At 72.7% G+C, this 115,022-nt stretch carries 98 protein-coding genes, 2 tRNA genes and 1 pseudogene (2 of these 101 running past the window's edge); 62 read left to right on the plus strand and 39 right to left on the minus strand.

Features of this window, described 5'->3' with window-relative positions; all coding sequences use genetic code 11:
* The 10 genes from OG472_RS17585 to OG472_RS17630 form a co-directional block, all read left to right on the plus strand.
* Positions 1–91, plus strand: the 3' portion of a protein-coding gene (locus tag OG472_RS17585; protein ID WP_383575793.1) for a carbohydrate ABC transporter permease. It extends 749 nt beyond the left edge of the window; the window shows 91 of its 840 coding nt (coding positions 750–840); its start codon lies off the left edge, out of view; the stop codon is at positions 89–91.
* A gap of 5 nt (positions 92–96) precedes the next feature.
* Entirely contained in the window at positions 97–1,362 is a 1,266-nt protein-coding gene (locus tag OG472_RS17590) for a 6-phospho-beta-glucosidase (protein ID WP_405941709.1), read from the plus strand.
* Complete coding sequence (locus tag OG472_RS17595) at positions 1,353–2,342, plus strand: N-acetylglucosamine kinase (protein ID WP_405941710.1); 990 nt, start codon at positions 1,353–1,355, stop codon at positions 2,340–2,342. Before OG472_RS17590 ends, OG472_RS17595 begins: the two co-directional genes overlap by 10 nt.
* A gap of 208 nt (positions 2,343–2,550) precedes the next feature.
* Positions 2,551–3,960, plus strand: a complete 1,410-nt coding sequence (locus tag OG472_RS17600; RefSeq protein ID WP_405830155.1) for a hypothetical protein — start codon at positions 2,551–2,553, stop codon at positions 3,958–3,960.
* A 164-nt stretch (positions 3,961–4,124) separates the two neighbouring features.
* Positions 4,125–5,075: a glutamate ABC transporter substrate-binding protein gene (locus OG472_RS17605; RefSeq protein ID WP_401602501.1), complete on the plus strand. Its 951-nt coding sequence runs from the start codon at positions 4,125–4,127 to the stop codon at positions 5,073–5,075.
* A gap of 119 nt (positions 5,076–5,194) precedes the next feature.
* Complete coding sequence (locus tag OG472_RS17610; protein ID WP_401602078.1) at positions 5,195–6,484, plus strand: hypothetical protein; 1,290 nt, start codon at positions 5,195–5,197, stop codon at positions 6,482–6,484.
* Positions 6,481–9,465, plus strand: coding sequence for a tetratricopeptide repeat protein (locus tag OG472_RS17615; RefSeq protein ID WP_405941711.1), 2,985 nt, complete (start codon positions 6,481–6,483; stop codon positions 9,463–9,465). Before OG472_RS17610 ends, OG472_RS17615 begins: the two co-directional genes overlap by 4 nt.
* A 132-nt stretch (positions 9,466–9,597) precedes the next feature.
* Positions 9,598–11,079, plus strand: coding sequence for a protein phosphatase 2C domain-containing protein (locus OG472_RS17620; RefSeq protein WP_405941712.1), 1,482 nt, complete (start codon positions 9,598–9,600; stop codon positions 11,077–11,079).
* A gap of 32 nt (positions 11,080–11,111) precedes the next feature.
* On the plus strand, positions 11,112–12,437 hold the full coding sequence (locus OG472_RS17625; RefSeq protein ID WP_401602084.1) for a VWA domain-containing protein: 1,326 nt from the start codon (positions 11,112–11,114) through the stop codon (positions 12,435–12,437).
* A gap of 44 nt (positions 12,438–12,481) precedes the next feature.
* Entirely contained in the window at positions 12,482–13,522 is a 1,041-nt protein-coding gene (locus OG472_RS17630; RefSeq protein ID WP_401602086.1) for an FHA domain-containing protein, read from the plus strand.
* Here OG472_RS17630 and OG472_RS17635 read toward each other — a convergent pair whose 3' ends face one another.
* Complete coding sequence (locus OG472_RS17635; RefSeq protein ID WP_405941713.1) at positions 13,523–14,512, minus strand: methyltransferase domain-containing protein; 990 nt, start codon at positions 14,510–14,512, stop codon at positions 13,523–13,525.
* A 113-nt stretch (positions 14,513–14,625) separates the two neighbouring features.
* On the opposite strand from OG472_RS17635, the gene OG472_RS17640 reads away from it, so the two are divergent.
* Entirely contained in the window at positions 14,626–15,030 is a 405-nt protein-coding gene (locus OG472_RS17640; protein WP_383575815.1) for a globin, read from the plus strand.
* Between the two features lie 15 nt (positions 15,031–15,045).
* On the opposite strand, the gene OG472_RS17645 is transcribed toward OG472_RS17640, so the two are convergent.
* The 4 genes from OG472_RS17645 to OG472_RS17660 form a co-directional block, all read right to left on the minus strand.
* Entirely contained in the window at positions 15,046–15,759 is a 714-nt protein-coding gene (locus OG472_RS17645; protein WP_401602090.1) for a hypothetical protein, read from the minus strand.
* Entirely contained in the window at positions 15,756–16,244 is a 489-nt protein-coding gene (locus OG472_RS17650) for an acyl-CoA thioesterase (RefSeq protein ID WP_401602091.1), read from the minus strand. Before OG472_RS17650 ends, OG472_RS17645 begins: the two co-directional genes overlap by 4 nt.
* A gap of 10 nt (positions 16,245–16,254) precedes the next feature.
* Complete coding sequence (ettA, locus tag OG472_RS17655) at positions 16,255–17,919, minus strand: energy-dependent translational throttle protein EttA (RefSeq protein ID WP_401602093.1); 1,665 nt, start codon at positions 17,917–17,919, stop codon at positions 16,255–16,257.
* A 201-nt stretch (positions 17,920–18,120) separates the two neighbouring features.
* Entirely contained in the window at positions 18,121–18,330 is a 210-nt protein-coding gene (locus OG472_RS17660) for a hypothetical protein (protein ID WP_405830166.1), read from the minus strand.
* Between the two features lie 227 nt (positions 18,331–18,557).
* Here OG472_RS17660 and OG472_RS17665 point away from each other — a divergent pair, with 227 nt between their 5' ends.
* Positions 18,558–19,373 carry a sulfite exporter TauE/SafE family protein gene (locus OG472_RS17665; protein WP_405830168.1) on the plus strand — a complete coding sequence of 272 codons (816 nt, stop codon included), beginning with the start codon at positions 18,558–18,560 and terminating at the stop codon, positions 19,371–19,373.
* Positions 19,374–19,446: 73 nt separating this feature from the next.
* Positions 19,447–20,022 (plus strand): hypothetical protein, encoded by a 576-nt coding sequence (locus OG472_RS17670; RefSeq protein WP_401602098.1) that lies wholly within the window; start codon positions 19,447–19,449, stop codon positions 20,020–20,022.
* A gap of 6 nt (positions 20,023–20,028) precedes the next feature.
* Here the strand turns inward: OG472_RS17670 and OG472_RS17675 are convergent, their stop codons facing one another.
* The 5 genes from OG472_RS17675 to OG472_RS17695 form a co-directional block, all read right to left on the minus strand.
* Positions 20,029–21,516 (minus strand): bifunctional phosphatase PAP2/diacylglycerol kinase family protein, encoded by a 1,488-nt coding sequence (locus OG472_RS17675; protein ID WP_405941714.1) that lies wholly within the window; start codon positions 21,514–21,516, stop codon positions 20,029–20,031.
* Between the two features lie 96 nt (positions 21,517–21,612).
* Entirely contained in the window at positions 21,613–22,800 is a 1,188-nt protein-coding gene (locus OG472_RS17680; RefSeq protein ID WP_405941715.1) for a thioester domain-containing protein, read from the minus strand.
* A gap of 161 nt (positions 22,801–22,961) precedes the next feature.
* Positions 22,962–23,369 (minus strand): single-stranded DNA-binding protein, encoded by a 408-nt coding sequence (locus tag OG472_RS17685; protein WP_401602104.1) that lies wholly within the window; start codon positions 23,367–23,369, stop codon positions 22,962–22,964.
* Between the two features lie 100 nt (positions 23,370–23,469).
* Positions 23,470–25,323 (minus strand): GTPase, encoded by a 1,854-nt coding sequence (locus OG472_RS17690; protein WP_405830171.1) that lies wholly within the window; start codon positions 25,321–25,323, stop codon positions 23,470–23,472.
* 4 nt (positions 25,324–25,327) lie between these two features.
* Positions 25,328–26,959 (minus strand): dynamin family protein, encoded by a 1,632-nt coding sequence (locus tag OG472_RS17695; protein ID WP_405941716.1) that lies wholly within the window; start codon positions 26,957–26,959, stop codon positions 25,328–25,330.
* Positions 26,960–27,292: 333 nt separating this feature from the next.
* On the opposite strand from OG472_RS17695, the gene OG472_RS17700 reads away from it, so the two are divergent.
* A tRNA-Arg gene (locus OG472_RS17700) sits at positions 27,293–27,365 on the plus strand.
* A gap of 74 nt (positions 27,366–27,439) precedes the next feature.
* On the opposite strand, the gene OG472_RS17705 is transcribed toward OG472_RS17700, so the two are convergent.
* Entirely contained in the window at positions 27,440–27,745 is a 306-nt protein-coding gene (locus OG472_RS17705; protein ID WP_405830173.1) for a cupin domain-containing protein, read from the minus strand.
* 327 nt (positions 27,746–28,072) lie between these two features.
* Here OG472_RS17705 and OG472_RS17710 point away from each other — a divergent pair, with 327 nt between their 5' ends.
* Positions 28,073–29,389, plus strand: coding sequence for a phosphoribosyltransferase family protein (locus tag OG472_RS17710; protein ID WP_401602110.1), 1,317 nt, complete (start codon positions 28,073–28,075; stop codon positions 29,387–29,389).
* 92 nt (positions 29,390–29,481) lie between these two features.
* Here the strand turns inward: OG472_RS17710 and OG472_RS17715 are convergent, their stop codons facing one another.
* Complete coding sequence (locus OG472_RS17715) at positions 29,482–29,946, minus strand: phospholipase (RefSeq protein ID WP_405830174.1); 465 nt, start codon at positions 29,944–29,946, stop codon at positions 29,482–29,484.
* Positions 29,947–30,213: 267 nt separating this feature from the next.
* On the opposite strand from OG472_RS17715, the gene OG472_RS17720 reads away from it, so the two are divergent.
* The gene (locus OG472_RS17720; protein WP_405941717.1) at positions 30,214–31,221 is read left to right on the plus strand and encodes an oxidoreductase; all 1,008 of its coding nucleotides are present in this window, start codon (positions 30,214–30,216) and stop codon (positions 31,219–31,221) included.
* Here OG472_RS17720 and OG472_RS17725 read toward each other — a convergent pair.
* Positions 31,218–31,982: an alpha/beta fold hydrolase gene (locus OG472_RS17725; protein WP_405830177.1), complete on the minus strand. Its 765-nt coding sequence runs from the start codon at positions 31,980–31,982 to the stop codon at positions 31,218–31,220. The genes OG472_RS17720 and OG472_RS17725 overlap by 4 nt on opposite strands.
* Before the next feature lie 151 nt (positions 31,983–32,133).
* Here OG472_RS17725 and OG472_RS17730 point away from each other — a divergent pair, with 151 nt between their 5' ends.
* The 5 genes from OG472_RS17730 (at position 32,134) to OG472_RS17750 (ending at position 37,728) form a co-directional block, all read left to right on the plus strand.
* Complete coding sequence (locus tag OG472_RS17730) at positions 32,134–32,547, plus strand: GNAT family N-acetyltransferase (RefSeq protein ID WP_383577753.1); 414 nt, start codon at positions 32,134–32,136, stop codon at positions 32,545–32,547.
* A 78-nt stretch (positions 32,548–32,625) separates the two neighbouring features.
* Entirely contained in the window at positions 32,626–33,855 is a 1,230-nt protein-coding gene (locus tag OG472_RS17735; protein WP_405941718.1) for a S8 family peptidase, read from the plus strand.
* A 211-nt stretch (positions 33,856–34,066) separates the two neighbouring features.
* Positions 34,067–35,359: a hypothetical protein gene (locus tag OG472_RS17740; protein WP_405830181.1), complete on the plus strand. Its 1,293-nt coding sequence runs from the start codon at positions 34,067–34,069 to the stop codon at positions 35,357–35,359.
* 86 nt (positions 35,360–35,445) lie between these two features.
* Complete coding sequence (locus tag OG472_RS17745; protein WP_405830182.1) at positions 35,446–36,498, plus strand: WxL protein peptidoglycan domain-containing protein; 1,053 nt, start codon at positions 35,446–35,448, stop codon at positions 36,496–36,498.
* 63 nt (positions 36,499–36,561) lie between these two features.
* On the plus strand, positions 36,562–37,728 hold the full coding sequence (locus tag OG472_RS17750; RefSeq protein WP_405830184.1) for a hypothetical protein: 1,167 nt from the start codon (positions 36,562–36,564) through the stop codon (positions 37,726–37,728).
* Between the two features lie 108 nt (positions 37,729–37,836).
* On the opposite strand, the gene OG472_RS17755 is transcribed toward OG472_RS17750, so the two are convergent.
* Genes OG472_RS17755 through iolC form a run of 4 tightly spaced genes read right to left on the minus strand, consistent with a single transcriptional unit; the run spans position 37,837 to position 43,080 of the window.
* Positions 37,837–39,336 carry a CoA-acylating methylmalonate-semialdehyde dehydrogenase gene (locus OG472_RS17755; protein WP_401602124.1) on the minus strand — a complete coding sequence of 500 codons (1,500 nt, stop codon included), beginning with the start codon at positions 39,334–39,336 and terminating at the stop codon, positions 37,837–37,839.
* Positions 39,337–39,348: 12 nt separating this feature from the next.
* Positions 39,349–41,223, minus strand: coding sequence for a 3D-(3,5/4)-trihydroxycyclohexane-1,2-dione acylhydrolase (decyclizing) (gene iolD, locus OG472_RS17760; RefSeq protein ID WP_405941719.1), 1,875 nt, complete (start codon positions 41,221–41,223; stop codon positions 39,349–39,351).
* On the minus strand, positions 41,220–42,092 hold the full coding sequence (gene iolB / locus OG472_RS17765) for a 5-deoxy-glucuronate isomerase (RefSeq protein WP_405943190.1): 873 nt from the start codon (positions 42,090–42,092) through the stop codon (positions 41,220–41,222). Before iolB ends, iolD begins: the two co-directional genes overlap by 4 nt.
* A 7-nt stretch (positions 42,093–42,099) precedes the next feature.
* Positions 42,100–43,080 (minus strand): 5-dehydro-2-deoxygluconokinase, encoded by a 981-nt coding sequence (iolC, locus tag OG472_RS17770; RefSeq protein WP_401602128.1) that lies wholly within the window; start codon positions 43,078–43,080, stop codon positions 42,100–42,102.
* A 34-nt stretch (positions 43,081–43,114) separates the two neighbouring features.
* On the opposite strand from iolC, the gene OG472_RS17775 reads away from it, so the two are divergent.
* The 3 genes from OG472_RS17775 (at position 43,115) to OG472_RS17785 (ending at position 45,503) form a co-directional block, all read left to right on the plus strand.
* Positions 43,115–44,029, plus strand: a complete 915-nt coding sequence (locus OG472_RS17775; protein WP_401602130.1) for a sugar phosphate isomerase/epimerase family protein — start codon at positions 43,115–43,117, stop codon at positions 44,027–44,029.
* Positions 44,030–44,049: 20 nt separating this feature from the next.
* The gene (locus OG472_RS17780; protein ID WP_383567459.1) at positions 44,050–45,063 is read left to right on the plus strand and encodes a Gfo/Idh/MocA family protein; all 1,014 of its coding nucleotides are present in this window, start codon (positions 44,050–44,052) and stop codon (positions 45,061–45,063) included.
* Between the two features lie 239 nt (positions 45,064–45,302).
* Entirely contained in the window at positions 45,303–45,503 is a 201-nt protein-coding gene (locus OG472_RS17785) for a helix-turn-helix transcriptional regulator (RefSeq protein ID WP_383567462.1), read from the plus strand.
* Between the two features lie 90 nt (positions 45,504–45,593).
* Here the strand turns inward: OG472_RS17785 and OG472_RS17790 are convergent, their stop codons facing one another.
* Positions 45,594–47,861, minus strand: a complete 2,268-nt coding sequence (locus OG472_RS17790; RefSeq protein WP_401602132.1) for an MMPL family transporter — start codon at positions 47,859–47,861, stop codon at positions 45,594–45,596.
* A gap of 130 nt (positions 47,862–47,991) precedes the next feature.
* Between OG472_RS17790 and OG472_RS17795 the strand changes: the two genes are divergently transcribed.
* From OG472_RS17795 to OG472_RS17805, 3 genes are all read left to right on the plus strand, one after another.
* On the plus strand, positions 47,992–48,651 hold the full coding sequence (locus OG472_RS17795; RefSeq protein ID WP_401602134.1) for a TetR/AcrR family transcriptional regulator: 660 nt from the start codon (positions 47,992–47,994) through the stop codon (positions 48,649–48,651).
* 304 nt (positions 48,652–48,955) lie between these two features.
* Complete coding sequence (locus OG472_RS17800) at positions 48,956–49,189, plus strand: cation transporter (protein WP_319724103.1); 234 nt, start codon at positions 48,956–48,958, stop codon at positions 49,187–49,189.
* A gap of 128 nt (positions 49,190–49,317) precedes the next feature.
* Complete coding sequence (locus OG472_RS17805) at positions 49,318–51,603, plus strand: heavy metal translocating P-type ATPase (protein WP_405941720.1); 2,286 nt, start codon at positions 49,318–49,320, stop codon at positions 51,601–51,603.
* Between the two features lie 422 nt (positions 51,604–52,025).
* Here the strand turns inward: OG472_RS17805 and OG472_RS17810 are convergent, their stop codons facing one another.
* Together OG472_RS17810 and OG472_RS17815 are read right to left on the minus strand one after the other, a co-directional pair.
* Positions 52,026–53,315: a citrate synthase gene (locus tag OG472_RS17810; protein ID WP_267718657.1), complete on the minus strand. Its 1,290-nt coding sequence runs from the start codon at positions 53,313–53,315 to the stop codon at positions 52,026–52,028.
* A gap of 182 nt (positions 53,316–53,497) precedes the next feature.
* Positions 53,498–55,744, minus strand: a complete 2,247-nt coding sequence (locus tag OG472_RS17815) for an ATP-dependent RecD-like DNA helicase (protein ID WP_405941721.1) — start codon at positions 55,742–55,744, stop codon at positions 53,498–53,500.
* 320 nt (positions 55,745–56,064) lie between these two features.
* Between OG472_RS17815 and OG472_RS17820 the strand changes: the two are divergent.
* Positions 56,065–56,595: pseudogene (locus tag OG472_RS17820) on the plus strand (GNAT family N-acetyltransferase); the annotation flags it as partial.
* Here OG472_RS17820 and OG472_RS17825 read toward each other — a convergent pair.
* On the minus strand, positions 56,510–57,481 hold the full coding sequence (locus OG472_RS17825; protein WP_401602142.1) for an EamA family transporter: 972 nt from the start codon (positions 57,479–57,481) through the stop codon (positions 56,510–56,512). The pseudogene OG472_RS17820 and the gene OG472_RS17825 sit on opposite strands and share 86 nt — an antisense overlap.
* Positions 57,482–57,563: 82 nt before the next feature.
* Here OG472_RS17825 and OG472_RS17830 point away from each other — a divergent pair, with 82 nt between their 5' ends.
* Together OG472_RS17830 and OG472_RS17835 are read left to right on the plus strand one after the other, a co-directional pair.
* The gene (locus OG472_RS17830; RefSeq protein WP_319724113.1) at positions 57,564–58,460 is read left to right on the plus strand and encodes a LysR family transcriptional regulator; all 897 of its coding nucleotides are present in this window, start codon (positions 57,564–57,566) and stop codon (positions 58,458–58,460) included.
* Positions 58,461–58,709: 249 nt separating this feature from the next.
* Positions 58,710–60,518 carry a glycoside hydrolase family 3 N-terminal domain-containing protein gene (locus OG472_RS17835; RefSeq protein ID WP_405830191.1) on the plus strand — a complete coding sequence of 603 codons (1,809 nt, stop codon included), beginning with the start codon at positions 58,710–58,712 and terminating at the stop codon, positions 60,516–60,518.
* 52 nt (positions 60,519–60,570) lie between these two features.
* Here OG472_RS17835 and OG472_RS17840 read toward each other — a convergent pair whose 3' ends face one another.
* Both OG472_RS17840 and OG472_RS17845 read right to left on the minus strand, forming a co-directional pair.
* The gene (locus OG472_RS17840; RefSeq protein ID WP_405941722.1) at positions 60,571–62,004 is read right to left on the minus strand and encodes a S28 family serine protease; all 1,434 of its coding nucleotides are present in this window, start codon (positions 62,002–62,004) and stop codon (positions 60,571–60,573) included.
* 84 nt (positions 62,005–62,088) lie between these two features.
* On the minus strand, positions 62,089–62,430 hold the full coding sequence (locus OG472_RS17845) for a hypothetical protein (RefSeq protein WP_383567490.1): 342 nt from the start codon (positions 62,428–62,430) through the stop codon (positions 62,089–62,091).
* 309 nt (positions 62,431–62,739) lie between these two features.
* Here OG472_RS17845 and OG472_RS17850 point away from each other — a divergent pair, with 309 nt between their 5' ends.
* Complete coding sequence (locus OG472_RS17850) at positions 62,740–63,294, plus strand: EF-hand domain-containing protein (RefSeq protein WP_405830194.1); 555 nt, start codon at positions 62,740–62,742, stop codon at positions 63,292–63,294.
* A gap of 54 nt (positions 63,295–63,348) precedes the next feature.
* Here OG472_RS17850 and OG472_RS17855 read toward each other — a convergent pair whose 3' ends face one another.
* The 3 genes from OG472_RS17855 to speB form a co-directional block, all read right to left on the minus strand.
* Positions 63,349–67,242, minus strand: a complete 3,894-nt coding sequence (locus tag OG472_RS17855; RefSeq protein WP_405941723.1) for an ABC transporter ATP-binding protein — start codon at positions 67,240–67,242, stop codon at positions 63,349–63,351.
* 104 nt (positions 67,243–67,346) lie between these two features.
* Positions 67,347–69,029, minus strand: coding sequence for a thiamine pyrophosphate-binding protein (locus OG472_RS17860; RefSeq protein WP_405941724.1), 1,683 nt, complete (start codon positions 69,027–69,029; stop codon positions 67,347–67,349).
* A 47-nt stretch (positions 69,030–69,076) separates the two neighbouring features.
* Positions 69,077–70,045 carry an agmatinase gene (gene speB, locus OG472_RS17865; protein WP_361757108.1) on the minus strand — a complete coding sequence of 323 codons (969 nt, stop codon included), beginning with the start codon at positions 70,043–70,045 and terminating at the stop codon, positions 69,077–69,079.
* Positions 70,046–70,161: 116 nt separating this feature from the next.
* On the opposite strand from speB, the gene OG472_RS17870 reads away from it, so the two are divergent.
* The 4 genes from OG472_RS17870 to tesB all read left to right on the plus strand — a co-directional run bounded on the left by OG472_RS17870 (position 70,162) and on the right by tesB (position 75,084).
* Positions 70,162–71,658, plus strand: coding sequence for a PucR family transcriptional regulator (locus OG472_RS17870; protein ID WP_405941725.1), 1,497 nt, complete (start codon positions 70,162–70,164; stop codon positions 71,656–71,658).
* Between the two features lie 107 nt (positions 71,659–71,765).
* On the plus strand, positions 71,766–72,833 hold the full coding sequence (locus OG472_RS17875; RefSeq protein WP_405830200.1) for an FUSC family protein: 1,068 nt from the start codon (positions 71,766–71,768) through the stop codon (positions 72,831–72,833).
* Between the two features lie 187 nt (positions 72,834–73,020).
* Positions 73,021–74,178, plus strand: a complete 1,158-nt coding sequence (locus tag OG472_RS17880; protein WP_383567508.1) for an acyl-CoA dehydrogenase family protein — start codon at positions 73,021–73,023, stop codon at positions 74,176–74,178.
* Positions 74,179–74,205: 27 nt separating this feature from the next.
* Positions 74,206–75,084 (plus strand): acyl-CoA thioesterase II, encoded by an 879-nt coding sequence (tesB, locus tag OG472_RS17885; protein WP_319722966.1) that lies wholly within the window; start codon positions 74,206–74,208, stop codon positions 75,082–75,084.
* Positions 75,085–75,090: 6 nt separating this feature from the next.
* On the opposite strand, the gene OG472_RS17890 is transcribed toward tesB, so the two are convergent.
* The gene (locus OG472_RS17890; RefSeq protein WP_405830205.1) at positions 75,091–75,936 is read right to left on the minus strand and encodes a DUF4253 domain-containing protein; all 846 of its coding nucleotides are present in this window, start codon (positions 75,934–75,936) and stop codon (positions 75,091–75,093) included.
* Between the two features lie 122 nt (positions 75,937–76,058).
* Positions 76,059–77,237 (minus strand): FG-GAP-like repeat-containing protein, encoded by a 1,179-nt coding sequence (locus tag OG472_RS17895; protein WP_405830206.1) that lies wholly within the window; start codon positions 77,235–77,237, stop codon positions 76,059–76,061.
* Positions 77,238–77,347: 110 nt separating this feature from the next.
* On the opposite strand from OG472_RS17895, the gene OG472_RS17900 reads away from it, so the two are divergent.
* Entirely contained in the window at positions 77,348–77,563 is a 216-nt protein-coding gene (locus tag OG472_RS17900) for a hypothetical protein (protein WP_405830208.1), read from the plus strand.
* A complete protein-coding gene (locus OG472_RS17905; RefSeq protein WP_405830210.1) occupies positions 77,563–78,054 on the plus strand; it encodes a hypothetical protein in 492 nt (163 codons plus the stop codon). The genes OG472_RS17900 and OG472_RS17905 overlap by 1 nt, the downstream gene beginning before the upstream one ends.
* Before the next feature lie 59 nt (positions 78,055–78,113).
* On the opposite strand, the gene OG472_RS17910 is transcribed toward OG472_RS17905, so the two are convergent.
* Both OG472_RS17910 and OG472_RS17915 read right to left on the minus strand, forming a co-directional pair.
* Positions 78,114–78,920, minus strand: coding sequence for a phosphatase (locus tag OG472_RS17910; RefSeq protein ID WP_405830212.1), 807 nt, complete (start codon positions 78,918–78,920; stop codon positions 78,114–78,116).
* 56 nt (positions 78,921–78,976) lie between these two features.
* Positions 78,977–79,555 (minus strand): TetR/AcrR family transcriptional regulator, encoded by a 579-nt coding sequence (locus OG472_RS17915; protein ID WP_361770009.1) that lies wholly within the window; start codon positions 79,553–79,555, stop codon positions 78,977–78,979.
* A gap of 112 nt (positions 79,556–79,667) precedes the next feature.
* Here OG472_RS17915 and OG472_RS17920 point away from each other — a divergent pair, with 112 nt between their 5' ends.
* The 10 genes from OG472_RS17920 (at position 79,668) to OG472_RS17965 (ending at position 92,875) form a co-directional block, all read left to right on the plus strand.
* Complete coding sequence (locus OG472_RS17920; protein ID WP_383567527.1) at positions 79,668–81,284, plus strand: carboxyl transferase domain-containing protein; 1,617 nt, start codon at positions 79,668–79,670, stop codon at positions 81,282–81,284.
* Positions 81,285–81,300: 16 nt separating this feature from the next.
* Positions 81,301–83,325: a biotin carboxylase N-terminal domain-containing protein gene (locus tag OG472_RS17925; protein ID WP_405941726.1), complete on the plus strand. Its 2,025-nt coding sequence runs from the start codon at positions 81,301–81,303 to the stop codon at positions 83,323–83,325.
* Positions 83,322–84,257, plus strand: coding sequence for a hydroxymethylglutaryl-CoA lyase (locus OG472_RS17930; RefSeq protein ID WP_401602166.1), 936 nt, complete (start codon positions 83,322–83,324; stop codon positions 84,255–84,257). The genes OG472_RS17925 and OG472_RS17930 overlap by 4 nt, the downstream gene beginning before the upstream one ends.
* A 7-nt stretch (positions 84,258–84,264) precedes the next feature.
* Positions 84,265–85,425, plus strand: coding sequence for an acyl-CoA dehydrogenase family protein (locus OG472_RS17935; protein WP_383567536.1), 1,161 nt, complete (start codon positions 84,265–84,267; stop codon positions 85,423–85,425).
* Between the two features lie 143 nt (positions 85,426–85,568).
* Positions 85,569–86,606: an ABC transporter substrate-binding protein gene (locus OG472_RS17940; RefSeq protein ID WP_401602168.1), complete on the plus strand. Its 1,038-nt coding sequence runs from the start codon at positions 85,569–85,571 to the stop codon at positions 86,604–86,606.
* Positions 86,607–86,678: 72 nt separating this feature from the next.
* Entirely contained in the window at positions 86,679–87,584 is a 906-nt protein-coding gene (locus OG472_RS17945; protein ID WP_405941727.1) for a siderophore-interacting protein, read from the plus strand.
* 147 nt (positions 87,585–87,731) lie between these two features.
* A complete protein-coding gene (locus OG472_RS17950) occupies positions 87,732–89,222 on the plus strand; it encodes a pyridoxal phosphate-dependent decarboxylase family protein (RefSeq protein WP_405941728.1) in 1,491 nt (496 codons plus the stop codon).
* Complete coding sequence (locus OG472_RS17955; protein WP_405941729.1) at positions 89,206–90,507, plus strand: lysine N(6)-hydroxylase/L-ornithine N(5)-oxygenase family protein; 1,302 nt, start codon at positions 89,206–89,208, stop codon at positions 90,505–90,507. Before OG472_RS17950 ends, OG472_RS17955 begins: the two co-directional genes overlap by 17 nt.
* On the plus strand, positions 90,504–91,097 hold the full coding sequence (locus OG472_RS17960; protein ID WP_405830221.1) for a GNAT family N-acetyltransferase: 594 nt from the start codon (positions 90,504–90,506) through the stop codon (positions 91,095–91,097). The genes OG472_RS17955 and OG472_RS17960 overlap by 4 nt, the downstream gene beginning before the upstream one ends.
* Entirely contained in the window at positions 91,094–92,875 is a 1,782-nt protein-coding gene (locus OG472_RS17965) for an IucA/IucC family protein (protein WP_405941730.1), read from the plus strand. Before OG472_RS17960 ends, OG472_RS17965 begins: the two co-directional genes overlap by 4 nt.
* A gap of 207 nt (positions 92,876–93,082) precedes the next feature.
* Here OG472_RS17965 and OG472_RS17970 read toward each other — a convergent pair whose 3' ends face one another.
* The gene (locus OG472_RS17970) at positions 93,083–94,681 is read right to left on the minus strand and encodes a beta-N-acetylhexosaminidase (protein ID WP_405941731.1); all 1,599 of its coding nucleotides are present in this window, start codon (positions 94,679–94,681) and stop codon (positions 93,083–93,085) included.
* Positions 94,682–94,732: 51 nt separating this feature from the next.
* On the opposite strand from OG472_RS17970, the gene OG472_RS17975 reads away from it, so the two are divergent.
* From OG472_RS17975 to glmS, 3 genes are all read left to right on the plus strand, one after another.
* Positions 94,733–95,617: a DUF4429 domain-containing protein gene (locus tag OG472_RS17975; protein WP_401602180.1), complete on the plus strand. Its 885-nt coding sequence runs from the start codon at positions 94,733–94,735 to the stop codon at positions 95,615–95,617.
* Positions 95,618–95,713: 96 nt separating this feature from the next.
* Positions 95,714–95,989, plus strand: a complete 276-nt coding sequence (locus OG472_RS17980; RefSeq protein WP_030008735.1) for a hypothetical protein — start codon at positions 95,714–95,716, stop codon at positions 95,987–95,989.
* 65 nt (positions 95,990–96,054) lie between these two features.
* The gene (gene glmS, locus OG472_RS17985) at positions 96,055–97,872 is read left to right on the plus strand and encodes a glutamine--fructose-6-phosphate transaminase (isomerizing) (protein WP_327414143.1); all 1,818 of its coding nucleotides are present in this window, start codon (positions 96,055–96,057) and stop codon (positions 97,870–97,872) included.
* A gap of 78 nt (positions 97,873–97,950) precedes the next feature.
* Here the strand turns inward: glmS and OG472_RS17990 are convergent, their stop codons facing one another.
* Together OG472_RS17990 and OG472_RS17995 are read right to left on the minus strand one after the other, a co-directional pair.
* A complete protein-coding gene (locus OG472_RS17990) occupies positions 97,951–98,517 on the minus strand; it encodes an acetate uptake transporter (RefSeq protein WP_401602182.1) in 567 nt (188 codons plus the stop codon).
* 98 nt (positions 98,518–98,615) lie between these two features.
* Complete coding sequence (locus OG472_RS17995; RefSeq protein ID WP_383567568.1) at positions 98,616–99,149, minus strand: universal stress protein; 534 nt, start codon at positions 99,147–99,149, stop codon at positions 98,616–98,618.
* 457 nt (positions 99,150–99,606) lie between these two features.
* Between OG472_RS17995 and OG472_RS18000 the strand changes: the two genes are divergently transcribed.
* The 4 genes from OG472_RS18000 to OG472_RS18015 all read left to right on the plus strand — a co-directional run bounded on the left by OG472_RS18000 (position 99,607) and on the right by OG472_RS18015 (position 102,354).
* A complete protein-coding gene (locus tag OG472_RS18000; protein ID WP_401602184.1) occupies positions 99,607–99,927 on the plus strand; it encodes a hypothetical protein in 321 nt (106 codons plus the stop codon).
* 376 nt (positions 99,928–100,303) lie between these two features.
* Entirely contained in the window at positions 100,304–101,476 is a 1,173-nt protein-coding gene (locus OG472_RS18005) for a helix-turn-helix domain-containing protein (protein WP_401602186.1), read from the plus strand.
* Positions 101,477–101,581: 105 nt separating this feature from the next.
* A complete protein-coding gene (orn, locus tag OG472_RS18010; RefSeq protein WP_327414147.1) occupies positions 101,582–102,184 on the plus strand; it encodes an oligoribonuclease in 603 nt (200 codons plus the stop codon).
* A gap of 97 nt (positions 102,185–102,281) precedes the next feature.
* Positions 102,282–102,354 (plus strand) — tRNA-His (locus OG472_RS18015).
* A 67-nt stretch (positions 102,355–102,421) separates the two neighbouring features.
* Here OG472_RS18015 and OG472_RS18020 read toward each other — a convergent pair.
* Complete coding sequence (locus OG472_RS18020) at positions 102,422–103,447, minus strand: LacI family DNA-binding transcriptional regulator (RefSeq protein ID WP_401602187.1); 1,026 nt, start codon at positions 103,445–103,447, stop codon at positions 102,422–102,424.
* Between the two features lie 102 nt (positions 103,448–103,549).
* Between OG472_RS18020 and OG472_RS18025 the strand changes: the two genes are divergently transcribed.
* Genes OG472_RS18025 through OG472_RS18045 form a run of 5 tightly spaced genes read left to right on the plus strand, consistent with a single transcriptional unit; the run spans position 103,550 to position 108,964 of the window.
* Positions 103,550–104,887: an ABC transporter substrate-binding protein gene (locus OG472_RS18025; protein ID WP_405941732.1), complete on the plus strand. Its 1,338-nt coding sequence runs from the start codon at positions 103,550–103,552 to the stop codon at positions 104,885–104,887.
* A 7-nt stretch (positions 104,888–104,894) separates the two neighbouring features.
* The gene (locus OG472_RS18030) at positions 104,895–105,890 is read left to right on the plus strand and encodes a carbohydrate ABC transporter permease (RefSeq protein WP_405941733.1); all 996 of its coding nucleotides are present in this window, start codon (positions 104,895–104,897) and stop codon (positions 105,888–105,890) included.
* Positions 105,887–106,711 carry a carbohydrate ABC transporter permease gene (locus tag OG472_RS18035; protein ID WP_401602191.1) on the plus strand — a complete coding sequence of 275 codons (825 nt, stop codon included), beginning with the start codon at positions 105,887–105,889 and terminating at the stop codon, positions 106,709–106,711. Before OG472_RS18030 ends, OG472_RS18035 begins: the two co-directional genes overlap by 4 nt.
* Positions 106,708–108,054 (plus strand): GH1 family beta-glucosidase, encoded by a 1,347-nt coding sequence (locus tag OG472_RS18040; protein WP_405941734.1) that lies wholly within the window; start codon positions 106,708–106,710, stop codon positions 108,052–108,054. The genes OG472_RS18035 and OG472_RS18040 overlap by 4 nt, the downstream gene beginning before the upstream one ends.
* A 10-nt stretch (positions 108,055–108,064) precedes the next feature.
* Positions 108,065–108,964 (plus strand): hypothetical protein, encoded by a 900-nt coding sequence (locus OG472_RS18045; protein ID WP_405941735.1) that lies wholly within the window; start codon positions 108,065–108,067, stop codon positions 108,962–108,964.
* Between the two features lie 56 nt (positions 108,965–109,020).
* Here the strand turns inward: OG472_RS18045 and OG472_RS18050 are convergent, their stop codons facing one another.
* Positions 109,021–109,836, minus strand: coding sequence for an SDR family oxidoreductase (locus OG472_RS18050; RefSeq protein ID WP_405830235.1), 816 nt, complete (start codon positions 109,834–109,836; stop codon positions 109,021–109,023).
* Positions 109,837–109,918: 82 nt separating this feature from the next.
* Here OG472_RS18050 and OG472_RS18055 point away from each other — a divergent pair, with 82 nt between their 5' ends.
* Complete coding sequence (locus tag OG472_RS18055) at positions 109,919–110,497, plus strand: TetR/AcrR family transcriptional regulator (protein ID WP_405941736.1); 579 nt, start codon at positions 109,919–109,921, stop codon at positions 110,495–110,497.
* Between the two features lie 18 nt (positions 110,498–110,515).
* Here the strand turns inward: OG472_RS18055 and OG472_RS18060 are convergent, their stop codons facing one another.
* A complete protein-coding gene (locus tag OG472_RS18060) occupies positions 110,516–111,337 on the minus strand; it encodes an NAD(P)H-binding protein (RefSeq protein WP_405941737.1) in 822 nt (273 codons plus the stop codon).
* A 105-nt stretch (positions 111,338–111,442) separates the two neighbouring features.
* On the opposite strand from OG472_RS18060, the gene OG472_RS18065 reads away from it, so the two are divergent.
* Both OG472_RS18065 and OG472_RS18070 read left to right on the plus strand, forming a co-directional pair.
* Positions 111,443–111,946 carry a MarR family winged helix-turn-helix transcriptional regulator gene (locus tag OG472_RS18065; protein WP_401602200.1) on the plus strand — a complete coding sequence of 168 codons (504 nt, stop codon included), beginning with the start codon at positions 111,443–111,445 and terminating at the stop codon, positions 111,944–111,946.
* 160 nt (positions 111,947–112,106) lie between these two features.
* Complete coding sequence (locus OG472_RS18070; protein WP_405941738.1) at positions 112,107–113,552, plus strand: MFS transporter; 1,446 nt, start codon at positions 112,107–112,109, stop codon at positions 113,550–113,552.
* Here the strand turns inward: OG472_RS18070 and OG472_RS18075 are convergent.
* From OG472_RS18075 to OG472_RS18085, 3 genes are all read right to left on the minus strand, one after another.
* A complete protein-coding gene (locus tag OG472_RS18075) occupies positions 113,494–113,796 on the minus strand; it encodes a hypothetical protein (protein WP_401602203.1) in 303 nt (100 codons plus the stop codon). The two genes, OG472_RS18070 and OG472_RS18075, sit on opposite strands and share 59 nt — an antisense overlap.
* A 126-nt stretch (positions 113,797–113,922) precedes the next feature.
* Positions 113,923–114,594: an NADPH-dependent F420 reductase gene (locus tag OG472_RS18080; protein WP_405830244.1), complete on the minus strand. Its 672-nt coding sequence runs from the start codon at positions 114,592–114,594 to the stop codon at positions 113,923–113,925.
* Between the two features lie 194 nt (positions 114,595–114,788).
* Positions 114,789–115,022, minus strand: partial view of an ATP-binding protein gene (locus OG472_RS18085; protein WP_401602207.1) — the final stretch only. It continues 1,164 nt past the right edge of the window; only the last 234 of its 1,398 coding nucleotides appear in the window; its start codon lies off the right edge, out of view; it ends in the stop codon at positions 114,789–114,791.

Genomic DNA, 115,022 nt, shown 5'->3' on the forward strand with positions numbered 1-115,022 from the left:
CGTACTGGTCATGGCACCGGTGATCGTCCTCTTCTTCTTCGCCCAGAAGGCGTTCGTCGAGGGAGTCACCCTGACCGGCGTGAAAGGCTGACGACGATGAAACTCGCAGTGGTGGGCGGCGGTTCCACCTACACCCCCGAACTGATCGACGGCTTCGCACGGCTGCGCGACACCCTGCCGGTCGGCGAGCTCGTCCTGATCGACCCAGCCACCGACCGGCTGGACCTCATCGGCGGCCTGGCCCGGCGGATCTTCGCCCGGCAGGGGCACCCCGGCCGGGTGACCACCACCACCGACCTCGACGCGGGAGTCGACGGGGCCGACGCGGTCCTGCTCCAGCTGCGCATCGGCGGCCAGGCCTCCCGGCTGCAGGACGAGACCTGGCCCCTGGAGTGCGGCTGCGTCGGACAGGAGACCACGGGCGCGGGCGGCCTCGCCAAGGCCCTGCGCACGGTCCCGGTGGTCCTCGACATCGCCGAACGGGTCCGGCGGGCCAGCCCGGACGCGTGGATCATCGACTTCACCAACCCGGTCGGGATCGTCACCCGGGCCCTCCTCCAGGCCGGGCACAAGGCCGTCGGGCTGTGCAACGTCGCCATCGGCTTCCAGCGGAAGTTCGCCGCCCTGCTGGACCTGGCCCCCGCCGACATCCACCTGGACCACGTGGGCCTCAACCACCTCACCTGGGAACTGGGCGTGCGCCGGGGCGGCCCCGACGGCGAGGACCTGCTGCCGCGGCTGCTCGCCGCGCACGGCGAGGCGATCGCCGGGGACATCCGCCTGCCGCGGGCGGTGCTGGACCGGCTCGGCGTCGTGCCCTCGTACTACCTGCGCTACTTCTACGCCCACGACCAGGTCGTACGGGAACTCGGCACGAAGCCCTCGCGGGCCGCCGAGGTCGCCGCGATGGAGCGGGAACTGCTCGCCCTGTACGGGGACCCCGCGCTCGACGAGAAGCCGGCACTGCTGGCGAAGCGGGGCGGCGCCTTCTACTCGGAGGCGGCCGTGGACCTGGCCGCCTCCCTGCTGGCCGACGGCGGCCCGGCCGTCCAGGTGGTCAACACGTACAACAACGGCACCCTGCCCTTCCTCCCGGACGACGCGGTCGTCGAGGTGCAGGCGCGCATCGACGCCTCGGGCCCGCGGCCGCTGGCGGTCCCGCGGCTGGACCCGCTCCACTCCGGGCTGATCTCGCACGTGACGGCGTACGAGGACCTCGCACTGGACGCGGCGCTGCGCGGCGGGCGCGAGCGGGTCTTCAAGGCACTGCTCGCGCACCCGCTGGTCGGCCAGTTCGACCTGGCCGAGGGGCTGACCGACCGGCTCCTCGCGCACAACAAGGAGCACCTGCCATGGGCGTGACCCTCTGCTCCGTCCTGGCGATCGACGCGGGCAACAGCAAGACGGACGTGGCGCTCCTCGGTCCGGACGGCTCGGTCCTGGTCTCCGGGCAGGCCGGCGGCTTCCAGCCGTCCCGGACGGGGGTGGCCGCGGCCGTCGACGTGATCGCCGAGGCGATGGCCTCCGTCGGGATGTACGTCAGGGGGGAGGTCGGGCCCTGCGCCGAGCACGTGTCGGCCTGCCTGGCCAACGCGGACTTCCCGGTGGAGGAGTGGAAGCTGGCGCGCGAGATCAAGCGCCGCAACTGGGGGCGCGTGACGGAGGTGCACAACGACACCTTCGCCCTGCTGCGCGCCGGCCTGCCCGTGGGCGCCGAGCCGCGCGGCGTGGCCGTGGTGTGCGGGGCCGGCATCAACTGCGTCGGGATGACCCCCGACGGGCGGACCGCGCGCTTCCCCGCGATCGGGCGGATCTCCGGCGACTGGGGCGGCGGGGGCGGACTGGCCGACGAGGCCCTGTGGTTCGCGGCGCGGGCCGAGGACGGCCGGGGCGAGCCGACGGAACTGGCCCGGGCGCTCCCCGCGCACTTGGGCCTCGACTCGATGGCCTCGCTGATCGAGGCGATGCACCTGGGCCGGGTCCCGGCCGGCCGGCGGCACGAACTGACCCCGGTGCTGTTCGCGGTGGCGGCCGCCGGCGACCCGGTGGCGCTGTCGCTGGTGCACCGGCAGGCGGACGAGATCGTGGCCATGGCCTCGGTGGCACTGGGCCGCCTGGGCCTGCTGGACGAGGAGGTGCCCGTGGTGCTGGGCGGCGGCGTCCTGGCGGCCCGGCACCCGCAGCTGAACGACCGCATCGCGGCACGCCTCGCCGACCGCGCCCCCCGCGCCCGCATCCACGTGGTCACGGCCCCACCGGTCCTGGGCGCCGGCCTCCTCGGCCTGGACGCCCTCGGCTCCCCACCCCTCGCCTACGGAAAACTCCGTGCCCATTTCGGGTGAACCCGCCCCGGAAGGCCGCCGGTCTGGAACCGTGGCGCCCGTGCACGCGTATTGACGGTGAAGGGGTGGCGGAGGGCGCCCCAGGGAGTGGATCTTCCCGGATACAGCACCGGGTGCTGTGGTCGACCGGCACTACGTCCATACTGCTGCGCAGGGGGTGCCTCCCGCCGTTGGCCGGGGGGACTACAGGACCGAGGGGGAGGTCACGGTGGCGATCACATCACGCGCGCCCGCGCCCGGGGGCGGTGGTGCCGTGCCGCCCGCGGGGGCACCGGCTTCGCCGCCCGACGGGCCGCCCGGGCGGAGCACCGCCTGGGCCGAGGGTGTGGAGCGGCTGCGCGAGGCGGCGACCACCGAGCCCGGCCGGCTGCGGATCATCGGCGCCGCACTGGCCGCACTGATCGTGCTGTTCGGCACGGTGAGCGTGTGGGAGATCTCCGGCCGGACCACCGCCGCCGACGACGTCGTGGGCCGCAGCCAGCCGCTGAGCGCGGACGCGGCGAGCATCTACCGCTCCCTCGCGGACGCCGACACGACCTCCTCCAGCGGCTTCCTGCTGGGCGCCCAGGAACCGCGCGAGGTCCGACAGCGGTACGAGAAGGACATCGCGAACGCCTCCAAGCTGCTGGTGAGCGCGGCCGCCAACACCGGCGGCAACGAGGACTCCCGCGAGCAGATCGCCCTGCTGAGCGAGCAGCTGCCGCGCTACACCGGCCTGATCGAACAGGCCCGGGCCACCAACCGGCAGGGGCTGCCGCTGGGCGGCGCCTACCTCCGCTACGCCAACGAACAGATGACCACCCAGCTGCTGCCCGCCGCGCAGCGGCTCTACGAGGCGGAGACCGGCCGGCTCTACAAGGACTACGACGACGCCCGGTCCTGGCCGCTGGCCTCGCTCGGTGCGGGCCTGCTCGCGCTCGCCGGCCTCGTGTGGGCGCAGCGCCGCAACTACCGGCACACCAACCGGGTCTTCAACCACGGGCTGCTGGCCGCGACGGCCGCGTCGGTGGTCGTGCTGCTGTGGCTGGCCGTCGGCCACACGGTGGCGCGGTCCTCGCTGAGTGAAGCGCGGGTGGACGGGCAGGAGTCGATGAAGGTGCTCAACGACGCGCGGATCGCCTCCTTGCAGGCGCGGGCCGGTGAGAACCTGACTCTGATCGCGCGGGGCGCCGTACTGGCGGAGGACAAGAAGTCCGACAAGTACGACGTGGACTTCACGAACAACATGAAGCAGTTGGACGCCGGGCTGGCGACCGCGCTGCGACTGGCCGACGACGAGGCCGGCCGGGGCCCGGTGAGCCGCGCCGTGGGCGGCGTGGAGCAGTGGAAGCAGCGGCACACGGCGGCCCGGGAGGCGGACTTGAAGGGCGACTACGAATCCGCGCTGCCCCAGGTCGTCGGGGACGAGAAGCACAAGGAGAGCAGCGGGGCCGCCTTCGACACGGTGGACGCCTCCTTGGAGCAGGCCGTGGCCCACGAGCAGCGGGAGTTCACCCGTGCGGCCCGGGACGGGATCGGCGCGATGGGCGGTCTGGTGACGGGATCGGCGATCCTGGTGGTCATCGGCGCGGCGGCCGCCCTGCTCGGTATCGGGCGCAGGCTTTCGGAGTACAGGTGAGCGCGATGCGGATACGAGCGAGGCGGGCCGCCGGAGGTCACGAGCAGTACGAGGGGCAAGCGGGACACGAGGCCCTCGGGGGCCGTGCCGCGGCTCCGGGCGGCGGCGCGTCCGGGGTGCGGCGGGCCGCCGGCCGGCTGCGCGGCTGGGGCGGCGTGAGCGCGATGGCCGTCGCCTGTGCGGTGACGGCCGCGGTCGTGCTGCTGCCGCTGGCCCACGCGGCGCCCGAGACCGGCGGGCCGGCGCTCCGCAAGCCCGCCGCGATGGCGGTGGCGCCGGCCGCGCCGTGGGCCCAGGCCGACACCTGTCAGGACCCCGAGGCGAGCCTGCGCCCGTCCGACGTGGACGGGGCGGCCATCGCGCGGATCAAGGCGGCGGGCAAGCTCGTCGCCGGCGTCGACCAGAACAGCTTCCGCTGGGGCTACCGCAACCAGAGCGCCGAGGGCAGCCGCCTCGACGGCTTCGACATCGACCTGGTCAAGGCCATCGCCAGGGACATCCTGGGCGACGAGAACGCGGTCATCTACCGGGCCATCCCCACCAGCCAGCGCATCCCGGCGCTCCAGGAGGGCCGTGTCGACATCGTCGTGCGGACCATGACCATCAACTGCAAGCGGCTGGAGGACGTGGCCTTCTCGACGGCCTACTTCGAGGCCGGGCAGCAGGTGCTGGCCCCCAAGGGTTCGCCGATCACCGGGTACGACACCTCGCTGAAGGACAAGCGGATCTGCTTCGCGGCCGGTTCCACGGCGGAGGCGGCGCTGAAGTCGCAGTCGTACGGCTCGGTCCCGGTCACCGTGGCCAACCAGCTGGACTGCCTGGTGCGGCTCCAGCTGGGCGAGGTCGACGGCATCATCACGGACAACGCCCTCGCGGCCGGCCAGGCGGCGCAGGACCCCTCGGTGCAGCTGGTGGGCTCGCCCTTCACCCGGGAGTTCTACGGCGTGGCGATGAACAAGGACGCCTCGGACCTGGTACGCCGGGTCAACAAGGTGCTGGAGGGCTACCGCGCGGGCGGCAGTGACAGCCCCTGGATGAGGGCGTACCTCAAGCACCTCCAGCCCGTGCTGCCCGGCGTGTCCGCGCCGCCCGCTCCCAAGTACCGGGACGGCTGAGGCCGGTGGCGGTTTCGGGTACGGGACCGGGCGCGGGGCCGGACACGGAGCACGCGGAGAGGGACACGGAGGCGGCAGCGGAAGCGGAGGCACAGTCGGTGGAGGCGGGTTCGGCAGTGATGGACCGGGACGGCGTCGACCGCGCCCTGGCCCGGCTGGGCGCGGAGCACGAGGCCGTCGAGACCTCGCTGCTCGCCCTCCAGGACCACGCGGGGCGCCGGCTGCTGGAGGGCGCCGCGCTGACCGGGATCACCAAGGACCGGTGGGCGGCCGCCGACGCGGACATCAGCCGGCTGTGGACGTACTTCGACGCCTACAGCGGGGCCCTGACCGCCGCCCGGGAGGTCCGGGAGCGGCGCCGCTGGCCGAACCGCGAGGACCTGATCGAGCTGACGGAGCGGCTGCGCGGACCGGGCGTGCTGATCGCGGGGGCCGCGGCGGAGGGCGTCGCGCTGGCGGAGCGGCTCTCGCTCGCCGAGCTGGTGGCGCGGATGAACGGTCTGTACGCGCGTTCGCTGGACGTGGTGGTCGCCGCCGACGCCGTGTGGTCGGCGCTGCCCGCCCGGATCGACCTGCTCGCCGCCGAGCTGCACCGCACCCGCTCGCTCGCCCACTCGGTGGGCGTGCGCCCGGGCGAGCATCCCTCGGGCGACGACCTGGAGGACATCACCGCGGAGCTGACGCAGCTGCGGGCACAGGTGATCGCGGACCCGCTGGCCTTCTGGCTGCCGGTGACGGGGAGCGCGGCGCCCGGTGGCGGCCGTCCGGACACGGGGCGCTACGACCGGGCCGCGCTCGCGCTGGAGGACGTACGCCGGGAGGTCGAGGCGGTGCTGGACGTGCGACAGGACGCCGAGCAGCGGCTGATCAGCCTGCGGGACGTGCTGTCGCGGGCCGACCGGACCCTGGCGGAGGCGCGGACGGCGCGCGGTGAGGTGCTGGCGAAGATCGCCGCGTCCGAGGTGCCGGCGGTGAGCGGCCCTCCGACGGTGCTGCAGGAGCAGCTGGCGGCGGCGGCCGAGCACCGGCGCCGGTCGCGCTGGCACCGGCTCTCGCCGCTGCTGGAATCGCTGGAGGTCCGGGCCGAGGAGGAACTGCGACGGGCCCGTGAATCGTTGACAGCTGTGACGGCGCCACTGGCGGTACGGGCCGAGCTGCGCGGGCGGCTCGACGCGTACAAGGCGAAGGTGGCCCGCCACGGAATGGCGGAGGATCCGGTGCTGGTCGAGCGGTACGACGCGGCCCGCCGGATGCTGTGGAGCGCGCCCTGCGACCTGCGGGCCGCCGAGCAGGCCGTCCTGCGCTACCAGCAGGCGGCGGCGGAGTCGCTGGTGCCGCAGCAGGTGAGGCACGAAGATCACCGGCCCGAGCAGTTCCGGCCCGGCGGGCCGGGGAAGGAGGACGCATGAGTCTGGTCGGAACCGCGTGCGTTCGCCCCGGCTGCCCGGGGACGTACGAGGACATGGGCGGCGGTGAGCTGTACTGCGACACCTGCGGGCTGGCGCCGGTCGGCGCGGTCGCGGCGGGTGCGGACGATCTGGTGTCGCCCCCGACGGGGATGACGAGCGCGGCCCGGGGCTCGCTGGGGTCCGGCGGGTCGCGCGGGTCGATGGGTTCGCAGGGCTCGCACGGCTCGGCGCGGTCCTCGGCCTCGGCCCGCTCCTCGCGGTCCTCCTCGTCGCGTCGCTCGGTGTCGGGGCGGCTGTCGCGGTCCCTGTCGGGGACGGCGTCCACCCGGTCGGTGTCGGTGCGCAGTTCGGGTTCGGCGGCGTCCTCGGGGCGCAGCCGGCTGGGAGCCGGGCTGGTCAACGTTCCGGAGGTGCCGCGTCCGGATCCTTCGGCGGCGGTCCTGGAGAACCCGGAGGTGCCGGAGCGCAAGCGGTTCTGCTCGCGCTCGGACTGCGGGGCCCCGGTGGGCCGCTCCCGCGGGGACCGGCCGGGCCGGACGGAGGGGTTCTGCACCAAGTGCGGGCACCCCTACTCCTTCGTGCCCAAGCTGAACGCGGGCGACGTGGTGCGCGGCCAGTACGAGGTGGCGGGCTGCCTCGCGCACGGCGGTCTCGGCTGGGTGTACCTGGCGGTGGACCGGGCGGTCGCGGACCGGTGGGTGGTCCTCAAGGGCCTGCTCGACACCGGCGACCAGGACGCGATGGAGGCCGCGATATCGGAGCGGCGCTTCCTCGCGGAGATCGAGCACTCCAACATCGTGCGGATCTACAACTTCGTGGAGCACCTGGACCAGCGGACGGGTTCGCTGGACGGGTACATCGTCATGGAGTACGTCGGCGGCAAGTCGCTGAAGGAGATCGCGAACGAGCGGCGGCGGCCGGACGGGCGGCGCGATCCGCTGCCGGTGGAGCAGGCGTGCGCGTACGGGATCGAGGCGCTGGAGGCGCTGGGGCACCTGCACAGCAGGAACCTGCTGTACTGCGACTTCAAGGTCGACAACGCGATCCAGCAGCAGGACCAGCTGAAGCTGATCGACATGGGCGCGGTGCGCCGGATGGACGACGAGCAGTCGGCCATCTACGGCACGGTGGGCTATCAGGCACCGGAGGTCGCGGAGCTGGGCCCGTCGGTCGCCTCCGACCTCTACACGGTGGCGCGGACGCTGGCGGTCCTGACCTTCGACTTCCAGGGCTACACCAATGTGTTCGTGGATTCGCTGCCGGACCCCGAGCACATCGAGGTGTTCAGACGGTACGAGTCCTTCTACCGGCTGCTCGTACGGGCGACGGACCCGGATCCGGGGCGGCGGTTCTCCTCGGCGCAGGAGATGGCGGACCAGCTGACGGGCGTGCTGCGCGAGGTGGTCGCGCTCCAGACGGGCCGGCCGCGGCCCCAGCTGTCGACCCTCTTCGGCCCGGAACTGCGCGTTCCGGACACCCAGCTGTTCGCCGACGCCTCTTCGGGCACGGTCGTGTCCCGGCTGGGCCACCGCCCGATCGCCTCCCGGCCGCTCGCCTTCCGGCGGGGTGGCGGACTGTTCGGGGCCCTCGGCCGCGGCCCGGCCCGTTCCACGGGAGCGCACGCGCCGGGCGGCGCGGCCCTGTCCACCGGGGCGGCCGGCGGGCAGGCCCACACGCTCACCGGCGGCACTCCGCCGGGCGGGACGCCCCTGCCCGCGGCGTCCGGACCGTGGGGACCCGCGCACAGCGGGACGGCGGTGCCCGCCGGCCACCAGGCCGGTGCGGCCGGGCTGCCCGGCACCCCGCCGGGAGGCGCCGCCCTGCCGGCCGGAGCCCCGCCCGGGGCGGTCGGCCCGTGGGGTCGGTCGCACGGCGGCCCGGCCGGTACGGGGGCGCACGCGCCCGGGGCGGCCGGGGCGCCGCTGCCCGGCCTCGGGAGCACCGCCACGCATGTGGCGGCGGCGCCCGTGCCCCGGGCCCGTCAGGCTCCGGCAGCGGGGCCCGCACCGGCCCCGGTGTCCCTTGCCGCTCCCACCGCGGCCGCGGCCCCGGCGGGAGCGACCACCCTCGACGCCGGCGACACCGCGCTGGCGCTGCCCGTGCCGCTGGTGGACGCGGGCGATCCGAACGCCGGTTTCCTCACCGGTCTGCTGGCCTCCGCGCCGGGCGACCTGCTGGGCGCGCTGGCCTCGGCTCCCGCCGACTCGGCCGAGCTGCGGCTGCGCGAGCTGCGGGCCCGGCTGGAGCTGGGCGAGCTGTCCTCGGCCGGGCGCACCCTGGCGGAGCTGGAGGCCCGGCATCCGGACGACTGGCGGGTGGTGTGGGCCCGTGGCATCGCCTCGCTGGCCAGTGGTGAGAACGAGATCGCGGCCCTGTCCTTCGACGCGATCTACGACGCCTTCCCGGGCGAGCCCGCACCGAAGCTGGCCCTCGGGCTGTGCGCGGAGGTGCTGGGCCAGCTGGACAACGCCGCCGAGTACTACCGGCTCGTGTGGATCACCGACCCCGGTTTCGTGAGCGCGGCCTTCGGGCTGGCCCGGGTCCAGCTGGCCGCCGGCGACCGGGACGCAGCCGTGCGGACGCTGGAATCCGTACCGGAGGCGTCCATCCACTACACCGCCGCCCGGGTGGCGGCCGTACGCGCACGTCTGCGCGACCGGTCCCCGGAGGAGCCGCTGCTGGCCGACCTGGCGGCCGCAGCCGACCAGGTGGAGGCGCTGCGGCGGTTCGGTCTGGACCCGGAGCGGCAGGAGCGGCTCGCGACGGAGGTTCTGGGCTCGGCCCTGGACTGGGTACTGTCGGGTAGCCGGGGTTCCGACCCCGGCCGGACCTCGCTGCTCGGCAGTCAACTGGACGAGCGGGGCCTGCGCTTCGGACTGGAGCGCTCGTACCGCGTCCTCGCACGGCTGGCGCAGCGTGGCGAGGAGAGGATCGAACTGGTGGAGCGGGCAAACCGTTTCCGTCCCCGGACGTGGGTGTGAGTGATGTCGATGCATCGGCTGTCGGGCTGCCCCAGCTGCGCGGAACCCCTGGAGGAGGGTGACCGTTTCTGCGGCGTCTGCGGCTACGCCGTGACCGCTCCTCCCCCGGCTGCGTCCGCGGACCACCCGACCATGCCCATCCCACCGGCCCCGCCGGCCGCCCCCGCGGGCGGCTACGGGAGCCCGGCCCCCGGCGCGTCCCACGACGCCGCCGGACCGGCGCCCGGCTGGGGCAGCGTGGCCGCGGCCGCGCCGACGCTGGTCGACGAGCCGGCCGGCTGGAGCGCCACCGCGGCGGAGCCCGGGCTGCTGCCGCAGCCGGGCCCGGCCGGGTCCGCGTACGGGAGCGCGGGCCACGGGAGCCCGTCCGGCACCGGCACGCCACCGGAGGGCACCCCCTGGGGATCCGGCGACGGCCCGTACGCCCCCGGGGCCGCCCCGGAGCAGGGGCACGTCGGCCGGCCGAGGGGCAGCGCCCAGGACGGCTCCGGGCCGGCTCCGGGCGGCCCGTCCGGGCCGTCGGGCCCGCAGGGCTGGGCGGACGGCCCCGAGACCCGCCACGACCGGCCCGGCGACGGCTCCGGCACTCCCCCGGAGGGGACGCCCTGGGGCACCGGCGAATCCCCGTACGAGACCCCGCTCCCGTCCGGCGCGGCGACCGGCGGGAAGACCTGCGTCGCCTGCCGGGCCGGCCACGTGGACACCGACGGGTACTGCGAGCACTGCGGGCACGCACAGCCCCGGGAGCGGGACCACCTCGAAGAGGAACTGGGGAGCGTCGCCGCCGTCAGTGACCGGGGGCTGCGCCACCACCGCAACGAGGACTCCTTCGCGGTGGCGGCCACCGCCCTGCCCGACGGATCCGCGGCCACCGTGGCCATCGTCTGCGACGGCGTCTCCTCCGCGAGCCGCCCCGACGAGGCTTCGGCCGCCGCGGCCGGCGCCGCCAACGAGGCCCTGCTGGACGCGCTCCCCCGTGGCGCGCACCCCCAGGAGGCCATGCACGAGGCGATCCTGGCCGCCGCCGCCGCGGTGAACGCCCTGGCCCCGGAGACCCCGGGCGCGCAGAACGCCCCCGCCTGCACCCTGGTGGGCGCCGTCGTCAGCGGCGGGCTGCTGACCATCGGCTGGGTGGGCGACAGCCGTGCCTACTGGGTGCCCGACGACCGCGCCGCGCTGCCCCGCCGCCTCACCGAGGACGACTCGTGGGCCGCGCAGATGGTCGCCGCCGGACTGATGGGCGAGGCCGAGGCCTACGCGGACGTCCGCGCGCACGCCATCACCGGCTGGCTGGGGGCCGACGCGTACGACCTCGAACCGCACACCGCGACCTTCAAGCCGGACCACCCCGGGGTGGTGGTGGTCTGCACCGACGGACTGTGGAACTACGCGGAGTCCGCGCGGGAGATGGCCCAGGTGCTGCCCGCCGACGCGGCGGCCCGCCCGCTGCACAGCGCACAGGTGCTGGTGGGGCACGCCCTCGACGGCGGCGGCCACGACAACGTCACCGTGGCCGTGGTGCCGTTCGCCACGGACCCCGGGCAGCAACCGGGACCCGAGGTGGAGCCGGGCCCGGCAGCACGACCGGAACCGGAAGCGCGCCCGCAGGTCTGACCCGCCTGCCCGAGCCCCTAGGAGTCCCACCGATGGCGAATTTCGCCAAGCCGAGCGCCCCGCGCTTCAGCGTGGAGGTGTACCAGAACGAGTTCCTCCCCGAGGGCGGGCGTGACGTCCACGCCATCGTCACGGCCACCGCCACCGGCGGTGCCACCGCCACCCGGGCGGCTGCCGCCGACGGCACGGCCGCCGTCGTGATCATGGTGGACTGCTCGGGGTCCATGGAGTACCCGGCGGAGAAGATGCGGGGCGCCCGCGAGGCCACGGCGGCGGCCGTCGACACCCTGCGCGACGGCACCTCCTTCGCCGTGATCGCCGGTACGCACGTGGCCAAGGAGGTCTACCCGGGCCAGGGCCGACTCGCCGTGGCCGACCCGGCCACCCGCGCCCAGGCCAAGGAGGCCCTGCGCGGGCTCAGTTCCGGCGGCGGCACCGCCATCGGCACCTGGCTGCGGCTCGCCGACGGCCTGCTGCGCAGCTCCCCGGCCGTGATCCGGCACGGCATCCTCCTCACCGACGGCCGCAACGAGCACGAGGAGCCTGCCGTGCTCCGGGCCACCCTCGACGCCTGCGCGGGCCGCTTCACCTGCGACGCCCGCGGGGTGGGCACCGACTGGGAGGTCAAGGAGGTCACGGGCATCGCGAGCGCGCTGCTCGGCTCCGCCGACATCGTGGCCGACCCGGCGCACCTCACCGAGGACTTCACGCGCATGATGGAGAACGTCATGGGCAAGGAGGTCGCGGACGTCGCGCTGCGCCTGTGGACCCCGGTCGGCGCGGAGATCCAGTACGTGAAGCAGGTCGCGCCGACCGTCCAGGACCTGACCGACCGCCGCACCGCGGTGGGCCCGCGGGCCGGCGACTATCCGACCGGCTCGTGGGGCGACGAGTCCCGCGAGTACCACGTGTGCGTGCGCGTCCCGGGTGCGGCCGTCGGCCAGGAGATGCTCGCCGCCCGCGCCTCGCTCGTCCTGCCGGGTGCGGCGGGCGGGTCCGAGACCGTGCTCGCCCAGGGCCTCGTGCGCGCGGTGTGGACGACCGATCTCGCCGCGTCCACGGCCATCAGCCCGCAGGTCGCCCATTACACCGGACAGGCGGAGCTGGCGCAGGCTATCCAACAGGGCCTGGAAGCCCGCAAACTGGGCGATGTCGATGGGGCCACGGCCAAACTGGGGCGCGCGGTACAACTGGCGAGCGCCTCGGGGAACGCCGACACAGCAAGACTGCTGTCGAAGGTGGTGGATGTCGTGGACGCCGTGGCGGGTACTGTGCGGCTGAAAGCGAAGGTCGCCGATGCCGACGAGATGACTCTCGAAACGCGATCGACGCAGACCGTCCGAGTGAAGAAGACCTGAGACCTGACGTGAAGACGCAGGGAGAAGAAGGGGGAAGCGCCGCCATGCCGACCTGCCCGAACGGGCACCAGTCCGCCTCCGACGACTGGTGCGAGGTCTGCGGCCACCGCATGGGTGCCCCGGACGGCCCCCCCGCGGTGCCCTCCTACGGCTACGGTTTCCCCCCGACCGCCGGTGAGCCGACCGCCCAGGCCGAGCTCTGCCCGCAGTGCCGGACCCCGCGCGAGGCCATGGCCCCGTTCTGCGAGGAGTGCCGGTACAACTTCCTGACCCGTACGGCGACCTCGTACGCGCCGCCGGCGCCGGACCCCGGCCCGCAGCCGACCGGCGCGGGTGCCGTTCCCGGCCCCGGCCCCGGCGGGACGCCTCCGCCGCCCGTGCCCGCTCCCGGGAACTACTCCCAGGACCACTTCGAGTACCAGGGCTCGCGGCCGTCCCGGGTCAACCGGCCGGCCGAGCCGCTGCAGCGCGAGGACGACTGGCTGCTGCCGCCGCCCGCGCACGAACAGCCGCGCGAGTACCAGCAGCCCGCGCAGCCCCAGTACCAGCAGCAGCCCCCGCCGCAACAGCGGGAGTACCAGCAGGGGTACCAGCAGCAGGCCCCGGTGGCGCAGGCTCCGCAGCAGCAGTACCAGCAGCAGCCTCCGCCGCAGCAGCACCAGGGGTTCCCGCCCCAGGGCGGCGCCTGGTCCGCGACGATCGGCCCCGACCGCTCGTACTTCATGGCGATGATGCAGCGCAGCGGCCCCGAGGCGGCCGGGCTCAACCTGCCCGCCTACTCCCCGGAGCAGCACCTTCCGCTCGCCGGCGGCCAGATCACCATCGGCCGCCGCCGCGCCTCCACGGGCGAGTCCCCCGACATCGACCTGTCGGTGCCCCCGGAGGACCCGGGCGTCTCCCACCAGCACGCGGTCCTCGTCCAGCAGCCCGACCTCAGCTGGGCGGTGGTGGACCAGAACTCCACCAACGGCACCACCATCAACGGTGGCGAGGAACCGATCCAGCCCTACGTGCCGGTCCCGCTCACCGACGGCGACCGCGTCCACGTGGGTGCCTGGACCACGATCACCATCCGCCGCGGCTGATCACCCCTCCCCCAGGGGCCACACGTAGGGCCCCTGGGGATCGTCGAGCCACGACCACTGGCCCTCCGCGCTGACCGAGACCCCGAAGCGCTCGCGGGCCGGCCGCCCCTCGCTGCGCCACAGGTCCAGGGCCTCGCGGGGGTGCAGTGCGCCCGCGGTCAGCACGAGCATGAACTGGAACCGCTCGTTCTCCACCAGTTCGTACGGGAGCCCGTACGCCGCCCCGCCCGGGTCGGGCGGCGGCGCGGCCGTGGCCCCGCGCAGCGGCACGAAGTACGCCGAGGTGTGCAGGAAGCGGCCCTCCGCGAAGTCGGCGTCCCGCACCGTGAGCGCGATCAGCCCGGTCGACAGCGGGGCCAGGATCCGCGCCCCGGGCCGGCACTGACCCAGCCAGGCGTGCGGGATCAGCGGCAGCGTGCAGGTCACCAGGATCCGGTCGAAGGGGGCCCGGGAGGGGCAGCCGCGCGCACCGTCCCCGGTGACCACGGCCGGATGGTAGCCGAGCCCTGCCAGGTGCGCCCGTGCGGACTCGGTGATCTCCTCGTCCAGGTCCACGGTGGTGACGTGCTCCTCGCCGAGCCTGTGGCAGAGCAGGGCGGCGTTGTAGCCGGTGCCCGCACCGATCTCCAGGACGTCGTCGCCGTCGTGCACGTCGAGGGCGTCCAGCATCTTCGCCATCAGGGAGGGCTGGCTGCTGGAGGAGACCAGCCGGCCGTCGCGCAGCCGGGTCGCCAGCGGGGTGTCGACGTAGACCCCGCGCAGCCAGCGGGCCCGGCGTTCGGGGTCGGGGTCCTCCGCCCAGAGCCGCTCGTGGCCGGCGCCGCGGCCGGTCCAGAAGTAGGGGACGAAGACGTGCCGGGGCACGGCGGCGAACGCCGAACGCCAGAGCGGATCCTCCAGCACCCCGGCGGCGGTCAGCTCCCGCACCTGGGCCGCGTGCGCGGTCTCCCGCAGATCGCGCGTCTCGGTGCGTGCCGTGTGTGCGCCCATGCCTCCACTGTCCTGCGCACGGCCTTCGCGTGCGAACGCGCGGCCCCTGCCGGCCACCGTCGAAGAGTCCTGGGGCCCCGGTCCTCCGTCCGGGTGTCTGAGACGATGGTCGGGTGAATGAGATTCCGCGGGGCACGGTTCAGGAGCAGACCTTTTACGAGCAGGTGGGCGGCGAGGACACCTTCCGCCGCCTCGTCCGGCGCTTCTACCAGGGGGTCGCGGAAGACCCGCTGCTGCGCCCGATGTACCCGGAGGAGGACCTGGGCCCCGCCGAGGAGCGGTTCGCACTGTTCCTGATGCAGTACTGGGGCGGGCCGACCACCTACAGCCAGCACCGGGGGCACCCGCGCCTGCGGATGCGGCACGCGCCGTTCCAGGTGGACGCGGCGGCGCACGACGCCTGGCTCAAGCACATGCGGGTCGCGGTGGACGAGCTGGGCCTGGCGCCGGAGCACGAGGCGCAGCTGTGGAAGTACCTGACGTACGCCGCGGCGTCGATGATCAACACCGCGGGTTAGGGGCGGGCCTGCGGATCAGACCGGACGGACCTGGAGGGCGCCCAGGCCGCCGGTGACGCCGGGGCGGCGGGTGGCGACGGAGCCGTACGGGGTGCGCAGCCGCAGCCAGCTTCCGGCGGCGAGCAACGCCACGGGGTCGGGGGCGGCGGACGCGGCGGCGGAGGCGGGCACGGCGGCCCGTACCGGCCGCAGGAAGCCCAGGGACTGAGCGGCGTGCACGGCGCGCAGCGGGAGTTCGGTGTCGCCCAGGGTGCGGGACCAGATCTCGCGGCCGATGCGGTCGCGCTCGGACCGGGTCCGGTGCTGCGGGGGCAGGGCCTCGTCGCGGGCGCGGAATTCGGCGACGGCGGCCGCGACGGCCTCTCCCATCGCCCGGGGGCCGGGCAGCCCCGGCAGCTGCCGCCAGCCGCCGCGGGGCGGGAGCACCCCGGTCCAGGGCGGTCCGGTGACCGGCCCGGGCACGGTGGCCGCGGCCGAGGCCTCGTCGACGGACTCCAGGAGCTCGCCGGCGGACACGGTCAGGTCGAGCGGCGCGGCGACGGGCGCGGCGAGCCGCACCGTGCGGATGGCCAGGACCTCGAAGGACGGCGGCCGTCCGAAGACGCCGAGCGCACCGCCGCCCGCCTGGAGGCGGACGGCGGCGGCGCGGTCGTAGTGCACCAGCCGGCCCAGGAAGGCGGCGAGGTCTGCCGCCTCCCCGGAATCGGCGAAGCGCAACTGCTCGTTCATGCCGCGAGGCGTCCTTCCCGGCCGCCGCCGGAAGCGGAAGCAGAGGCGGACGCGGTCACGGGCTCGTCGAGGTACTCCTCCAGGAAGCGCCTCTCCTCGGCCGTGATGCGGCGGGGCCGCCCCGCGGCGAGGTCGTAGGGCACGACCACGGTCTCGGCGCGCACGTAGACCGTCTCGGGCGCGTCCTCGGTCGCCTCGTCCTTGACCTCGTAGCGGATGGTCAGGGACGCGGCGCCTATCCGGGTCACCCAGGACTCGATGAGGACCGGCTCGTGACGGTGCACGAGGGGCAGCTTGTAGTCGATCTCGTGGCGGGCCACGACGGAGCCGCCCGTGAAGGATTCGCTGCCCTCCCCCGGCGCGAGGCGGAACATGAAGTCGATCCGCGCCTCCTCCAGATAGCGGAGGAAGACGACGTTGTTGACGTGCCCGAAGGCGTCCATGTCCGCCCAGCGCAGGGGGCACCGGTAGTGGTGTCTGGCCATGACGGCTACCTCAGCCTCGGGTGAGCTTCTTGTAGGTGGCGCGGTGCGGGCGGGTGGCGTCCGCACCGAGACGCTCGACCTTGTTCTTCTCGTACGACTCGAAGTTGCCCTCGAACCAGTACCACTTGGACTCGCCCTCGTACGCCAGGATGTGCGTGGCGACCCGGTCGAGGAACCAGCGGTCGTGGGAGATGACCACGGCCGCACCGGGGAATTCGAGGAGCGCGTTCTCGAGCGAGGACAGGGTCTCGACGTCGAGGTCGTTGGTGGGCTCGTCGAGGAGCAGCAGGTTGCCGCCCTCCTTGAGCGTCAGCGCCAGGTTGAGGCGGTTGCGCTCACCACCGGAGAGGACGCCGGCCGGCTTCTGCTGGTCCGGGCCCTTGAAGCCGAAGGCGCTGACGTACGCGCGGGACGGCATCTCGACCTGGCCCACGTTGATGTAGTCCAGCTCGTCCGACACGACCGCCCAGAGGGTCTTCTTGGGGTCGATGTTGGCGCGGGACTGGTCGACGTACGAGATCTTGACGGTCTCGCCGATCTTGACGGAGCCGGAGTCCGGCGCCTCCAGACCCTGGATCATCTTGAAGAGCGTGGTCTTGCCGGCACCGTTGGGGCCGATGATGCCCACGATGCCGTTGCGCGGCAGGGTGAAGGACAGGTCGTCGATCAGCACCTTGTCGCCGAAGGCCTTGGAGAGGTTGTTGACCTCGACGACGATGGAACCGAGGCGCGGGCCCGGCGGGATCTGGATCTCCTCGAAGTCCAGCTTCCGCATCTTGTCCGCCTCGGCCGCCATCTCCTCGTAGCGGGCCAGACGGGCCTTGGACTTGGTCTGACGCCCCTTGGCGTTGGACCGCACCCACTCCAGCTCTTCCTTGAGGCGCTTCTGGCGCTTCTCGTCCTTGCGGCCCTCGACCTTGAGACGGGTGGCCTTCTTCTCCAGGTACGTGGAGTAGTTGCCCTCGTACGGGTGCGCGCGGCCGCGGTCGAGCTCGAGGATCCACTCGGCGACGTTGTTCAGGAAGTAGCGGTCGTGGGTCACGGCCACGACGGCGCCCTTGTACTGGGAGAGGTGCTGCTCCAGCCAGTTCACCGACTCGGCGTCGAGGTGGTTGGTGGGCTCGTCGAGGAGGAGCAGGTCCGGGGCCTCGATCAGCAGCTTGCAGAGCGCGACGCGGCGCTTCTCGCCACCGGAGAGGTTGGTGACGGGCCAGTCGCCGGGCGGGCAGCCCAGGGCGTCCATGGCCTGCTCCAGCTGGGCGTCGAGGTCCCAGGCGTTGGCGTGGTCCAGGTCCTCCTGGAGCTTGCCCATCTCGTCCATGAGCGCGTCGGTGTAGTCGGTCGCCATCAGCTCGGCGACCTCGTTGAAGCGCTTGAGCTTGCCCATGATCTCGGCCGCGCCGTCCTGGACGTTCTCCAGAACGGTCTTCGACTCGTCGAGCTTGGGCTCCTGCATCAGGATGCCGACGGTGAAGCCGGGCGTGATGAAGGCATCGCCGTTGGACGGCTGCTCCAGGCCCGCCATGATCTTCAGAACGGTGGACTTACCGGCGCCGTTCGGGCCGACCACACCGATCTTCGCGCCGGGCAGGAAGTTCAGGGTGACGTCATCAAGAATCACCTTGTCGCCGTGCGCCTTGCGCGTCTTGCGCATGGTGTAGATGAACTCAGCCAAGAGAAACCGTCCGGCAGATCGATGGTGGGCAGATACACCCCATCTTGCCAGGCGTCCATACCTCGGGGGAAACGCGTATGGTCCGGCCCCCTGAGCCGGGGCGCGCCCCGGGGGCGGGTCTCGCGCTCTGGTCACCGCGGGTCGTCACCGGTAGCCGCCGGCGGCCCCCGGCCGGCCCGCCGGTCAGGCGAGCTCCTGGCGCTATGGCGCCTTCCGCGTCTTCACCCCGCCGACGATGAGCGCCAGCCCCACGGCGAGGACGCCGAGGTAAGCAGCGGACGGAAGGTCGACGACCTTGTGCATCCAGCCCCACTCCGTGCCGAAGAAGGTCTGCGAAGCGAAGCTGACGAGCCCCTGGGCCCCTATGACGTAGCCGATGCTCTCGACGGTGTATCCGATGGTTGTTCGCACGGACCAACCCTCTCGCGGCGGCGCCGCAAGATCGTCCTCCGCAGGGCCGAAAACGCAGTAGGCCAAAGGATGCAGTCGCCTGCGGAGAGCACCGGCACGGCGCCCCGGGGCGCGTCGGGCGTCCTCGCCGGACGTCAGGACGAATCACGGGCGGGCGCCTGGTGGCTTTCCCCAAAGGTGGGGCCGTGCCGTAGCAGGCGCGGACGGCCACCGGCGAGGATGCGGTTGTGGCCACTGACCAGGACCTCGTCCCCCTCCGCTCGACGCACACGGCGCCCGTGGTCTTCGGTGCGGGAGCGGCCATCGGCGTGCTGGGCGGGATGATCGGGCTGGGCGGAGCGGAGTTCCGCCTGCCCCTGCTGATCGGCCTCTTCGGATTCGCCGCGCTCTCTGCCGTCATCCTGAACAAGGCCATGAGCCTGGTCGTGGTCCTGGTCGCGCTGCCCGCCAGGCTGGCGGCGGTCCCGGCCGCCGAGGTGGCCGCACGCTGGCCGGTCGCGGTCAACCTGCTGGCCGGCAGCCTGCTGGGGGCCTGGGCCGGAGCGACCTGGGCGGTACGCATGCGCAGCTCCACCCTCTACAAGGTGCTGGCCGCCCTGATGGTGCTCATGGCAGCAGCCCTGCTGCTCACGCACGCCACCACCCTCGACGCGCTCGCGCTGCCGCTCTGGGCGCAGGTGCCCTGCGGGGTCGTGGCCGGGTTCGGCATCGGGGTGGTCGCGGCGATCATGGGCGTGGCCGGAGGCGAGCTGCTGATCCCGACGATCGTGCTGCTGTTCGGGGTCGACATCAAGACCGCAGGAAGCCTCTCGCTGCTGGTGTCCCTGCCGACCATGCTCGTGGCCTTCGCCCGCTACAGCCGTGACGGCAGCTTCGCGGTGCTCGGCGCGAACCTCCGCTTCACCCTGGTCATGGCCGCGGGCTCCGTCGCCGGTGCGGTGCTGGGCGGGCTGCTCCTCGGTGTGTTCCCGGACCTGGTGCTCATTCCCGTGCTGGCCTTGATCCTGCTCGTCTCCTCGGCGAAACTCGCCCGTCACGACTGACTCAGCCGAGATCATCGAGTGTCACGGGGCAGGGTGCCCCGGACACGAGGGCTTCGGTCGGCCAGGGGGTTCAGTGGGAAGCGCACTCATCGGGTTGGCGGTCGCGTTGGTGGGTGTCACGGGCACGCTCATCGCGTCGGTCCTGTCGCAACGCCTGGCGGCCCGCGTGCAGGCGGAGCAGTTCGCGCGCCAGGAGCGGCTGGCCGGCGCCCAGTGGCAGCGCGAGCGGCAGATCGTCGAGCTGGAACAGCGGCGCCAGTGCTACGTGACGGCCAATTCCGGCTACCGCCGCTACCGCGTCGAGCTCATGAACTACCTGTGGCTCGTCCACAAGGGAGAGGTCACGCCGCAGGGACGGGCCGACCTCGAGGACGCCCGCCACGCCATGCACGCCGCGTTCGCGGAGGCCCAGATGATGGCCTCCGACCCCGTGCTGGCCGAGCTGGACGCCATGACCATCACCCTCTCCCGCGCGTACAGCCGGACCATGCGCCTGGAGGAGGGCAATCCGCGGCCCGGGCAGTCGTTCGAGGAGATACACGCCTCCTTGGCGGGGGTCGGCGACCAGTGGCAGGCGATGCGCGGCGCCATGCGGGCCGACCTGGGGGCGGGTCCGGCACCGGACGGCCCGCCGGCGGTCGGCCCGTGAGCGGGATCAGCGGGGGCGGTAGACCGTGAGGGCTTCGGGGAGTTCGTCGAGGACGAGGGCGGGCGGGGCTTCGGCGTATTCGCCGTCGTAGGCGAGCGGGGTGCCCTTCGGGATGTCGCCGATGCGCAGGCTGCGCAGGCGGGTGGCGGTGTGGACCGGGGAGCGGCTCAGGGGGCCCGCGAGGGCGGCCGCCAGGAGCCGCGGGCCGGGGCGTCCGCCGCCGTAGACGATCCGGAGGTCGAGCAGGCCCTCGCCGAGGCTGTCGCGGCGGCGCGGGGTGGGGCCGGTGCCGTGGTAGGTGCCGTTGCCGGCGAACAGCAGCCATACGCTCCGGGGCCGCCCGGCCAGCCGCAGCCGCACGGGCCGCTGGGCGCGCAGCACCCGCCAGGCCGCCAGCAGCGCGGCGGGGCCGCCGCCGATGCGCGGGCCCCAGCGCAGCCGGTGGCCCAGCAGCTCCGGGTAGGCGCCGATGCTGAAGTTGTTCAGGAAGTAGCCGGGCTCCGCGGTCGGCGCGTCCCCGGGGCCCGGGGAGAAGCGGCCCACTCCGACGCGGACGGCGTGTCCCTCGGCCAGGGCCCGGCAGGTGTCCTCGCTGCCGCCGAGGCCGAGGTCCATCGCGAAGTGGTTGAGGGTGCCGCCGGGGAACACGGCCAGCGGGACCCCGGCGCGCAGGGCGGCGGTGGCGGCCGCGTTGACCGTGCCGTCGCCGCCGCAGACCCCGAGCACGGTGGCCCGCTGGGCCGCCGCCGCCAGGGTGGGCACCAGGTCGCCGCCCTCGCACTCGATCACCTCGGCTTCGGGGAGCCGGGTGCGCAGGAGGTCGAGCCCCGCGTCCGCGGCCGTCCCCGACCCGGTGTTGACCACCACGGTCAGCCCCGCCCCGTCGGGCAGCGCGGGCACCCCGGCGGCCCTCCGCTCGTCGCCCGGCACGACCCGGGCCTCCTGTACGTCGCGTGCGAGGCGGCGTACGACTCCGGCCGCGGCCACCCCCAGCGCCGCGCCCGCGAGGACGTCGGAGGGGTAGTGCACGCCGGTGTAGACGCGGGAGAACGCCACGGACGCGGCCACCGGAGCCACCGCCGCCGCCCAGCCCGGGGACTCCAGCGCCAGCCCGGCGGTGAAGGCGAAGGCCGATGCCGAGTGCCCGGACGGGAAGGAGGTGGTCTGCGGCTGAGTCGCCAGCTGCCGCACGGCGGGCACCCCGTGCAGCAGCGGCCGCGGCCGGCGTACGGACCACTTGCCGACGGTGTTGATCGTCGCGGAGGCCAGCGCGAGCGAGGCGACCGCGCGCCCGGCCGCCTTGCGACCCTGGGCCGAGCCGAAGACGGCGATCGCCGCGGCGGCGCCGCCCCACAGCACGCCGTGGTTGGCGGCCCGCCCGAGCCGGGGCAGCACCCGGTCGGCCCCCGGCCAGTGCCGCCGGGCCACCGCGTCGAACAGCAGCCGGTCCCATCGCGCGACGGCACCCTGCCAGGTCAGTTGCTGATCAGCCATTTCCTGCCCCTACCCGGGGCGGCGGATCCGAACCAGCCCCGGCAGCCAAGCGGCCCAACGGACCCACCGGGCCCACCCGGCAGTGCACCGAGAGGGCTACGCCCCGTCCTCTTCGTCCTGCGGGCGCTTGCGCAGCAGCAGGACCACCAGGCCGCCGAGGACCACCAGGCCCACCGCCAGGGAGGCGATGACCGGGGTGGCCGCCGAGCTGCCGCTGGTCGCCAGCCGCTCCTCGTCCGGGGAGGTCGTCGGGACGGCCGCCGACTGCGCGCCCAGCGCCACCGCCTCCGAGCCGGTGGCCGTGCCCGGCTCGGTCACCGGGGCCGGCGGCCAGAGCGCGGTGGCCGTGGCGGCGGCCGCGGACTCGCTGGAGCCCGCCACGATCTGCGTCTGGGCGGGCACCCCGCTGGTGAAGACCCGCCCGACCGGCACCTTGGTCGCACCGTGGACGGTGATCGAGGCCGTCCCGTCGGGGGTGCCCGCGGGCACCTCGAAGTACAGCCGGCTCCCGTTGGCAGCGGTGTCCACGGGCTGCCCCTCGGCGTCCACCACGCGCACCCCCATCGCGACGGCCGCCGCGTCCGGGACGACCGACACGCTCCGCGCCCCGGTCCGCACGGTCACCGGGCCGAGCCGGGTGCCGACGGGTCCCGACACCTCGCCCGGGTCCAGCCCCAGCGAGGCCGGGGGCTCCGGCAGCTGCCCGGCCGCCCGCTGCAGGTAGTCGGCCAGCTTCTCCGCCGCCGGGTCCGCCGCCTCGACGTGCACCCCGTCCGCCAGCCGCCAGATCGCCACCTGGGTCCCGGCGGCTGCGCTCTCCGCGGTGAGCGCCCCGGCCCCGGCCGCCTTGGCGAGCCCGGCCAGATCGTTCAGCTGTGGGTAGGAGTGCTCCAGGACCCAGCGGATCCGGCCCGCCTCCCGGTTGCCGGCGAGCGGGCTGCCGCCCCAGCCGCTCTCGGTGTACCGGGCCTGCGGCTGGGCGTTGCCCGCCACGCCGACCCCGTACGTCTGGAGCATCCCGCCGCCGTCGACCCGCATCTCGTAGAGCCCGGCCGGGATCTGCCGGACCGATCCGTCCCCGGAGCGCAGGACCGCCTGCCCGTACGTCTTGAGCCCGTCCAGGACGGCGCTCGCGCCCTCCGGCACCCGGGGCGCGACCGGGTCGGAGTCGGCGGCGGCCCGGGCGCCGGGCGCGGCGGCGAGGGCCGCGGCCAGCAGGGCCACCGCCAGCGGCCGGCGCGCGGAGCCCCGTACCGCGGCGGGAGGTTCGAGAGGAGCAGGCACAGCAGTGGAGCGAGGAACCGGGCCGGCGGCGGAACGCGGCGCGCAGCCAGGAGCGGGATCAGGAGCGGAGGATGCGGGAACGGCAATCGACACAGTCTTCCCCTTCGGGCCAAAGACCCAGGTGCCCGTGAGTACCGGGGAATCCTAACCGCCTCGAACACTCAGACCACCGCCGCCTTCTGAGTGGCCATCAGCGGGGTGTCCGTCCGCACCACGCGCCGGAAGGCCGCGGTCCCGCGGTTGAGGTCGTGCCCGATGACGGAAGCGTCGATCTCCGCGGAGACCCACCGCTTGCCGTCCCCGTCGGGCGGGTCCTCCCGCACGCGCAGCCGCCCGTGCACCACCAGCGGTTCGCCGACCGATACGGAACCGGCGAGATTGACGGCGAGCGCCCGCCGCGCCCACACCGTGTAGAAGCTGGTGGCCCCGTCCGTCCAGGCGTCCTTGCGCCGGTCGAAGTACCTCGGCGTCACGGCGAACCGGAACCGCGCCGCCGGACCGTTCACCGTTTCCTTGTAGTCGATCTGCGTGGCCACGCAGCCCACCAGCGTCACCTGGGTGTCGTTCATCCCGGCCGCCCTCCCCCGTCGTCCGTGCCCGTGCGGACCATCCGTACGAGCTACGACCCATGCTGGGGCAGGCCGCGGATCCCCCGCTCCGGCCTGTGGACTACTGGCGGGTTGTGGACAACCTGCTCCCCCCTGCGGCCACGGTGGCGTACTGCTCCCGCACCTCCCGGTAGCGCAGCAGCTCCGCCGCCACCGGTTCCAGCACCCGGGCCCGCCCGCAGCCGGCCGCCGCCTGCCGCAGCCTGCGCTCCGCGTCCTGCCCGTACCGGCGCGCGGGGCCCCGGGCCGCGATCGAGCAGGCCCATTCCACGAGGGGCCCGCCGATGATGCCCGCCACCATCAGCAGCACCGGCGGCAGCAGTCTGGGCTCCAGGACCCCGACGATCTGCCCGACCAGCCACAGCCCGCCGTAGATCTGCACGAGCGTCATGGCCGCCTGCGTCAGCACGGCCGCCGGCCACCACGTGGGCCGCGGCGGTTTGACGCTGGGCACCGCGACCGCCGCCCCCAGCGTCACCGCGATCTCGTCCAGTGCCTCCGGGAGCCGGTCGGCGCCGCGCACCGCGGTCTCGCGGACGGCCTGCGCCCACGGTTCGGGCAGGCCCGCCACCGCCTCGTCGGCGACCGCCCGTACGGCCTGCTCCACCCGCTGACGGGCGGTCACCTCCTCCTCGACCGGCGCCTGCACGGTCGTCGCGCCCCGGCCGCCGATCGCCGCCAGCGCGGCCAGACCCGCCAGGGAGCGCGGCGCGCGCCGGCTCTCGTACCACCGCCACAGGCGCAGCCAGGGCGTCCCGCACGCCTTGCCGGCGTTGCGCCTCCAGGCGCGCTCGGCGGCGAGCCCGGCCGCGTACGCCCCGACCGCCTCGGCGAGGCGGTCCTCGAACTCGGCGCGCGCCGCCTCGCCGATCTCCGGCCCGGCGTGTCCGTCGGCGACGTAGAGCGGCCGCAGGCGCCCGGCGGCGCGGTCGACGTCGGCGGAGATCCGCCGGGTGGCGGCTCCTTTCTCCTGGGTGAACTGTCCGAGGAGTTCGCGCAGTTCCCCGACGCCGTCCCCGGTCAGGGCGGACAGCCCGAGGACCGTGGCGCCGGGCTCGCCGTGCTCGCCGAGCGCGATGCCGTCGTCGTCGAGGAGCCGGCGCAGGTCGTCCAGTACGAGGTCGGCCGCGTCGCCGGGCAGCCGGTCCACCTGGTTCAGCACGACGAAGGTCACCTCCGCGTGCCCGGCCAGCGGCCGCAGGTACCGCTCGTGCAGGACCGCGTCCGCGTACTTCTCCGGGTCCACCACCCACACCACGGCGTCGACGAGCGCCAGGACGCGGTCCACGTGGTCCCGGTGCGCGCCGACCGCCGAGTCCAGGTCGGGCAGGTCGACGAGGACCATCCCGCGCAGGGCCTCCGCCTCCGAGGTCTCGCGGGGCCGGCGGCGCAGCCGCCCGGGGATCTCCAGGCGGTCCAGCAGTCCGGCGGCCCCGTCCGACCAACTGCACGCGATGGGCGCCGCGGTGGTGGGGCGGCGCAGCCCGGTCTCGGAGATCTGCACTCCGGCGAGTGAATTGAAAAGTGTGGACTTGCCGCTTCCGGTGGCTCCGGCGATCGCGACGACCGTGTGCTGCGGGGAGAGTCCGCGGCGCGCCGCCGCCTCGTCGAGGACCCGCCCGGCCTCGGCGAGGGTCTTGCCGTCGAGCCTGGTCCGGGACAGCCCGACGAGCTGGCGCAGCGCGTCGAGCCGCAGGCGCAGGGCCTGCGCCTCGGGACTGAGCGGGGGCGCGTGCGACTTGCCGCCGTCGCTGCCCGCGCCGGAGACGGCCCGTACGAGCGCCTCGTCGCCGACGTCGCCCTCGTCGTCCTCATCGGTCCCGTCGTCCTCGATCCCGCCGGCGGCCCGGGGCCGCGAGCGCGCGATGAGTCCGTCGTCCCAGCGGTCGTCGGTCCGGTCGGTCAGGGCGGTCACCGCGTCACCTCTCCTTCTGCAGTACGGACAGCGCGGCAATGAGCTCGGCCTGCGGTTCCGGGGTCACTTCGAGCGCTTCGATCGGGGCGAGCCGGCGGTCGCGCTCGGCGCGCAGCACCTGGTCGAGGTGGTCGCCGACCAGTTCGCCGCCCCGGTCGCGCAGCCGCAGGGCGGCCTGGGCGCCGATGCGTTCGGCGAGCTTCTCGCCCGCGGGCCGGGCGCGTTTGCCGCCGAGGAGGGCGGCGACGAGCAGGGCCGCGACACCGTCGGGGTCGGGTGCGGGCTGCTTGTCGAGCCGGGCCACCTCTTCCTCGGCGAGTTCCTCCAGCACGCGCCGCCAGCGCCGTACCGCCATGCCGATACGTTCCCCCGCTTCCCTGTCGGGCGCGGGCAGCGCTACCGCGCCGGCGGCGGGCTCGCGCCGCCAGGCCTCGGCGATCCGCTCGTCGGCGGCGGCGACGGCGCACTGGAGCAGTGCGGCGAGGGACTCGGCGAGGGAGTCGAGCAGTTCGTCGGCGCTCGTGTCGAGCGGGTAGCCGCGCCACCGGGTCAGTGCGTCCCCGGCGAGTACGGCGCCGTGGTCGAGGCGGTTGCGGACCCGTTTGCCCTCGCGCCGGTACGCGTCTTCGACGGCCGATGTCAGCCGTACGGCGGCGGCGTGCTGGGCGGCGACGGCGGAGGCGAGTTCCGGCATCCGGCGGCGCAGGGAGTCCAGCGCGCCGAGCGCGGTCCGCCCGACGGCGTACTGGCGGGCGGCCGGGTCCTGGGCGTGGTGGGCGAGCCAGGCGAACAGCGGGGCGACGGCGCTGGCCGGCAGCAGCCCGCCGCCGCCGGCCGATTCGGGCAGTTCCGGGACGGTGAAGCGCGGTACCTCGCCCAGCCCGGCCTTGGTGAGCAGGGCCCCGTACTGCCGTGAGACCTCGGCCAGTACCTGGTGCGGGACGCGGTCGAGGACGGTGATGAGGGTGGCCTTGTACTGCTTGGCGGTGCGCAGCAGGTGCCAGGGGACGGCGTCGGCGTACCGCGAGGCGGTGGTGACCATCACCCAGACGTCGGCGGCGCAGATGAGTTCGGCGGCCAGTGTCCGGTTCTCGACGACGAGGGAGTCGATGTCGGGGGCGTCGAGGATGGCCAGTCCGCGCGGCAGGCTGGAGACGGTCTCGATGCGCATCTCGCGGGTGGCGTGGGTGTCGCCGTGGGCGCGGCCGCGGGGCCGGGCCCGGGCCCGGGACTGGGACTGGGCCGAGGGGGGCTCCTCCTCTTCGTGGGGCACCCAGACGCGCATCAGATCGGGCAGCACGCGCATTCCGGCGAACCAGTGATGGTCATCCGGATGGCAGACGAGCACCGGTGTGCGCGTGGTCGGGCGCAGCACTCCGGCTTCGCTGACCTGCCGTCCGACGAGGGAGTTGACGAGGGTGGACTTACCGGCCCCGGTGGACCCGCCGACGACGGCGAGCATCGGCGCCTCGGGCGCCTTCAGCCGGGGTACGAGGTAGTCGTCGAGCTGCGCGAGCAGCTCGGCTCTGGTCTGGCGGGCGCGCGGGGCGCCGGGCAGAGGCAGCGGCAGACGCACGGACGCGACCCGGTCGCGCAGGGCGGACAGGGCATCGAGCAGCTGAGGCCGAACATCCAAGGTCACCACATGCGAAGAATGCCCAATTTAGGACCATTTTTGAAGCTTATACGTCCTCTGCGCGCCGACCGCGACTCCAGTGGGACATTCTGGGCACGACGGACGAGTGGGGCGCAGGCATAACGAGTGCACAACACCAGGGGCCGCCGCGGCGCAAAAGCGATGCGAGAATCGCACCTGCCTGCGATTATCGGGACCGCTTCACCGAACCTCCACATCGTGGCCCGCGAGTGAAGCAACCGGGACAAGGCGACCGGAGCCCTATCCTTGACCCGGCACGGACCGCAGCCCCACCCCCACCAGGGGCTCCAGGCCCACCACGGCCACCTTCCGGCCCCCGTAGCTCAGTGGATAGAGCAGGTGCCTTCTAAGCACTTGGCCGCAGGTTCGAGTCCTGCCGGGGGCACTTTCCACGTCCCATCCTCAGGCCCTCCCCCGCGGAGGGCCTTTTTCTGTCCTGCGGCGGGGCGGCCCGGGCCGTCAGTTCTCCGGGACCTCCACGATCAGGAGGGTTCCGCGGCTGCCGGGGCGCACCTCGTGGGGCGCACCGGCCGGGATCCGGTACATCTCCCCGGGGCCGACGGCCACCGCGGCGCCCTGGACGACCAGTTCGAGCCGGCCCTCGAGCACGACTAGGATCTCGGCCTCGCCGTGCGACTCCTCCACCACCGGCGTCCCGTCCATGCGCAGCAGCTTCACGGCGGCGGTGCCGACCTCCCCCAGCACCTCGGAGCTCCAGGCGGCAGGCATCCCCGCTGCCGCGTCGAACAGGTTGACCGGACTCATGGCATGCCTCCTGAAGTCCCCCCGGGCAGGGGGGCGGTGACGGGTGGATGGCTGGACGCTACCGCCGCCGGTACGCCGGTTGGTCGACCGCCGGGTAAAGCCTGCGGGCGACCGCCGTCCGGCTGGGCAGGGGGCGGCCGCGTCCACGGTGACCGTGGCACGCCCCGGGCGAGTCGCCCGAAGCTCACGCAGAGCCACCCGGGCCGACTCTTCGCGGTCGACCGCGCCCACGGGCCCGGCACCGACTTGCGGACGGGCCGTGGATGGGGTTGCGTCGAAGTAGGTGTGTGCGTGGTTTCCGTCTCCCCTGGTTGGGGGTGAACCCCCGTGCTGTTCACCCATCGCACGGACGCGGGAGAGCGTCTCGCCGAGGCGCTCCTTCACCTGCAGGGGGAGGATCCCGTCGTCCTGGGCCTGCCCCGCGGCGGAGTCCCGGTGGCCTTCCAGGTCGCGCGGGCACTCGGCGCCCCGCTCGATGTGATCGTGGTCCGCAAGCTCGGCGTCCCCTACCACCGGGAGCTGGGCTTCGGCGCCATCGGCGAGGGCGGGGTGCGCGTCATCAGCGAGGACATCGTCCGCAGCAGCCGGGTCCGGCAGCAGGACCTCGCCGCGGTCGAGCACGCCGAGGAGGCCGAGCTGGCCCGGCAGGCGCGCAGGTTCCGCGGCGACCGGCCGCGGGTGGCGCTCGCCGGCCGCACGGTGATCGTGGTCGACGACGGGATCGCCACCGGGGCCACGGCCGCGGCCGCCTGCGAGGTCGTACGGGCGCAGGGCGCGGCCCGGGTGGTGCTGGCGGTTCCGGTGGCGCCGCCGGACGCGGTCGCCTGGCTGCGCACCGAGGCCGACGAAGTGGTGTGCCTCTCCGCACCGCGCGCCTTCCGCGCCGTCGGCGAGTGGTACGAGGACTTCTCCCAGACCCCCGACGAGGAGGTCATCGCCCTGCTGACGCGGGCAGACGCCGGTCCCGGCCCGGGACCGGCGTCCGGCCAGGCCGCCCGGGCGGCCGCGGTCGAGGTGGACGCCGGCGGCATCGTCCTGGCCGGGGACCTCGCCCTGCCGGAGGGTGCCGGGGCGGTCGTCGTGTTCGCCCACGGCTCGGGCAGCAGCCGGCGCAGCCCGCGCAACCGCGCGGTGGCGGCGGAGCTGAACCGGGCGCGGCTGGGCACTCTGCTCTTCGACCTGCTCACACCCGCCGAGGAGGCCGACCGGGCCAACGTCTTCGACATCGAACCCCTGGCCGGCCGGCTCGCGGAGGCCACCCGCTGGCTGCGGCGCCGCGTGCCCCTCCCGGTCGGCTACTTCGGGGCGAGCACCGGAGCCGCGGCGGCGCTGTGGGCGGCCGCGGAGGCCGCGAAGGCCCCGGACGGCGACGCGGGCTCCGGGATCGGCGCCGTGGTCTCCCGGGGCGGCCGGCCCGACCTCGCCGGCCCGCGGCTGGCCGCCGTACGGGCCCCCACGCTCCTCGTCGTCGGGAGCCGGGACACGACGGTGCTCGAACTCAACCGCGGGGCCCAGCGCGAACTGCGCTGCGAGAACCGGCTGGAGATCGTCCCGGGGGCCACCCACCTCTTCGAGGAGCCGGGAGCCCTGGACGAGGTGGCCGCCCTGGCCCGGGACTGGTTCGCCCGGCACCTCGTACGGTGACGGGCGCCCGCCCCGGCCGAGTCAGCCGAAGCGGCCCTCGACGTGGTCCCGCGTGATCCCCAGGAGATTCCCGGGAGACCCCTACAAGATCCCTACGAGATCCCGAGGAGCCTGACCGCCTGGTAGTACGTCCACGCGGTGCCCTCGCAGGAGCTCTTGCGGCTGCCGGAGTAGTGCGCGCAGACCCGCTTCATGTCCGCGAGGAACGCCTCGTCCAGCCGGGCCTTGGCGGCCGGAAACAGCCCTGCCGCCCGGTGGTTGCGGTAGCCGAAGTCGTGGCGGTCGCAGGCGGCGGTGAAGGGGAAGCCGAAGGGGTTGTCCGGGGACGAGGTGCAGTGGTCGGTCGACCAGTCGAAGCCGTACGCGGCCCACGCGCCCCGGTGCTCGCGCGCGTCGGCCCAGGCCTGGTAACTGGCCGCGCTGGGCTGCGTCCAGCGGCTGAGCACCAGCGGTTTGTCGGCCGGGACCTCCGGTGCGGCCCAGGCGGCCGGCGCGAGGGCGAGCACGGCGGTGGCGGCGGCGGTGGCGAGAGCGGGGACGAGGCGGCGACGGCGCATGGAGGGTCCTCGGGGCCGGGGCGGACGGATCACCCCGGCCAACAGGGCCGGACCCCACCCGGTTACTGCGCGCCGCGCCGCCGGTCTTCCGGTGAACCCGTACGTATGCTCCAACGGCTTTGCACAGGCGCCGAGTTCCCGCCCGGGGTGTGACTTTTCGCCGCCCCTGCACACCTTCTCGCCACGACGTTCGTCGTCCCATACTCCCGGAGCGGCACGGTGGCGGCCGCAATGGTCTGCGGCACGACGAACACGGGGTGGGGCACGGTGGATTCAGCGGCGGTCACGGCACAGTCGACAAGGGGCGCGACGGAGTCGGAGACGGTCACGGCGCGGTCGACGACGGTCACGGCGGAGTCGACGACGGTCACAGCGGCATCGGCGCCGGTCACGGCCGCCGCCGCGGGCACCTGGAAGCTCGGCGACCTGGAGGTGAACCGCGTCGGCTTCGGCACGCTGCGGCTGACCGGAAACGGCATGAGCGGGAATTCCGACGGCGCCCCGATCGACCGGGAGGTCGCCGTCGGGATCCTGCGGAGCGCGGTCGAGCGCGGGGTGAACCACATCGACACCGCCTCGTTCTACTTCTCGCCGCTGCGCTCCGCGAACGAGCTGATCAACCGGGCGCTGGCGCCGTACACCGACGATCTGGTCATCGCCACCAAGGTCGGACCGTGGCGGGACCCGTCGGGCGCATGGCTGGGGATGGCCGGGCCCGGGCAACTGCGCGGGCAGGTCGAGGAGAACCTGCGCCAGCTCGGCCGGGACCACCTCGACGTGGTCAACCTGCGCGTGAACGGCATCGTGTCGGTCGCCGAGCACTTCGGCGCACTGGCCGAGCTGCGGGAGGCGGGGCTCGTCCGCCACCTGGGCCTGTCCTGCGTCACGCCCGAACAGCTCGCCGAGGCCCAGGCCATCGCACCCGTGGTCTGCGTGCAGAACCCGTACGGCCTGGACCAGCGGCTCGCCGACACCAACGGCCTGATCGACAGCTGCCGTCGGCAGGAGATCGCCTTCGTTCCCTTCTTCGCGATCTCGGGCCGGCGGCGCGAGGCACCCGCCGACGACACCCACGGCGACGGCCTCCGTGCCGTGGCCCGCGCGCACGGGGCGACACCCGCGCAGGTCAGGCTGGCCTGGACCCTGCACCGCGGGCCGAACGTGCTGGCGATCCCCGGCACGTCCGACCCCGGTCACCTGACGCAGAACATCGCCGCCGGCGCGCTGCGGCTGTCCCGGGACGACCTCGACCGGCTGGAGGCGCCGCGGGCCTAGCCGAGGCCCGCGGCGGTGGCGCGGGCGAAGCCCTCGGGGTTGTCCAGCATGATGTTGTGCCCGCAGTCGGGGACGGACACCACGGCGACGCCGGCCGCCTCCAGGGCCTCGGCTCCGGGAAGCGGGCCGTCCGCCTCCGGCAGCAGGTAGGTGCGCGGGACCTTCAACTCCAGCAGCAGCTCACGCATGGTGGGCGTGGTGCCCGCCGCGAGGTGGACGGCCGAGCGGTGGAGGGCCGTCCGGCCGGCGAGGCGCATCGTGGACCACCAGTGCGCGCCGACCCGGTCACGCACCTCGGCCCAGCCGCCGGCCAGGAACTCCTCCTCCGTGTAGGCGGCGATCCCGCTGCTTCCGGGCATCGCGGGACCGGGCGGAACCGGATCCAGGTTGGCGTCGACGAGCACCAGCCGGGAGACCAGGTGGGGATGGCGGTGGGCGAGCACGATCGCCACAGCTCCGCCCATGCTGTGGGCGATCAGCTCGGCGCCCGCCACCCCGGCCGCGCCGAGGGCGGCCGCCAGGGCGTCGGCGTGCTCCTCCAGGGTGTAGCCGAACCCCTCGGGCCGGTCGCTGTGCCCGTGGCCCAGCAGATCGACCAGCAGGGAGCGCCGCCCCGCCAGGAGCGGATGCGTGGCGCTCGCCGCGAAGTAGGCGGGCGAGGTGGAGCCGAGGCCGTGCACGTACACCCGGGCCGGTTCCTCCCCCGGCAGCTCGACCCAGCGGATCCGGTCGTCCTCCGCGGTGACGACGGCACTTCTCACGATGCTCCCCCTCAGTCGTTCGGCGGACGGTCAGGCCCGTGCCGTGACCGTAACCCGTTCCGTGGCGGTCCGGTCAGGGGTTTCCCGCCGCCCGCCACGCCGCGGCGGACTTCCGCTCACCATCCGTCATGCGCGCACTATCGTGGCCGGCATGGACATCCGCCGGGCCCTCACCCCCGCCGAGCTCGCCGCCGCCGAATCCCTCTTCGACGGGCCCGCCCGAGAGGAGTGGTCCGAGCGCTTCCTCGCCGCCCCGGGGCACGTGATGCTCATCGCCTACGTCGACGGAGTGCCCGCCGGGATGGTCTCCGGCATCGAGATGAGCCACCCCGACAAGGGCACCGAGATGTGCCTGTACGAGCTGTCCGTGGACGAGGGGTACCGCCGCCGCGGGTTCGGCCGCGCCCTGACGCTGGCCCTCGCCGACGAGGCGAAGGCCCGCGGCTGTTACGGCATGTGGGTGGGCGTCGACACCGACAACGAGGCCGCCCTGGCCACCTACGACGCCGCCGGCGCCCGCGACGAGGGCGTCTTCGCGATGCGCGGCTGGCCCCTCAGCCCGTAGCCCGCGCGGCGGCGTGTCGTGCGCCCACTCGGCGCACCCTCCGCGCGCCCGCGCCGCCGCTCGCCGAGCATCGGCCGCATGACCGCATTCGTCCCGCTCCTCCCCGCCGCCGTCGCCCTGCTCGCGGCGGCCACCACGGCCGCCGCCCTGCCGCCGCACCCCTCCTCCGCGGCCCGTTCCTCCGCCGAAGCCCCCGTCGCCCCCTACGTCGTCGTCCTCAAGGACACCGGCTCGCGCGCCCCGACCCGCGCCCTGACCGCCGAGGCCGCGGACTCCGGCGACGAGGTCGGGCCGGTCTACGAAGCCGCCCTCAACGGCTTCGCCGTCCGCACCACCGCCGCGCGGGCCGCCGCCCTGGCCGCCGACCCCCGGGTGGCCTCCGTGGAGCCGGACGTGCAGTTCCACACGAGCACCGGCGACACCGCAGCCGCCCCCGCCCCCGCCGACGCGCAGCCGCAGGCCCAGGCGCAGGCACCCTGGCCGCTGGACCGCATCGACCAGCGCGAGCTCCCGCTCGACGGCTCGTACACGTACCCCACCAGGGCCGAGGGCGTCACCGTCTACATCGTCGACACCGGGATCAACACCCTCCACGAGGAGTTCGGCGGCCGCGCCCGCTTCGGCTACAACGCGGTGTTCCTCGGGAGCTCCCGCGACTGCAACGGCCACGGCACGCACGTCGCGGCGACCGTGGGCGGGCAGACGTACGGGGTCGCGAAGGGGGTCTCGCTCGTCGGGGTGAAGGTGGCCGACTGCCACGGTTCCGGGAGCCTGTCGGCCCTTCTCAAGGGCCTCGACTGGGTGGTGAAGGACGCTGCGAAGGCCCCGGGGACCCCGGCGGTGGCCAACATGAGCATGGGCGGCACCCCCAGCCACGCCCTCGACGCGGCGGTGATCCGGGCCGTGGCCTCCGGGATCACCTTCACCGTGGCCGCGGGCAACGACGGCGAGGACGCCTGCGGGGGATCCCCCGCCTCGGTCCCGCAGGCGATCACGGTCGGCGCGACCGACGCCGACGACCGGCGCGCGCCGTTCTCCAGCCACGGCCCCTGCGTGGACCTCTCGGCCCCGGGCGTGGGTGTCACCTCGGCCTGGAAGGACTCCGCCACCGCCACCGCCCGCGCCTCCGGCACCTCGATGGCCGCCCCGCACGTGGCGGGGGTCGCCGCGCTCGTCCTGGCGAGCGGTACGGCCCGTACCCCGGCGCAGGTGACCGAGGCGCTGCTGCGCAGCGCCGTGCCCGACCGGATCACCGGGCTCCCGGCCGGCACCCCGAACCTGCTGCTCCACCTCCCCGCCGACCGCTAGACCCCGCACACCCGGGCACCCCGACCAGTCGGTATCCGATGGGCCATCAGACCCTTGCTGATGGCCCATCAATTTCTGTGTGCTTCGGGCGAAAGCAAGTCATTGACTTCTCATCACCGTGACGCGTCAATATCGGCCACCGCACCGGCTCGGCCTCCCCCACACAGCGGGTGGGGGGAGGGGTTCGTCATGACGAAGGAGTCGCGACCCAGTGAGTACGAGAACGCTCAGACGAAGAGTGCTGGCCGGGGCGGGAGCCCTGTCTCTGGCCCTGACGGGCGGCGTGGTGGGCCTGGCAGGCTCCGCGCAGGCCGCGACGAAGACCACCGCCGTCTTCGAGAACTGCGACGCCCCGGCGCCGCAGCCGGACGGCTCGGGCAACCAGAACTGGACGGTCACCCTGCCCGACGGCGCCAAGGCCGGCGACGTCGTCCCGATCACGATCGACCCGGGCGCGAGCCCGCTGATCCCCGGGTTCTCCGTCACCACGGTGAACACGTCCAAGATCACCCTCAAGGTCGGGACGACCACCCAGGTGGTCACCAGCCCGCCCGAGACCGTCAGCGTCGTGGCCGGGCAGCCGCTCGACCCCAAGGCGTTCTCCGGAACGATCAAGATCCCGGACGGCACCGAGGGCACCACGGTCAACGTCGCACTCGACCTGGCGGTGACGGACGCGGACCTCTCCGGTTCGGTCTTCACCACCACCTGCACCCCGGCGCCCCGCCCGAGCGCCTCGCTCGGCTCGGTCGCGGTCGAGGCCCTGCCCAAGGACCCGATCACGACGAAGCTGACGCCCAACAGCGGCCCGGCGGGCCAGGAGGTCGTCGTCAGCGGCGCCAACATGCCGCCCGGCCCCGTCACCTGCTCCGCCCTGCTCGCCGGCGCGCCGACCGGTGACAACGGCAACGGCACGGCGGACGCCGCCGGTGTGGCCACGTGCACCCTCACGGTCACCAAGAAGGCCGACACGATCAAGATCAACGGTGCGACCACCTCCAAGCCCTTCGTGTTCGTGGAGGAGCAGGCCGGCGTCAAGAACCCGGTCGACGTCGAGGTCCTCCCCGGACCGCTGGCCCTCGGCCCGAAGGACGGCCAGCCGGCCGTCAGCTTCGGCTCGGTCACCATCAACGGCAAGGCCCAGTCGGTGGTCGGCGTCTTCAACGCCGCGACCGTCCAGGACTTCCGCGGCGGCTCGCTCGGCTGGGACGTGACGGCGACGCGCACGCCGTTCCTGAACCAGGCCACCGGCCACTCGATGGCGAAGGCGCAGATCGGCATCCAGCCGTCCTGCACCGTGACCAACCCGGACAGCCCGAGCACCTGCACCGCGGGCACGCCCGGCGCGATCTCCGACGTCCCGATGAAGGTGGCCTCCCAGGCCGCCGGCGGGGACGAGCTGACCGGCGGTGAGTTCGCCGTCGGCGGCGCCGGGATGATCCAGCTCCCGCCCTTCATGTTCGCCGACACCTACCAGACGGTCGTGACCTTCTCGATCGCCTGACCCGTACGGCCCGCTCCTCCAGGGTGGTGCGGCGCTCCGGCGCCGCACCACCCCTTTCCCCTTCCGGCGCCGACTGGAGACCGCCCATGCGCACCCGCAGCCGTACGCGTAGCCGCACCCGCACCTCCCTCCACGGGCTGCTCCTCGGCCTGCTGCTCCTGGGCGCGGGCCTGCTCCCGGCCACCGCGGCGAGGGCCGCGGACAACGGCACCTGGGGGGTCTTCCCCACCCCCGCGGCCGGTGCGGCGATGACCGACCGCGCGTACTTCTTCCACCAGGGCGCGGCCGGAACCACCCTCGCCGACAGCGTGACGATCCTGAACTCCTCCGACAGGGACCTGACGTTCCAGGTCTTCGCCACCGACGCGATGAACACCCCGGCGGGCGGCGCCTTCGCGCTCCTGCCGGCCGAGACCAGGCCCAAGGACGTCGGCGCGTGGATCGCGCTGCCGCCGGAGACCGCGGGCACCGTCACCGTGCCGGCCAAGGGCCGCAAGGACATCCCGTTCACCGTGAAGGTCCCGGCGGACGCGACGCCCGGTGACCACGTCGGCGGGATCGTCGCCCTGAACACCGCCGTGGAGGGCGTGCAGCAGGACGGCAAGGTCCAGGTCGGGGTGAAGCGCTCGGTGGGCGCCCGGCTGTACTTCCGGGTGCCGGGCCCGCTGACTCCGGGGCTGAGCGTGGAGGACGTGCGGATCAGCCGGTCGGCGCCGCTGCTGCCCTGGGTCAAGGACGCCCGCGCCACGGTCTCGTACACGCTGGTCAACCGGGGCAACGTGGTCGTCGAGCCCAAGGTGACGGTCTCTGCCGAGGGCCTGTTCGGGCGCGACGTGCTGGACCGGCCGGCCCGCGAACTGAAGCTGACCCTGCTGCCGGGACAGCGGATCGAGCTGACCGAACCCTGGCCGGACGCCCCCCAGTCCGACTGGGTGACCGTCAGGATCACGGCGGGAGCGAGCGCCCACCCCGATCTGGTCTCGCGGTCCGAGACCGACTTCATCGCCGTCCCCTGGCCGGCCGTGGGCCTGTTCCTGGTACTGGCGGGCGCGGGGGCCACCCTGTGGGTGCTGCGCCGCCGGCGCCGCGCGGAACACGAACAGGTCGAACCCGCCCCGGACTTGGCTCAGGCGCGCTGACCGGCGAAGGTGTCCCAGGGTGACGGTATTCGGCCATCACCCTGGGGCGGGGAGGCACCTTCGATGGAACGACAGCACGGCGACGCGGCCAAGGGCACGGGTCTGCTGACCCGCATCGAGCGCGCGCTGGGCACCGGCACCGCCGTCTACCTGCCGGGCGACGGCTGGATCCGGCTCACCCTCCCGCTCGACGACGGCGGCCCGGCGCCCGTCACGGTCGACGTGATCGCGGACACGAGACGGGCGCCGCGGGGGATCGCGTACCTGCTGCCCGGCGGCGGGCTGAACTTCGCGGCGGACTTCTTCACCCCGGGCGGCCCGGACGACCACAACCTCGCCCACGAACTGCGCCGCCGCGGCCTGCTCGTCGTCGGGGTCACCCCGCGCGAGGACGCCGCGGCCGCCGCGGACATCACCGCCGAGTGGGGGCTCGCCGCGCACCGCCGGGACCTGGACCGGGTGGTGGGCGCGCTGGACTCCGTACTGCGGCTGCCCTACCAGTACGCCGGGCACTCCGCCGGGGCCGCCCTCGCCCTGGACGCGGCCTCGCACGACACCTCGCCGCGGCTGCGCCGGGTCGTGGCTCTGGACACGACCGGGCCGTACACCGGTGACCTGGCGCTGCGCGCGGCCGACACCCGGGACGCGTACGCCACCCAGCTCGCGCAGGGCGTCCACACCGTCGATCCGGGACTCACGGCCGTGATCGCCAAGGCGGTGGCCGATCCGGACGGCGTCTCCCCGGCGCCCTGGCCGCCGGACCCGACCCGGCGCTTCACGCACGCCGGGCTCGCCCACTTCGCGCTGATCCGCACGGCCGCCCTCCCGGGGCCGGCGAACTGGATCTACGCCCGGGGTCACAGCGCCGGGACCTACGACTTCGGCGCCACCCCCGCCGAGGACCGCTTCACGCTGACCCGCACCCCGCTGGCCACCTGGCACGCGGCGACCGCCGCCCTCGGCAGCGGCCTCCTGCCGGCGGCCCTGATGCGGGACCTCGCCGCGGTCTGGGCGGGCGACGACGCCACGTACCGGATCGCCTGGGACCGCATCGCCGCCGAGGTCGTCTGGATCAACACCGAGCTGGGCCGCGGCGACCACCCGCGCGGGGCGGAACTGATCCGCGCGTCGGGCAACGACCGCGTCGCCTTCAGGGTGGTCCCGGGCTACGGCCACGGCGACGCGGTCTGGGGCACGGACGCGCCGAAGGACGTCTGGTCGCTGCTCTGAGACGCGGCTCGCCCCCCGCGGTGAGGGTTGCGGGGGGCGAGCCGGGTCTGCGCCGCTTGCGCGCGGCCGGCGCCCGGCGGTCCGTGCCGAGTGCTCGGTGCTCGGCGGTCAGTGGTTGCGGGGGAAGCCCAGGTCCACGCCGGCCGGCGCGTCCGAGGGGTCCGGCCAGCGGGTCGTGACGACCTTGCCGCGGGTGTAGAAGTGGATGCCGTCGTTGCCGTAGATGTGGTGGTCGCCGAAGAGCGAGTCCTTCCAGCCACCGAAGGAGTGGTAGCCCACCGGCACCGGGATCGGGACGTTGACGCCGACCATGCCCGCCTCGATCTCCAGCTGGAAGCGGCGGGCGGCGCCGCCGTCGCGGGTGAAGATCGCGGTGCCGTTGCCGAACGGCGAGGCGTTGATGAGGGCGACGCCCTCCTCGTAGGTCTCCGTGCGCAGCACGCACAGCACCGGACCGAAGATCTCGTCACGGTAGGCGTCGGAGTCGGTCTTCACGTTGTCGAGCAGGGAGAGGCCGATCCAGTGGCCGTTCTCGTTGCCCTCGACGGTGTAGCCGGTGCCGTCCAGGACCACGTCGGCGCCCTGGGCGGCCGCGCCCTTGACGTACGAGGCGACCTTGTCGCGGTGGGCGGCCGTGATGAGCGGGCCCATCTCGGAGGTCGGGTCGTTGCCGGGGCCGATCTTGATCTTCTCGGCGCGCTCGCGGATCTTGTCGACGAGGGTGTCGGCGATGGAGCCGACGGCCACGACGGCGGAGATCGCCATGCAGCGCTCACCGGCCGAGCCGTAGGCGGCCGAGACCGCCGCGTCGGCGGCCGCGTCCAGGTCGGCGTCCGGGAGCACCAGCATGTGGTTCTTGGCGCCGCCCAGCGCCTGCACGCGCTTGCCGTTGGCGGAGGCGGTGGTGTGGATGTGGCGGGCGATCGGCGTCGAGCCCACGAAGGAGACGGCCGAGATGTCGGGGTGTGCGAGGAGGGCGTCCACCGCCACCTTGTCGCCGTGGACCACGTTCAGCACGCCCGCCGGCAGGCCGGCCTCGCTCGCCAGCTCGGCCAGCTTGTTGGAGGCCGACGGGTCCTTCTCGCTCGGCTTGAGGATGAAGGTGTTTCCGCAGGCCACAGCCAGCGGGAACATCCACATCGGCACCATCGCCGGGAAGTTGAAGGGGGTGATGCCGGCGACGACGCCGAGCGGCTGGCGGATGGCGGAGACGTCGACCCGGTTGGAGACGGAGGTCGACAGCTCGCCCTTGAGCTGGGTGGTGATCCCGCAGGCCAGCTCGACGATCTCCAGGCCGCGCGCGACCTCGCCCAGCGCGTCCGAGTGGACCTTGCCGTGCTCGGCGGTGATCAGCTCGGCGATGGCGTCGCGGTTGGCGTCCAGCAGGGCGCGGTAGGCGAACAGCACCTTGGTGCGGGCGGCCAGCGAGGACTGGCCCCAGGTCTGGAAGGCCTCCTTCGCCACCTGTACCGCCGCGTCGACCTCTTCGGCCGAGGCGAGCGCGACCTGCGTGGTGACCTCGCCGGTGGCCGGGTCGGTGACCGGGCCGTAGTTGCCCGACGCGCCCTCGACGGTCTTGCCACCGATCCAGTGGTTGACGGTCTTCATTGCCTTGCTCCTTCACAGATGGCGACGTCGCTGCGCGGCTTGCCGGTCGTACTCTTCACGGGCCTGGGCCGCCGCCTTGCGGGTCGCGGTCTCGGCCACAGGAACATCCCACCACGCCTGCGCCGGGGGTGGGCCCGACACAGTGTCGGGCGTTCGGGTCTGTGTGTAGACACATGTGGGACGCGTCGCCGATCGGGCCTCGGCGAGGGCTTCGCGCAGGTCACGCACGGTGCGGGCGCGGATCACGGCCATCCCGAGGGAGGCCGCGTTGGCCGCGAGGTCCACCGGAAGGGGGTCCCCCGTGTACGAGGCGTCGGCCGCCCGGAAGCGGTATCCGGTGCCGAAGCCCTCGCCGCCCACCGCCCCCGACAGGCCGCCGATGGAGGCGTAGCCGTGGTTGTCGAGGATCACCACCTTGATCGGGACGCCCTCCTGGACGGCCGTGACGATCTCGGTCGGATTCATCAGGTACGTCCCGTCGCCGACCAGCGCCCACACCGGCCGGCCGGGCGCGGCCATCGCCACCCCGATCGCGGCCGGAATCTCGTAGCCCATGCAGGAGTACCCGTACTCCAGGTGGTACTGGTCCGCCGACCGGGCCCGCCACAGCTTGTGCAGGTCGCCCGGGAGCGATCCGGCCGCGTTGACCAGGATGTCGCTCCCGTCGACGAGCCGGTCGAGCAGCCCGAGGACCTGGGCCTGGGTGGGCGGAAGGTCCTCGTCGGGGGCGGACACGGCGTACGCGTGGTCGACGCGCCGCTCCCACGCGCCCTTGCGCTCCGCGTACGCCGTCTCGTAGGCGGGATCCACCCGGTACCCGGCGACCGCCTCCAGGAGCTCGTCGAGCCCCTCGCGCGCGTCGGCGACCAGCGGCCGGGCGGCGAGTTTGTGGGCGTCGTACGGGTCCAGGTTGAGGCCGATGAACCGGACGGCCGGATTCTGGAACAGGGTCGCGGAAGCGGTGGTGAAATCGGTCAGCCGGGTCCCGGCGGCGATCACCAGATCGGCCTCCCGGGCCAGCTCGTCGGCGGTGGCCGTCCCGGTGTGGCCGATCCCGCCCACCTCGGCGGGGTGGTCGTAGGGGAGCACGCCCTTGCCCGCCTGCGTGACCGCGACCGGGATCCCGGTCGCACCGGCGAAGGCGGCCAGGGCCGCCTGGGCCCCGCTGTGCCGGACCCCGCCGCCGGCGACGATCAGGGGGCGCGCGGAGCCCCGTACGGCCGCGGCGGCCGCGGCGAGCTCGGCGCGGTCGGGCCGGGGCCGCCGCACGCCCCACACGCGCTCGGCGAAGAACTCCTCGGGCCAGTCGTAGGCCTCCGCCTGCACGTCCTGCGGCAGCGCCAGGGTGACCGCGCCGGTCTGCACGGGGTCGGTGAGCACTCGCACGGCCTGCAGGGCGGCCGGGATCAGGGCCTCGGGGCGGGTGATGCGGTCGAAGTGGCGGGAGACGGGCCGCAGCGCGTCGTTGACGGAGAGGTCCCCCGCGTACGGGACCTCCAGCTGCTGGAGCACCGGATCGGCGGGCCGGGTCGCGAAGGTGTCCCCGGGGAGCAGGAGCACCGGGATCCGGTTGATCGTGGCGAGGGCGGCGCCGGTGACGAGGTTGGTGGCGCCGGGCCCGATGGAGGTGGTGACGGCGTGCGCCGAGAGCCGGCCGCGCTGGCGGGCGTACCCGACGGCGGCGTGCACCATCGCCTGCTCGTTGCGCCCCTGGAGGAAGGGCATGGCGTCCGGCCCGGCCTCCAGCAGGGCCTGCCCGATGCCGGCGACGTTCCCGTGCCCGAAGATGCCCCAGGTGGCGGCGATCAGGCGCTGCCTGCGGCCGTCGCGCTCGGTGTACTGGCGGGCCAGGAACCGTACGAGCGCCTGGGTGACGGTGAGCCTCACCGGGGTGCCTCCTCGGAGGGGAAGGGGAGCCGGGGGTCGATGTCCTGGCCGTCCCAGCTGCCGCGGATCCAGCCGTGGTCGGGGTGGTCCCGGATCAGCCACTCCCGGGTCTCGCCCGGCCCGGCCATCACGTTCAGGTAGTACATGTCGTGCCCGGGGGCGGCGATGGACGGCCCGTGCCAGCCGTCGGGGATCAGCACGGCGTCCCCGGTCCGCACCTCGGTGAGGATGTCGGTCTTCCCGGCGGGGGAGGGCGAGACCCGCTGGTAGCCGAGCCCGGGGGTGTCCCCGTGCGGGGCGATCTCGAAGTAGTAGATCTCCTCCAGGCGGGACTCCTCGCCGGGGTGGTGCTCGTCGTGCTTGTGGGGCGGGTACGAGGACCAGTTCCCGCCGGGGGTCAGCACCTCGACGGCGATCAGCCGATCGGCGGGGAACGCCCCGGCGGCGGCGAAGTTGTTGACCTGCCGCGAGCACTGTCCCGCGCCGCGCAGCTCCACGGGCACTCCCCCGGCCGGGCCGTACCGCGCGGGCAGCCGGTTGTTGCACCGCGCCCCCGCGAGCGCAAACCGCCCGCCCGCTGCCGAGGTCACCTCCACGTGGGCGTCCCGGGGCACATAGGCGAAGTCGGTCTGCCCGGCGAACACCCCGCCCCTCCCCCGGAGTTCGAAAACCTGCGGTCCGCTGCTGGGGGCGGAGCCCCGTTCGTTGAGCCTCGCCGACGATCGGGGCGCGGGGTCCGGGGCGGGGCCCCAGGAGCGGACCTCGCAGCCGCCCTCGAGGGGGAGCACAATCCACTCCGACTCCCCGCACTCGTGCGCGTACACCTCCCCCGGCGCCAGATCGAGGACGACCAGCCTCGTCCAGGACATCCCCCACTCAGACACCACCGGCACGCCCCACCACCTCCTCCACCTCGTGGGGGAACGGCATCGCGGTCGAGCACGCCAGCCGCGAGGCCACGATCGCCCCGGCCGCGTTCGCGTACCGCATCACCCGCTCCACCGGCCACCCCGCCAGCAACCCGTGGCACAGCGCGCCCCCGAACGCGTCTCCCGCCCCGAGCCCGTTCACCACCTGTACGGGAACCGGGGGGACCTCCGCCACCGTCCCGTCGCGGTGGGCCGCCAGCACGCCCTCCGGGCCCCGTTTGACCACCGCCAGTTCCACCCCGGCGGCGAGCAGCGCCCGCGCCGCCGCGTACGGATCGGACTCGCCCGTGGCGATCTCGCACTCCTCGGTGTTCCCGACGGCCACCGTCGCCCACGCCAGCGCCCGCTCGTAGTACGGCCCGGGCTTCTCGCGCCACAGCATCGGCCGCCAGTCCAGGTCGAACACCGTGGTCCCCGTGCGGGCCCTGGCCTCCAGCGCCGCCAGCGTCGCCGCGCGCGAGGGCTCCTCGCTCAGGCCCGTGCCCGTCATCCAGAACACGCGGGCCGCTCGTACCGCCTCCAGGTCCACTTCCTCCGGGGCGATCTCCAGGTCCGGGGCCTTCGGCAGCCGGTAGAAGTACAGCGGGAACCGGTCCGGCGGGAAGATCTCGCAGAAGGTGATCGGCGTGGGCAGGCCCGCGACCTCGGTCGCCCACCGGTCGTCCACCCCGAACCCGCGCAGCTCGGAGCGCAGGTACCCGCCGAAGGGGTCCGCGCCGGTACGGGTGATCACCGCCACCCGCCGTCCCAGCCGGGCGGCCGCGACGGCCACGTTGGCCGGGGAGCCGCCCAGGAACTTCCCGAAGGTCTCCGCCTCGGCCAGTGGTACGCCGGTCGTCAACGGGTAGAGATCCACCCCGATCCGGCCCATCGTGATCAGGTCGAACGCGAACGGATCGCCGGTGCCGGTCACAGTCAGTCCTCCCACTCGTCTCCCTCGTCTCCCGCCTAAGGTGGCCGCTATGACGTCCTCCCCGCCCGCGTTGACCCGTATCCGCATCGGTTCGGCTCCGGACTCCTGGGGTGTCTGGTTTCCCGACGACCCCCGGCAGACCCCTTGGGAGCGTTTCCTCGACGAGGTCGCCGACGCGGGGTACGAGTGGATCGAGCTCGGCCCCTACGGCTATCTGCCCACCGATCCCGCCCGACTCGCCGAGGAAACGGCCAAGCGCGGGCTGCGGGTCTCGGCCGGAACCGTCTTCACCGGACTCCATCACGGGCCCGCCGTGTGGGAGGACACCTGGGAGCACGTGTCGCGGATCGCGGCGCTCACCCAGGCCATGGGCGCGGCCCATCTCGTCGTCATCCCCTCCTTCTGGCGGGACGACAAGACCGGGGAGGTGCTCGAGGACCGCGTCCTCACCCCGGCCCAATGGCGCGAACTGACCTCCCAGACCGAGCGGCTGGGCCGGGAGGTCCAGGACCGGTACGGGCTGCGGATCGTCGTCCACCCGCACGCCGACACCCACATCGACACCCCGGAGAACGTGGCCCGCTTCCTGGACGCGACCGATCCCGGCCTCGTCTCGCTCTGTCTGGACACCGGGCACTACGCGTACTGCGGCGGCGACAGCGTCCGGGCGATCGAGACCTTCGCCGAGCGGATCGGCTACCTCCACCTCAAGCAGGTGGACCCGCGGATCCTCGCCGAAGTCCTCGCGGAGGAACTGCCCTTCGGGCCGGCCGTGGGCCGCGGGGTGATGTGCGAACCGCCGTCGGGGGTGCCCGCGCTGGAACCCGTACTGGCGGCGGCCCAGCGGCTGGGCGTGGACCTGTTCGCGATCGTGGAGCAGGACATGTACCCCTGCCCGCCCGACCGGCCGCTGCCGATCGCCCGGCGCACCCGCTCGTACCTGCGCTCCTGCGGCGCCCGCTGACCACCCGGAGGGAACACGACATGACCAGCACGCTCGGCATCGCCGTCATCGGCACCGGGAAGATGGGCGCCGACCACGTGCGCCGGATCGGGCGGACCGTGGGCGGGGCCCGGGTGGTGGCCGTGGCCGACCCGGACGGGGACCGGGTCAAGGAGGTCGCGGGCGCCCTGGACGGCGCGAGTGCGCACACCGATCCGGCGGCCGCGATAGCGGCGCCGGGCGTTGAGGCCGTACTGATCGCCTCGCCGGGGCCCGCCCATGAGGAAGCGATCCTGCATGCCCTGGAGCGGGAGCTGCCGGTGCTCTGCGAGAAGCCGCTGACCCCGGACCCGGCGGGGGCGCTGCGCGTCATGGAGGCCGAACGGCGGCTGGGCCGGCGCCTGGTGCAGGTGGGCTTCATGCGGCGGTTCGACACGGAGTACGAGCGGCTGAAGGAGCTGCTGGACGCGGGCGGGATCGGACGCCCCCTCTTCCTGCACTGCCGGCACCGCAACGCCTCCTCGCCGTCCTTCTTCACCAGCGACATGCTGATCAGCGATTCGGTGGTGCACGAGGTGGACGCGGCGCGCTGGCTGCTGGGGCAGGAGATCACCGCGGTGAGCGTGCTCTCCCCCCGGCCCACGGCGGCCGCCCCCGAGGGGCTGCAGGATCCGCGGCTGGTGCTGCTGGAGACCTCCGGCGGGGCCGTCGTCGACGTGGAGATCTTCGTCAACTGCGGCTTCGGCTACCAGGTGCAGTGCGAGGCGGTCGGCGAGGCGGGCAGCGCCCGGATCGGCGACGGCCACGCGATGGTGGTCCAGTCGGCGGGCCGGTGGGGCGGCGAGATCGTCCAGGACTTCACGGTGCGCTTCGCCGACGCCTACGACCGGCAGTTGCGGCGCTGGGTGGCGGCGGCCGCGCGGGGCCGGGTGGCGGGTCCGGACGCGTGGGACGGCTATGCGGCGGCCGCCGTCTCGCAGGCGGGCCTCGCGGCCGCGCGCAGCGGCGTACGCACCCTCGTGGAGCTGGCGGAGCGGCCGGCCCTGTACCGCTGATCCCTGATCCCTCCCTGCCCCGCAACCGACCCCTGTGCCGCATCTGTCACAGGGGTCTCCTTCGTGTCACGCATATCCGCATAACGCGGGTTTTCCGTCACAGGCGTTCGACAGCCCCTCCCCTTCCGTCACTCCGCGTCGTTCCCCGGGCACAACCCGAGTGATCGTCAGCGTCCATGCGTCGGCTCCCCCGACGGCCTCCCGGCCGACCCTGCCGCGTGGACCAGGAGGTGTCCCGCATGAGCGACCGACCGCTGTGGTCGTACAAGGAAATCGCTGCCCACATCCGGGTCCAGCCGGACACCGTGCGCTCCTACCGCAAGCACGGCCTGCTCCCCCCGCCCGACCACGTGGAGGCCGGCAAGCCGTACTGGTACGCCGACACGGTCCGGGCCTGGGTGGCCCGCCGTCCCGGCAACCGGGGCCGCCGCGAGGACTGACACGTCCCCGCTTGCCGGGCGGGGCCACCCGGGCCCTGCCCCGCACCCCGGTCGTCCCCGACCGGCTTCGACGGCTCCGACGGCTCCCGGCTAGGCCGTCCCGGCGGGCACCTTCTCGGGCTCCGGATCCGGCCTCGTCTCCGGCTCCGGCTCCGGCTTCCGCTCTGCCACCGGCGGCAGGGACTCCCCCTCGCTCAGTCCGAACCTCTCGTGCAGTCTGCGCAGCGGGCCCGGCGCCCACCAGGTGGCCTTCCCGGTCAGCTTCATGACCGCCGGGACGAGGAGGCTGCGCACGACCATGGCGTCCATCAGGACCGCCAGCGCGATCCCGAGTCCCAGCATCTTGGTGTTGGTCACCCGCGAGGTGCCGATCGCCACCATCACCACGGCCAGGATCACGGCCGCCGCGGTGATCAGCCCGCCGGTGCGGGCCAGTCCGGTGCGCACGGCTCCCTCGTGGTCCCCGGTCCGGTCGTACTCCTCCTTTATCCGGGATATGAGGAACACCCCGTAGTCCATGGAGAGTCCGAAGGCGATGCAGAACATCAGGACCGGCAGGTTGGTCTCGATGTCGCCGGTGGAGGTGAAGGAGAGCAGTCCGGATAGGTTGCCCTCCTGGAAGACCCACACCACCGCCCCGAACATAGCCGTCAGGCTCAGGGCGTTGAGCAGGACCGCCTGGAGCGGTATGAGCAGGCTTCCGGTGAGCAGGAACACCAGCAGCAGCGTGGCGAGCACCACCACGGCCAGCGACACGGGCAGCTTCTCGCCGATCGCCTTCTGTGCGTCGACGAGCACCGCCGCCTCTCCGGTCACGGAGGTCCGGAAGTCCGCCTCCACCGTGCGCACCTCGCCGACCAGGTCCTGCGCCTGCTGCCCCACCGCCTCGCCCTCGGTGGTGACCGAGAAGTAGGCGTACCGCGACGGGTCCGCGGAGCTCACCGGCCCGTCGACCCGGACCACCCCGGGCAGGTGGGCCAGGCGTTCCCGGTAGGCGGCGAGCTCGGCGGGGCCGGCCGCGTCCTCGGCGAGGACGGTGAGCGTTCCGCCGGGGCTGCCCGGGAAGGCGTCCCGTATCTGCTGCTGGACCACATGCGACTCCGCGGTCTTCGGCAGCTGCCGGTCGTCCACGGTGCCGAACTTCACGCCGAGGAAGGGCAGTCCGAGGAGCAGCAGTCCCGCCGTCGTGGCCACGGCGAAGACGGGCGCCCGGCGCATCACCAGAAGAGCCACTCGCGCCCAGCCCCGCCCCGGTTCGGCCGAGGCCCCGGCCGGCCGCCCGCGCCGCCACAGGCGCCGCAGGTCCAGGGAGTTGACCCGCTCGCCGAGCAGCACCAGGGCCGCCGGAAGCAGGATCAGCGCGGCCCCCGCGGCGAGCAGGACCACCGCCACCCCGGCGTAGGCGAAGGAACGCAGGAAGTACATCGGGAAGAACAGCATCGCCGAGAGCGAGACGGCGACGGTCAGCGCCGAGAACAGCACCGTGCGGCCGGCGGTGCGCAGGGTGGCCCCGACGGCGGCCACCGGGTCCCGTCCGGCGGCGAGTTCCTCGCGGAACCGGCGGACGATGAACAGGGCGTAGTCGATGGCGAGCCCGAGTCCGAGCGCGGTGGTGAGGTTCTGGGCGAAGACGGAGACGTCGGTGAACTCGGTGAGGCCGCGCAGCACCGCGTTGGTGCCGAGGATGGCCACGATGCCGACGCCGAGGGGCAGCAGGGCGGCGACGGCGCTGCCGAAGACGAGGATGAGCAGGACGAGGGTGACCGGCAGGGCGATCATCTCGGCGCGCAGCAGGTCTTCCTGGATGGTGGCGGTCACCTCGCGCTGGACTGCGGCCGGCCCGCCGAAGGAGATCCGCACCGGGCCGTGCTCACCCCGGTAGTGCGGGACGATCCGGTCCAGCACCGCGGTGGTGGTCTTCTCGTCGCCCAGGATCCTGGCGGCTATGAGGGCCTGCCGGCCGTCCTCGGAGCGCAGGGCGGGCAGCTGCGTGCGCCAGTACGAGCCGACGCCGACGACTCCCTTCTCGGCGGCGAGCTGCGCCGTCAGCCGCTCCGCCTCGGCCGCGACGGCGGGATCGTCCACGCCGGCGGTTTCCGGGCCGGCATCGACGAGCAGCAGCAGATTGGGCTGGGAGGCCGGGAACTCGCGCTCCAGGGCCTTGGCGGCGTAGGTGGACTGGGCACCCGGGTCCTCCCAGCCGCCGCTGCCCATCCGTTCGGCGGCGCCGCCGCCCGCGAACACGGCCAGGGCCGTGACCAGCAGGGCGAGCAGCAGCGAGAGCCGCGGCCGGGCCGTGACGAACCGGGTCCACCTGCCGCTCTCCCCTGGCGACGGCGGATTCTTGACTTCGGACATGGCTCGGTGTCCCCTTCACCGTGATTGCCAGGCCAAATAGACTGGCAAACACGAGCAGTCGCTCGCGTTTCTCCAGAATGCGAGCGACCTCTCGCGTTTGTCAATCGCCCACGGGAAGCAAGGGATTGGAATGCCGGGGACACCGAAGGGCAAAACAACCGAAAACGGTGAAACTGCTGCACCGCGCCGCCGTCAGGCACGCGGCGAGCGCCGGGTCTCCCAGCTCCTGGCCGCCGCCGCCGGGGTGTTCTGCCGCACCGGCTACGCCGCGGCCAGCACCAACGCCATCGCCCGCGAGGCCGGCGTCTCGCCGGGCACCCTCTACCAGTTCTTCCCGAACAAGGAGGCCATCGCGGTCGAGCTCGGCGGGCAGCTGCTCCAGCAGGCCCACGAGATGCACGGACAGGCCTTCCTGCCCGAGAACCTCCAGCGGCCCCTGCCCGAGCTGCTGGACGCCGTCCTGGACCCGGTCATCGCCTTCAACTGCGAGAACCCGGCCTTCTGGGCGCTCATGCACGGCTCCGGCATCCCGGGCGCCATCGACCAGGAGCACTGGAAGCTGCACACCAGCCTGCTCACCCGGATCGAGGGCGTGCTGCACACCTTCTGCCCGGAGTCCGGACCCGCCGAGCTCACCCACACCTCGAACATGATCCTGGGCATCTTCAAGTCCTCGCTGGACCTGATCCTCGCCCACGAGGGCGCCGAGCGGGAGGCGTACATCGCGGAGCTGAAGACCGTCCTGCTGCGCTACCTCGACCCGATGATCACCACGCCCCACCCCGGCTGAACCGCCGCACAGGCCGCCGGCGTCCCGCAGCACGGGCGAGAACGCGCCCGCCCGGGCGAGAGCACGCCGGTCCGGGCGAGAGCACGCCGGTCCGGACCGACCGCGAGGCTTCCCGGGTGATCCGCATCCGCCGTTCGCGCAGTTTTCAGCCAGAGTGGCCAGTTTTGTGCGTCTGAACGAAAGACTGGACCCCGAGGCTCGCTTTCATACCCCCCAGGGGTATAGTCTCGAAGAGTCGGGAGGACGGTGGAGTCGTCGGCCACCCCTCCCGGTGACCGGACACGCCCCTGAAGAGGAGAACGACATGACCGCCGAGACGGACACCCAGACCACCACCGTCTACCGGGTGACCGGCATGACCTGCGGCCACTGCGAGGGCGCGGTGACCAACGAGATCTCCGCCCTGGCGGGCGTCAGCACGGTCAAGGCCGTCGCCGCGACCGGCGAGGTCACCGTGGTCTCCGCCGCCCCGCTCGCGGACGAGGACGTCCGCGCCGCCGTGGACGAGGCGGGCTACGAGTTCGCCGGCCGGGTCTGAGCGCACCCGCTCCCTCGGCAGCACCCGCGGCGGCCCGCACCACCCCAGCACCCGCGGTACCCCGCCGGGCCGTGCCGGCCAGCTCATACTGGACCCGTACGGCCCGGCCATCCCCCTGGAGCCGGAACATGAGCAGCACAGTGCACGACGGACCGATAACGGCGGTCGAACTCTCGATCGGCGGGATGACCTGCGCCTCCTGCGCGGCCCGCATCGAGAAGAAGCTCAACCGGATGGACGGCGTCGAGGCCACGGTGAACTACGCCACCGAGAAGGCCCACGTCTCCTACACCGGTGCCGTGCAGGTCTCGGACCTCATCGCGACCGTCGTCAAGACCGGCTACACCGCCGAGGAGCCCCCGCCGCCCGCCCCGGCCCCCACCGAGGACGCGGCCGCCCCGGCCGGGACGCGGGCCGAGGCCCCCGACGCGGCGCTGGCCGCGCTGCGCCAGCGGCTGCTCGTCTCCGCCGCGCTCGCCCTGCCCGTCGTCCTGCTCGCGATGGTTCCCGCCCTCCAGTTCGACAACTGGCAGTGGCTCTCCCTGACCCTCGCCGCCCCCGTCGTCGTCTGGGGCGGCCTCCCCTTCCACAAGGCCGCCTGGACCAACGCCCGGCACGGCGCCGCCACCATGGACACCCTGGTCTCCGTCGGCACGCTGGCCGCCTTCACCTGGTCGCTGTGGGCGCTGTTCTTCGGCCACGCGGGCATGCCCGGCATGCGGCACGGCTTCGACCTCTTCACAGTGCAAGGGGGCAGCGTCGCGCGGACGGACGGGTCCTCCGCCATCTACCTGGAAGTCGCGGCGGGCGTCGTCACCTTCATCCTGCTCGGCCGCTACCTGGAGGCCCGCTCCAAGCGGAAGGCCGGCGCGGCCCTCAAGGCCCTGCTGGAGCTCGGCGCCAAGGACGTCACCGTCCTGCGCGCGGGCCGGGAGGTCCGTGTCCCGGTGGGCTCGCTCGCGGTCGGCGACCGGTTCGTCGTCCGCCCCGGCGAGAAGATCGCCACCGACGGCACGGTCGTCGAGGGCAGTTCCGCCGTGGACGCCTCCATGCTGACCGGCGAGTCCGTCCCCGTGGAGGTGTCCGTCGGCGACTCCGTCACCGGAGCCACCGTCAACGCCTCCGGCCGGCTGGTCGTCGAGGCCACCCGCGTCGGCGCCGACACCCAACTGGCCCGGATGGCCCGGCTGGTCGAGGAGGCCCAGACCGGCAAGGCCGAGGTGCAGCGCCTCGCCGACCGGATCTCCGGGGTCTTCGTGCCCGTCGTACTGCTCCTCGCGCTCGGCACCTGGGTCAGCTGGCTGCTGATCACCGACGACCCCACCGCCGCCTTCACCGCCGCCGTGGCCGTCCTGATCATCGCCTGCCCGTGCGCCCTGGGCCTGGCCACCCCGACCGCGCTGATGGTCGGCACCGGGCGGGGCGCGCAGCTCGGCATCCTGATCAAGGGACCCGAGGTGCTGGAGTCCACCCGCCGCGTGGACACCGTGGTCCTGGACAAGACCGGCACCGTCACCACGGGGCGGATGACCCTCACCGGCGTCCACCCCGCCGAGGGCGTCGACGAGCGCGAACTCCTGCGCCTGGCCGGGTCCCTGGAGCACGCCTCGGAGCACCCGATCGCCCGGGCCGTCGCCACCGCGGCGGCCGAGAGGGCCGGCGCCCTGCCGGTCCCGGAGGGCTTCGAGAACCTCGCCGGCCTCGGCGTCCAGGGCGTCGTCGACGGACACGCCGTGCTGGTGGGCCGCGAGCAGCTGCTCGCCGACTGGTCGATCACCCTGCCGGCCGGGCTCGCCGCGGCCAGGGCGGCCGCCGAGGCCGAGGGCGGCACCGCCGTCCTGGTGGCCTGGGACGGGGCGGCGCGCGGGGTGCTGACCGTGGCCGACGCGGTCAAGGAGACGAGTGCCGAGGCGGTCGCCCGGCTGCGGGCGCTGGGCCTCACCCCGGTGCTGCTGACCGGCGACAACAAGGCCGTCGCCGAGACGGTGGCCCGCGAGGTGGGCATCGACGAGGTGATCGCCGAGGTGCTTCCGCAGGACAAGGTGGACGTCGTACGCCGCCTGCAGGCGCAGGGACGTACGGTCGCCATGGTCGGCGACGGGGTCAACGACGCGGCCGCGCTGGCCCAGGCGGACCTGGGGCTGGCCATGGGCACCGGCACCGACGCGGCCATCGAGGCCGGGGACCTGACCCTGGTACGGGGCGACCTGCGGGTGGCGGCGGATGCGATCCGGCTCTCGCGCCGGACCCTGGCCACCATCAAGGGCAACCTGTTCTGGGCCTTCGGATACAACGTGGCGGCCCTGCCGCTGGCCGCCGCCGGCCTGCTCAACCCGATGATCGCGGGGGCCGCGATGGCCTTCTCCTCGGTCTTCGTGGTGACCAACAGCCTCCGGTTGCGCTCCTTCCGCTAGTGGATCTCCTCCCCACCACGTACACAGTTCCTTCACGGGAGACGCAGATCACAGTGACCGCAACGTAACCATCCGGGGTCGTCACGGGTCTAATGGGGCGATGCAAAGAACGTCTTGGGGGACGTTCGACGGAAGCCCTGGGGGACTTCCGTGGCATCAGCCGGCCGGGACGCGTGCCCGCGGGAGGCTTTGAGCGGCCCTCCCGAACCGAACGGGTCCCGGCACACTGACGCCCCGACTCGGGTCCCGTGGGGGGAATCCGTTTCGGGGAAAAGGAAAGCGCCCCGACCGCCGACCCGTGGGGGGATCGACGGCGGGGCGCTTTTCGCATGCCTGGGGGTTACCTGCGGTGCTGCCCGCGCGGCCGCACGCCGCGCGGTGGAGAGCCTCGGGTCAGTGGGCCTCGGTCAGCGAACCTCGGTTCAGCGGGATTCCACGGGCACGAAGTCGCGCAGGACCTCGCCCGTGTAGATCTGGCGCGGGCGGCCGATGCGGGAACCCGGCTCCTTGATCATCTCGTGCCACTGGGCGATCCAGCCGGGGAGCCGGCCGATCGCGAAGAGCACGGTGAACATCTCGGTCGGGAAGCCCATGGCCCGGTAGATCAGACCGGTGTAGAAGTCCACGTTCGGGTAGAGGTTGCGCGAGACGAAGTACTCGTCGGCCAGCGCGTGCTCTTCCAGCTTGAGCGCGATGTCCAGCAGCTCGTCGCTCTTGCCGAGCGCCGAGAGGACGTCGTGCGCCGCCGCCTTGATGATCTTCGCCCGGGGGTCGAAGCTCTTGTAGACGCGGTGCCCGAAGCCCATCAGGCGGACGCCGTCTTCCTTGTTCTTCACCTTGCGGATGAAGGCGTCGACGTCGCCGCCGTCGTTCTTGATGCCTTCCAGCATCTCCAGAACGGACTGGTTGGCGCCACCGTGCAGCGGGCCCCACAGGGCCGAGATGCCGGCGGAGATCGAGGCGAACATGTTCGCCTGCGAGGAGCCGACCAGACGCACGGTGGAGGTGGAGCAGTTCTGCTCGTGGTCCGCGTGCAGGATCAGCAGCTTGTCGAGCGCCGAGACCACGACCGGGTCCAGGTCGTACTCCTGGGCCGGCACGGAGAAGGTCATGCGCAGGAAGTTCTCGACGTAGCCGAGGTCGTTGCGCGGGTAGACCACCGGGTGGCCGACCGACTTCTTGTACGCGTAGGCCGCGATCGTCGGGAGCTTGGCCAGCAGCCGGATCGTCGAGAGGTGGCGCTGCTTCTCGTCGAACGGGTTGTGGCTGTCCTGGTAGAACGTCGACAGCGCGCTGACCACGGAGGACAGCATCGCCATCGGGTGCGCGTCACGCGGGAAGCCGTCGTAGAAGCGCTTCACGTCCTCGTGCAGCAGCGTGTGCTGGGTGATCTCGTTGCGGAACGACGCGAGCTGGTCGACGGTCGGCAGCTCACCGTTGATCAGCAGGTACGCGACCTCGATGAAGGTCGAACGCTCGGCCAGCTGCTCGATCGGGTAACCGCGGTAACGCAGGATGCCCTGCTCACCGTCGAGGTAGGTGATCGCGGACTTGTAGGCCGCGGTGTTGCCGTAGCCACTGTCCAAGGTGACGAGCCCGGTCTGGGCCCGCAGCTTCGAGATGTCGAAGCCCTGGTCACCGACGGTGCTCTCGACCACCGGGTAGGTGTATTCACCGTCCGCGTACCGGAGTACTACAGAGTTGTCGCTCACGTCATCCCTCACCGACGTAGTGCCTCTTCTTCGAGGTGCCCTGACTGCCTCTACCTTCCCCCATTTGGCGCAGGAGAGTGCACTCGGGGTCGGCCTTTGGTGCTTTCGACGGCACTGAGTGCCGTCAAGCTGCTCATCCTGCCCCCTCCGCACCGGTGGTGGAACCCCAAATGATCGATCATTTAGGTGATGTTTCCCACCGGTATCCGGCCGGACAGCCTGGGCGCGACCGCCGTGTACCTCCTGCCTGCGGAAACGGTACGCACCGCCTGCCCGAGCGCCTTGCGGGACCCGACGAGGACGACCAGTTTCTTCGCTCTGGTCACCGCCGTGTAGAGCAAGTTGCGCTGGAGCATCATCCAAGCTCCGGTGGTGACCGGGATCACCACCGCGGGATATTCACTCCCTTGGGAACGGTGGATGGTGACGGCGTACGCGTGGGCCAGCTCGTCGAGTTCCGCGAACTCGTACCCGATCTCCTCGTCCTCCTCCGTACGCACCGTCAGGCGCTGTTCGTCCAGGTCGAGCCCGGTGACCACGCCGACCGTGCCGTTGAAGACGCCGTTCGCCCCCTTCTCGTAGTTGTTCCGGACCTGGGTCACCTTGTCGCCCACCCGGAAGACCCGGCCGCCGAACCGCTTCTCCGGCAGGTCGGGCCGGGCCGGTGTCATCACCTGCTGCAGCAGCCCGTTGAGGTTTCCGGCGCCCGCCGGGCCCCGGTGCATGGGCGCGAGCACCTGGACGTCCCGCCGCGGGTCGAGCCCGAATCTGGCCGGGATCCTGCGCGCCGCCACGTCCACGGCGAGCACCCCGGCCGCCTCGGTGTCCTCCTCCGGGAAGAGGAAGAAGTCGGGCAGCCCGTCCGTGATCGGCGGCACCCCGGTGTTGATCCGGTGGGCGTTGGTGACCACGCCGGACTGCTGAGCCTGCCGGAAGATCCGGGTGAGCCGGACCGCGGGCACCGGACCGCCCTCGGCCAGCAGGTCCCGCAGCACCTCCCCGGCCCCGACCGAGGGCAGCTGGTCCACATCGCCGACCAGCAGCAGGTGCGCCCCCGGCGCCACGGCCTTGACCAGCTTGTTGGCCAGCAGCAGGTCCAGCATCGAGGCCTCGTCGACCACGACCAGGTCCGCGTCCAGCGGCCGGTCCCGGTCGTACGCCGCGTCCCCGCCCGGCTTGAGCTCCAGCAGCCGGTGCACCGTGGAGGCCTCGGCCCCGGTCAGCTCGGACAGCCGCTTCGCCGCCCGGCCGGTGGGCGCGGCCAGCACCACCTTGGCCTTCTTGGCCCGGGCCAGCTCGACGATCGAGCGCACGGTGAACGACTTTCCGCAGCCCGGCCCGCCGGTGAGGACGGCGACCCGGCGGGTCAGCGCCAGCTTGACCGCGTCCCGCTGCTCGGGGGCGAGCGTGGCCCCCGTCCGCCCGGCGAGCCAGCCAAGGGCCTTCTCCCAGTCCACGTCCCGGAACGCCGGCATCCGGTCGTCCTCGGCGTTCAGGAGCCGGCGCACCTGCCCCACCAGCGACAGCTCGGCGCGGTGGAAGGGCACCAGGTACACGGCGGTCAGCGGGTCCGGCCCGCCCTGCGGATCGGGTACGGGCTCCCGTACGACGCCCTCCGGATCGGCGGCGAGCTCGGCCAGGCAGTCGATCACCAGCCCGGTGTCCACCTGGAGCAGCTTGACCCCGTCGGCGATGAGCCGCTCCTCGGGCAGGAAGCAGTGCCCCTGGTCGGTGGACTGGGACAGGGCGTACTGCAGGCCGGCCTTCACCCGCTCGGGGCTGTCGTGCGGGATGCCGACGGCCTGGGCGATCCGGTCGGCGGTGAGGAAGCCGATGCCCCAGACGTCGGCGGCGAGCCGGTAGGGCTGGTTCTTCACCACCGAGATGGAGGCGTCGCCGTACTTCTTGTAGATGCGGATCGCGATGGAGGTGGAGACGCCGACGCCCTGGAGGAAGACCATGACCTCCTTGATGGCCTTCTGTTCCTCCCAGGCGGCGCCGATCAGCTTCGTCCGCTTGGGACCGAGCCCGGGCACCTCGATCAGCCGCTTCGGTTCGGCTTCGATGACGTCGAGGGTGTCGGTGCCGAAGTGCTCCACGATCCGGTCGGCGATCTTCGGGCCGATGCCCTTGATCAGGCCGGAGCCGAGGTAGCGGCGGATGCCCTGGATGGTCGCGGGGAGCACGGTTTTGTAGTTCTCCACGGCGAACTGCTTGCCGTACTGCGGGTGGGAGCCCCAGCGGCCCTCCATGCGCAGCGATTCGCCGGGCTGCGCGCCCAGCAGCGAGCCGACCACGGTGAGCAGGTCACCGCTGCCCCGGCCGGTGTCGACGCGGGCGACCGTGTACCCGCTCTCCTCGTTGGCATAGGTGATGCGCTCGAGCACCCCCTCGACCACCGCCAGTTGCACCGCACCGTTCGCCGCCATGACCCGAAGCTACCGGGTGCCGCCGACAGCGCGTCAGACCTGTGGACAGCGCGAAGGGGGTCCCGCCTCGCGGCCGGACCCCCTCACGGTTACCCCTCCCGTGTCGGACTTCCCGATCCCCCCAGATCCCTCCCCGGAAGTGCCGACGCACCATACGACCCGCGATACCCCCGCAGGGTTGCATCCGGAACCACAGTTTTGCTTTTCCGTTACCCTGCGCCTACTCAAAGTGCCGCCGAATCACCGCAGAAGTGGCGTTTCCGGCATGAGCGAATCCTCGTTCCAGGAGGACGTGCCCGTTCGGGGGCCCGCGGCAGTCCGGGCGGCCTAGAGTTGGCCCCATGGCTGAGAGTGTGCGGCTGCGGGACCCGGAACCGGGTGAGCTGGGGTGGATCGTGCAGCGCCACGGCGCGCTGTACGCCGCCGAGTACGGCTGGAACAGCGACTTCGAGGGCCTGGTCGCCCGGATCGTCGCGGACTTCGCCCAGGACCACGACCCCTACCTGGAACGAGTGTGGATCGCGGAGCTGGACGGCCGTCCGGTCGGCTCGGTGATGTGCGTGCGCGAGGACGGCGCACCCGGCACCGCCCGGCTCCGCCTGCTCCTGGTCGACCAGGAGGGCCGCGGCCGCGGCATCGGCACCCTGCTGGTCGACACCGTCGTCGCCTTCGCCCGCTCGGTCGGCTACCGCGAGCTGGTGCTGTGGACCAACGACGTGCTCACCAACGCCCGCGAGATCTACCTGAAGGCCGGGTTCACCCTGATCACGGAGCGGCCGCACCGCTCGTACGGAGTGAGCCTGACGGGACAGGACTGGCGACTGCCCCTGCAGGAGGGCTCCCCGCACTGACGCCCGAACCGACCCCCGTACGGTTCGAAGCGCGCGCGGGGGCCAGCGAGGTGAGCGCCACCCCGCCGACCAGGAGCACGGCCGCCAGCCAGCGCAGCCCCGAGACGGACTCCCCCAGCACCAGGGCCGCCGAGGACATCCCGAACACCGGGACCAGCAGCGAGAACGGCGCCACCGACGAGGCCGGGTACCGGCGCAGCAGATAGCCCCAGGCCCCGAATCCGAACACGGTGGACACCCACGCCACGTACCCGATGACGCCCACCCCGGACCAGTCCAGCCCCCGCAGGGCGGCCAGGTCCCGTTCGGGCCCCTCGAACACCAGCGACAGCGCGAACAGCGGCAGTACCGGCACCGTGCACACCCACACCATGAAGTTCAGGGCGTCGGGCGGCGAGGCCTTGCGGGTCAGCACGTTGGACACGCCCCAGCAGGCGGCGGCCGCGACGACCAGCGTGAAGCCGAGCACCGGCCCGCCGGCACCCCCGTCCACGGCGGCCACCGCGATCCCGGCGAGCGCGACGCCCATCCCGAACACCCGCACGCGGCCGGGCCGTTCGCGCAGGACCACCGCCGCCAGCACGGCGGTGAAGACGGCCTGGACCTGCAGCACCAGCGAGGACAGCCCGGCGGGCATCCCGGCCGCCATGCCGGTGAAGAGCAGCCCGAACTTCGCGATGCCGAGGGCCAGCCCGACCCCGACGATCCACTTCCAGGCGACCTTCGGCGGCCCGACGAAGAACACGGCGGGCAGAGCGGCGACCAGGAACCGCAGGGCGGACAGCAGCAGCGGCGGAAAATGACCGAGCCCGATCTCGATGACGACGAAATTGACCCCCCAGACGGCGGCGACGAGCACGGCAAGAGCGGTGTGTACGGGACGCATGTCCCCACCATCGCCGCCCTGACCATGTAGCACCAGCGCGAGTATCTTCCGTACTCGATGAAGCATTGCTTACGATAAGAGCATGCTCGATCTCGCCCGGCTGCGCGCCCTGCACGCCGTCTCCGTCCACGGCTCGGTCGCGGGCGCGGCAGCCGCCCTCGGATACACCCCCTCCGCGGTCTCGCAGCAGATCTCCAAGCTGGAGCGGGAGACCCGCACCACCCTGCTGGAGCGGCGCGGGCGCGGGGTCGCGCTCACCGAGGAGGCCCGCCATCTGGCCGACACCGCCCAGCAGTTGCTGGCGATCGTGGAACGCGCCGAGACCACCCTGGAGGAGCGGCGCGGGCAGCCGAGCGGGCTGCTGACGGTGGCCGCCTTCGCCTCGGCGGCGCGCGGGCTGATGCCGGGCGTGCTGGCCGATCTGGCCCGCCGCCACCCCGCCCTCGAGGTGCGCCTCACGGAGGTGGACCCGCACCTGTCCGTGGACCTGGTGGCACGAGGCGTCACCGATCTGGCGGTGGCCCACGACTGGGACATCGCCCCGCTGCCCGCTCCCGAGGGCATCGAACAGGCGGTGATCGGCGACGACCTCTGCGACCTGGTCGTCCCGGCCGGCCACCCCTTCACCACGCGCCGGACCATCCGGCGCAGCGACCTCGGCGGCGAGCGCTGGGTCTGCCAGCCGCCCGGCCGCGTCTGCCACGACTGGCTGGTACGGACCCTGCGCACGGCCGGCTTCGAGCCCGACATCGCGCACGTGGCCGAGGAGAACCACACCATCGTCGCCCTGGTCGCCGCCGGTCTCGGGGTCGCCGTCGTACCCCGCCTCGGCACCGGACAGCTGCCGCCGGGCGCGGTCGCGGTCCCCCTGGAACCGGGCCCCGTACGGCGCCTGTACGCCCTGTGGCGCACCGGCGCCGCCCGCCGCCCCGCCATCACCGAGGCCGTGAAGACCCTCCAGTCCCACTGGCCGGCGTAAACGCAGCCGGGGCAGGGTGTGTGCCGGGGCGCTCCCCGCGGGGCGCCGAACGCAACGGGGCCCGGCCCTCCGACCCCCCGCCAGGTTCGGCGCCCGAGGAGACGCCCCGGCGCGCGCCCGGCCCCACCCCTCCCACGGCCCCCGCGCGCGGGCAGCGACACCGGCGGCAACGGCGGCAACCGGTCGTACTTGCCCAACACGCCCCCACACAGCCGACCCGCCCGGAGGGCAACCGGTAGGGTCCGCCCCGTGCCGCCCCACGCCTCCCGCCGGACCCTGCTCACCGCAGCCGCCATGGTCGCCGTCACCGCCGCGGGGGCCGCCTCCGCCGCGCTCGGCACGCCCAGCACCCCCGACGATTCGCGGTCCCCCGAGGGCCCGCCGGGCCGTCGGCCCGACCGCGCCCGCCTGGCCCGCTTCATGGACCGGATGAGCCTCGAGGAGAAGGTCGGGCAGCTCTTCGTCTCCCGGGCGTACGGCCATTCGGCGACCGACCCCGACCCGGCCGACGCCGAGCAGAACCAGACGCTGTTCGGGGTGCGCACCGCCGCCGAGCTGGTCGCCCGCTACCACCTCGGCGGGATCGTCTACTTCTCCTGGGCCCACAACACCCGCACCCCGCACCAGATCGCCGCGCTCTCGGTCGCCCTCCAGCAGGCCGCGCTCACCTCCGGCGCCCGGATCCCGCTGCTGCTCTCCACCGACCAGGAGCACGGCGCGGTCGCCCGGATCGGCGCCCCCGCGACACTGCTCCCGGGGGCGATGGCGCTGGGTGCGGGCGGCTCCACCGCCGACGCCCTGCGGGCCGCGCGCGTCGCGGGCGCCGAGCTGGCGGCCCTGGGCATCCGGCAGGACTACGCGCCGGTGGCCGACGTCAACGTCAACCCGGCCAATCCGGTGATCGGCGTACGGTCCTTCGGCTCCGACCCGCACGCCGTCGCGGCCCTGGTGGCCGCCCAGGTGCGCGGTTACCAGGGCGCCGGAGTGGCCGCCACCGCGAAGCACTTCCCGGGCCACGGGGACACCGAGACCGACAGCCACGTCGGCCTGCCGGTGATGCGGCACACCCGCGCCGTCTGGGAGGAGCTGGACGAGCCGCCGTTCCGGGCCGCGGTGAAGGCGGGCGTGGACGCGGTCATGACGGCGCACATCGTCTTCCCCGCGCTCGACCCGTCGGGGGACCCGGCGACCCTCTCCCGGCCGATCGTCACGGGCATCCTGCGCGAACGCCTCGGCTTCCAGGGGGTGGTGGTCACCGACGCCCTCGACATGGCCGGGGTCCGGCAGAAGTACGGGGACGACCGGGTGCCCGTACTGGCCCTGCTGGCGGGCTGCGACCAGTTGCTGAACCCGCCGGACCTGGGGCTCGCGTACCGCAGCGTGCTGGCGGCCGTCGAGGCGGGCGAGCTGACGGAGGCCCGGATCGACGAGTCGGTGCTGCGGATCCTGGAACTGAAGTCCCGCCGGGGTCTGTTCGACGAGGCCTACACGACCACCGAGGCGGTGGACGCCACCGTCGGCATCCGCAGGCACCGGGACGCCGCCGACGAGATCGCGGCGGGCACGACGACCCTGCTGGCCAATCCCCGCGGGCTGGTGCCGATCGATGCGACGTCCGGGCCCCGGCTGCTGGTGACGGGAACGGACCCGGCCTCGCCCACGGGCACCACGGGTCCCCCCACGGCCGTGCTGGCGCGGGAGCTGACCGCCCTGGGCTGCCGGGCCACGGCGGTACCGCCCGCCCGTGCGGTGGCCGCGGCGGCCGGTCACGCGGCCGTGCTGGTGTGCACGTACAACGTCCCGGAAGAGGACAATCCACAACGCCGGCTGGTGACGGACCTGATCGCGTCCGGCGTCCCGGTGATCCTGCTGGCGGTCCGCAATCCGTACGACCCGGCCCGGCTGCCGGCCTGCGCGGCGGAGCTGGCGACGTATTCCTGGACGGACGTGGAGATGCGGGCGGCGGCCCGGGTGCTCACCGGGGCGGTCCGGCCCGCCGGCCGCCTCCCCGTCCCGGTGCCGGGCCGCTACCCGCTGGGCCACGGGCTGACGCGCTAGTTCCGGGCGTCAGCCCGCGTCCCACGGCCCGGGACGCCGGGTCCCGGGCCGGTCACGGCCGCAGCTGCGGCTCGCGCTCCAGGTCCTGCCGGTCGAGCTGTGCGTCGGCGGCCGCCAGCGGCGCCGCCTTCGACTCGTCGGCGATCGTGGCGGCCGGAGCCGCCCCGGCCCACTGCAGGATCTTCGCGGTCGCGAGGGTCTTCTCGCCGTCCTGCAGCTTCGCGACGTTGGCCCCGTGGTTGGCGCCCGGCGCGATCATCACGTAGCTGTCGCGCACCCCGTACCCGAGGTGGAACGGCTCGGCGCCCCACGGGTCGTTCTGGCCGTACACGAAGAGCATCTGGTCGGCGTTGTTGCGCACCCACTTGTCCACGTCAGCCATGGCCCCCTGCTGGAAGGTCATGGGGATGTCCCGGGGCACGAAGTTGCGCGGCGGCTGGTAGCCGTAGCGGCTCAGGTTGCCCAGGTGCGGCTGCTTGATGTCCGGGGAGCCGAGCTGCGTACCCGCCTGGTAGTAGTACGGCGTGTACGTCTCCAGGCCCTGGTCGGCGTAGGCCGAGAAGCCGGAGATCGCGTCGATCGTGTCCCAGATCTCCTGGTCGGTTGCGGTGGCGGCCGTCGGGATGGAGGCGCAGTCGGCGAGCAGGCTGTACTGCCAGAAGGCCCACACGTAGTCGAGGACGACGGCCTCGTAGGCCTTGTCGAGGTTGCCGACGGTGGTGAAGGTCCAGCCGTTCTCGGCCGCGGCCACGGCGTACTTGGCCTCCAGCGGCTCGCGGCGCACGAGCGCCTCGCGCTGCACCGCGTTCAGCTTGTCGCGGCACTCCTTGGTGCCGACCTTGGCGAAGAACCGGTCGTAGGCCGAGTCCTCCTTGTTGACGACGTCGTTCGGCGCGACGTACGCGACGACGCCGTCCATGTCGCGGGGGTAGAAGCGCTCGTAGTAGGTCGCGGTCATACCGCCCTTGCTGCCGCCGGTGGCCAGCCAGTTCTTCTTGTAGATCTTCTTCAGGGCGGTGAAGAGGCGGTGCTGGTCGCTGGCGGCCTGCCAGATGTCCAGGTTCGCCCAGTTGGCCGGGTCGGGCCGGGAGGGCGTGAAGAATCGATACTCCAGGGACACCTGGTTGCCGTCGACGATGGTCGTCGGCTCACTGCGGCGCGGGCTGGTGCTGACGTTGTAGCCGGAGGTGTAGAACACCGACGGCCGCGAGACGTCCTTGTGCAGAAGGGTCAGGCGCTGCTTGAAGGTGCCCTTCCACGGCTGCCGGTGGTCCACCGGCTGCTCGTAGTTCAGTACGAAGAAGCGGTAGCCGGGGTACGGCTTCTCCTCGATCAGGCTCATCCCGGGAATGCCGAGGATCTGGTCCTTGATGTCCGTGGCGGCCGACGGCTGCGCGGCTGTGGCCGCTTGCGCCGTGGAGCCGGCCGCGCCCATGGTGCCGATGAGCACCACGAGCGACAGCAGCCATCCGAGCGTCTTGCGCATTCACCCTCCCCTTGAGTTCACTTCGGTCGCCGTGAACCTAGCCGGGGCAACGCACCGCTGAACAGACCTAGTTGGGCCGCGACCTCAGCACAGGATCCAGCCGGAGGTGGCCGATCCGGCACCCACGCTGCCCCTTACATACACGCAGCGGGTGATCGCGCCGACGGTGACGGGCCCGGCGTGACGGGTGAACCGCCCGGCTTCCCGGACGGGGGCCCCGCCGCGCGGCTGGATGCTCACCGCCATCTGCCGCCGCTCACCGGGAACGCGGGCCACGGTCACCGCGCAGGCCTGGTTGCGGCTCTTGTAGACGCGCAGCTCGCCCGTGTCGAAGGACACCGTCCTCGTCAGCCGCCCCCCGCAGCCGTCGGCCGCCGCCTGCGCGGGCGGCGCCGTGAACAGTCCGCCGACGCAGAGCCACAGCACCGTCGCGAAGATCCCCAGGGACGCGGCCCTGCGGGCCCGTCTCCTCCACCCCTGCAACAACCTGTCCCCCGATCGGTCGTACGCACGGCACACGTACGCACGTACGACGCCCGAGCCCCATGGAAGGTTGCAGCAGGCAAGGACCCGGCCGGTCACACCGCAGTGCGGCGCGACGGGCCGCGCGGGCCGCTCATCCCTCGTACGAGTGCATCCGCAACTTCCCAGCGGGAGATGAGGAGTTCGCGATCGAGCGGGAGATTACGCTGGGTGATCACCGCCCCGCCCGCCGTAGCCGTGAAAGGCACCGCCATGACCAACGACCTGCTCGACCGCAAGCTGGAGCGCGCCTTCACGCATCTGGACGCCGACGGGAGCGGGGTGATCGACGCCGACGACATCTTCGCGCTCGGATCCCGGCTGCTGTCGGCCCTCGGCGAGCCGGACACGTCGCCCAAGGCCGATCTGGTGATGGTCGGTCTGGCCGACTTCTGGCAGGACCTGTTCACGGAGCTGGACATGGACCGGGACGGCAAGGTCACGCCCGAGGAGTACAAGCTGGGCATGACGCGGCTGTACGCGCAGGGCGGGCCCGCGTACGACCGCTCGTTCCGGCCGATGATGCGGGCGATCCTCACGATCGTCGACGCCGACGGCGACGGGCGCATCAGCCCGCAGGAGTTCCACAAGGCGCAGGAGGCCTTCGGCACGGAGCTGAGCCCCGCCCACACCGAGGCGCTGTTCGAGCGGATCGACGCGGACGGGGACGGCACCCTGACGGTGGACGAACTCCTCCACGCGGTACGCGAGTACTACACCGGCACCGACGAGGACGCCCCGGGGAACCTGCTGTTCGGCGAGTTCTGATCCCCGGGGTTTCCACGGACGCACCCCCGGGGCGTCCGTGGAAACCCCGCCCGCTCAGGCCGCCGCGCGCTCGTCCTCTCCGACGAAGGTGCGCCACAGCTTGGCGTACCGGCCGCCGAGCGCCAGGAGTTCGTCGTGGGTGCCGTCCTCCACAACCTGGCCGCGGTCCATGACCACGACCCGGTCGGCGCGCGCGGCGGTGGTCAGCCGGTGCGCCACCACCAGGGTGGTGCGCTTGCCGGCGAGCCGGTCCGTCGCCTGGTTGACCTGGGCCTCGGTGGCCAGGTCCAGGGCGGCGGTGGCCTCGTCGAGCAGCAGCACGTCCGGGTCGACGAGTTCGGCCCGGGCCAGCGCTATCAGCTGGCGCTGGCCGGCGGAGAGGTTGCGGCCGCGCTCGGCGACGGTGTGCAGGTAGCCGCCGTCGAGGGTGGCGACCATGTCGTGGGCGCCGACCGCGCGGGCGGCGGCCTCCACCTCGGCGTCGCTCGCCTCGGGCCGCCCGTAGGCGATGGCGTCACGGACGGTCCCCGGGAAGAGGTAGGGCTCCTGGGGGACGACGCCCAGGCGGTGCCGGTACGCCGTCAGGTCGAGCTCCCGCAGGTCGGCGCCGTCGGCGGTGATCCGGCCGGAGGTCGGATCGTAGAACCGGGCCACCATCTTGACCAGCGTGGACTTGCCGGCTCCCGTCTCGCCGACGAAGGCGACGGTCTGCCCGGCGGGTATCCGCAGGCTGATGCCGGCCAGCGCCTCCCCCTTCTCGCCGCGTTCCTCCGCCGTCCCGTACTGGAAGCGGACGTCCTCGAAGGCGATCTCCCCGCGCAGCTCCGGCACCTGCCGGGGCTCTTCGGGGAGCGGGGTGGTGGTGGGCTCGCGCAGCAGGCCCTGGATGCGGCCCAGGGAGACGGTGGCCTGCTGGTAGCCGTCGAAGACCTGGGAGAGCTGCTGGACGGGCGCGAAGAAGAGGTCGATGTAGAGCAGGTAGGCGACGAGCGCGCCGGTGGTGAGCGTCCCGGCCTCCACCCGGCCCGCGCCGACGATCAGCACGGCGGCCGCGGCGCCCGAGGACAGCAGCTGGACGAAGGGGAAGTAGACGGATATCAGCCACTGGCCGCGGACCCGGGCCTCGCGGTACGAGTCGCTGCGCTCGGCGAAGCGGGTGGCACCGGAGCCCTCGCGGCGGAAGGCCTGGACGATGCGCAGGCCCGAGACGGACTCCTGGAGGTCGGCGTTGACCAGGCTGACCCGGTCGCGGGCGAGCTCGTAGGCGGCGACGGACTTGCGGCGGAACACGATCGTGCCGACGACGAGGACGGGGAGGGTCGCGAAGACGATCAGCGCGAGCTCGACGTCGAGGACGAGCAGGGCGACCAGGATGCCGAAGAAGGTGAAGACGGAGACGACGGCGGTGACGAGCCCGGTCTGCAGGAACGAGCTCAGCGAGTCCACGTCGGTGGTCATCCGGGTCATGATCTTGCCGGTCAGCTCGCGCTCGTAGTAGTCGAGGCCGAGGCGCTGGAGCTGGGCGAAGATCTTGACGCGGAGGGCGTACAGGACGCGCTCGCCGGTACGGCCCGTCATGCGGGTCTCGGCGTACTGCGCCGCCCACTGCGCGACGACGACGGCGAGGGCGAGCCCGGCGGCCACCCAGACGGCGCCGAGCACGGCCTGCTCCACGCCCTGGTCGATGCCGTGCCGGATCAGGATCGGCAGCAGCAGTCCGGCGCCGGCGTCCACGGCGACGAGGCCGAGGCTGATCGCGAGGGGCGCCCAGAAGCCGCGGAGCAGGCGGCGCAGGCCGTAGCTCTCCTCGGCGGCGACGGCGCGGGTCTCGTCCACCTCGGGTTCGTCGGTGGCGGGCGGCAGTGCGGCCACCTGCGCCAGGAGTTCGGGCGTTGCCGGCATGCCGGCGACGGCTCCGGCCATGGAGTGGCCGGCTCCGGGCGCGGCGCCCGCGGCCGCGGGGGCCTGGCCGGGCTGTTCGTCCCGGCGCCGCCAGAGCTCGGGGGTGATCCCGGCCGCGACCCGGCGCTTGGCGTTGACCGGCTCGGAGTCGATCTCGGCTTCGAGCTCGATGTCCCGTTCGAGCTTGCGGTCGAGCTCGCGCTCGAACTCGGTCATCACGGGGGCGTCCGGGGTCCGCGGCGAGCCGGCGCCGAGCGCGTCGGGGTCGGTGAGCAGCCGGCGGTAGAGCGCCGACCGGCTCTCCAGCTCCTCGTGCGTCCCGATGTCGGCGAGCCGCCCGTGGTCGAGTACGGCGATCCGGTCGGCCAGGGCGAGCGTGGAGCGGCGGTGGGCGATCAGCAGGGTGGTCCGGCCGGCCATGACGGAGCGCAGGGCCTCGTGGATCTCGTGCTCGACGCGGGCGTCGACGGCGGAGGTGGCGTCGTCGAGGAGGAGCAGCCGGGGGTCGGTGAGGATGGCCCGGGCGAGGGCGATGCGCTGGCGCTGGCCGCCGGAGAGGGTGAGCCCCTGCTCGCCGACCGTGGTGTCGTACCCGGCGGGCAGCGCCCGGATGAAGCCTTCGGCCTGGGCGGCGCGGGCGGCGGCCTCGATCTGCGCGTCGGTGGCGCCGGGGTGCCCGTAGGCGATGTTGGAGCGGATGGTGTCGGAGAAGAGGAAGGAATCCTCCGGGACGAGGCCGATCGCGCCGCGCAGGGAGGCGTAGGTCAGCTCGCGGACGTCGTGGCCGCCGACGCGGACCGCGCCGCCGTCGGTGTCGTAGAAGCGCGGCAGCAGCAGCGAGACGGTGGACTTCCCGCTGCCCGAGGCCCCGACGACGGCGACGGTCTCGCCCTCCGCGACGGAGAGCGAGAACCCGTCGAGGACGGGCCGCTCGGGGTCGTAGCCGAAGCGGACCTCGTCGAACTCGACGGTGGCGGGGGCGTCGGCGGGCAGCTCGTGGGTGCCCTCCTGGATGGAGGGCTCGGTGTCGATGAGCTCGAAGACCCGCTCGACGCCGGCGCGGGCCTGCTGGCCGACGGTGAGGACCATGGCGAGCATGCGGACCGGGCCGACGAGCTGGGCCAGGTAGGTGGAGAAGGCGACGAAGGTGCCGAGGGTGACCTGCCCCTGGGTGGCCATCCACCCGCCGAGGGCGAGCATGGCGACCTGGGCGAGGGCGGGTACGGCCTGGAGCGCGGGGGTGTAGCGGGAGTTGAGGCGGATGGTGCGCAGCCGGCCGGCGAACAGCCGGCGGCTCGCCGCGCGCAGCTTGCCGGTCTCCTGCTCCTCCTGGCCGAAGCCCTTGACGACGCGGACGCCGGTCACGGCCCCGTCGACGACGGTGGCGACGGCGGCGGCCTGGCCCTGGGCCCACCAGGTGGCGGGGAAGAGCTTCTTGCGGCTGCGCTTGGCGATGAACCAGAGGGCGGGTGCCATCAGCAGCGCGACGACGGTCAGCAGCGGCGAGAGCCACAGCATGACGCCCAGGGATATCCCGAAGAGCAGGAAGTTCCCGATGGTCATGGGCAGCATGAAGAGCAGGCCCTGGATCAGCTGGAGGTCGGTGGTGGCCCGCCCGACGACCTGCCCGGTGGACAGCTCGTCCTGGCGGCGCCCGTCGAGGCGGGCGATGGTGTCGTACATGTCGGTGCGCAGGTCGTGCTGCACGTCGAGGGCGAGCCGCCCGCCGTAGTACCGGCGTATGTAGGTGAGCACGTAGACGAGCAGGGCGGCGGCTATGAGCAGCCCGGCCCAGGGCCCCATGGACTTGCTCTTGTCCCCGATGACGTCGTCGATGATCACCCTGGTGACCAGCGGTACGAGCGCCATGACGGCCATGCCGGCCAGCGAGGAGCCGAGTGCGAGCAGCACGTTGAGCCTGTACCGCCAGGTGTAGGCCGCCAGCCGCTTGCCCCAGCCCTGTTTCTCCCCAGCCGCCGTCACGTGATGCCTCCCCGTTAGTCCTGTCCTGCCGGAAGCGGCAACGCCCCGACCGGCGGATTTCATCCCGCCGCAACAATTCGAACGTGGACGCCGGGAGGCTCCGGCGCACGCGGGGAGCACCCGGACGTGGGCCGGGCGGGTCACTGCACGGGCTGGAGCCGACGCCGCTAGACGTGCGTCGGGGCGAACATCTTGAGGAGCGCCGGGAGGACGACGACCGAGGGGCCCGGGGTGGCGAGGGCCTTCTTGAGGTCGGCGGTCAGGGATTCCGGGGTGGTCGTGGTCGCCGGGACGTCGAAGGACGCCGCCAGGGCGGCGAAGTCGGGGCGGGTGAGTTCCGTGCCGGTGGCGCTGCCGAAGGACTGGGTCATGTACTCGCGCAGGATGCCGTAGCCGCCGTCGTCCACGATCAGCCAGGTGACGTCGAGGTCGTGCTGGCGGGCCGTGGCCAGGTCCGCGATCGAGTACATCGCGCCGCCGTCGCCGGAGACCGCCAGGACGGGCGTGTCCGGTTCCGCGACGCAGGCGCCCAGGGCGGCCGGGAAGGCGTAGCCGAGGCCGCCCGCGCCCTGGGCCGAGTGCATGGTGTTGGGGTGCTTCGCGTCGAAGGCGGACCAGGCCCAGTAGGACAGGATCGTCATGTCCCAGAAGGACGGGGAGCGCGGGGGGAGGGCCGAGCGGATCGAGGTCAGGAGCGAGCGCTCCAGGACGACGTCCTGGGTGGCGAGGCGGGCCTCGATGTCGTCGAGGACCAGGCGGACGCGCTCCGGGGCGCCGGGGTCCTCGCGCTCGGCGACCGTCTCCAGCAGGGCCTGGAGGGCCAGGCGGGCGTCCGCGTGGATGCCGAGGGCCGGGTGGTTGGACTCCAGCTTGCCGAGGTCCGCGTCGATCTGGACGACCCGGCCCGTGGGGAAGAACGTGTGGTAGTTCGAGGAGAGTTCCCCGAGGCCCGAGCCGACGACCAGCAGGACGTCCGCGTCCTCCAGGAAGTCCGTCATGTGGCGGTCCTCCAGCCAGGACTGGAGGGAGAGCGGGTGGGTCCACGGGAAGGCGCCCTTGCCGCCGAAGGTGGTGACCACCGGGGCGTCCAGGCGTTCCGCCAGCTGCCTGAGCTTGCCGGCGGCGTCGGAGCGGATGACCCCGCCGCCCGCGATGATCACGGGGCGCTCGGCCGAGGCGAGCCAGTGCGCGGCCACGGCGGTGAGTTCCGGGCGGGGGGCGAGCTCGTGCGGGGTCGCGTCCATGCCCGTCACCTGGGGAACGAACGTCTCCGCCCGCAGGACGTCCTCCGGGATCTCCACCCAGACCGGGCCGTGCGGAGCCGTCAGCGCCGACTCCCAGGCCTCCGCGACGACGGAGGGGATCTGGGACGGGGTGCGGGCGACGTGGACCGACTTCACGACGTCCCGGAAGGACGCCGACTGGTCGCGCAGCTCGTGCAGGTGGCCGCGCCGGCCCCCGCCCAGACCCGCGACGGGGACCTGCGAGGAGATGGCGAGCACCGGGGCCGAGGCCGCGGCCGCCTCCGCGAGCGCGGGCAGCGCCATGAGCGCGCCCGGGCCGGTGGAGAGGAGGAGGGGGACCGCCTCGCCCGTGATGCGGCCGTAGGCGTCTGCGGCGAAGCCCGCGTTGTTCTCCGTACGGAGTCCGACGAGGCGCAGGTCGGAGCGCCCCACCGCGTCGAAGAGGCCGAGGGCGTGCTGCCCCGGCAGCCCGAAGACGGTGGTGGCGCCGAGCGAACGCAGCGTTTCCACGACCAGGTCCCCGCCCGTCCGCCCCGGCGGCGGGGCCAGGGCGGCGGCCGTCTGGGCCTCGGTGGGACGGAGTACCAGGTCGTGGTCGTGCGTCACGTGCGCTTACTCGCCCTTCGGGTTCGCCTTCGCCGCCGCGGCTGTGCTTATCGACCCTGCCTGGCGGCAGCGATCTGACGGCTCATGATCGTGGTCAGCTCGTACGCGGTGTGCGAGGCCGCGACCGAGGTGATCTCCGCGTGATCGTACGCCGGGGCCACCTCGACGACGTCCGCCGAAACCAGGTTGCAGGAGGACAGGCCGCGGATGATCTCCAGCAGCTCGCGGGAGGTCATGCCGCCCGCCTCGGGGGTGCCGGTGCCGGGGGCGTGCGCCGGGTCCAGCACGTCGATGTCGATCGAGATGTAGAGCGGGCGGTCGCCGATGCGCTGGCGCAGCTGGTCGGCGACCTCGTCGGCGCCGCGGCGGTAGACGTCCGCCGAGGTGACGATGCCGAAGCCCATCTTGGCGTCGTCGTCGAGGTCCTGCTTGCCGTACAGCGGGCCGCGGGTGCCGACGTGCGAGAGCGCCTCGGTGTCGAGGATGCCCTCCTCCACCGCCCGGCGGAACGGCGTGCCGTGGGTGTACTCGGCGCCGAAGTACGTGTCCCAGGTGTCCAGGTGGGCGTCGAAGTGCAGCAGGGCCACCGGGCCGTGCTTCTTCGCGACCGAGCGGAGCAGCGGGAGGGCGATGGTGTGGTCGCCGCCGAGGGTCATCAGGCGGGAGCCGTTGCCGATCAGCTCGTCGGCGGCAGCCTCGATGGTCTCGACGGCCTCGTTGATGTTGAAGGGGTTCGCGGCGATGTCACCGGCGTCGGCGACCTGCGCGAGGGCGAAGGGGGAGGCGTCCTGCGCCGGGTTGTACGGGCGCAGCAGGCGCGAGGCCTCGCGGATGGCGTTGCCGCCGAAGCGGGCGCCGGGGCGGTAGGAGACGCCGGAGTCGAAGGGCACGCCGACGACGGCGACGTCCGCCTTGCCGCCGACCTCGTCGAGGCGGGGCAGCCGGGCGAAGGTCGCCGGGCCCGCGTAGCGCGGGATGCGGGAGGAGTCGACGGGGCCGCGCGGCTGCGTGCTCATGGGGGGTGCCCTTCTGGAGGTCCTACAAGTGCGGTTCTTCGAGCGTAAGGCGGTCCCCACCGGGCGCGAAGTGTACGTACCATCCATAGAGCGTCCCTGATCTGTACGGAGTATCCATGGAGGCCCCGCCCACCACCCCGCCCCCGCCCACCGCGCCGGTCCCCCTCGGCGCGCTGCTGCCCGACCGGGAGCTGGGACTGCGCCGGCTCGCGGGCCCGGCCGAGGCCGATGTGCACGGGGTGCACGCCTCCGAGATGGCCGACCCGTCCCCTTACCTGCTGGGCGGCGAGCTGCTGCTGACGGCCGGGGCCGGGCTCGGCGCGGATCCCGACGGCTACGTCTCCCGCCTGGCCGAGGCCGGGGTGGCGGCGCTCGGCTTCGGTGTGGCGCCCGTGCACGAGCAGGTGCCGGCCGGCCTTGCCGAGGCGTGCGAACGCCACGGGCTCCCGCTCCTGGAGGTCCCGCCCGGCACCCCCTTCAGCGCGGTGGCCCGTACGGTCTGGCGGCTGATGGCGGGGGCCCGTACGCGGGAGCTGCGCCGGGTCACCGAGGCCCAGCAGTCCCTCGCGGCGGCGGCCGCACGGCCCGATCCCGTCCCGGCGGTGCTGGCGCGGCTCGCGGCGAGCCTGGGCGGCCACGTCACGCTCCGGCCGGACGACCGCTCCGCGGGGAGCCCGCCGCCCGCGGAGGCCGCGGCGGCCCTGCGCGCGCTGCTGGCCCGCGTCGGCCGGGCGGGCGGGCCCGCCACGGCGACCGACCAGGCGGGCGGGTGGCACCTCACGGCCCACGCCCTGGGCGGCCCGGCACCCGACGGCCTTCCGGTCCCCGTCACCGCGCCCGGGCCGGACCGCCCGACGGATCCGGGGGCGGCGCCCGCGTCCGAGCCGGGGCCGGAACCCGTGCGGGCGCTCGGCACCGCCACACCGGCCCGCGCCCCCGGCGACCACACCATCGCCTCGGTCGCGGCGGTGCTGCTGACCCTGCTCACCGCGCACCTGCCGGCCGGACCGGAGGCGGCGGCCCTGACCCGGCTGCTCCTCGACGGCGATCCCGCCGCGGCCCTGTCCCCCGGGCCCTGGCACGTGGTGCACGCCCGCGGGGCGGGCGACCCGCAGGCCCTGGCGGCCGCGCTGGGCACCGTACTGGTGGACCCGCGCGGGGATCGCGTACGCCTGCTCACCGAGCGGGAGCCGGGTGCGCGGCCCGGCTGGCGCCTCGGGGTGAGCGCCCCGGCCGCACCCGACGCACTGCCCACCGCCGACGCGCAGGCCCGGCGGGCCCTGGAACGCGCCGAGGCGGCCCGCACCCCCCTGGCCCGGCACGCGGCCCCCGGTTTCTCGGGCCTGATCGGCGAGGCGGAGGCCCGCGCGCACGCCGCGGCCCTGCTCGCACCCCTCTCCCCCGTCCTGCGGGAGACCCTGCGCGGCTGGCTGGCGCACCACGGCGGGTGGGATCGCACCGCCGCCGCCCTGGGCGTGCACCGCAACACGGTCCGCCAGCGCGTGGCCCGCTGCGCGGAGCTGCTGGGGCGGGACCTGGACGACCCGGACACCCGGATGGAGCTGTGGTTCGCCCTGCGCTGGGAGGAGCCGCCGCAGGGGCCGGGCGGCTGAAAGGCTCCCCGGCGCCCGCCCCTTCGCCCCGGCCGGGCGGCCGACCGCGGCGACGCGCGGCTTCCGCGGGCCCGCCGGGGACGGCGAGCGCCCCTACGATGTGCCGCATGCTCGGCAGCACGTCCGTGGCGGCGCTGCGCCGCCCCTTCGGTGAGCGCCTGGCACCGGCCGCCCGGATGCTGGTGTGCGCGACCGTCCCCTGGTTCGTGTGCGTGTGGCTCGGCACGAGCACGGCCCCGGTGCCCGCGGCCCTGCCCGCCGTCCTCATCCTGCGCGACGACGTGTTCGCGGCGCCCCGGCTGGCCCTGGAGCGGCTGGTGGGGGTGGTCGCGGGTGTGGTGCTGAGCGTCCTGGTCCTGCACTGGCTGCCGACGGGCTCGCTGTCGTTCCTGGTCCTCGTGGTGTGCGCCTGCGCCGGGATGTACCTGATGAGCCACGACGGCTCCCCCAACCAGCAGGTACTGATCACCGCCCTCGTGATCTACGCGACGCCGGTGCCGGGGTATCCGCTGGCCCGGTTGGAGGAGAGCGCGGTCGGCATCGCCGTCGTGGCGCTCCTCGGCCCGCTGCTGTGGCCCCCCGACCCGTACCGGGAGGCCGCGAGCGGTCTGGAGGAGTACCGCGCCGGTCTCGGCGCCCTGCTGGAGCGGGTCGCGGCGCGGGCCGCCGCCGGGCGGCCCACGGGCCCCGCCCCGGCGGACCCCTTCGCCCGGTGGCGCCGCCCGTACGAACTGTCCGCCGCGCTGGACCGCAGGACGGAGCGCCTGCTGCTCCTGCCGCCGCGGCGGGCCCCGGCCGGGGCGGCGGACACGCTCCGCCCCCGGCTGCGGCTGGCCGCGCGGACGGCGCCGGCCCTGCTGTTCCTGACGCGGGAGCTGGAGATCCGCTCCTCCGCCGCCTGGGAACGAGGGCAGGCCGCCGGGGAGCCGGCGGGAGCCGCCCCGGGCCCGGCCGACGAGGCGGTGCACGCCATGGCGCCGCTGGTCGGGGCGACCGCCTCGGCCCTCGACGCGGCCCTGCGCGGCGAGGACTGCGCGGAGCGGCTGCGGCTCGCCCGGGAGCTCGAACTGCGGCACCGGGCCGCCCACCCGGGCCCCCGTGACGCGGTCCTGCGGGCCGGACTCCACCTCACCCACGAGGCGCTGGCCGAGCACCTCGGCCCGGCCGGCCGCTGAGCCCCTCGATCCGGCCGCGCGCTGAGCCCCTCGCCCCGGCCGCCGGCCGAGCGCGCCCGGGCTGCGCCGCCGGCCCCGCATGAGGTCGGTCACCCACTCTGGACAGGGGAGACAACCCGCCGGTAACTTAGTCTGAGCAAGCGCTTAGATTCAGGCGGCGGACTGCCGCGACCGAAGGGAGCCGGCCGTGCGCCGTACGGTGTTCAACGAGGACCACGAGGCGTTCCGCGAGACCATTCGCGCCTTCATCGAGGCCGAGGTCGTCCCCGTCTACGACGAGTGGTTCGCCGCCGGACAGGCGCCGCGCGACTTCTACTACAAGCTCGGCGAGCTGGGCATCTTCGGCATCAACGTCCCCGAGGAGTTCGGCGGCGCGGGCCTGGACACCCACAAGTTCGAGGCCGTCCTGTACGAGGAGACCTCGCGCGCGGGCGTCAACTTCGGCGGCTCCGGCGTGCACGTGCTGCTCGCCCTGCCCTACATCAAGATGCTCGCCGACGACGAGCAGAAGAAGCGTTTCCTCCCGAAGTTCGTCTCCGGTGAGGAGATGTGGGCGCTGGCGATGACCGAGCCGGGCACCGGCTCCGACGTCGCGGGCATGAAGACCACCGCCAAGCTCTCCGAGGACGGCACCCACTACGTCCTCAACGGCGCCAAGACCTTCATCACCGGTGGCGTGCACGCCGACCGCGTGATCGTCTGCGCCCGCACCTCCGCCCCGAGCGCCGAGGACCGCCGCTTCGGCATCTCCCTCTTCGCCGTGGACACCAAGTCCGAGGGCTACTCCATCGGCCGCAAGCTGGACAAGCTGGGCCTGCGCACCTCCGACACCGCCGAGCTGGCGTTCGTCGACGTGAAGGTCCCGGTCGAGGACCTGCTCGGCGAGGAGAACAAGGGCTTCTACTACCTCGGCGCGAACCTGCCCTCCGAGCGCTGGGGCATCGCCTTCGGCGCGTACGCGCAGGCCAAGGCCGCCGTCCGGTTCGCCCAGGAGTACGTGACGGAGCGCACCGTCTTCGGCAAGCCGGTCGCGCACTTCCAGAACACCAAGTTCGAACTGGCCGCCTGCCAGGCCGAGGTGGACGCCGCCGAGGCCGTCGCCGACCGCGCCCTGGAGGCCCTGGACGCCGGTGAGCTGACCGCCGCCGAGGCCGCGTCCGCGAAGCTGTTCTGCACCGAGGTCGCGCACCGCGTCATCGACAAGTGCCTCCAGCTGCACGGCGGTTACGGCTACATGAACGAGTACCCGATCGCCCGCCTGTACGCCGACAACCGCGTGAACCGCATCTACGGCGGCACCAGCGAGGTCATGAAGTCCATCATCGCCAAGTCCATGGGCCTCTAGGGACGTTCGGGCGCTTAGCCTTCCCCCATGAACGAGGCACTGACGTCGCTCCTCGATCTGCTCGACCTCGAGCAGATCGAGGAGAACATCTTCCGCGGCACCAGCAGGCCTTCCCTGGTGCCGCGCGTCTTCGGCGGTCAGGTCGCGGCCCAGGCTCTGGTCGCGGCCGGGCGGACCGTCCCCGCGGACCGCACCGCGCACTCGCTCCACTCGTACTTCCTGCGCACCGGCGACACGGGCGCGCCCATCGTGTACTCGGTGGACCGGATCCGTGACGGGCGCTCCTTCACCACGCGCCGCGTCGTCGCCGTCCAGCACGGCCAGCCGATCTTCCACCTCTCCGCGTCGTTCCAGACGTACGAGGACGGCCTCGACCACCAGGTCGCGATGCCGTCGGCCCCGGACCCGGAGTCCCTGCCCACCGCGGCAGAGTCGCTGCCCGCGTACCGGGAGATCTTCCGTGACCCGGGCACGGTGGAGCGGCTGATCGAGACCCGGGAGGCGGTGGACCTCCGGTACGCCACGACCCCGCCCTGGGGCAGCGTCGGCGAGCCGGTCGAGCCGCGCTCGCAGGTGTGGTTCCGTACGGCCGGCAAGCTGGACAGCGCCGACCCCCTCCTGCACACCTGCCTGGCCACCTACGTCTCCGACATGACCCTGCTGGACTCGGTGCTGCTCGCGCACGGCCGGGGCGGCTGGGCGGTGGGTGACGTGGTGGGCGCCTCGCTGGACCACGCGATGTGGTTCCACCGGCCGTTCCGCGCGGACGAATGGCTCCTGTACGACCAGGAGTCCCCCTCGGCGGCCGCCGGCCGTGGCCTCGGCCAGGCCCGCATCTGGACCCAGGACGGCCGACTGGCCGTGACCGTCATCCAGGAGGGCGTCGTCCGCGTTCCGCGCGCCTGACGGGCCTCAGTCCCACCAGAAACCCCAGAGGTTGCTGCCGGTGACCGCCTCGTCGGCATAGGCCCGGATCGTGCCGGAGCCCTGCCATATGTTGTCGGGCGCGAACGCGAAGTGCTCCGCGGCCACCGGCAGCGCCCCGGCGACCGTACGCGGCGGGGCGGCGACCGAAACGTACAGCTCGTCGAAACCGAGGGCGACGACGCGGGCGCCGAACCGGTCCTCCCAGGACCGCAGGACCGCGCTGATGCGGGCGGTGTCGTTCTCGTGGTTGGTCGGCCCGCACCAGCCCATCGCCGTGGGTACGTCCGCTCCGCGGGCCGCGGGGACCAGCGCGAGCCGCGGGCCCGGCAGGGACCCGCTCCCGATCAGCTCGTCCGCCAGCTCGCAGGCCGCGGCCTCCGGGTCCGCCGCGTCCGGCCCGCCCGCCGGCCCGGACTCCGCGAGCCCCGGCCAGTCCCGGCCGAAGGGGGCGATGAGCTCCTCGCCCTCCTCCCCCTCCTCGGGGTCGGGGACCACACCGTGCCAGAACTCGCGCAGCACCGGCTCGACGTGGTGGTCATCCGGGTCGGACATCCGCTGCGGCCGCAGCTCCCGGTCCCGCCACCACTCCTCCAGGCCCCGCCGGCCCTGGAAGAGCACCGCCTGCAACCCGGCGGCGGCCAGAGCCGCGCCCCGGTGCGCGGCGAACGCCCCGACCCCCACGGGCCCGTCGGAGACCCACAACAGCGGCTCCCCCCGCACGCTCAGCACCCCACCGGCCGGCAACTCCAGCCCGAGGGAGAGCCCTTGAGGATCGCCGACCAGCACGGACAACGAGCGGTGCACCTTCGGCGACTTCGGCGACTTCGACATAAGACCGACGCTAGCCACCACCACTGACAACGGGCCCTGCCCGCCCGACAGGCCGCGCTGTCGGTGAACGACGGAGGGGGCGAGGCCCTCGCGGACCTCGCCCCCTCACTGGTCGACCTGGGTCAGAGGACGATGTCGTATCCGGTCCAGCCGATACCGATCAGGGTGCTGCCGGTGCCGGTGAAGTCGTGGAGCTCCCCGGTACGGGTCACGCCGACTTGTTCCGGCTTGCCGTCGTTGTTGAGGTCGCCGGCGAACGGGGTCCATTCGCCGTTCCACCAGCCCTCGCCTACGACGCTGGGGCTGCCGAGGCTGATGGAACCGTTGCTGGTGTTCGGGTACAGGTAGAGCTTGCCGTTGTTGCGGTGCGCCAGAACGTCGATCTTGTTGTCGTTGTTCAGGTCGGCAAACCGGAGGGTGGGCCAGTCGGCAGCCCCCCAGCCGACGCCGATGGAGAACCGGCTGCTGAGGGCTTGAGTGCCGGTGCCGCCGCTGTGGGGGTAGACCCACAGGCTGCCGCCGCTGTCACGGCCGATGACGTCCGTCCGGCCGTCACCGTTCATGTCGCCGAAGCCGAGGTCCGGGTAGATGTTCCAGCCAGTACCGATCAGGATGGGGTTGTTGAGCGTCTTGGTTCCGGTCTTTCCGGTGCCCGGGTACACCCACAGGTCCCCGAGGTGGTTCCGCGCGACGATGTCGGTGTATCCGTCGTTGTTGAAATCGGTGGTGTAGACGTTCGTCCAGTGATCACGCCACCAGCCGTTGCCTGCGAGGTACCGGTCGCCGAACGTTTTGGTGCCCGTACCGCCGGTGCCGGGATAGATCCAGAGGTGACCGTTGACATCGCGGACCGCCACATCCGTGTAGCCGTCGCCGTTGTAGTCCGGCCGGCTCTGGGAACCGCTGGTCCACAGGCTCTGCCCGGAGGCGCTGTAGACGACGAGCACTCCGCGGGGCTGAAGTACCGCGTACGAGTACGGAGTGCTGGTCTTGCTGCTCCACAGCTCGGTCTTGCCGTCGGCCGCGTAGACGGCGAAGTTGCCGTCGCTCTGCATACGGGCCGTGGCGCCCGGGCTCTTGGTCCCGGTGGCCCAGAGCTGCTTGTTGTCCTTGCTGGAGAGCACGAGGTTGCCGTCGGCCTGCATCAGCAGCTTGGAGTTGCCGCTGGAGAACTCCTGCCCCGAGGCCAGAGTGGTGCCGCTGGGGATGCGGGCGCCCGGCACGCCGTCGATCTCGAAGCGGGGCGTGAAGGAGCCGACGGTGCTGCCATCGGTGGAGAGCTTCCCCGGCCAGCCGACCATGGTGTTGTCGGACTGACGGGCCCACAGGTCGGGGAACCGCGGGCGACAGCCAGTGGCGAGGGACCCATTTCACAGCCCCTGACGGCGCCTTCGGAATCGGAAACGCAGAGATGCGAATCACCGCGCAAATGGATGTAGCGGGATCAGGTCCCGGGCGCAAGGTGAAGGCGAGCTACACCGTCGAACTCTACAAGGACTGGAATTTTGACAAAGACAAATCGGCTAAGGGAATCAGTTTGGAACCGTTCGCCGAAATGCACGAGTACGGCGTCGCGCGCGAGTATGCGATGGTAGGCAAGAGCAGCACCAAGGAGGCGACATACTGATGGGAACACGACTCCACCAGTCCGTTGCACTCGCTTTCGCCATGGTCGGATTCATCCTTCTGACCGGATGCTCCGTCTGGGACGGAGGGGAAAGTCGCTGCACCGCGACCACCGTTTCGTCGTCACTCCGCGAAGTGTATTCACTTCCCGAACTACCGGCGGGCGCTGACGAAATTCGGATCTGCGAGGCGTCGGACAAGGACGGAAGCTGGGCCCAGCTGACATTCAAGAGCCAGCCGGACGAAACCGTGGCCTACTTGAAGAGCCTCGACATGGACCCTGAGAAATTCACCCCGGTGCCACCCAAAAAAATGAATGAACTGACGGATCGCGATGGAGACGGTTGGGAACTGACCAAGGGGCTGGAATATAAGAGAGGAGGGAGGTCGATCAACTACAACGGCCACTGCCTCGTGCAGTACAAGGCGTATATTCAGAACACAGCTGCGTGGGACGGCCGCGTCTATCTCGGGATGTACTGCGCAAACTGACGCCTAGAGAACAAGCCCCGGCCGGGAATCCCGGTCGGGGCTTTCCCGTGGCCGCCGCCCTACGCGCCTTGCAGGTCCGCCGCGTTGAGGAGGTACGCGACCAGAGGGTCGTAGAAGCGGGGGTCGCGGACGTGGTCGTCCAGGGGGACCGCCACCTGGAGGGTGCCCTCGGCCTCGCCGAGGAAGAGGGCCGGGTCGTTGCAGTCGGCGTAGCCCACCGCGTCCAGGCCTCGTTGGGCCGCGCAGCCCGCCCAGCCGTGGTCGGCGACGACCAGGTCCGGCTGCGGGCGGTTCTCGGCCGTCAGGCCGTCCAGGATCGCGGCCATCGGCTCCGGGGAGTGGGTGTGCCAGAGCGTGGCGCCCCGCTCCAGCACCGCGACGTCGGCGAACTGCCACACCGAGCCCTCGTCGGCCATCAGGCCCGAGGGGATGACGACGATCTCGCAGCCCGCGGCGCGCAGGGCCGCCGCCGTGGCCCTGTGGACGTCCAGGAGGCCGCCCGGGTGGCCGGTCGCGAAGAGCACGCTCTGCCGGTCCAGCGCCGCCTTGCGCAGCCGCGCCGCCAGCCGGTCCAGGCCCGCCACGGTCAGCTCCGGGTCGATGGTGTCCTGGCCGAACCGGAACGCCGGGTCGTCCACGACCCCGCACCGCTCCGCCATCACCGCGAGCACGTCCTGTTCGTCCGTCCACCGGTCGCCCAGCTCCAGGCCGAGCCAGTAGTGCCGGTCGCCGTTGGCGAGCTTGCGGTAGTGGCTCAGGTTGTTCTCGCGCGGGGTCGCGACCTGTCCCGCGATCCGCGTGCGGACCAGATGGTCGATGAGTTCGGCACGGCTCGGCGTCTCTATCGGCTTCGGCATACGGGCCATTCTGCCGCCGCGCGTGCGGAGGCGGCGCGTCCATTCCGGTCGGCGGACGCCCCGGCTCATGCCGACAGCGCCCCGAACGCCCCGTGCGCGAGCCGGCGCAGCAGCGACTCCGTCGCCTCCCGCCCCAGGGCCGCCAGGTGGGGGGTGGAGTTCAGCAGGCCGAAGACCGCGTGCACGGAGACGCGTACCTCCGCCTCGCCGACCTCCGGGTGCAGTTCCCGTACGACCTCCACCCACAGCTCCACGTACTGGCGCTGCAGCTGCCGTACGAGCTTGCGGTCGGCCTCCCGCAGCCGGTCGAGCTCCCGGTCGTGCAGGGTGATCAGCGCCCGGTCGTCGAGCGCGAAGTCGATGTGCCCGTCGATGAGGGAGGACAGGACCCGCTCCGGGGCGCCCGCCGCCTCCGCCACGCGGTGGCGGCCGCCGGTCAGCAGCCGCTCGCTGATGCCGACGAGCAGCTCGGCCAGCATGGCGTCCTTGCCCGCGAAGTGCCGGTACAGGCCGGGGCCGCTGATGCCCACCGCGGCGCCTATCTCGTCGACGCCGACACCGTGGAATCCGCGCGCGGCGAAGAGGCGGGCGGCCTCACTGAGGATCTGCTCGCGACGGGTGGGGGCGGCCGCTCTGGTGCTCATGGGAAACCATTCTAGACAGGGCCGTTAGCGGTCGTTAACCTAGGCGGCACAGACGTTAACGCTTATTAACAGCGTGTACCGAGCAAGTGGAACGAGCAAGGGAGCTCGACCGATGCAGCAGGCACCAGTGCTGACGAGCGCCGCGGACCCGGCGTCCGAGGCCTGGCGGACCAACGAGGCCGCCCACCGCGAGCTGACCGAGGGCCTGCGCGCCCGGCTCGACGCGGCCCGGCTCGGCGGCGGCGAGAAGGCCCGCGCCCGCCACACCGCCCGGGGCAAGCTCCTTCCGCGCGACCGCGTGGACACCCTCCTCGACCCCGGATCACCCTTCCTGGAGCTGGCCCCGCTGGCCGCCGAGGGCATGTACGGGGGCGCGGCCCCCGCCGCCGGGGTCATCGCGGGCATCGGCCGGGTCAGCGGCCGCGAGTGCGTGATCGTCGCGAACGACGCCACCGTCAAGGGCGGCACGTACTACCCGATGACCGTCAAGAAGCACCTGCGCGCCCAGGAGGTGGCCCTGGAGAACCGTCTCCCCTGCCTCTACCTGGTCGACTCGGGCGGCGCCTTCCTGCCGATGCAGGACGAGGTCTTCCCCGACCGGGAGCACTTCGGCCGCATCTTCTACAACCAGGCGCGCATGTCGGGAGCCGGCATCCCGCAGATCGCCGCCGTCCTCGGCTCCTGCACCGCGGGCGGGGCGTACGTACCGGCCATGAGCGACGAGGCCGTCATCGTCCGCAACCAGGGCACGATCTTCCTCGGCGGCCCGCCGCTGGTGAAGGCCGCCACCGGCGAGGTGGTCACGGCCGAGGAGCTCGGCGGCGGCGAGGTCCACTCCCGGATCTCCGGCGTGACCGACCACCTCGCGGAGGACGACGCGCACGCGCTGCGGATCGTACGGAACATCGTGGCGACCCTCCCCGACCGCGGGGCCCTGCCCTGGTCGGTCGAGGCCCCGGAAGAGCCGAAGGTGGACCCGGCCGGGCTGTACGGCGCGGTCCCCGTCGACTCGCGCACCCCCTACGACGCCCGCGAGATCATCGCGCGGATCGTGGACGGCTCCCGCTTCCAGGAGTTCAAGTCCGAGTTCGGCCAGACGCTGGTCACCGGCTTCGCCCGGATCCACGGACACCCGGTCGGGATCATCGCCAACAACGGCATCCTGTTCGCCGAATCCGCCCAGAAGGGCGCCCACTTCATCGAGCTGTGCGACCAGCGCGGGATCCCGCTCCTCTTCCTCCAGAACATCTCGGGCTTCATGGTCGGCCGGGACTACGAGGCGGGCGGCATCGCCAAGCACGGCGCCAAGATGGTGACGGCGGTGGCTTGCGCCCGCGTCCCGAAGCTGACGGTGGTGGTCGGCGGCTCGTACGGCGCCGGCAACTACTCGATGTGCGGCCGGGCGTACTCCCCCCGCTTCCTGTGGATGTGGCCCAACGCCAAGATCTCCGTGATGGGCGGCGAGCAGGCGGCCTCGGTCCTCGCCACCGTCAAGCGCGACCAGATCGAGGGCGCGGGCCAGGAGTGGCCGGCCGAGGACGAGGAGGCCTTCAAGGCCCCGGTCCGCGCGCAGTACGAGGAGCAGGGCAACGCCTACTACGCCACGGCGCGGCTGTGGGACGACGGGGTCATCGACCCGATGGAGACCCGGCAGGTGCTGGGACTGGCCCTGACCGCGTGCGCGAACGCCCCGCTGGGCGACTCGGGCTTCGGCATCTTCCGTATGTGACGTGAGGACCTCACTGATGTTCAGCACTGTTCTGGTCGCGAACCGCGGCGAGATCGCGGTCCGGGTCATCCGCACGCTGCGGCAGCTCGGCATCCGCTCCGTGGCCGTCTTCAGCGACGCCGACGCGGACGCCCGCCACGTGCGGGAGGCCGACACGGCCGTCCGCATCGGCCCGGCCGCGGCCGCCGAGAGCTACCTGTCGGTGGAGCGGCTCCTCGACGCCGCCCGGCGCACGGGCGCCGAGGCGGTCCACCCGGGCTACGGCTTCCTCGCCGAGAACGCCGCCTTCGCCCAGGCCTGCGCGGACGCCGGGCTGGCCTTCATCGGGCCGCCGGCCTCCGCCATCTCCCTGATGGGCGACAAGATCCGCGCCAAGGAGACGGTGAAGGCCGCCGGGGTCCCGGTCGTGCCCGGCTCCTCGGGCAGCGGGCTGACGGACGCCGAACTGGTCGCGGCCTCCGCGGAGATCGGCATGCCGGTGCTGCTGAAGCCCTCGGCGGGCGGCGGCGGCAAGGGCATGCGGCTGGTCCGCGACGAGGCGGTGCTGGCCGAGGAGATCGCGGCGGCCCGCCGCGAGGCCCGCTCCTCCTTCGGCGACGACACGCTCCTCGTCGAGCGGTGGATCGACCGGCCCCGGCACATCGAGATCCAGGTACTGGCGGACGCCCACGGGAACGTGGTGCACCTCGGCGAGCGCGAGTGCTCGCTGCAGCGCCGGCACCAGAAGGTGATCGAGGAGGCGCCGTCGGTCCTGCTCGACGAGAAGACCCGTGCGGCGATGGGCGCGGCGGCGGTCGACGCGGCCCGCTCCTGCGGGTACGTCGGCGCCGGCACGGTGGAGTTCATCGTCGCGGGCGGCGACCCGTCCTCCTACTACTTCATGGAGATGAACACCCGCCTCCAGGTGGAGCACCCGGTGACGGAGCTGATCACCGGGCTGGACCTGGTGGAGCTCCAGCTGCGGGTGGCGGCGGGCGAGCGGCTGGGCTTCGACCAGTCGGAGGTCCGGCTGACGGGCCACGCGATCGAGGCCCGCGTCTGCGCGGAGGACCCGGCGCGCGGGTTCCTGCCGTCCGGCGGCACGGTCCTGGCCCTCTCGGAGCCGGACGGCGGCGCGGTGCGCACCGACTCCGGGCTCACGGCGGGCGTGCCGGTGGGCTCCACGTACGACCCGATGCTGTCGAAGGTCATCGCGTACGGGCCCGACCGCGCCAGTGCGCTGCGCCTGCTGCGGGGGGCTCTGGCGGACACCGTGATCCTGGGCGTCCAGACGAACGCCGGGTTCCTCCGGAGGCTGCTGGCCCACCCCGACGTGATCTCGGGCGACCTCGACACCGGGCTGGTGGAGCGGGACCTCGCCGAGCTCCTCCCGGAGGGGGTCCCGAACGAGGTGTACGCGGCCGCAGCCCTGCTGGCGCAGCCCCTCACCAAGCCGCGGCAGGAGGGGTGGGTCGACCCCTTCGACGCCGCCAGCGGCTGGCGCCTCGGCGGCACGCCCGCCTGGACGGTGCACCATTTCCGCCTCCCGGGAACGGAGCCCGTCACCATCGAGACGCGGCTCACCGGAGCAGATCCAGCCTCGCCGGCGTTTGAGGCGCGGGGTCTGGGGCAGAGCCCCGGCGCACCGGCGCGAGCCCGGATCCTGGCCCGCACCACCGACACCGTCACCGTCGAACTCGACGGCGTCACCCACCGCTTCAGCCACGCCGCCTCCCCGGAGGGGACCTGGCTCGGCCGCGACGGCGACAGCTGGCACGTCCAGGCGTACGACCCCGTCGCGGCACACCTCAGCGGGGCCGGGCGCGGCGGCGCCGAGACCCTCGCCGCCCCGATGCCCGGCACCGTCACCGTCGTCAAGGTGGCCGTCGGCGACAAGGTGACGGCCGGCCAGGGCCTGCTCGTCGTCGAGGCCATGAAGATGGAGCACGTCATCTCCGCCCCGCACGCCGGCACCGTCACCGAGCTCGACGTGACCCCCGGCACCACGGTCGCGATGGACCAGGTCCTGGCCGTCGTCACCCCGGACGAGGAGGGCGAATGAACCGCCTGCCCATGACCGTCCCGGTCCCCGGCCTCCCGGCCCGGGTCCGGATCCACGAGGTCGGTGCCCGCGACGGCCTCCAGAACGAGAAGAGCGCCGTACCGACCGAGGTCAAGGCGGAGTTCATCCACCGCCTGGCCGCCGCCGGGCTCACGACCGTCGAGGCCACCAGCTTCGTGCACCCCAAGTGGGTTCCGCAGCTGGCCGACGCCGAGGCGCTGTTCCCGCAGCTTGCGGACCTCGACGGGGTCGCCCTGCCCGTCCTCGTCCCCAACGAGCGCGGCCTCGACCGCGCGCTCGCCCTCGGGGCCACCCGCATCGCGGTGTTCGGCTCGGCCACCGAGACCTTCGCCTCCCGCAACCTCAACCGGACCGTCGCCGAGTCGCTCGCCATGTTCGAGCCCGTGGTGGCCCGCGCGAAGCAGGAGCAGGCGCACGTCCGCGGCTATCTCTCGATGTGCTTCGGCGACCCCTGGGAGGGCCCCGTCCCGGTCCACCAGGTCGTACGGGTCGCCAAGTCCCTGCTCGACCTCGGGTGCGACGAGCTGAGCCTCGGCGACACCATCGGCGTCGCCACCCCCGGCCACGTCCGGGAACTGCTCGGCAGCCTGAACGAGGCGGGCGTCGGCACCGACCGCATCGGCGTGCACTTCCACGACACCTACGGCCAGGCCCTCTCCAACACCCTCGCCGCGCTCCAGCACGGCGTGACCACCGTCGACGCCTCCGCAGGCGGCCTCGGCGGATGCCCGTACGCGAAGAGCGCCACCGGCAATCTCGCGACCGAGGACCTGGTGTGGATGCTCGACGGCCTCGGCATCGAGACCGGGGTCGATCTGGCCGCCCTTACCGCCACGAGCGTGTGGATGGCCGAACAGCTGGGGCGACCCAGCCCCTCACGTACCGTCCGCGCCCTCTCCCACAAGGAGTAGTCACACCATGTCCCTCGACCACCGGCTCACCCCTGAGCACGAGGAACTCCGCCGTACCGTCGAGGCGTTCGCGCACGACGTGGTCGCGCCGAAGATCGGCGACCTGTACGAGCGGCATGAGTTCCCCTACGAGATCGTCGCCGAGATGGGCCGCATGGGCCTGTTCGGCCTGCCCTTCCCGGAGGAGTACGGCGGCATGGGCGGCGACTACCTCGCCCTCGGCATCGCCCTGGAGGAGCTCGCCCGCGTCGACTCCTCGGTCGCCATCACCCTGGAGGCCGGGGTCTCCCTCGGCGCCATGCCGATCTACCTCTTCGGCTCGGAGGAGCAGAAGCGGGAGTGGCTGCCGAAGATGTGCTCCGGCGAGATCCTCGGCGCCTTCGGCCTGACCGAGCCCGGCGCGGGCTCCGACGCCGGCGGCACCCGCACCACCGCCGTCAAGGACGGCGACGAGTGGGTCATCAACGGCTCGAAGTGCTTCATCACCAACTCCGGTACGGACATCACCGGTCTGGTCACGGTCACGGCCGTGACGGGCCGCAAGGCGGACGGCCGCCCGGAGATCTCCTCGATCATCGTCCCGTCCGGCACCCCGGGCTTCACGGTGGCCGCCCCCTACTCCAAGGTGGGCTGGAACGCCTCGGACACCCGTGAGCTGTCCTTCGACGGCGTACGGGTGCCCCTCGCCAACCTGGTGGGCGCCGAGGGCCGCGGCTACGCCCAGTTCCTGCGGATCCTCGACGAGGGCCGGATCGCCATCTCGGCGCTCGCGACCGGGCTCGCGCAGGGCTGTGTGGACGAGTCGGTGAAGTACGCCAAGGAGCGGCACGCCTTCGGCAAGGCGATCGGCGACAACCAGGCCATCCAGTTCAAGCTGGCCGACATGGAGATGCGCGCCCACATGGCCCGCATCGGCTGGCGCGACGCGGCCTCCCGGCTGGTGGCCGGCGAGCCCTTCAAGAAGGAGGCGGCGATCGCGAAGCTGTACTCCTCGACGGTCGCCGTCGACAACGCCCGCGAGGCGACCCAGATCCACGGCGGCTACGGGTTCATGAACGAGTACCCGGTGGCCCGCATGTGGCGGGATTCCAAGATCCTGGAGATCGGCGAGGGCACGAGCGAGGTCCAGCGCATGCTGATCGCCCGTGAACTGGGCTTCTCCGCCTAGTCGCAGGGATCGTCCGCGTCCGGGCGGCACGAGGGGGCCCGAAAAAACTTAGGGCCCCCTTACCGATTTCGGCCAAGGTTAGGCTAACCTTCCCCACGAACGGCTCAGTGGCCGCCCGGACACGCACGAAAACGGACATCGACATGCCCAAGTCCCGAACCTCCTCCCTCACCCGTCGCGGATTCATCGCGGCGGGCGGCGCCCTCGGCCTCGTCGCGGCGCTCGCCGCGTGCGGCGGCACCGACTCGGCGAAGGGTGACGGCGGCAAGGACAACGGCGCCGCGGCCTCCGGCCCCTGGACCTTCAAGGACGACCTCGGCAACGACGTCAGCACCAAGTCCAAGCCGAAGAACATCGTCGCCTTCACCGGCACCGCCGCCGCGCTGTACGACTACGGCATCCCGGTCAAGGGCGTCTTCGGCCCGACCAAGACCGCCGACGGCAAGCCCGACGTCCAGGCCGGCTCGATGGACATCTCCAAGGTCGAGATCCTCGGCAACGTCTACGACGACTTCAACGTCGAGAAGTACGCGGCCCTCCAGCCCGAACTGCTCGTCACCAACAGCTGGGACGGCACCTACTGGTACGTTCCGGAGGCCTCCAAGGACAAGATCCTGAAGCTGGCCCCGGCCGCCGCGATCAAGGTGGGCGGCGACGTCACCCTCGACAAGGCCCTGGAGCGCACCGCGGACCTCGCCAAGTCCCTGGGCGCCGACATGAACGCCAAGTCCACCGTCGACGCGAAGGCCCGCTTCGACGCCGCCGCCGCGAAGGTGCGCGAGGCCACCAAGGCCAACCCGGGCGTCAAGGTGCTCGTGGGCTCCGGCTCCGCGGACCTCTTCTACGTCTCCACTGCGGACACCTCGGCCGACCTGAAGTACTTCAAGCAGCTCGGCGTCGAGTTCGTCACCCCGGAGAAGCTGGACGAGGGCGGCTTCTTCGAGAGCCTCAGCTGGGAGAACGCCGGCAAGTACAAGGCCGACGTCGTCCTGCTCGACAACCGCACCGGCACCCTGCAGCCGGAGGAGCTGAAGGCGAAGGCCACCTGGGCCGAGCTCCCGGCGGTCAAGGCCGGCCAGATCACCCCGCGCGTCACCGAGCCGATCTTCTCGTACGCCAAGTGCGCCCAGATCCTCGAGGACCTCGCGAAGTCCATCCAGAACGCCAAGAAGGTCAGCTGACCCGGTCGACCCGCGGCGCCCGGTGACCCCGGGCGCCCGCAGGCCGTTCCGACTTCCAGGGGGATCCTCCGCATGACCGTCACCGCGTCCGACGACACCGCTCCGGCCGTCGCCCACTTCCGCTTCTTCGCGCTCGAAGTGGTCCGCACGCGCCGCCTCGGCCACTCGTTCCTGCGGGTCACGTTCGGCGGGGAGTCCCTCGCGGGCTTCCGCTCGGGCGGCTTCGACCAGAGCCTGTCGCTCTTCCTGCCCCCGCCCGGCCGGGAGCACACCGTGCTCCAGGCCACGGACGAGGACACCTGGTTCGCCGCGTGGCGCGGGATGCCGGACGAGGAGCGGCCGGTGATGCGCTCCTACACGGTGCGCGAGCAGCGCCGTACGCCCGAGGGAGCGGTCGAGGTCGACATCGACTTCGTCCTCCACGGCGATGCGTCCCCGGCCTCCCGCTGGGCCGGGCAAGCGGTCGCCGGCCGCCGGATCATGGCCATCGGCCCGGCCGTCGCGGAGAACAAGTCCGTACGCTTCCAGCCGCCGGCCGACACCGACGCGATCTGGATGTACGCGGACGAGACCGCCCTGCCGGCCGCGGCCGCGATCCTGGACCGACTGGCCGCCGGGACCCGGGTCCGGGCCTGGTTCGAGGTCCCGCACGAGGACGACCGGATCGTGCTGGACACGCTCGCCGACGCGGACATCAGCTGGATCGTGCGCGAGGGCCACGGCCGGGAGCGCACCGAGCAGGTGCTGAGCGTGCTGCGCTCGGCCGAACCGCCCGCCGCCGAAGTCCCGTACGTCTGGCTGGCGGGCGAGGCGGGCACCATTCGCGCGGTGCGCCGCCACTTCGTGCAGGAACGATCCGTCGACCGCCGCGCGGTGCGGTTCACCGGCTACTGGCGGCTCGGCGCGAGCGAGGAGCAGCTCCTCGCCGAGGCGTACGCCGGCAAGGCCCCGAGCGAGGACCCGGCGTCCGAGCTGTAGTCGACACCCGTATTCCATAACGCAGTTGAGGATGGGCCCTGGCTTTCAGCCAGGGCCCATCCTCATTTGTCTTATTAGCTTAGGTTAGGCTAACCTAAACACCACACACCCCACCCTCCCCTTCTCCCCCTGCCCGGAGGAAAGTTGATGCGCTCGCATCTGCTGAACGAGACGACTGCGGACCTCTACCGGCGTTCCGTCACCGAGGGCGTCGACCGTGTCGCCGCCAAACTCGCGACCACGGAACGGCCCCACACCGGTATATCCGTCGACGAACTCGCCCCGGTCATCAACGGGATCGACCTGGACAAGCCGCTCGCGGACGCGGCCGCCGTCCTGGACGAGCTGGAGGACGTCTACCTGCGCGACGCGGTGTACTTCCACCACCCGCGCTACCTCGGGCACCTCAACTGCCCTGTCGTGATCCCCGCGGTGCTCGGCGAGGCGGTCCTCTCGGCCGTCAACTCCTCACTCGACACCTGGGACCAGTCGATCGGCGGCACGCTGATCGAGCGCCGCCTCATCGACTGGACCGCCCAGCGCATCGGCCTCGGCCCCGCCGCGGACGGCATCTTCACCTCCGGCGGCAGCCAGTCCAACTTCCACGCCCTGCTGCTCGCCCGCGACGAGGCCTGCCGGATCGTCATGAAGCGCGCCCTGGACCAGGGCGCCGAGCTCACCAAGGCCGAACTCCTCCCCAAACTGCGCATCTTCACCTCCGAGGCCAGCCACTTCAGCGTGCAGAAGTCGGCCGCCATGCTCGGCCTCGGCTACGAGGCCGTCATCTCGGTGCCCGTCGACCGCAACCGCCGGATGGACACCGCGGTGCTCGCCCTGGAGCTCGAGGAGTGCGCCGCCGAGGGCCTCTTCCCCATGGCCGTCGTCGCCACCGCCGGCACCACCGACTTCGGGTCCATCGATCCGCTCCCCGAGATCGCCCGCCTGACCGCCGAGCACTCCGCGTGGATGCACGTGGACGCCGCCTACGGCTGCGGACTGCTGGTCTCCCCCACCCGTCGGCACCTCCTCGACGGCATCGAGCACGCCGCCTCGGTCACGGTCGACTACCACAAGTCGTTCTTCCAGCCGGTCAGCTCCAGCGCGATGCTGGTCCGCGACCGCGACACCCTCAAGCACGCCACGTACCACGCGGACTACCTCAACCCGCGCCGCATGGCGGAGGAGCGCATCCCCAACCAGGTCGACAAGTCCATCCAGACCACGCGCCGCTTCGACGCGCTCAAGCTCTGGATGACCCTGCGCGTCATGGGAGCCGACGGCGTCGGCTCGCTCTTCGACGAGGTCATCGACCTGGCCGCCGCCGGCTGGGACGTCATCGACGCCGACCCGCGCTTCGAGGTCGTCGTCAAGCCGCAGATCTCCACCCTCGTCTTCCGCTTCCTGCCCGGCGAGGAGGTCCCCGCCGACCTCCTCGACGAGGCCCAGCTCCACGCCCGCAAGGCGCTCTTCGCCTCCGGCGAGGCCGTCGTCGCCGGGACGAAGGTGGACGGGAAGCAGTACCTGAAGTTCACCCTCCTCAACCCGCAGACCACGACGGCCGACATCGCTGCCGTCCTCGACCTCCTCGCCGCACACGCCGAGCAGTTCCTGGGAGAATCCCTTGCCGTCCACCACTGAGCCCCACGACTTCATCGGTATCGGCCTCGGTCCCTTCAACCTGGGACTCGCCTGCCTCACCGCGCCGATCGACGAGCTGGACGGCCTGTTCATCGAGTCGAAGCCGCACTTCGAGTGGCACGCGGGGATGTTCCTGGACGGCGCCCACCTGCAGACGCCGTTCATGTCGGACCTCGTCACCCTCGCCGACCCGACGTCGCCCTTCTCCTTCCTGAACTACCTGAAGGACAAGGACCGGCTGTACTCGTTCTACATCCGGGAGAACTTCTACCCGCTGCGCGCCGAGTACAACGACTACTGCCGCTGGGCCGCCGACCGGCTCGACAACGTCCTGTACTCGACCTCCGTCACCGAGGTCACCTACGACGAGCAGGCCGGTCTCTACGAGGTCCGCACGGACAAGGGCGAGACCCACCGGGCCCGCCGCCTGGTCCTGGGCACCGGCACCCCGCCCTTCGTCCCGGAGGCCTGCGCCGGCCTCGGCGGCGACTTCCTGCACAACTCCGCCTACATGCATAACAAGGCGGAGCTGCAGAAGAAGAAGTCCATCACGCTGATCGGCTCCGGCCAGAGCGCGGCCGAGATCTACTACGACCTCCTCGCCGAGATCGACACGTACGGCTACCAGCTCAACTGGGTCACGCGCTCCCCGCGGTTCTTCCCGCTGGAGTACACGAAGCTGACGCTGGAGATGACCTCCCCCGAGTACGTGGACTACTTCCACGCCCTCCCCGAGGACACCCGCTACCGGCTGGAGACCCAGCAGAAGAACCTCTTCAAGGGCATCGACGGCGACCTGATCAACGCCATCTTCGACCTGCTCTACCAGAAGAGGATCACCATGCCGGGGCAGGTGCCGACCACCCTGCTGACCAACACCTCCCTGAACAGCACGGCATACGACACCACCACGGGCACCTACACCCTGGGGCTGCGCCAGGAGGAGCAGGAGCGGGACTTCACCCTCGCCTCCGAGGGCCTGGTCCTGGCCACCGGCTACAAGTACCAGGTGCCCGAGTTCCTCGCCCCGGTGCGCGACCGGCTGAACTTCGACGGCCACGGCCGCCTCGACGCCGGCCGCAACTACAGCGTCGACACCACGGGCCGCGGGGTGTACCTCCAGAACGGCACGACCCACAACCACTCCCTGACCTCGCCCGACCTCGGCATGGCCGCGTACCGCAACGCCTACATCGTGGGCGAGCTCCTCGGCCGCGAGTACTACAAGGTCGAGAAGTCCATCGCGTTCCAGCAGTTCGCCGCCCCGGAAGGCACGCACGCATGAGCACCACCACCGGTGAGATCCTCTTCACCCGCACCGACGCGGCCCTCGGGACCTTCGCCATCCGCCCGCTGGACCCCTTCGCCGACGCGGAGCTGCTGCACGGCTGGGTCACGCACCCCAAGGCCTCGTTCTGGATGATGCAGGACGCCTCGCTGCCGGACGTCGAGCGCGAGTACATGCGGATCGCCGCGCACGAGCACCACCAGGCCTTCATCGGCCTCCACGAGGGCCGCCCGGCCTTCCTGATGGAGAGCTACGACCCGGGCGAGCTGGAACTGGTCGGCCTGTACGACGCCCAGCCCGGCGACGTCGGCATGCACTTCCTGGTCGCGCCGAGCGACCAGCCCCTCAGCGGCTTCACCCGCGCCGTGATCACCACGGTGATGGCCGCCCTCTTCGCCGACCCGCAGACGAAGCGGGTCGTCGTCGAGCCGGACGTCCGCAACACGGCGGTGCACACCCTCAACGCGGTGGTCGGTTTCGCACCCGAGCGCGAGATCCGCAAGCCGGAGAAGGAAGCCCTCCTCAGCTTCTGCACCCGCGCCCAGTTCGAAGCAGCCACCGGCATCACCCAGGAAGTGTCGATATGAGCCTGGCCGACGCCGTCTCCCACCTCTCCCCCGAGCTGTGGGCCCGCGCGAACCGCGCGCTGGTCCGCAAGGCCCTCGCGGAGTTCTCCCACGAACGCCTCCTGACACCGAAGCCGCTGGGCGACTCCTGGTACTCGGTCCTGAGCGACGACTCCGCGGTGGAGTACCGGTTCAAGGCCGTCCTGCACGCCCTCGACCACTGGTCGGTGGACGAGTCCTCGGTCACCCGCCTGCAGGACGGCGCCGAGCTCCCGCTGGACGCCCTCGACTTCCACATCGAGCTGCGCGAGGCGCTGGGCCTGAGCCCGGAGGTCCTGCCCGTCTACCTGGAGGAGATCTCCTCCACCCTGGCCGGCACGGGCTTCAAGTACACGAAGCCGCAGATCTCCTCCGACGTCCTCGCGAAGTCCTCCTTCCAGGACATCGAGACGGGCATGACCGAGGGCCACCCCTGCTTCGTGGCGAACAACGGCCGCCTCGGCTTCGGCGTGCACGAGTACCTCTCGTACGCCCCGGAGACTGCGAGCCCCGTTCACCTGGTGTGGGTGGCGGCCCGCAAGGACGTCTCCACCTTCACGGCGGGCGCGGGCCTGGACCACGACTCCTTCGTCCGCGCCGAGCTGGGCGAGGAGGCGATCGCCGGCTTCGCGGCGCAGCTGGAGGCCCTGGGCCTGGACCTGGCCGACTACCACCTGCTGCCGGTCCACCCCTGGCAGTGGTGGAACAAGACCACGGTCACCTTCGCCGCCGAGATCGCCAACCGCCGCCTCGTGCTGCTGGGCGAGGGCTCGGACGCGTACCTGGCGCAGCAGTCGATCCGTACGTTCTTCAACCAGAGCGCGCCGGAGAAGCACTACGTCAAGACGGCCATCTCGGTGCTCAACATGGGCTTCATGCGCGGTCTCTCGGCCGCCTACATGGAGGCCACGCCGGCTATCAACGACTGGCTGCACCAGCTGATCGAGGGCGACGAGGTCCTGCAGTCGGTGGACTTCTCGATCATCCGCGAGCGCGCGGCGATCGGCTACCACCACCGCCAGTACGAGCGCGCCACCGACCGCTACTCCCCCTACCGCAAGATGCTGGCCGCGCTGTGGCGCGAGTCCCCCGTCAACTCCCTCAAGGGCGACGAGCGGCTCGCCACCATGGCCTCGCTCCTGCACGTCGACGCCGAGGGCAAGTCCTTCGTCGGCGCCCTGATCGAGGAGTCGGGCCTGACTCCGCAGGAGTGGCTGCGCCACTACCTCCGGGCCTACCTGGTCCCGCTCCTGCACTGCTTCTACCAGTACGACCTCGCGTACATGCCGCACGGCGAGAACACGATCCTCGTCATCGAGGGCGGCGTGGTGAAGCGGGCGATCTTCAAGGACATCGCCGAGGAGATCGTGGTCATGGACCCGGACGCGGTGCTGCCGCCGGCGGTCGAGCGGATCCGGGCGGACATCCCGGAGGACATGAAGCTGCTGTCCGTCTTCACGGACGTGTTCGACTGCTTCTTCCGCTTCCTGGGCCCGATCCTGGCGACGGAGGGCATCTGCGAGGAGGACACCTTCTGGCGGGCGGTGGCCGACTGCGGCCACGCGTACCAGGAGTCGATGCCGCAGCTCGCGGAGCGCTTCGCGCGGTACGACCTGTTCGCGGAGGAGTTCCAGCTGTCCTGCCTGAACCGCCTGCAGCTGCGGAACAACAAGCAGATGGTCGACCTCTCCGACCCGTCCGCCGCCCTGCAGCTGATCGGCACCCTCAAGAACCCCGTCGCGGCCTTCGCCCGGCGGTGATCCGGGGCCGGGCAGGCGGTCGATACGGTCCCTCGACCGCCTGCCCCTCCCCACGTGACCGTTCCCGAAACCGGAGGCGGCTTCCGCAGCACCCCCGTGCCCGCGGAAGCCGCCTCCGGCTCTTCGGACGCCCCCGCCGCCCGCTCGGTTCCCAGTGTGGCCCGGCAGAAGGATGCCGTGGAGTCGATTTCTAGAAATGTTTTCTAGTTACTGCGCCCATGGCACGTCCGGGGCCCGGTAGAAGCCGATGCCCTGCGCATCGAGACGCGGCTCCTGGGCCGCCAGGCGGCGGCTGTACGAGGTCCAGTCCAGCGCGCCCGCCGGGGACCAGCCGAGCTCCGCCAGGCCCAGGACCCGCGGGAACGCCATCAGCTCCCAGTCGGCCCGCGTCGCGACGTTCTCCGTCCACAGCGGGGCCTCCACGCCCAGGACGGCGGACTCCGGGACCCCGGCCAGGTAGGCCCCCGGGTTCCAGGAGTAGGCCCGCCGCACCGGTACGTACCCGGCCCACGCCAGCCCCGGCTTCGTCGCCGCCTCGTACTTCATGTCCAGATACAGCCGGTCCGCCGGCGACAGGACCAGCCGGTGCCCGGCCTTCGCCGCCGCCACCACGGCCGCCCGGTCCGCGGCCGAGGTCTTGTCGTGGCCCCAGTACTGCAGCACCGCCCCCTGCGCCGGCCGCGCCGCCGCCAGCTGGTGCCAGCCCATCACCGTCTTCCCGTACCGGCCCACCACCGCCTGCGCACGGTCCATGAAGGCCGCGTAGTCCGCCGCCGGCGTCACGTGCGCCTCGTCGCCGCCGATGTGCAGGTAGCGGCCCGGGGTCAGCGCCGCCAGCTCGCCGAGCACCTCGTCGATGAACTCGTACGTCCGCTCCTTGCCGATGCACAGCGAGCTGAAGCCCACCTTCGTCCCCGTGTACCGCTCCGGGGCCTTCCCGTCGCAGTTCAGCTCGGCGTAGGAGGCGAGCGCCGCGTTCACGTGCCCCGGCATGTCGATCTCCGGGACCACGTCCACGTACCGCTCCCCCGCGTAGGCCACCAGCTCCCGGTACTCGTCCTTCGTCCAGTGCCCGCCGGGACCGCCGCCGACCTCGCTGCCGCCCCCGTACTCCGCCAGCCGCGGCCAGGAGTCGACCGCGAGCCGCCACCCCTGGTCGTCGGTCAGGTGCAGGTGCAGCGTGTTGACCTTGTACTGGGCGAGCTGGTCCACGTACCGCTTGACCTGCTCCACCGAGAAGAAGTGCCGCGCGATGTCGACCATCGCCCCCCGGTACGCGAAGCGCGGCCGGTCCGTGACCGTCCCGCCCGGCACCGTCCCGGGACCGGCCGCCGGCACCAGCTGCCGCAGCGTCTGCCCCGCACGGAAGAGGCCGGCCGGGGTCCGCGCGGTGAGGGTGATCCCGCCGGGGCCGGACTCCAGCCGGTACCCCTCCTCCCCCAGCCCTTCGGCCTCCTCGTCGATGCCGAGCCGGATCCCGTCCCCCTGCACCCCGTCGACCACCGGCAGCGGCAGCCCGCTCGGGCCGCGCAGCTGCTCCGCGAGGAGCTCGCCCACCCGGCGGACCTCCTCGTCCGCCCCCCGGCCGGTACGGATGACCGTGCCGGGCCCGAAGGAGTAGCCGGGCCCTTCGGCGCGCACCGAGAGGGGCGCCGGCAGCAGCCGCTCGAAGGGGGCGAGGGCCGCGGGCGGATCGTCGCCGGGCCTGGCGTCGTCCCCGTGGGCCGCGGTGCAGGAAGCGGAACCACCGAGGACACCGAGGGCGAGGAGGGTGCCGAGCGTGCGTCGCAGTCGCAGGACTCTCATGGCCCAGGTATAGGCCAACTGGCCCGTCCGTGACGGTGGGAGAATCGCCGGATGGCGGAAATCATCCAGAAGGACGGCACTTGGAGTTTCGACGGGGACGCGGTGCGCATCGTGCCGGGCCGCGACAAGGGGGTGGCGCTGTTGCGGCAGACCCTCGGCGAGGTGGTCGTACCGCTGCGCGCGCTCGCGGGGATCTCGTACGAGCCGAGCCGCAAGGCGGGCCGGCTCCGGCTCCGGCTGCGTGACGGCGCGGACCCATTGCTCCAGGTGACGGGCGGACGCCTGCCGGAGGCCTCCGACCCGTACCGGCTGACCGTGGAGTCGGACCGCAGCGGGGTCGCGGAGTACTTCGTGGACGAGGTCCGCAACGCCCTGCTGCTGGACCAGGTGGACCCCGGCCCGGTGGACACCTACCTGCTGCCGGGGCCGCCCGTGCCGATCGCGGTGGGCGCGGGCGACGGGACGGCGGCCTTCGACGGCGACCGGGTGGCCCTGGACTGGAACTGGACGACGGAGGAGGCCAAGCGCTCCGGCGGACCGCGCGAATTCCGGATCGCCGATCTGCGCACCGTGGAGTGGTCCCCGTCGAAGGGCCTGGAGAACGGCTGGCTGCGCTTCACCCTGACGGGCGCCCCGCCGGCCCCGGCGCCCAAGTACGACCCGCACACCGTGGAGCTCTTCGGCTTCAAGAAGGACCCGCTGATGGCTCTGGTCGCGGCGGCCGTGGCCGTACGGATGCCCCACCCGGCGGCTCCCCAGGAGGGCCCGGCCGACGCGGTCGCCGCGCCCGCGGAGCTCTCCTCGGCGGCGGCCCCCGCCGAGGACCACGACGCCCTGCTGCGGCGGCTGCGCGAGCTGGGCGATCTGCACCAGGCGGGGGTCCTGACGGCCGAGGAATTCGCCGCGGCGAAACAGGCTGTTTTGCGGCGTTTCTAACCGGACCGACCCATTCCTTGGTCCAGACCAGTGGGATCCTGCCCGATTTCGGGCAGGATCTTTGCGTTCGGCGCCATTAGCCGCCAATATCTACGAGTGCTCGATCGCCGCCCGTCGCATGACGACCTCGTCGACCACCTGGTGCGCAGCACCGCGCTGCAGCGCGGCGAGGCCGCCCGGGTGGTGCTGGACGTGCTCGCCTACTTCGACGAGACGACCGAGGAGTTCGTCCGCCGCCGCCACCGGGAACTGCAGTCCGGCGGAGCGGTCAACGCGGAGATCTTCGAGCGGATCGCGGCCGAGCTGCCGCACCGCGCCGTGGCGCCTCCGGAGCTCTCGCTCCGGCAGCTGCGCCGCATCGTCTACGGCTGAGCCGGCGGCCGCGGGCGCGGCTGCGGGCGGGTACACGAACCGAACTTCAGGAGGGGCAAAACCGTATGTGCGGAATCGTCGGTTACATCGGCAAGCGTGACGTGGCACCACTGCTGCTGGAGGGCCTGCAGCGGCTGGAGTACCGCGGATACGACTCCGCGGGCATCGTCGTGAACAGCCCGAAGGCGTCCACCCTGAAGGTGGTCAAGGCCAAGGGCCGCGTCCGTGAGCTGGAGTCCCGCGTCCCCAAGCGCTTCACCGGCACCACCGGCATCGCCCACACCCGCTGGGCCACGCACGGCGCCCCGAGCGACATCAACTCGCACCCGCACCTCGACGCCGAGAACAAGGTCGCCGTCGTCCACAACGGCATCGTCGACAACGCCTCCGAGCTGCGCGCCAAGCTCGAGGCCGACGGCGTCGTCTTCGTGTCGGAGACCGACACCGAGGTCATCGTCCACCTGATCGCCCGCTCCGAGGCCGACTCCCTGGAGGAGAAGGTCCGCGAGGCCGTCAAGGCGATCGAGGGCACCTACGGCATCGCCGTCATGCACGCCGACTTCGCCGACCGCATCGTCGTCGCCCGCAACGGCTCCCCGGTCGTCCTCGGCATCGGCGAGAAGGAGATGTTCGTCGCCTCGGACGTCGCCGCCCTGGTCGCCCACACCCGCCAGGTCGTCACCCTCGACGACGGCGAGATGGCCACCCTCAAGGCCGACGACTTCCGCACCTACACCACCAGCGGTGCCACCACCACCGCCACGCCGGAGACCGTGGAGTGGGAGGCCGCCTCCTACGACATGGGCGGCCACGACACGTACATGCACAAGGAGATCTCCGAGCAGCCCGACGCGGTCGACCGCGTGCTGCGCGGCCGGATCGACGACCGCTTCAACACCGTGCACCTGGGCGGCCTGAACCTGGACCCGCGCGAGGCGCGCGGCATCCGCCGGGTCAAGATCCTCGGCTGCGGCACCTCGTACCACGCGGGCCTCATCGGCGCCGGCCTCATCGAGGGCATGGCCCGCATCCCCGCGGACGCCGAGCCGGCCTCCGAGTTCCGCTACCGCAACCCGGTCGTGGACCCCGACACCCTCTACATCGCCGTCTCCCAGTCCGGTGAGACGTACGACGTGCTCGCGGCGGTGCAGGAGCTCAAGCGCAAGGGCGCCCGCGTCCTCGGCGTGGTCAACGTGGTCGGCTCCGCGATCGCCCGCGAGGCCGACGGCGGCGTGTATGTGCACGCCGGCCCCGAGGTCTGCGTCGTCTCCACCAAGTGCTTCACCAACACGGTCGTGGCCTTCGCGCTGCTCGCCGTGCACCTGGGCCGCATCCGGGACCTCTCGGTCACCGACGGCAAGCGGATCATCGAGGGCCTGCGCAAGCTGCCCGCGCAGATCCAGGAGATCCTCGACGGCGAAGAGGACATCAAGAAGCTGGCCGCCGAGTTCGCCGAGGCCAAGTCGATGATGTTCATCGGCCGGGTGCGCGGCTACCCGGTGGCCCTGGAGGCCTCCCTCAAGCTGAAGGAGATCTCCTACATCCACGCCGAGGCCTACCCGGCCTCCGAGCTCAAGCACGGTCCCCTCGCCCTGATCGAGCCCTCGCTCCCGACGGTCGCGATCGTCCCGGACGACGACCTGCTGGAGAAGAACCGCGCGGCGCTGGAGGAGATCAAGGCCCGCAGCGGCCGGATCCTGGCGGTCGCCCACCGCGAGCAGGAGAAGGCGGACCACACCATCGTGGTCCCGAAGAACGAGGACGAGCTGGACCCGATCCTGATGGGCATCCCGCTCCAGCTGCTGGCGTACCACACGGCCCTGGCCATGGGCCGGGACATCGACAAGCCGCGCAACCTGGCGAAGTCGGTCACGGTCGAGTAGCCGACGGCCCCCCGTCACACGAATCGACCCCCGTGCGCCGTGCGCACGGGGGTCGATCCCTTTGGATCCCTGCGGTGCTCAGCTCGCGGCGACCGCGCCGCGCCGGGACTTGCCGACGGCCATCGGCCAGTGCGCCAGGGCCGCGGTGGCCCCGTACCAGGCCAGCAGCCCGGACACGGCGGCGACCCAGCCGCCCGCCTTGGCGAGCCCGCCGCTGTCCATGAACGAACCTATCGCCAGCAGGACGAGCGAGAGGGTCAGCAGGCCGTAGACGCCCTGGCCGAACAGACCGCTCGCGGCGGCGAGGGTGAGGGTCAGCGCGAGCATCGCGAACAGGACAAGAAACGTTCCGGCGGCTTCGTCGGAGACCGAGGCTCCCGCGCCCTTGGCCCACGTGAACCAGAAGATGCCGAGGCCCGCGAACGCGGTGCCGTTGAACCCGTTGCCGCCGCGGTACTCGAGGAGCCCGAGGAGGAACAGGGCCGCGCCGCCGACGTACATCGCGAGCGACACGGAACTGGCAGCGGACACGCCGTCGATGACACCGGTGTGGCCGATACCGAATGCGAGAAGGGTGAGACCCAGGGCGATGTTCCCGAGGGTCGAAGTCGAGGCCGTGCTTCCCGCAGAGACACCATTGTCCACGGCGGGCTCCCTTCGATCTGCAGTTGTTTGCTGCGTCCCAGCAGCATTTATCTACCCTTTACACGAGGGCACAACCGCACAATCGACTTAACAGAGGGTCACGGAATGACAACAACCGGTCGCTGCGCACGCTTGGCCAGGCGCCCGGCCACCGACCCGAAGATCCGGCCCACGATCCCGTGCGTGGAGCCGACCACGATGGCGTCGGCCGAATACTCCCGGCCGACCTCCTCCAGCTCATGGCAGATGTCACCGCCCCGCTCGACCAGGATCCACGGCACTTCCGCCAGGTAGTCCGCGCAGGCCAGCTCCAGCCCGAGCACCTCGGTGCGGTGGTCCGGCACGTCCACGAAGACCGGCGGCTCGCATCCCGCCCACACGGTGGTGGGCAGCCGGTTGGCGACATGGACGATGATCAGACCCGATCCGGAGCGCCGGGCCATGCCGATCGCGTACGCGAGCGCGCGCTCACTGGACGTGGATCCGTCGAATCCCACAACGACCCCGTGCCGGAAGGCCGGGTCGCAGGGCAGGCGTGTCTGTTCCACCGCGCGCAGCTCGGCGGCCGACGCGGGGTCGGCGAGGCGTTTGCGCTTGCGGTCCGCGGGTTCGGAGAATTCGTGACCGGCCATGGGTGTCTCGGCGAAGAGGTCCTTGGAGGAAGCAACAGGGGCGAAATCGGCGACGCAGTGTGACGGAGCTCTGTCCGGGAAGCATCTTCCCAAGCCCATACCCACCAGGGTACGGCGACACTCCTGTCCTGCACAGGGCTTGCCGCCCTTGGAGAGCGTCCCAGGGAGCATGCCGGAGCGAGCGCTCCTTGGCAATGACCACTGTCCCCTACAGCCAGTGACGAGTCGGGGCGCCGCCACCCGTGCGCGCAGTGACCGAGCCGCGCCGCGGGGCGTTGGACACGAGTCCGACCGTCCAGGAAGAGCCCGCAGGGAGCACGCCGTGCCCGGTCATCCGGTTCACCCCGTCCAGCCAGCTCAGCCGACGCAGTCCGTCCGGTCCCTCCAGCCCGCCGACCCGGGACCGCACTTCACCCCGTCTCCGCGCCCGGGCCTCCACCCGACGCTTCACCCGTCCGTGCAGTCCGCCGGACGCGCCCATGACGACCCTGCGGGTGACGTGGTGCGCTGGGCCGCCTTCAGCTGCCTGCTCGTCCCCGTGGTCCTCGTCGTCTACGGAACCTCCTTCGGCGGGGCGGCCGTCGCGACCCTCGGCCTGCTCGCCGTGACGGCCGCGTGCCGGGTCCTGCTGCGCCACTCGGAGAAGAACGGGCGGGCGGCGGCCAGGGTCCTGGCGGAGGAACGGCCTCCGGCCTCCCGCCGCCGCCGGCACTCGCGCGGCGGGGCCGGGAACCGCCGCGGCTGCCACGGCTCCGGCGCCGGGTCCCCGCACGACTGACTCATTCGCACACCCACACACGCATGTTTTCAGCCAACTTCCCGGCAGGGTGCCCTCCTTGCCGGAATGTCCCCCCACCCCCCTCACCACCAGCGACGACAGACCTCGGGGGGCGTAGCGGCCCTACGGGTACTGGCCACGGCCGATGGGCGGGCTTCCCATTCGGGTAGCGGAGCGGAACGCTTACTGATCGAATGCTTTTCGCCAAGTTGAGAAGTCGACATAGCGCTGCGTGCTGAACTTGTCACGCCGACACCACGGGACGCAGTAGATTCGATCATGTATTTACGGCGGGGGATCCACGTGCAAGGCCGAGGGGAAACGTGCAGGTGCGACCAGACCAAGGAGTCGCGACACCCAAGGGGGGCTTAGCGCCATGAGCCAGGATTCCACCGCCGTCGTCACAGACGCCGGCCGGAAGCTCGCGGGGCGTCGCCGCAGGGAGATCGTCGCGGTGCTGCTCTTCAGCGGCGGACCGATCTTCGAGAGCTCTATTCCACTTTCCGTGTTCGGCATTGACCGGCAGGACGCGGGAGTTCCACGCTATCGACTGCTCGTGTGCGCCGGTGAGGACGGTCCGCTCAGGACCACCGGCGGACTCGAACTGACCGCGCCATACGGGTTGGAGGCGATCGCCCGGGCAGGCACGGTCGTCGTGCCCGCCTGGCGCTCCATCACATCACCGCCGCCTCCGGAGGCGTTGGACGCTCTGCGTCTGGCGCACGAGGAGGGGGCCCGGATCGTCGGACTGTGCACGGGAGCCTTCGTGCTCGCCGCCGCCGGTCTGCTGGACGGCCGGCCCGCGACGACGCACTGGATGTACGCGCCGACGCTGGCCAAGCGGTACCCGTCCGTCCACGTCGATCCGCGCGAACTGTTCGTCGACGACGGCGACGTGCTCACGTCCGCGGGCACCGCGGCCGGAATCGACCTGTGCCTGCACATCGTGCGCACGGACCACGGCAGCGAGGCGGCCGGGGCCCTGGCCCGCAGGCTCGTCGTGCCGCCGCGCCGCACGGGCGGACAGGAGCGCTATCTCGACCGGTCGCTGCCGGAGGAGATCGGCGCCGACCCGCTGGCCGAGGTCGTCGCCTGGGCGCTGGAACACCTCCACGAGCAGTTCGACGTGGAGACCCTGGCGGCCCGCGCCTACATGAGCAGGCGCACCTTCGACCGCCGGTTCCGCTCGCTCACCGGCAGTGCGCCGCTGCAATGGCTGATCACCCAGCGGGTGCTCCAGGCACAGCGGCTGCTGGAGACCTCCGACTACTCGGTCGACGAGGTCGCCGGGCGCTGCGGGTTCCGCTCGCCGGTCGCCCTGCGGGGTCACTTCCGGCGGCAGCTGGGGTCCTCCCCGGCCGCCTACCGCTCCGCCTACCGGGCACGCCGGCCGCAGGCCGACGTGGCGCAGGTGTCCGAGATCTCGGGCGGGCCGGTTCCGCACCAGCGCACTCCGCAGCCCCACCGGGCGGCGGCGGCCCTGGCCGCGGCGGGCCCGACGGTGACGGAGCTGTACGCCCCGGGCCGGGTCCTGCGGGAACACGCGTAACCCACACCACGGGTACGGCACGGAAGGTCCTCCATCGGTCACCGCCGATGGGGGACCTTCCGCATATGCGGTCCGCTCCGCAGGGGACCGCATAAGGTGGGACACATGAACGATCGCATGGTGTGGATCGACTGCGAGATGACCGGGCTCTCGTTGACGGACGACGCACTTATCGAGGTGGCCGCACTGGTCACCGACTCGGAGCTCAACGTGCTCGGCGAAGGCGTGGACATCGTGATCCGCCCGCCGGACGCGGCCCTGGAAACCATGCCCGACGTGGTGCGCGAGATGCACACCGCCTCCGGCCTGCTCGACGAGCTGGCCGGCGGGACCACCCTCGCGGATGCCGAGGCACAGGTCCTGGCGTACGTGCGGGAGCACGTGAAGGAGCCCCGCAAGGCGCCGCTCTGCGGGAACTCGGTCGGCACCGACCGCGGCTTCCTGCTGCGCGACATGGCCGCGCTGGAGAGCTACCTGCACTACCGGATCGTGGACGTGTCCTCGGTCAAGGAGCTGGCGCGCCGCTGGTACCCGCGGGCGTACTTCAACAGCCCGCCGAAGAACGGCAACCACCGGGCGCTGGCGGACATCAAGGACTCCATCACCGAGCTGCGCTACTACCGGGAGGCGGTCTTCGTGCCGCAGCCCGGGCCCGACTCGGACACGGCCCGGAGCATCGCCGCCAAGCACGCCGCGCCGGGCGCGTAGCGGCTCCCGCGGAGAGGGGTGCGGGAAAGGGTGGAGCGAGCACCCTCCCGGACCCTGTACCCTTTTCTTCGGCCGGTCGGTTTTCCGACCGGACATGGTGGGTGTAGCTCAGCTGGTAGAGCACCTGGTTGTGGTCCAGGTGGCCGCGGGTTCAAGTCCCGTCACTCACCCTGAAGGAAGGCCCCGGTCGCGAAAGCGACCGGGGCCTTCTGCGTTCCTCTGAGCCCTTCCGCCCTCCTACGAGGATTCGCGGACCACCAGCCGGTTCGGCAGCACGACGGATGCCTCGTCCGTCTCCCCGGCGATCCTCGCCAGCAGCAGCTGCGCCATGGTGCGGCCCATCTCCTCGATCGGCTGCCGGACGCTGGTCAGCGGCGGGTCCATGTGCCGGGCCACCACCGAGTCGTCGAAGCCGACCAGCGCCACGTCCTGCGGGATCCGGCGGCCGGCCGCGCGCAGCTCCCGCCCGGCGCCCGCCGCCATGACGTCCGAGGCGGCGAAGACCGCGTCGAGGCCCGGGCGGCGTTCCAGCAGCTCGCGCATGGCCCGCCGGCCGCCGTCCTCGGTGAAGTCGCCGACCGAGATCAGCATCTCGTCGACCTGGTGTCCGGCGGCGGCCAGGGCCTGGCGGTAGCCGTCGAGGCGGCACTGGGCCCCGTACACGTCCAGCGGGCCGGTGATCGTGGCGACCGTGCGGCGGCCCCGTGCGAGGAGGTGGCGTACGGCCTCGGCCGCGCCCGCCAGATTGTCGGAGTCCACGCAGGGCAGCGTCTCGGCGGCGGAGCGGCGGCCGCTGATCACCGTCGGGATGCCGAGCTCGGCCAGCAGCTCCGGCAGCGGGTCCCCGGCGTGGACGGAGACGAGCAGTACGCCGTCCACGCGGTGCCCGGACAGGTACTGGGAGAGGCGGCGGCGCTCGCGGTCGCTGCCCGCCAGGGTCAGCACGAGCTGGACGTCGGTCTCGGCGAGGGCGGCGCCGACCCCGCGGACCACTTCGGAGAAGTAGGGCTCGGCGAAGAACCGGGCCTCGGGCTCGGGGATCACGAGGGCGATGGCGTCGGTGCGGTTGGCGGCCAGGGCCCGCGCGGCGCGGTTCGGCACGTACCCCAGCTCCGCCACGGCCGCCTCGACGACGGCCCGGGTATGCTCGCTGACCTTGGGGGATCCGTTGATCACCCGGGAGACCGTGCCGCGCCCTACCCTGGCGCGCGCCGCGACCTCCTCCAGCGTGGGCCGTCCCCCGCTGCGCCCGTGCCCGTTCATGGCTTCCTCCCGGTTGTGAATCTACCCCTTGACGGCTGTGGGAGCGCTCCCACACTGTGTCACAGAACACCCGGCACGTTCCGTCCTTCAGGAAGGATGCACATGCGAGCCCAAGCCCGAGTGCGAAGAAACCTCGTCACGGTGGTCACCGCGGTGGGTGCGGCCGCCCTGCTGCTCGCGGGATGCGCGCAGGACCCGGCCGAGAAGCCGGACACCGGCGCCCAGGACGGCGGCAAGGGGAAGACCACCCTCACCGTCGGGGTCTTCGGGGCCTTCGGCCTCAAGGAGGCCGGGCTCTACGACGATTACATGGCGCAGAATCCCGGGATCCGGATCGAGCAGACCTCCATCGAGCGCAACGAGAACTACTACCCCCAGCTGCTCACCCACCTGGGCACCGGCAGCGGGCTCGCGGACATCCAGGCCGTCGAGGTCAACAACATCGCCGAGATCACCGCCACCCAGGCCGACAAGCTCGTCGACCTCGGCAAGGCGCCCGGCGTGGACAAGGCCGCGTACCTGCCGTGGAAGTGGGCGCAGGGCACGGCGAGCGCGGCGAAGGGCGGGGCCACGGTCGGCCTCGGCACCGACATAGGCCCGCAGGGCATCTGCTACCGCAAGGACCTCTTCGAGGCGGCCGGGCTGCCCACCGACCGGGCGGCGGTCGGGGCGCTGTGGGCGGGCGACTGGAACAAGTACCTGGAGGCGGGCCGGGCGTACAAGGCGAAGGCCGGCGACGGGAAGGCCTTCGTGGACTCGGCGTCGGGTGTGATGGCGGCGGTGACGGGAAGCAGCGCCCAGCGGTTCTACGACGAGCAGGGCAAGGTCGTCTACAAGACCAACCCGGCGGTGCGCGGGGCCTTCGACCTGGCGGCCTCCTTCGCCACCGACGGGCTGAGCGCCAAGCTCCAGCAGTTCACGCCCGGCTGGGACCAGGGCTTCGCCAACGGGTCCTTCGCGACGGTCTCCTGCCCGGCCTGGATGCTCGGCTACATCCAGGACAAGGCGGGACCGGCGGGCAAGGACAAGTGGGACGTGGCGCAGGCGCCGAAGCCCAGCAACTGGGGCGGCTCCTTCCTCATCGTGCCGAAGGCGGGCAAGCACGCCGAGGAGGCGGCGAAGCTGGCGGCCTGGCTGACGGCGCCGGCGCAGCAGGCGAAGCTCTTCGAGAAGCGGGGCAGCTTCCCGAGCGCGAGCGCCGCGTACAAGCTGCCGGCGGTGTCGGGCGCGCAGCACGCGTACTTCGGCGGCGCCCCGATCGGCGAGATCTTCGCCAAGGCGGCCGAAGGGGTGCCGGTGACGGTGGTCGGCCCGAAGGACCTGGTGATCGCGCAGAACCTGGCGGACATCGGCATGCTCCAGGTCGACCAGAAGGGCCGGTCGCCGCAGGAGGGCTGGGAGGCCGCCGTGAAGGCGATCGACAACGCCCTGGACCAGTGAGGCGCAAGTGACGGACGAGACCGCTGTCCTGTCCCCTTCCGCCGTCGGCCCGCAGCGGCCGGCGGCGGAAGGGGGCGGCCGGGGCCGGCCGGGCCAGGTGTGGCGCTCGCGCCGCTACCGCTGGGACCGGCGCTTCAGCCCGTACGCCTTCGTGGCGCCCTTCTTCCTCTTCTTCGCCGCCTTCGGGCTGTTCCCGCTGCTCTACACGGGCTGGGCGGCGCTGCACCAGGTGGAGCTCACCGATCCCGACAGCATGACGTGGGTGGGGCTGAGGAACTTCACCCGGCTGTGGGACGACGAGTTCTTCTGGAACGCGCTGCGCAACACCTTCACCATCGGGCTGCTGTCCACGGTTCCGCAGCTGGCGATCGCGCTCGGACTGGCCCATCTGCTCAACTACAAGCTGCGCGGGTCCGCCTTCTTCCGGGTCGCGCTGCTCACCCCGTACGCGACGTCGGTGGCGGCCGCCACCCTCGTCTTCGTGCTGCTCTTCGGCCGGGACTACGGGATGGTCAACTGGGCTCTCTCGGCGGTCGGTTTCGGGGCCGTCGACTGGCAGAACGACACCTTCGCCTCGCAGTTGGCGGTCTCCACCATCGTGATCTGGCGGTGGACCGGCTACAACGCGCTGATCTACCTGGCCGCCATGCAGGCCGTGCCGGGTGAGCTCTACGAGTCCGCCGCGCTGGACGGGGCCTCGCGCTGGCAGCAGTTCCGCCACGTCACGGTGCCCTCGCTACGGCCGACGATCTTCTTCACCTGCGTCGTGTCGACGATCGGGGCGACCCAGCTGTTCGGGGAGCCGCTGCTGTTCAACGGCGGGGGGGCTGCGACGGGCGGCTCCGACCACCAGTTCCAGACGCTCGGGCTGTACCTGTACGAGCAGGGCTGGGTGAACCTGCACCTCGGGCGGGCCTCGGCGATCGCGTGGGCGATGTTCCTGATCCTGCTGCTGATCGCCGGGGCGGCGCGGCTGCTGCGCGGACGGAAGGACTCCCGATGAGATCACTGCGCGCGGGCCGGCTCACGTACCTGGTGCTCGGCCTCTTCACGGCCGGCTCGCTCTTCCCGCTCGTGTGGACGGCGATCGCGGCATCCCGGAACAGCACGCGCCTGGCCCAGACCCCGCCGCCCTTCTGGTTCGGCGGGAACCTGGGGCACAACCTCCAGATCGCCTGGACGGACGCCAACATGGGCACCGCCCTGCTGAACACCGTGATCGTGGCGGGCACGGTCACCGCGGGCACCGTGCTCTTCTCCACCCTGGCGGGCTTCGCCTTCGCCAAACTCCGCTTCCGCGGCCGCCGGCTGCTGATGTCGCTCGTGATCGGGACGATGCTGATCCCGCCGCAGCTGAGCGTGGTGCCGCTCTACATGCTGATCGCGCGGCTGTCGTGGACCGACCGGCTCCAGGCGGTGATCCTGCCGACCCTGGTGGGCGCCTTCGGGGTGTTCTTCATGCGCCAGTACCTGGTGCACGCCCTCCCGATCGAGCTGGTGGAAGCGGCGCGCACCGACGGGGCGAGCTCCCTGCGGGTGATGTGGCACGTGGTGTTCCCGGCGGCCCGGCCGGCGATGGCGGTGCTGGGGATGCTGACCTTCGTCATGGCCTGGAACGACTTCTTCTGGCCGATCGTCGCGCTGACCCAGAACGGCAGCCCGACGGTGCAGGTGGCCCTGACCGGGCTGGGCCGGGGCTACATACCGGACCAGTCGGTGATCATGGCGGGCGCGCTGCTGGGCACGCTTCCGCTGCTGCTGGTGTTCATCGTCTTCGGCCGCCAGATCGTCGGCGGCATCATGCAGGGAGCGGTCAAGGGATGACGGACATGCGATTCCCCGAGGGATTCCTCTGGGGCACGGCCACGGCGGCCTTCCAGATCGAGGGCGCGGCCGCCTCGCGCGGGCCCTCGATCTGGGACACGTTCTGCGCCACGCCGGGGAAGGTGTACGGCGGGCACACGGGCGAGGTGGCGGTCGACCACCACCGGCTGTGGCGCGAGGACGTCCGGCTGATGGCCGAACTGGGGCTCGGCGCGTACCGGTTCTCGGTGTCCTGGCCGCGCGTGCTCGCCGGCGGGATCGGCTTCTACGACGCGCTCGTCGACGAGCTGCTCTCCCACGGGATCACGCCCTGCGCGACCCTCTACCACTGGGACCTGCCGCAGGAGCTGGAGGCCGCCGGCGGCTGGCCCGAACGGGAGACGGCCTACGCCTTCGCCTCGTACGCGGCCCAGGTCGCGGAGGCGCTGGCCGACCGGGTGGAGCTCTGGACCACGCTCAACGAGCCCTGGTGCAGCGCCTTCCTCGGCTACGCCTCCGGGGTGCACGCCCCGGGCCGCACCTCCCCCGCCGACTCGCTGCGCGCCGCCCACCACCTGAACCTGGCCCACGGCCTGGCCGCCGCCGCCCTGCCCGCCCGGTCCCGCGTCGGCATCGCGCTCAACCCCAGCGCGGTGCGGCCGCTGACCGCCTCGGCGGCCGATGCGGACGCCGCACGCCGTATCGACGCGCTCGCCAACCGGATCTTCACCGGGCCGCTGCTGCACGGCGCCTACCCGCAGGACCTGCTCGCGGACACCGCCGCGCTGACCGACTGGTCCTTCGTCCGCACGGGCGACGAGGCGCTGATCCACCAGCCGCTGGACTTCCTCGGAGTGAACTACTACACGCCGGCGGTGGTGTCGGCGGCCCCCGGCGAGGACGGCCCGCGCGCCGACGGCCACGGCGCCGCGGCCCACTCCCCCTGGCCCGCGGCGGACACGGTGGCCTTCCACCAGCCTCCGGGCGAGCGGACCGACATGGGCTGGTCGGTCGACCCGACCGGCCTGTACGACCTGCTGATGCGCTTCACCCGCGAGGCGCCCGGCCTGCCGCTGCTGGTCACCGAGAACGGCGCGGCCTACGCCCCGGACCTGCACGACCCGCTCCGCATCGCCTACCTGGAGGCCCATCTCGCCACCGTCCACCGGGCCTTGGCGGACGGCGCCCCCGTCGAGGGCTACTTCCTGTGGTCGCTGCTGGACAACTTCGAGTGGTCCTACGGCTACAGCAAGCGCTTCGGCATCGTGCACGTCGACTACGAGACCCAGACCCGCACCCCGCGCTCCAGCGCCCACTGGTACGCCCGCCTGGCCCGCAAGGGTGTGCTGCCCGCGGGCTTGTAGATTCGCGCCCATGCGCCTCACCACGCCGCCGCGCCCCCTGGACGTGGAGTCCCTCTTCCCCGAACTGGCAGCCCACCGCCGTACGGCGACCCGGTTGCACCCGCGCGCCGGGGCGGCCGGGGTGCGCGACAGCCACATCGGCGGGCCGATGCTGTGGCCGGCCGACGAGCCGTGGCCGGTGTGCGAGGCCCCGCACGGGCGCGGTGCGCCGGCGGCCGGCCCCCGGCCGCTGCTGGCCGTGGCCCAGCTCTACGGCCGGGACGTGCCCGACCTGCCCGCCGGTCCGGACGGCGGCGATCTGCTCCAGGTGTTCTGGTGCCCCTTCGACGCGCACGGGCCCACGGGTGCCGGCATGTACGTGCACCTGCACTGGCGCCGTTCCGCAGAGGTGCGCCAGGTCCTGGCCGAGCCGCCGGCCCCCGGTCCGGTCGGCTTCGACGGCTACGTGCCGAGCCCCTGCGTGCTGCACCCGGAGCAGGTCACCGAGTACCCGTACATCGAGCTGCTCACCGGAGCCCTGGGCGCACGTGTCGAGGAGTGGGAGGACGCCCAGGAGGAGGCCGCCTACGAGGCCGACGGGAGCGAAGCGGACGGCGACGGCGACCCCCTGCCGAGCTATCAGGGCGACCTCTCCATCGCTCCGGGCTGGAAGGCCGGCGGCCACGCCGCGTGGAACCTCACCGGGCCCGGGGCGATGGACTGCCGCACCTGCGGCTCGGGGATGGATCTGCTCCTGACGATCGCCACGCGCGAGTGGCACTCGGACGGTACGAGCTGGATCCCGCTGCAGGAGCGGCCGGACGACCGCACCCACACGCCGACCGGAGTGGTCGTCGGCAACCACGGCAGGCTCAACGTCTTCGCCTGCCCCCAGGACCCGGCCCATCCGCACGGGTTCAGCCTCCAGTAGTCCGGCCCGGCGGGTCGGGCGGTTCGGGCGGGTCGGGGCAAGGCGACCGACCGCGTTCAGCGGAAGGCCGGGGCTGAGCGGGCGGCCCAGTCGGCGAAGGGGCGGGGTGCGCGGCCCAGGATCTGCTCCACGGCGGGGCTCGGTATCAGTTCGGCGGGCAGTGGTTCGCCGAGGATCCCCAGGGTGCCCTCAACGACCGGCTCCGGCATGAAGGTCAGCATCTGGGCGCGGGCCTCCTCCCGTGTCTGCTCGACGAACCGGACGGGCTCGCCCAGGGCCGCGGATATCGCCTCGGCCCGATCCCTCGGGGTGACGAGGGCGGGTCCGTTGAGCTCGTAGGTCCGGCCCGTGTGGCCGGGATCGCGCAGGACCGCGGCCGCGACCTCGGCGACATCCGCCGGGTCGACGGTCGGCAGCCCGACGTCGCCGAACGGCGCGGCGGCGGTGCGCCGCGTACGGATCGTCTCGGCCCAGGCGTAGGCGTTGGAGTTCAGCCCGCCGGAGCGCAGGATCGTCCACTCCAGGCCGGCCCCGCGGACGGCTTCCTCGAACTGCGCGGGGTGGCGGTAGACCTCCGGGCGCGTGCCGACGCCCTGGGACGAGAGCAGGACGACCCGGCGCACCCCGGCGGCCTCGGCCCGTCCGAGGATGCCCTGCGGGTCCTCGCCGGCGACGAGCAGGAACAGCGCGGCGGCCCCTTCCAGCGCGGGGCGCAGGCTCTCCGGCTCGGCGAGGTCGCCCTGGTGGTGGCGGACCCCGTCGGGCATGTGCGCCGACCGCCGGGAGACGGCGGTCACCTGCTCGCCGCCCTCGGCCAGAATCCGGACCAGTTCGCGTCCAACGTTCCCGGTCGCACCCGTTACCACGATCACGACGAACCCCCATGAATCAGTTAGTTGGCTGACTTAATTACGACCATAGCTGCCTTCCGATCACTCGTCTACAGTTAGTCAGGTGACTGACTCAAAGAAGTCCCGGCGCCCGTCCGGCAAGCGGGAGCGCCTGGCGGCCGCCGCGGCCCAGGTGCTCCACACCCAGGGCATCGCCCAGACCACGCTCGCGGACATCGCCCAGGCGGCAGAGGTCCCGGTGGGCAACGTCTACTACTACTTCAAGACCAAGGACCAGCTCGTCGAGGCCGCGATCGACGCACACGCGCAGACCCTCCGGGGCCTGATCGGCGCCCTCGATGAACTCCCCACCCCCCAAGACCGACTGAAGGCCCTGCTGAACGGCTGGGTCGAACAGCGCGAGCTCACCGCCCGGTACGGCTGCCCCACCGGCACCCTCGCCTCGGAACTCGACAAGCGCGCCGACGGACTCGACCAGTCGATCGCCGCGGTGATGAAGACCCTGCTCGCCTGGGCCGAGCAGCAGTTCCGGGAGATGGGCCGCGCCGACGCCCGCGAGCTCGCGGTCGCCCTGATCGCCGCCTACCAGGGCATCTCGCTGCTCACCAACACCTTCCGCGACCCGGAGCTCATGACCACCGAGGCCCGCCGCCTGGAGCGCTGGATCGACTCCCTCGCCTGAGGCCCTGCGCCGCCGCACTCAGGCCGCGAAGGCGTCGGCGTGATCCTTCACCCAGGTCTCGAAGGTGCGGGCCGGGTGACCGGTGAGGCGCTCGACGGCGCCGGTGATCTCGGCCGGGAGGCCGTCCGAGGCGGCCCAGAAGTCGAGCAGGGCATCGGCGTACGGGCCGGGTATGTAGCCGTCGACCTCGGACTTCCACTGCTCGGCGGAAACGGCCTCGAAGGGTATGGAGCGGCCGAGCACGTCGCCGAGTATCGCGAGCTGGGTCGCGAAGGTGAGCGACTGCGGGCCGGTCAGGGTGTAGGCGCGGCCGGCGAGGGCGGGGTCGGTGAGGACGGCGAAGGCCGCCTCGGCCAGGTCGGCCTCGTGGACCGGGTCGCAGTAGGCGCCCGGGTACGGCAGGTGGACCGGACGGCCGGACTTCACGGACCAGGCCCAGCCCTGGGCGTTGCTCGCGAAGGAACCCGGGCGCAGCAGGGTGGTGCGCAGCGGGGAGGCCGACAGGGCCTGCTCGACGGCGAGGTGGGACGCGGACAGCGGGCTGCCGGCGGCGTCCGGGGAGAGCACCGAGGACGAGGACAGGAGCACCACGTGCTCGATCCCCGCGGTGACGGCCTCCTTGACGAAGGCGTCGATGCCGGCCGCCTCGGCATAGAGGAACACGGACCGGATACCGGCGAGGGCGTCCGGGAAGGTCGACGGATCGGTGAGGTCGCAGTGGACCGCACCGGACGCGCCCCGCTCTCGGGAGCCGAGGCGGTACGGGACGCCATGAGCGTCGAGGAGGGCGCAGAGGCCGCGGGCGACCGCACCGCGACCGCCGGTGACGAGAATCGACATGACTGGTTCCTCTTCTGATGTTGGGGATAGAATCCATACGTGGCACAGATTCTGTGCGACACATTCTCTGCGTCACACAGACAAATCTGAAGCATGGAGGGTCCGATGTCAACCGATCCCACTCGTACGGGTGGTGCGGAATGGAGCCGAGCCGAGCTGCTCGCGCGCATCGTCACCGAGAGCCAGCGGCACTACGCCGACTACTCCCTCTTCAACCAGGCGATGGCCGACCACGTCGGCCTCCACCCCACCGACATGCAGTGCGTCGCCCTCCTCGACATGGAGCCCGAACCCGTCAGCACGGGCGACATCGCCCGCCTCACCGGCCTGACCTCCGGTTCCGCCACCCGCCTCGTCGACCGGATGGTCAAGGCCGGCATCGTCCAGCGGCACGCCGATCCGAACGACCGCCGCCGCTCCCTCGTCTCCCTCTCCCCCGAGGCCCGCGAGCGGATCGGGGCGGCATGGGACACCCCCGGCCGCGCCTTCGGCGCCGTACTGGAGAGCTATACCGACGCCGAGCTGACCGTGATCGCCGACTACCTGCACCGCGCCGCCGAGGTCGGCCGGGCCCAGGCCAAGCGGCTCACCTCGGGGGAAACCGGCTGACGGCCGACCGGCCGGACACGCCCCCGGACCGGCGGCCCCACCGTCACCGTCGCGTCCCCGAGGGGTTCCGAAGGAGGCGTTCCGGCACTACGGTCCCGCCCAACGGGCAACAGCGCGCGCCGGAGAAACGGGAGGGTCGGCGTGCGGTCGGAGGTTGTCCGTGTCCCAGCCCACCCCCACGTCCGTCTCCGCGTCCGCATCTGCGGCCGGCGGCTTCCGCCGGGTGTTCGCACTCGGCGGTACCGCCCTCCCCCTCTACGCGTTCCTCGCCCGGCTCCCCGCCGCCCTCTGCCCCATCGGGACGCTCCTGCTCATCAACGCCCGCGACGGCATCGGCGACGCCGGCGCCGTCGCCGCGGCGCTCTGGCTCGGCCAGGCCCTCGGCGGCCCCGTCATCGGCCGGCTCGCCGACCGGCGCGGCCACCGCCCCGTCCTGCTCGTCGCCTGCGCCGCGAACTCCGCCGTCCTCCTCGCCCTCGTCGCGGCCGTGCTCGGCGGGCTGCCGCTGGCCGCCCGCATGGCACTGGCCGTCGCGGCCGGTCTCACCGTGCCCCAGATCGGCCCGCTCGCCAGGGCCCGTTGGGCACGGCTGGCCGGCGGGGACAAGAAGCTGCTCGGGTCCGCCCTGTCCTTCGACACCACCCTGGACGAGGTCGGGTTCATGGTCGGCCCCGCGCTGGCCGGCATCCTGGCCGTCACCGTGCACCCCGCCTCGGCGCTCGTCCTCGCCGCCGCGCTGATCCTGCTGTTCGGCACGCTGTTCGCCGTGCATCCGACGGCTCCGGGCCCGGCCGGCGCAGCTCCCGGCCCGACCGTCGCCGCCCCCGGCGCCCACCCCGGCGTACGCCTGTGGTCTCCCGGGCTGGGCCTGCTGTTCGCACTGGCGGTGCTGCAGGGGGCCGCCTGGAGCGGGGCGAACACCGGCGTCAACGCGCTCGCCGAGTCCCTCGGCGAGGCGGGCGCGGCCGGGCTGGTGTGGGCCGCCATGGCCGTGACCAGCTCCCTCGCCGGCTTCGTCACGGTCTCCCGGCCCGGATCGGCGGACCTGACCGTACGGCTGCGGTGGACGATCGCCGTCCAGGCGGTGCTGACCCTGCCGCTGCTGGCGGTGTCCGGACTGTGGGGAGCCGCTTTCGCCGTCGCGGGCATCGGACTGGCCGTGGCACCCCATCTGATCGCACTGTTCGGCCTGGTGGAACGGGCCGGCCCGGCGGAGCGGATGGGCGAGGCCATGACCGTGGTCGGCAGTGGCCTGATCCTCGGCCAGGCGCTGGCCGCGGCCGCCTCCGGGCCGCTGGCGAGCGCGTACGGCCATCGGGCGGCCTTCGCCGTCGCGTGCGCCGCGGCGGCCGCCTCCGCCGTACTGGCCCTGTCGCTCGCGGGAAGGGCCGTTACGGGCCTCCCGCCCCGCCAGGACTCCGGGGCCCGCCAGTCCCCCGGCCCGCACGAGGACCTCGGACCTCACAACGGCCTCGGCCCGCACGAGGACCTAGCACCCCGCCAGGGCGCGAGGTCGGCCCCCGTCCCGGACCCCCTCCCGGCCGCCGTCAGGACGGCGAGGAGTGCATCGCCGCCAGGCCCTTCGCCAGGTCCTCGGCGTTCATGACGGGGCCGACCTCGAGCTCGGCGTTGAACTGCAGGAACATGTCCTCCATCAGCGCCGGCATGTGCGAGCTGTCCTGCAGGTCGAAGACGATCCAGCAGGAGCGGACGCCCTCGTGCAGACCGAAGTAGGCAGCCTCCGGCTTCACCTTGTCCATCAGCGTCTTCACCGCCTGGGGCAGCGAGCCGGTCTTGATGCCCTCGTTGGTGGCGGCCGTGTCAAAGTGCGCCCTGAGCATGACTCTCATGCGTGGCTCCTTCCGTCACGCCCACCCTCGGCGCGGCCCGGGGGCGCGGCAACATATGCGCCCCCGTCCGTGCGGCGGGATCCGGGGCCCGGAACCGGCCCCGACCCTCAGCCGGAAGACGGCCCCTCAGTCCGAAGACGCCCCCTGGATGTGGAAGTTGAAGTCCGTGTGCCCGAGCGATCCCATCAGCCGGAGCCATACGGGGAGCAGCATCTCGGCGCCCCGGGCCGTCTCGATGCCCCCGAGGTCGAGGATGCTCGGCTCCGGCCAGCCGAAGGAGTGGAGCAGCTCCCGTACGGCCTTCTTCGCGTCCGCGTCCTCGCCCGAGAGGAAGACGTGGTGCTCGCCGGCGACCCGGCCCGGATCGACCATGACCAGGCAGTTCATCGTGTTGAGCGTCTTGACCACCCGCAGCCCCGGGAAGGTGCGCTGGATCAGCTCGCCCAGGCTGTCGGTGTCCACCGGGTCCAGGGCCGGCGGGAAGCCCCGCGAGAAGTCCAGCGGGTTCGCGACGTCGATGAGGATCTTGCCGTCCAGGTGCGCGGCGTCCGCCGCCGTCAGCGCGGCGATGCTGACCTGCCCGCCGGTGGCGTTGACCAGGGTGTCGCCGTCCCGTGCGGCCTCCGCGAAGCCGGCGAGCCGCACCCGGGGCTGCCCCGCCTGCCATTCGGCGTACTCGGCGCGCCCGGCGGTCGCCCCGGGGTCCCGGGTGCCGATGACCACCTCGTGGCCCAGTGAGGCGAGCCGGGCGGCCAGCGTCCGGCCGACGATCCCGGTTCCGAGGACTGCGTAGCGCATGCCTGTTTCCTTCCGCTCGGCCGGGTGATCCCGGCTGGTCCAGGATCCCCACGTCGTAGAGGAATCGGTACCGGTTCGGGTCGTCCGGCAGGAACCGGCTGTTCATGGAGACCACGGTCAGCGGTTCAGGTCGGGGCGGGGCCGCTGGTGATGTCCATGCCGCGGACCGTACCGAGGCGGGCACGGGCCGCCCGCTAGGCGCGCCCCCGGTTACGTCGGTTGCCGCGCCGGCCGCGGCCCGCCCGCCCGCCGCCGCCCGGACCGCCGAGGGTCCGGCCGTCCAGGCCGATCCAGACCCGGACCTCGGTCCCGCCGAGCACCGAGCGCCCCAGCCGTACGTCGCCGCCCGTCGACTCCGCGACGCGCCGCACGATGTCCAGGCCCAGGCCGGTCGATCCGTCGCGGTCGCCGTCGTTGCCGCGGCGCAG

The sequence above is a fragment of the Streptomyces sp. NBC_00207 genome (genome assembly GCF_045160965.1).
In the GTDB taxonomy this organism is placed as follows: domain Bacteria; phylum Actinomycetota; class Actinomycetes; order Streptomycetales; family Streptomycetaceae; genus Streptomyces.

Bases quoted from the DNA above. Each gene is read 5' to 3' on its own strand.
- OG472_RS17590 (WP_405941709.1), top strand. From the start codon at position 97: ATGAAACTCGCAGTGGTGGGCGGCGGTTCCACCTACACCCCCGAACTG.
- OG472_RS17595 (WP_405941710.1), top strand. From the start codon at position 1,353: ATGGGCGTGACCCTCTGCTCCGTCCTGGCGATCGACGCGGGCAACAGC.
- OG472_RS17605 (WP_401602501.1), top strand. From the start codon at position 4,125: ATGGCCGTCGCCTGTGCGGTGACGGCCGCGGTCGTGCTGCTGCCGCTG.
- OG472_RS17610 (WP_401602078.1), top strand. From the start codon at position 5,195: ATGGACCGGGACGGCGTCGACCGCGCCCTGGCCCGGCTGGGCGCGGAG.
- OG472_RS17615 (WP_405941711.1), top strand. From the start codon at position 6,481: ATGAGTCTGGTCGGAACCGCGTGCGTTCGCCCCGGCTGCCCGGGGACG.
- OG472_RS17620 (WP_405941712.1), top strand. From the start codon at position 9,598: ATGCCCATCCCACCGGCCCCGCCGGCCGCCCCCGCGGGCGGCTACGGG.
- OG472_RS17625 (WP_401602084.1), top strand. From the start codon at position 11,112: ATGGCGAATTTCGCCAAGCCGAGCGCCCCGCGCTTCAGCGTGGAGGTG.
- OG472_RS17630 (WP_401602086.1), top strand. From the start codon at position 12,482: ATGCCGACCTGCCCGAACGGGCACCAGTCCGCCTCCGACGACTGGTGC.
- OG472_RS17635 (WP_405941713.1), bottom strand. From the start codon at position 14,512: ATGGGCGCACACACGGCACGCACCGAGACGCGCGATCTGCGGGAGACC.
- OG472_RS17645 (WP_401602090.1), bottom strand. From the start codon at position 15,759: ATGAACGAGCAGTTGCGCTTCGCCGATTCCGGGGAGGCGGCAGACCTC.
- OG472_RS17650 (WP_401602091.1), bottom strand. From the start codon at position 16,244: ATGGCCAGACACCACTACCGGTGCCCCCTGCGCTGGGCGGACATGGAC.
- OG472_RS17675 (WP_405941714.1), bottom strand. From the start codon at position 21,516: ATGGCTGATCAGCAACTGACCTGGCAGGGTGCCGTCGCGCGATGGGAC.
- OG472_RS17685 (WP_401602104.1), bottom strand. From the start codon at position 23,369: ATGAACGACACCCAGGTGACGCTGGTGGGCTGCGTGGCCACGCAGATC.
- OG472_RS17705 (WP_405830173.1), bottom strand. From the start codon at position 27,745: ATGAGTCCGGTCAACCTGTTCGACGCGGCAGCGGGGATGCCTGCCGCC.
- OG472_RS17715 (WP_405830174.1), bottom strand. From the start codon at position 29,946: ATGCGCCGTCGCCGCCTCGTCCCCGCTCTCGCCACCGCCGCCGCCACC.
- OG472_RS17730 (WP_383577753.1), top strand. From the start codon at position 32,134: ATGGACATCCGCCGGGCCCTCACCCCCGCCGAGCTCGCCGCCGCCGAA.
- OG472_RS17735 (WP_405941718.1), top strand. From the start codon at position 32,626: ATGACCGCATTCGTCCCGCTCCTCCCCGCCGCCGTCGCCCTGCTCGCG.
- OG472_RS17745 (WP_405830182.1), top strand. From the start codon at position 35,446: ATGCGCACCCGCAGCCGTACGCGTAGCCGCACCCGCACCTCCCTCCAC.
- OG472_RS17750 (WP_405830184.1), top strand. From the start codon at position 36,562: ATGGAACGACAGCACGGCGACGCGGCCAAGGGCACGGGTCTGCTGACC.
- OG472_RS17755 (WP_401602124.1), bottom strand. From the start codon at position 39,336: ATGAAGACCGTCAACCACTGGATCGGTGGCAAGACCGTCGAGGGCGCG.
- iolB (WP_405943190.1), bottom strand. From the start codon at position 42,092: ATGTCCTGGACGAGGCTGGTCGTCCTCGATCTGGCGCCGGGGGAGGTG.
- OG472_RS17775 (WP_401602130.1), top strand. From the start codon at position 43,115: ATGACGTCCTCCCCGCCCGCGTTGACCCGTATCCGCATCGGTTCGGCT.
- OG472_RS17780 (WP_383567459.1), top strand. From the start codon at position 44,050: ATGACCAGCACGCTCGGCATCGCCGTCATCGGCACCGGGAAGATGGGC.
- OG472_RS17785 (WP_383567462.1), top strand. From the start codon at position 45,303: ATGAGCGACCGACCGCTGTGGTCGTACAAGGAAATCGCTGCCCACATC.
- OG472_RS17790 (WP_401602132.1), bottom strand. From the start codon at position 47,861: ATGTCCGAAGTCAAGAATCCGCCGTCGCCAGGGGAGAGCGGCAGGTGG.
- OG472_RS17795 (WP_401602134.1), top strand. From the start codon at position 47,992: ATGCCGGGGACACCGAAGGGCAAAACAACCGAAAACGGTGAAACTGCT.
- OG472_RS17800 (WP_319724103.1), top strand. From the start codon at position 48,956: ATGACCGCCGAGACGGACACCCAGACCACCACCGTCTACCGGGTGACC.
- OG472_RS17805 (WP_405941720.1), top strand. From the start codon at position 49,318: ATGAGCAGCACAGTGCACGACGGACCGATAACGGCGGTCGAACTCTCG.
- OG472_RS17815 (WP_405941721.1), bottom strand. From the start codon at position 55,744: ATGGCGGCGAACGGTGCGGTGCAACTGGCGGTGGTCGAGGGGGTGCTC.
- OG472_RS17825 (WP_401602142.1), bottom strand. From the start codon at position 57,481: ATGCGTCCCGTACACACCGCTCTTGCCGTGCTCGTCGCCGCCGTCTGG.
- OG472_RS17830 (WP_319724113.1), top strand. From the start codon at position 57,564: ATGCTCGATCTCGCCCGGCTGCGCGCCCTGCACGCCGTCTCCGTCCAC.
- OG472_RS17840 (WP_405941722.1), bottom strand. From the start codon at position 62,004: ATGCGCAAGACGCTCGGATGGCTGCTGTCGCTCGTGGTGCTCATCGGC.
- OG472_RS17850 (WP_405830194.1), top strand. From the start codon at position 62,740: ATGACCAACGACCTGCTCGACCGCAAGCTGGAGCGCGCCTTCACGCAT.
- OG472_RS17855 (WP_405941723.1), bottom strand. From the start codon at position 67,242: ATGAAATCCGCCGGTCGGGGCGTTGCCGCTTCCGGCAGGACAGGACTA.
- speB (WP_361757108.1), bottom strand. From the start codon at position 70,045: ATGAGCACGCAGCCGCGCGGCCCCGTCGACTCCTCCCGCATCCCGCGC.
- OG472_RS17870 (WP_405941725.1), top strand. From the start codon at position 70,162: ATGGAGGCCCCGCCCACCACCCCGCCCCCGCCCACCGCGCCGGTCCCC.
- OG472_RS17875 (WP_405830200.1), top strand. From the start codon at position 71,766: ATGCTCGGCAGCACGTCCGTGGCGGCGCTGCGCCGCCCCTTCGGTGAG.
- tesB (WP_319722966.1), top strand. From the start codon at position 74,206: ATGAACGAGGCACTGACGTCGCTCCTCGATCTGCTCGACCTCGAGCAG.
- OG472_RS17890 (WP_405830205.1), bottom strand. From the start codon at position 75,936: ATGTCGAAGTCGCCGAAGTCGCCGAAGGTGCACCGCTCGTTGTCCGTG.
- OG472_RS17895 (WP_405830206.1), bottom strand. From the start codon at position 77,237: ATGGTCGGCTGGCCGGGGAAGCTCTCCACCGATGGCAGCACCGTCGGC.
- OG472_RS17900 (WP_405830208.1), top strand. From the start codon at position 77,348: ATGCGAATCACCGCGCAAATGGATGTAGCGGGATCAGGTCCCGGGCGC.
- OG472_RS17905 (WP_405830210.1), top strand. From the start codon at position 77,563: ATGGGAACACGACTCCACCAGTCCGTTGCACTCGCTTTCGCCATGGTC.
- OG472_RS17910 (WP_405830212.1), bottom strand. From the start codon at position 78,920: ATGGCCCGTATGCCGAAGCCGATAGAGACGCCGAGCCGTGCCGAACTC.
- OG472_RS17915 (WP_361770009.1), bottom strand. From the start codon at position 79,555: ATGAGCACCAGAGCGGCCGCCCCCACCCGTCGCGAGCAGATCCTCAGT.
- OG472_RS17920 (WP_383567527.1), top strand. From the start codon at position 79,668: ATGCAGCAGGCACCAGTGCTGACGAGCGCCGCGGACCCGGCGTCCGAG.
- OG472_RS17925 (WP_405941726.1), top strand. From the start codon at position 81,301: ATGTTCAGCACTGTTCTGGTCGCGAACCGCGGCGAGATCGCGGTCCGG.
- OG472_RS17930 (WP_401602166.1), top strand. From the start codon at position 83,322: ATGAACCGCCTGCCCATGACCGTCCCGGTCCCCGGCCTCCCGGCCCGG.
- OG472_RS17935 (WP_383567536.1), top strand. From the start codon at position 84,265: ATGTCCCTCGACCACCGGCTCACCCCTGAGCACGAGGAACTCCGCCGT.
- OG472_RS17940 (WP_401602168.1), top strand. From the start codon at position 85,569: ATGCCCAAGTCCCGAACCTCCTCCCTCACCCGTCGCGGATTCATCGCG.
- OG472_RS17945 (WP_405941727.1), top strand. From the start codon at position 86,679: ATGACCGTCACCGCGTCCGACGACACCGCTCCGGCCGTCGCCCACTTC.
- OG472_RS17950 (WP_405941728.1), top strand. From the start codon at position 87,732: ATGCGCTCGCATCTGCTGAACGAGACGACTGCGGACCTCTACCGGCGT.
- OG472_RS17960 (WP_405830221.1), top strand. From the start codon at position 90,504: ATGAGCACCACCACCGGTGAGATCCTCTTCACCCGCACCGACGCGGCC.
- OG472_RS17965 (WP_405941730.1), top strand. From the start codon at position 91,094: ATGAGCCTGGCCGACGCCGTCTCCCACCTCTCCCCCGAGCTGTGGGCC.
- OG472_RS17970 (WP_405941731.1), bottom strand. From the start codon at position 94,681: ATGAGAGTCCTGCGACTGCGACGCACGCTCGGCACCCTCCTCGCCCTC.
- OG472_RS17975 (WP_401602180.1), top strand. From the start codon at position 94,733: ATGGCGGAAATCATCCAGAAGGACGGCACTTGGAGTTTCGACGGGGAC.
- glmS (WP_327414143.1), top strand. From the start codon at position 96,055: ATGTGCGGAATCGTCGGTTACATCGGCAAGCGTGACGTGGCACCACTG.
- OG472_RS17995 (WP_383567568.1), bottom strand. From the start codon at position 99,149: ATGGCCGGTCACGAATTCTCCGAACCCGCGGACCGCAAGCGCAAACGC.
- OG472_RS18005 (WP_401602186.1), top strand. From the start codon at position 100,304: ATGAGCCAGGATTCCACCGCCGTCGTCACAGACGCCGGCCGGAAGCTC.
- orn (WP_327414147.1), top strand. From the start codon at position 101,582: ATGAACGATCGCATGGTGTGGATCGACTGCGAGATGACCGGGCTCTCG.
- OG472_RS18020 (WP_401602187.1), bottom strand. From the start codon at position 103,447: ATGAACGGGCACGGGCGCAGCGGGGGACGGCCCACGCTGGAGGAGGTC.
- OG472_RS18025 (WP_405941732.1), top strand. From the start codon at position 103,550: ATGCGAGCCCAAGCCCGAGTGCGAAGAAACCTCGTCACGGTGGTCACC.
- OG472_RS18035 (WP_401602191.1), top strand. From the start codon at position 105,887: ATGAGATCACTGCGCGCGGGCCGGCTCACGTACCTGGTGCTCGGCCTC.
- OG472_RS18040 (WP_405941734.1), top strand. From the start codon at position 106,708: ATGACGGACATGCGATTCCCCGAGGGATTCCTCTGGGGCACGGCCACG.
- OG472_RS18045 (WP_405941735.1), top strand. From the start codon at position 108,065: ATGCGCCTCACCACGCCGCCGCGCCCCCTGGACGTGGAGTCCCTCTTC.
- OG472_RS18060 (WP_405941737.1), bottom strand. From the start codon at position 111,337: ATGTCGATTCTCGTCACCGGCGGTCGCGGTGCGGTCGCCCGCGGCCTC.
- OG472_RS18065 (WP_401602200.1), top strand. From the start codon at position 111,443: ATGTCAACCGATCCCACTCGTACGGGTGGTGCGGAATGGAGCCGAGCC.
- OG472_RS18075 (WP_401602203.1), bottom strand. From the start codon at position 113,796: ATGAGAGTCATGCTCAGGGCGCACTTTGACACGGCCGCCACCAACGAG.
- OG472_RS18080 (WP_405830244.1), bottom strand. From the start codon at position 114,594: ATGCGCTACGCAGTCCTCGGAACCGGGATCGTCGGCCGGACGCTGGCC.